At 32.0% G+C, this 115,343-nt stretch carries 116 protein-coding genes and 1 other annotated feature (2 of these 117 cut by a window edge); of the genes, 72 read left to right on the top strand and 44 right to left on the bottom strand.

All coding sequences use genetic code 11. The annotated features are described in order from the left end of the window. From ACL_RS03000 to ACL_RS03225, 47 genes are all read left to right on the top strand, one after another. Positions 1-4 carry the end of a dsDNA nuclease domain-containing protein gene (locus ACL_RS03000; protein ID WP_041633907.1) on the top strand. 1,028 nt of this gene lie to the left of the window's left edge, so the window shows 4 of its 1,032 coding nt (coding positions 1,029-1,032); its start codon lies beyond the left edge, outside the window; its stop codon occupies positions 2-4. Between the two features lie 9 nt (positions 5-13). Next, positions 14-1,699: a coiled-coil domain-containing protein gene (locus ACL_RS03005; protein ID WP_012242551.1), complete on the top strand. Its 1,686-nt coding sequence runs from the start codon at positions 14-16 to the stop codon at positions 1,697-1,699. A gap of 116 nt (positions 1,700-1,815) precedes the next feature. Further along, on the top strand, positions 1,816-2,571 hold the full coding sequence (locus ACL_RS03010) for an SIR2 family protein (protein ID WP_012242552.1): 756 nt from the start codon (positions 1,816-1,818) through the stop codon (positions 2,569-2,571). A 26-nt stretch (positions 2,572-2,597) separates the two neighbouring features. Continuing rightward, positions 2,598-3,380 carry a hypothetical protein gene (locus ACL_RS03015; RefSeq protein ID WP_012242553.1) on the top strand — a complete coding sequence of 261 codons (783 nt, stop codon included), beginning with the start codon at positions 2,598-2,600 and terminating at the stop codon, positions 3,378-3,380. Positions 3,381-3,405: 25 nt separating this feature from the next. After that, positions 3,406-4,233 carry a DUF2971 domain-containing protein gene (locus ACL_RS03020; RefSeq protein WP_012242554.1) on the top strand — a complete coding sequence of 276 codons (828 nt, stop codon included), beginning with the start codon at positions 3,406-3,408 and terminating at the stop codon, positions 4,231-4,233. 27 nt (positions 4,234-4,260) lie between these two features. Beyond that, a complete protein-coding gene (locus ACL_RS03025; protein ID WP_012242555.1) occupies positions 4,261-4,593 on the top strand; it encodes a hypothetical protein in 333 nt (110 codons plus the stop codon). Beyond that, a complete protein-coding gene (locus tag ACL_RS03030; RefSeq protein WP_012242556.1) occupies positions 4,590-6,227 on the top strand; it encodes a terminase large subunit in 1,638 nt (545 codons plus the stop codon). Before ACL_RS03025 ends, ACL_RS03030 begins: the two co-directional genes overlap by 4 nt. A gap of 17 nt (positions 6,228-6,244) precedes the next feature. Beyond that, positions 6,245-6,769 carry a hypothetical protein gene (locus tag ACL_RS03035; protein WP_012242557.1) on the top strand — a complete coding sequence of 175 codons (525 nt, stop codon included), beginning with the start codon at positions 6,245-6,247 and terminating at the stop codon, positions 6,767-6,769. A 15-nt stretch (positions 6,770-6,784) separates the two neighbouring features. Next, on the top strand, positions 6,785-7,999 hold the full coding sequence (locus ACL_RS03040; protein WP_012242558.1) for a phage portal protein: 1,215 nt from the start codon (positions 6,785-6,787) through the stop codon (positions 7,997-7,999). Next, complete coding sequence (locus ACL_RS03045) at positions 7,983-8,177, top strand: hypothetical protein (RefSeq protein WP_041633917.1); 195 nt, start codon at positions 7,983-7,985, stop codon at positions 8,175-8,177. Before ACL_RS03040 ends, ACL_RS03045 begins: the two co-directional genes overlap by 17 nt. Continuing rightward, the gene (locus tag ACL_RS03050) at positions 8,174-8,770 is read left to right on the top strand and encodes an HK97 family phage prohead protease (RefSeq protein WP_012242559.1); all 597 of its coding nucleotides are present in this window, start codon (positions 8,174-8,176) and stop codon (positions 8,768-8,770) included. The genes ACL_RS03045 and ACL_RS03050 overlap by 4 nt, the downstream gene beginning before the upstream one ends. Positions 8,771-8,774: 4 nt before the next feature. Continuing rightward, positions 8,775-9,902 carry a phage major capsid protein gene (locus ACL_RS03055; protein WP_012242560.1) on the top strand — a complete coding sequence of 376 codons (1,128 nt, stop codon included), beginning with the start codon at positions 8,775-8,777 and terminating at the stop codon, positions 9,900-9,902. A 25-nt stretch (positions 9,903-9,927) separates the two neighbouring features. After that, complete coding sequence (locus ACL_RS03060; RefSeq protein ID WP_012242561.1) at positions 9,928-10,218, top strand: phage head-tail connector protein; 291 nt, start codon at positions 9,928-9,930, stop codon at positions 10,216-10,218. Then, positions 10,205-10,543, top strand: coding sequence for a hypothetical protein (locus ACL_RS03065; RefSeq protein ID WP_012242562.1), 339 nt, complete (start codon positions 10,205-10,207; stop codon positions 10,541-10,543). Before ACL_RS03060 ends, ACL_RS03065 begins: the two co-directional genes overlap by 14 nt. Continuing rightward, complete coding sequence (locus ACL_RS07225; RefSeq protein ID WP_012242563.1) at positions 10,527-10,904, top strand: HK97 gp10 family phage protein; 378 nt, start codon at positions 10,527-10,529, stop codon at positions 10,902-10,904. Before ACL_RS03065 ends, ACL_RS07225 begins: the two co-directional genes overlap by 17 nt. Beyond that, entirely contained in the window at positions 10,894-11,247 is a 354-nt protein-coding gene (locus ACL_RS03075; RefSeq protein ID WP_012242564.1) for a hypothetical protein, read from the top strand. Before ACL_RS07225 ends, ACL_RS03075 begins: the two co-directional genes overlap by 11 nt. Beyond that, on the top strand, positions 11,237-11,806 hold the full coding sequence (locus ACL_RS03080; RefSeq protein WP_012242565.1) for a major tail protein: 570 nt from the start codon (positions 11,237-11,239) through the stop codon (positions 11,804-11,806). The genes ACL_RS03075 and ACL_RS03080 overlap by 11 nt, the downstream gene beginning before the upstream one ends. Position 11,807: 1 nt before the next feature. Further along, positions 11,808-12,143 carry a hypothetical protein gene (locus ACL_RS03085; RefSeq protein ID WP_012242566.1) on the top strand — a complete coding sequence of 112 codons (336 nt, stop codon included), beginning with the start codon at positions 11,808-11,810 and terminating at the stop codon, positions 12,141-12,143. A 206-nt stretch (positions 12,144-12,349) separates the two neighbouring features. Continuing rightward, positions 12,350-14,491, top strand: coding sequence for a phage tail tape measure protein (locus ACL_RS03090; RefSeq protein ID WP_143215669.1), 2,142 nt, complete (start codon positions 12,350-12,352; stop codon positions 14,489-14,491). Next, positions 14,488-15,312, top strand: coding sequence for a phage distal tail protein domain-containing protein (locus ACL_RS03095; protein WP_012242568.1), 825 nt, complete (start codon positions 14,488-14,490; stop codon positions 15,310-15,312). The genes ACL_RS03090 and ACL_RS03095 overlap by 4 nt, the downstream gene beginning before the upstream one ends. Positions 15,313-15,317: 5 nt before the next feature. Then, positions 15,318-16,436, top strand: coding sequence for a hypothetical protein (locus tag ACL_RS03100; RefSeq protein WP_012242569.1), 1,119 nt, complete (start codon positions 15,318-15,320; stop codon positions 16,434-16,436). Continuing rightward, positions 16,436-17,215, top strand: a complete 780-nt coding sequence (locus tag ACL_RS03105; RefSeq protein WP_012242570.1) for a hypothetical protein — start codon at positions 16,436-16,438, stop codon at positions 17,213-17,215. Before ACL_RS03100 ends, ACL_RS03105 begins: the two co-directional genes overlap by 1 nt. 13 nt (positions 17,216-17,228) lie before the next feature. Then, positions 17,229-17,915: a hypothetical protein gene (locus ACL_RS03110; RefSeq protein ID WP_012242571.1), complete on the top strand. Its 687-nt coding sequence runs from the start codon at positions 17,229-17,231 to the stop codon at positions 17,913-17,915. Continuing rightward, the gene (locus tag ACL_RS03115; RefSeq protein WP_012242572.1) at positions 17,915-18,460 is read left to right on the top strand and encodes a hypothetical protein; all 546 of its coding nucleotides are present in this window, start codon (positions 17,915-17,917) and stop codon (positions 18,458-18,460) included. The genes ACL_RS03110 and ACL_RS03115 overlap by 1 nt, the downstream gene beginning before the upstream one ends. Before the next feature lies 1 nt (position 18,461). Continuing rightward, entirely contained in the window at positions 18,462-18,884 is a 423-nt protein-coding gene (locus ACL_RS03120) for a hypothetical protein (protein ID WP_012242573.1), read from the top strand. Between the two features lie 18 nt (positions 18,885-18,902). Next, entirely contained in the window at positions 18,903-19,205 is a 303-nt protein-coding gene (locus tag ACL_RS03125) for a hypothetical protein (RefSeq protein WP_012242574.1), read from the top strand. Then, complete coding sequence (locus ACL_RS03130; protein ID WP_012242575.1) at positions 19,202-19,855, top strand: hypothetical protein; 654 nt, start codon at positions 19,202-19,204, stop codon at positions 19,853-19,855. Before ACL_RS03125 ends, ACL_RS03130 begins: the two co-directional genes overlap by 4 nt. Then, on the top strand, positions 19,852-20,280 hold the full coding sequence (locus ACL_RS03135; protein ID WP_012242576.1) for a phage holin family protein: 429 nt from the start codon (positions 19,852-19,854) through the stop codon (positions 20,278-20,280). Before ACL_RS03130 ends, ACL_RS03135 begins: the two co-directional genes overlap by 4 nt. Next, positions 20,273-20,596: a phage holin, LLH family gene (locus ACL_RS03140; protein ID WP_012242577.1), complete on the top strand. Its 324-nt coding sequence runs from the start codon at positions 20,273-20,275 to the stop codon at positions 20,594-20,596. Before ACL_RS03135 ends, ACL_RS03140 begins: the two co-directional genes overlap by 8 nt. A gap of 242 nt (positions 20,597-20,838) precedes the next feature. Further along, the gene (locus tag ACL_RS03145) at positions 20,839-21,051 is read left to right on the top strand and encodes a hypothetical protein (protein WP_012242578.1); all 213 of its coding nucleotides are present in this window, start codon (positions 20,839-20,841) and stop codon (positions 21,049-21,051) included. Beyond that, entirely contained in the window at positions 21,051-21,260 is a 210-nt protein-coding gene (locus ACL_RS07405; protein WP_269460508.1) for a recombinase family protein, read from the top strand. Before ACL_RS03145 ends, ACL_RS07405 begins: the two co-directional genes overlap by 1 nt. 110 nt (positions 21,261-21,370) lie before the next feature. After that, a complete protein-coding gene (locus ACL_RS07230; protein WP_049751946.1) occupies positions 21,371-22,045 on the top strand; it encodes a recombinase zinc ribbon domain-containing protein in 675 nt (224 codons plus the stop codon). A gap of 136 nt (positions 22,046-22,181) precedes the next feature. Then, positions 22,182-22,997: a S1 family peptidase gene (locus tag ACL_RS03155; RefSeq protein WP_012242579.1), complete on the top strand. Its 816-nt coding sequence runs from the start codon at positions 22,182-22,184 to the stop codon at positions 22,995-22,997. 122 nt (positions 22,998-23,119) lie between these two features. Further along, a complete protein-coding gene (locus ACL_RS07520; protein WP_012242580.1) occupies positions 23,120-25,564 on the top strand; it encodes an McrB family protein in 2,445 nt (814 codons plus the stop codon). Between the two features lie 19 nt (positions 25,565-25,583). Beyond that, on the top strand, positions 25,584-26,876 hold the full coding sequence (locus tag ACL_RS03165) for an McrC family protein (RefSeq protein ID WP_041633933.1): 1,293 nt from the start codon (positions 25,584-25,586) through the stop codon (positions 26,874-26,876). Between the two features lie 86 nt (positions 26,877-26,962). After that, entirely contained in the window at positions 26,963-27,472 is a 510-nt protein-coding gene (locus tag ACL_RS03170) for a hypothetical protein (protein ID WP_012242582.1), read from the top strand. 93 nt (positions 27,473-27,565) lie between these two features. After that, entirely contained in the window at positions 27,566-28,246 is a 681-nt protein-coding gene (locus ACL_RS03175) for a hypothetical protein (protein ID WP_012242583.1), read from the top strand. Positions 28,247-28,339: 93 nt separating this feature from the next. After that, entirely contained in the window at positions 28,340-29,347 is a 1,008-nt protein-coding gene (locus tag ACL_RS03180; protein WP_012242584.1) for a ribonuclease III domain-containing protein, read from the top strand. An 886-nt stretch (positions 29,348-30,233) separates the two neighbouring features. Next, on the top strand, positions 30,234-30,707 hold the full coding sequence (locus ACL_RS03185) for a hypothetical protein (protein ID WP_012242585.1): 474 nt from the start codon (positions 30,234-30,236) through the stop codon (positions 30,705-30,707). Between the two features lie 592 nt (positions 30,708-31,299). Continuing rightward, complete coding sequence (locus tag ACL_RS03190; protein WP_012242586.1) at positions 31,300-32,013, top strand: HAD family hydrolase; 714 nt, start codon at positions 31,300-31,302, stop codon at positions 32,011-32,013. A 141-nt stretch (positions 32,014-32,154) separates the two neighbouring features. Continuing rightward, the gene (locus ACL_RS03195) at positions 32,155-33,378 is read left to right on the top strand and encodes a lysophospholipid acyltransferase family protein (RefSeq protein WP_041633937.1); all 1,224 of its coding nucleotides are present in this window, start codon (positions 32,155-32,157) and stop codon (positions 33,376-33,378) included. Beyond that, a complete protein-coding gene (locus tag ACL_RS03200) occupies positions 33,350-34,795 on the top strand; it encodes a sodium/glutamate symporter family protein (protein WP_012242588.1) in 1,446 nt (481 codons plus the stop codon). Before ACL_RS03195 ends, ACL_RS03200 begins: the two co-directional genes overlap by 29 nt. A gap of 150 nt (positions 34,796-34,945) precedes the next feature. Next, the gene (locus ACL_RS03205) at positions 34,946-35,368 is read left to right on the top strand and encodes a MarR family winged helix-turn-helix transcriptional regulator (protein ID WP_012242589.1); all 423 of its coding nucleotides are present in this window, start codon (positions 34,946-34,948) and stop codon (positions 35,366-35,368) included. A gap of 1 nt (position 35,369) precedes the next feature. Beyond that, on the top strand, positions 35,370-36,065 hold the full coding sequence (locus tag ACL_RS03210) for an ABC transporter ATP-binding protein (protein WP_012242590.1): 696 nt from the start codon (positions 35,370-35,372) through the stop codon (positions 36,063-36,065). Beyond that, a complete protein-coding gene (locus ACL_RS03215) occupies positions 36,059-38,404 on the top strand; it encodes an ABC transporter permease (protein ID WP_081423646.1) in 2,346 nt (781 codons plus the stop codon). The genes ACL_RS03210 and ACL_RS03215 overlap by 7 nt, the downstream gene beginning before the upstream one ends. Before the next feature lie 68 nt (positions 38,405-38,472). After that, positions 38,473-39,441, top strand: a complete 969-nt coding sequence (locus ACL_RS03220) for an alpha/beta hydrolase (RefSeq protein ID WP_012242592.1) — start codon at positions 38,473-38,475, stop codon at positions 39,439-39,441. Continuing rightward, positions 39,438-40,271, top strand: a complete 834-nt coding sequence (locus tag ACL_RS03225) for an RluA family pseudouridine synthase (protein ID WP_012242593.1) — start codon at positions 39,438-39,440, stop codon at positions 40,269-40,271. Before ACL_RS03220 ends, ACL_RS03225 begins: the two co-directional genes overlap by 4 nt. On the opposite strand, the gene ACL_RS03230 is transcribed toward ACL_RS03225, so the two are convergent. Continuing rightward, positions 40,268-40,978: a pseudouridine synthase gene (locus tag ACL_RS03230; RefSeq protein WP_012242594.1), complete on the bottom strand. Its 711-nt coding sequence runs from the start codon at positions 40,976-40,978 to the stop codon at positions 40,268-40,270. The two genes, ACL_RS03225 and ACL_RS03230, sit on opposite strands and share 4 nt — an antisense overlap. 255 nt (positions 40,979-41,233) lie before the next feature. Between ACL_RS03230 and ACL_RS03235 the strand changes: the two genes are divergently transcribed. The 7 genes from ACL_RS03235 (at position 41,234) to msrB (ending at position 46,515) form a co-directional block, all read left to right on the top strand. Then, positions 41,234-41,782, top strand: coding sequence for an acetate uptake transporter (locus ACL_RS03235; protein WP_041633943.1), 549 nt, complete (start codon positions 41,234-41,236; stop codon positions 41,780-41,782). Positions 41,783-41,854: 72 nt separating this feature from the next. Continuing rightward, positions 41,855-42,062: a binding site (T-box leader), on the top strand. A gap of 200 nt (positions 42,063-42,262) precedes the next feature. Next, positions 42,263-43,072, top strand: coding sequence for an ABC transporter substrate-binding protein (locus ACL_RS03240; RefSeq protein ID WP_012242596.1), 810 nt, complete (start codon positions 42,263-42,265; stop codon positions 43,070-43,072). A gap of 1 nt (position 43,073) precedes the next feature. Beyond that, entirely contained in the window at positions 43,074-43,751 is a 678-nt protein-coding gene (locus tag ACL_RS03245; protein ID WP_012242597.1) for an amino acid ABC transporter permease, read from the top strand. Continuing rightward, positions 43,741-44,490: an amino acid ABC transporter ATP-binding protein gene (locus tag ACL_RS03250; RefSeq protein WP_012242598.1), complete on the top strand. Its 750-nt coding sequence runs from the start codon at positions 43,741-43,743 to the stop codon at positions 44,488-44,490. The genes ACL_RS03245 and ACL_RS03250 overlap by 11 nt, the downstream gene beginning before the upstream one ends. Positions 44,491-44,584: 94 nt before the next feature. Then, on the top strand, positions 44,585-45,226 hold the full coding sequence (locus ACL_RS03255; protein ID WP_012242599.1) for a formate/nitrite transporter family protein: 642 nt from the start codon (positions 44,585-44,587) through the stop codon (positions 45,224-45,226). 43 nt (positions 45,227-45,269) lie between these two features. After that, positions 45,270-46,091: an oxidoreductase gene (locus tag ACL_RS03260; RefSeq protein ID WP_012242600.1), complete on the top strand. Its 822-nt coding sequence runs from the start codon at positions 45,270-45,272 to the stop codon at positions 46,089-46,091. Between the two features lie 10 nt (positions 46,092-46,101). Then, complete coding sequence (gene msrB, locus ACL_RS03265) at positions 46,102-46,515, top strand: peptide-methionine (R)-S-oxide reductase MsrB (protein WP_012242601.1); 414 nt, start codon at positions 46,102-46,104, stop codon at positions 46,513-46,515. Positions 46,516-46,558: 43 nt separating this feature from the next. On the opposite strand, the gene malQ is transcribed toward msrB, so the two are convergent. Together malQ and ACL_RS03275 are read right to left on the bottom strand one after the other, a co-directional pair. Next, entirely contained in the window at positions 46,559-48,043 is a 1,485-nt protein-coding gene (malQ, locus tag ACL_RS03270) for a 4-alpha-glucanotransferase (RefSeq protein ID WP_012242602.1), read from the bottom strand. Between the two features lie 2 nt (positions 48,044-48,045). Next, complete coding sequence (locus ACL_RS03275) at positions 48,046-49,731, bottom strand: glycoside hydrolase family 13 protein (protein WP_012242603.1); 1,686 nt, start codon at positions 49,729-49,731, stop codon at positions 48,046-48,048. A gap of 124 nt (positions 49,732-49,855) precedes the next feature. Here ACL_RS03275 and ACL_RS03280 point away from each other — a divergent pair, with 124 nt between their 5' ends. Continuing rightward, complete coding sequence (locus ACL_RS03280; RefSeq protein ID WP_012242604.1) at positions 49,856-51,658, top strand: alpha-glycosidase; 1,803 nt, start codon at positions 49,856-49,858, stop codon at positions 51,656-51,658. Positions 51,659-51,705: 47 nt separating this feature from the next. Here the strand turns inward: ACL_RS03280 and ACL_RS03285 are convergent, their stop codons facing one another. The 7 genes from ACL_RS03285 to ACL_RS03315 all read right to left on the bottom strand — a co-directional run bounded on the left by ACL_RS03285 (position 51,706) and on the right by ACL_RS03315 (position 61,347). After that, entirely contained in the window at positions 51,706-52,986 is a 1,281-nt protein-coding gene (locus tag ACL_RS03285) for an alpha-amylase family glycosyl hydrolase (RefSeq protein ID WP_012242605.1), read from the bottom strand. Between the two features lie 4 nt (positions 52,987-52,990). Next, on the bottom strand, positions 52,991-54,382 hold the full coding sequence (locus ACL_RS07240; protein ID WP_012242606.1) for a sugar ABC transporter permease: 1,392 nt from the start codon (positions 54,380-54,382) through the stop codon (positions 52,991-52,993). Between the two features lie 3 nt (positions 54,383-54,385). Then, on the bottom strand, positions 54,386-56,845 hold the full coding sequence (locus ACL_RS07245) for a carbohydrate ABC transporter permease (protein ID WP_012242607.1): 2,460 nt from the start codon (positions 56,843-56,845) through the stop codon (positions 54,386-54,388). A 99-nt stretch (positions 56,846-56,944) separates the two neighbouring features. After that, entirely contained in the window at positions 56,945-58,297 is a 1,353-nt protein-coding gene (locus ACL_RS03300) for a sugar ABC transporter substrate-binding protein (RefSeq protein ID WP_012242608.1), read from the bottom strand. Positions 58,298-58,308: 11 nt separating this feature from the next. Next, positions 58,309-59,817: a hypothetical protein gene (locus ACL_RS03305; protein WP_012242609.1), complete on the bottom strand. Its 1,509-nt coding sequence runs from the start codon at positions 59,815-59,817 to the stop codon at positions 58,309-58,311. 235 nt (positions 59,818-60,052) lie between these two features. Continuing rightward, on the bottom strand, positions 60,053-60,844 hold the full coding sequence (locus ACL_RS03310; protein WP_158298325.1) for a DUF1189 domain-containing protein: 792 nt from the start codon (positions 60,842-60,844) through the stop codon (positions 60,053-60,055). Positions 60,845-60,867: 23 nt separating this feature from the next. Continuing rightward, positions 60,868-61,347: an RDD family protein gene (locus tag ACL_RS03315; RefSeq protein WP_012242611.1), complete on the bottom strand. Its 480-nt coding sequence runs from the start codon at positions 61,345-61,347 to the stop codon at positions 60,868-60,870. 326 nt (positions 61,348-61,673) lie between these two features. Here ACL_RS03315 and pulA point away from each other — a divergent pair, with 326 nt between their 5' ends. Further along, the gene (pulA, locus tag ACL_RS03320; RefSeq protein WP_049751947.1) at positions 61,674-64,613 is read left to right on the top strand and encodes a type I pullulanase; all 2,940 of its coding nucleotides are present in this window, start codon (positions 61,674-61,676) and stop codon (positions 64,611-64,613) included. Beyond that, positions 64,613-64,969 (top strand): hypothetical protein, encoded by a 357-nt coding sequence (locus tag ACL_RS03325; RefSeq protein WP_012242613.1) that lies wholly within the window; start codon positions 64,613-64,615, stop codon positions 64,967-64,969. The genes pulA and ACL_RS03325 overlap by 1 nt, the downstream gene beginning before the upstream one ends. A 53-nt stretch (positions 64,970-65,022) precedes the next feature. Here the strand turns inward: ACL_RS03325 and ACL_RS03330 are convergent, their stop codons facing one another. Beyond that, entirely contained in the window at positions 65,023-66,585 is a 1,563-nt protein-coding gene (locus ACL_RS03330) for an alpha-amylase family glycosyl hydrolase (protein ID WP_012242614.1), read from the bottom strand. 329 nt (positions 66,586-66,914) lie between these two features. Here ACL_RS03330 and ACL_RS03335 point away from each other — a divergent pair, with 329 nt between their 5' ends. The 4 genes from ACL_RS03335 to ACL_RS03345 all read left to right on the top strand — a co-directional run bounded on the left by ACL_RS03335 (position 66,915) and on the right by ACL_RS03345 (position 70,412). Beyond that, positions 66,915-68,153, top strand: a complete 1,239-nt coding sequence (locus ACL_RS03335) for an ABC transporter ATP-binding protein (protein ID WP_012242615.1) — start codon at positions 66,915-66,917, stop codon at positions 68,151-68,153. Positions 68,154-68,159: 6 nt separating this feature from the next. Then, positions 68,160-68,324, top strand: a complete 165-nt coding sequence (locus ACL_RS07465; RefSeq protein WP_012242616.1) for a hypothetical protein — start codon at positions 68,160-68,162, stop codon at positions 68,322-68,324. Between the two features lie 58 nt (positions 68,325-68,382). Continuing rightward, positions 68,383-68,895 (top strand): glutathione peroxidase, encoded by a 513-nt coding sequence (locus ACL_RS03340; protein WP_012242617.1) that lies wholly within the window; start codon positions 68,383-68,385, stop codon positions 68,893-68,895. A 167-nt stretch (positions 68,896-69,062) separates the two neighbouring features. After that, complete coding sequence (locus ACL_RS03345; RefSeq protein WP_012242618.1) at positions 69,063-70,412, top strand: hemolysin family protein; 1,350 nt, start codon at positions 69,063-69,065, stop codon at positions 70,410-70,412. Positions 70,413-70,516: 104 nt separating this feature from the next. On the opposite strand, the gene ACL_RS03350 is transcribed toward ACL_RS03345, so the two are convergent. After that, positions 70,517-71,470 carry a hypothetical protein gene (locus tag ACL_RS03350; protein ID WP_041633958.1) on the bottom strand — a complete coding sequence of 318 codons (954 nt, stop codon included), beginning with the start codon at positions 71,468-71,470 and terminating at the stop codon, positions 70,517-70,519. Positions 71,471-71,756: 286 nt separating this feature from the next. Here ACL_RS03350 and ACL_RS07250 point away from each other — a divergent pair, with 286 nt between their 5' ends. Further along, a complete protein-coding gene (locus ACL_RS07250) occupies positions 71,757-73,760 on the top strand; it encodes an HD domain-containing phosphohydrolase (protein ID WP_012242620.1) in 2,004 nt (667 codons plus the stop codon). Positions 73,761-73,827: 67 nt separating this feature from the next. On the opposite strand, the gene ACL_RS03360 is transcribed toward ACL_RS07250, so the two are convergent. Both ACL_RS03360 and ACL_RS03365 read right to left on the bottom strand, forming a co-directional pair. Then, on the bottom strand, positions 73,828-74,592 hold the full coding sequence (locus ACL_RS03360) for a hypothetical protein (protein ID WP_111724342.1): 765 nt from the start codon (positions 74,590-74,592) through the stop codon (positions 73,828-73,830). A gap of 41 nt (positions 74,593-74,633) precedes the next feature. Then, positions 74,634-75,203 carry a LemA family protein gene (locus ACL_RS03365; RefSeq protein ID WP_041633965.1) on the bottom strand — a complete coding sequence of 190 codons (570 nt, stop codon included), beginning with the start codon at positions 75,201-75,203 and terminating at the stop codon, positions 74,634-74,636. 157 nt (positions 75,204-75,360) lie between these two features. Between ACL_RS03365 and lepA the strand changes: the two genes are divergently transcribed. The 5 genes from lepA (at position 75,361) to deoB (ending at position 80,958) form a co-directional block, all read left to right on the top strand. Beyond that, entirely contained in the window at positions 75,361-77,190 is a 1,830-nt protein-coding gene (lepA, locus tag ACL_RS03370; protein ID WP_012242623.1) for a translation elongation factor 4, read from the top strand. A gap of 310 nt (positions 77,191-77,500) precedes the next feature. Then, positions 77,501-77,665, top strand: coding sequence for a hypothetical protein (locus ACL_RS07470; protein ID WP_012242624.1), 165 nt, complete (start codon positions 77,501-77,503; stop codon positions 77,663-77,665). Between the two features lie 109 nt (positions 77,666-77,774). Next, the gene (gene hemW / locus ACL_RS03375; RefSeq protein ID WP_012242625.1) at positions 77,775-78,866 is read left to right on the top strand and encodes a radical SAM family heme chaperone HemW; all 1,092 of its coding nucleotides are present in this window, start codon (positions 77,775-77,777) and stop codon (positions 78,864-78,866) included. Further along, complete coding sequence (gene xerD / locus ACL_RS03380; RefSeq protein ID WP_012242626.1) at positions 78,863-79,768, top strand: site-specific tyrosine recombinase XerD; 906 nt, start codon at positions 78,863-78,865, stop codon at positions 79,766-79,768. The genes hemW and xerD overlap by 4 nt, the downstream gene beginning before the upstream one ends. Continuing rightward, positions 79,765-80,958: a phosphopentomutase gene (gene deoB, locus ACL_RS03385; RefSeq protein WP_012242627.1), complete on the top strand. Its 1,194-nt coding sequence runs from the start codon at positions 79,765-79,767 to the stop codon at positions 80,956-80,958. The genes xerD and deoB overlap by 4 nt, the downstream gene beginning before the upstream one ends. 1,871 nt (positions 80,959-82,829) lie before the next feature. Here deoB and ACL_RS03390 read toward each other — a convergent pair. From ACL_RS03390 to ACL_RS03405, 4 genes are all read right to left on the bottom strand, one after another. Next, a complete protein-coding gene (locus ACL_RS03390) occupies positions 82,830-83,048 on the bottom strand; it encodes a YneF family protein (protein ID WP_012242628.1) in 219 nt (72 codons plus the stop codon). A gap of 62 nt (positions 83,049-83,110) precedes the next feature. Continuing rightward, positions 83,111-83,659, bottom strand: coding sequence for a 16S rRNA (guanine(966)-N(2))-methyltransferase RsmD (rsmD, locus tag ACL_RS03395; protein ID WP_012242629.1), 549 nt, complete (start codon positions 83,657-83,659; stop codon positions 83,111-83,113). After that, positions 83,659-84,957 (bottom strand): thymidine phosphorylase, encoded by a 1,299-nt coding sequence (locus ACL_RS03400; RefSeq protein WP_012242630.1) that lies wholly within the window; start codon positions 84,955-84,957, stop codon positions 83,659-83,661. The genes rsmD and ACL_RS03400 overlap by 1 nt, the downstream gene beginning before the upstream one ends. Before the next feature lie 45 nt (positions 84,958-85,002). Next, a complete protein-coding gene (locus tag ACL_RS03405) occupies positions 85,003-85,296 on the bottom strand; it encodes a hypothetical protein (protein WP_041633975.1) in 294 nt (97 codons plus the stop codon). Positions 85,297-85,388: 92 nt separating this feature from the next. Between ACL_RS03405 and ACL_RS03410 the strand changes: the two genes are divergently transcribed. From ACL_RS03410 to ACL_RS03420, 3 genes are all read left to right on the top strand, one after another. Next, complete coding sequence (locus ACL_RS03410) at positions 85,389-85,958, top strand: histidine phosphatase family protein (protein ID WP_012242632.1); 570 nt, start codon at positions 85,389-85,391, stop codon at positions 85,956-85,958. A 143-nt stretch (positions 85,959-86,101) separates the two neighbouring features. Further along, on the top strand, positions 86,102-87,427 hold the full coding sequence (locus tag ACL_RS03415) for a cation:proton antiporter (protein ID WP_012242633.1): 1,326 nt from the start codon (positions 86,102-86,104) through the stop codon (positions 87,425-87,427). 14 nt (positions 87,428-87,441) lie between these two features. Further along, the gene (locus tag ACL_RS03420) at positions 87,442-87,801 is read left to right on the top strand and encodes a hypothetical protein (protein ID WP_012242634.1); all 360 of its coding nucleotides are present in this window, start codon (positions 87,442-87,444) and stop codon (positions 87,799-87,801) included. 43 nt (positions 87,802-87,844) lie between these two features. Here the strand turns inward: ACL_RS03420 and ACL_RS03425 are convergent, their stop codons facing one another. The 20 genes from ACL_RS03425 to tgt form a co-directional block, all read right to left on the bottom strand. Beyond that, positions 87,845-88,177 (bottom strand): hypothetical protein, encoded by a 333-nt coding sequence (locus ACL_RS03425; RefSeq protein ID WP_012242635.1) that lies wholly within the window; start codon positions 88,175-88,177, stop codon positions 87,845-87,847. Then, a complete protein-coding gene (locus tag ACL_RS07255; RefSeq protein WP_012242636.1) occupies positions 88,174-88,965 on the bottom strand; it encodes a lysophospholipid acyltransferase family protein in 792 nt (263 codons plus the stop codon). Before ACL_RS07255 ends, ACL_RS03425 begins: the two co-directional genes overlap by 4 nt. A gap of 4 nt (positions 88,966-88,969) precedes the next feature. Then, a complete protein-coding gene (locus ACL_RS03435) occupies positions 88,970-89,440 on the bottom strand; it encodes a dihydrofolate reductase (RefSeq protein WP_012242637.1) in 471 nt (156 codons plus the stop codon). Then, positions 89,437-90,303, bottom strand: coding sequence for a thymidylate synthase (gene thyA / locus ACL_RS03440; RefSeq protein WP_012242638.1), 867 nt, complete (start codon positions 90,301-90,303; stop codon positions 89,437-89,439). Before thyA ends, ACL_RS03435 begins: the two co-directional genes overlap by 4 nt. A 16-nt stretch (positions 90,304-90,319) precedes the next feature. Continuing rightward, a complete protein-coding gene (pepV, locus tag ACL_RS03445) occupies positions 90,320-91,696 on the bottom strand; it encodes a dipeptidase PepV (RefSeq protein ID WP_012242639.1) in 1,377 nt (458 codons plus the stop codon). 52 nt (positions 91,697-91,748) lie between these two features. After that, positions 91,749-92,516 carry a hypothetical protein gene (locus ACL_RS03450; RefSeq protein ID WP_041633982.1) on the bottom strand — a complete coding sequence of 256 codons (768 nt, stop codon included), beginning with the start codon at positions 92,514-92,516 and terminating at the stop codon, positions 91,749-91,751. A 52-nt stretch (positions 92,517-92,568) separates the two neighbouring features. Beyond that, positions 92,569-92,913, bottom strand: a complete 345-nt coding sequence (locus ACL_RS03455; protein WP_012242641.1) for a single-stranded DNA-binding protein — start codon at positions 92,911-92,913, stop codon at positions 92,569-92,571. Between the two features lie 154 nt (positions 92,914-93,067). Further along, a complete protein-coding gene (locus ACL_RS03460) occupies positions 93,068-93,580 on the bottom strand; it encodes a hypothetical protein (protein ID WP_148201786.1) in 513 nt (170 codons plus the stop codon). A 22-nt stretch (positions 93,581-93,602) separates the two neighbouring features. Then, on the bottom strand, positions 93,603-94,337 hold the full coding sequence (locus ACL_RS03465; RefSeq protein ID WP_012242643.1) for a M16 family metallopeptidase: 735 nt from the start codon (positions 94,335-94,337) through the stop codon (positions 93,603-93,605). Continuing rightward, positions 94,327-95,544 carry a M16 family metallopeptidase gene (locus ACL_RS03470; protein WP_012242644.1) on the bottom strand — a complete coding sequence of 406 codons (1,218 nt, stop codon included), beginning with the start codon at positions 95,542-95,544 and terminating at the stop codon, positions 94,327-94,329. The genes ACL_RS03465 and ACL_RS03470 overlap by 11 nt, the downstream gene beginning before the upstream one ends. Beyond that, on the bottom strand, positions 95,541-96,251 hold the full coding sequence (deoD, locus tag ACL_RS03475; protein WP_012242645.1) for a purine-nucleoside phosphorylase: 711 nt from the start codon (positions 96,249-96,251) through the stop codon (positions 95,541-95,543). Before deoD ends, ACL_RS03470 begins: the two co-directional genes overlap by 4 nt. Then, positions 96,232-96,900 carry a deoxyribose-phosphate aldolase gene (gene deoC, locus ACL_RS03480; RefSeq protein WP_012242646.1) on the bottom strand — a complete coding sequence of 223 codons (669 nt, stop codon included), beginning with the start codon at positions 96,898-96,900 and terminating at the stop codon, positions 96,232-96,234. The genes deoD and deoC overlap by 20 nt, the downstream gene beginning before the upstream one ends. Before the next feature lie 23 nt (positions 96,901-96,923). After that, on the bottom strand, positions 96,924-97,784 hold the full coding sequence (locus ACL_RS03485; RefSeq protein ID WP_041633988.1) for a hypothetical protein: 861 nt from the start codon (positions 97,782-97,784) through the stop codon (positions 96,924-96,926). Between the two features lie 16 nt (positions 97,785-97,800). After that, positions 97,801-98,532: a 5'/3'-nucleotidase SurE gene (gene surE / locus ACL_RS03490; protein WP_012242648.1), complete on the bottom strand. Its 732-nt coding sequence runs from the start codon at positions 98,530-98,532 to the stop codon at positions 97,801-97,803. Further along, on the bottom strand, positions 98,529-101,219 hold the full coding sequence (gene ileS, locus ACL_RS03495; RefSeq protein WP_012242649.1) for an isoleucine--tRNA ligase: 2,691 nt from the start codon (positions 101,217-101,219) through the stop codon (positions 98,529-98,531). The genes surE and ileS overlap by 4 nt, the downstream gene beginning before the upstream one ends. Before the next feature lie 226 nt (positions 101,220-101,445). Next, entirely contained in the window at positions 101,446-101,772 is a 327-nt protein-coding gene (gene sepF, locus ACL_RS03500) for a cell division protein SepF (protein ID WP_012242650.1), read from the bottom strand. Next, on the bottom strand, positions 101,772-102,365 hold the full coding sequence (locus ACL_RS03505; RefSeq protein WP_012242651.1) for a YggS family pyridoxal phosphate-dependent enzyme: 594 nt from the start codon (positions 102,363-102,365) through the stop codon (positions 101,772-101,774). Before ACL_RS03505 ends, sepF begins: the two co-directional genes overlap by 1 nt. Continuing rightward, positions 102,362-103,465: a redox-regulated ATPase YchF gene (gene ychF / locus ACL_RS03510; RefSeq protein WP_041633992.1), complete on the bottom strand. Its 1,104-nt coding sequence runs from the start codon at positions 103,463-103,465 to the stop codon at positions 102,362-102,364. Before ychF ends, ACL_RS03505 begins: the two co-directional genes overlap by 4 nt. A gap of 36 nt (positions 103,466-103,501) precedes the next feature. Then, a complete protein-coding gene (gene ftsZ, locus ACL_RS03515; RefSeq protein WP_177571492.1) occupies positions 103,502-104,641 on the bottom strand; it encodes a cell division protein FtsZ in 1,140 nt (379 codons plus the stop codon). Between the two features lie 42 nt (positions 104,642-104,683). Then, complete coding sequence (tgt, locus tag ACL_RS03520; RefSeq protein WP_012242654.1) at positions 104,684-105,817, bottom strand: tRNA guanosine(34) transglycosylase Tgt; 1,134 nt, start codon at positions 105,815-105,817, stop codon at positions 104,684-104,686. A gap of 95 nt (positions 105,818-105,912) precedes the next feature. Between tgt and ACL_RS03525 the strand changes: the two genes are divergently transcribed. Further along, the gene (locus ACL_RS03525; protein WP_012242655.1) at positions 105,913-106,404 is read left to right on the top strand and encodes a QueT transporter family protein; all 492 of its coding nucleotides are present in this window, start codon (positions 105,913-105,915) and stop codon (positions 106,402-106,404) included. Here the strand turns inward: ACL_RS03525 and mutY are convergent. Next, positions 106,401-107,405, bottom strand: coding sequence for an A/G-specific adenine glycosylase (gene mutY / locus ACL_RS03530; RefSeq protein ID WP_012242656.1), 1,005 nt, complete (start codon positions 107,403-107,405; stop codon positions 106,401-106,403). The genes ACL_RS03525 and mutY overlap by 4 nt on opposite strands. A gap of 82 nt (positions 107,406-107,487) precedes the next feature. On the opposite strand from mutY, the gene ACL_RS03535 reads away from it, so the two are divergent. After that, complete coding sequence (locus tag ACL_RS03535) at positions 107,488-108,096, top strand: nitroreductase family protein (protein WP_012242657.1); 609 nt, start codon at positions 107,488-107,490, stop codon at positions 108,094-108,096. A 46-nt stretch (positions 108,097-108,142) separates the two neighbouring features. Here ACL_RS03535 and ACL_RS07260 read toward each other — a convergent pair whose 3' ends face one another. From ACL_RS07260 to ACL_RS03560, 5 genes are all read right to left on the bottom strand, one after another. Beyond that, positions 108,143-110,404 carry an ABC transporter ATP-binding protein/permease gene (locus ACL_RS07260; RefSeq protein WP_012242658.1) on the bottom strand — a complete coding sequence of 754 codons (2,262 nt, stop codon included), beginning with the start codon at positions 110,402-110,404 and terminating at the stop codon, positions 108,143-108,145. Next, positions 110,401-112,539 (bottom strand): ABC transporter ATP-binding protein/permease, encoded by a 2,139-nt coding sequence (locus ACL_RS07265; RefSeq protein WP_012242659.1) that lies wholly within the window; start codon positions 112,537-112,539, stop codon positions 110,401-110,403. Before ACL_RS07265 ends, ACL_RS07260 begins: the two co-directional genes overlap by 4 nt. A 3-nt stretch (positions 112,540-112,542) precedes the next feature. Beyond that, complete coding sequence (locus ACL_RS03550; protein ID WP_012242660.1) at positions 112,543-113,190, bottom strand: HAD family hydrolase; 648 nt, start codon at positions 113,188-113,190, stop codon at positions 112,543-112,545. Between the two features lie 105 nt (positions 113,191-113,295). Continuing rightward, positions 113,296-114,303 (bottom strand): LacI family DNA-binding transcriptional regulator, encoded by a 1,008-nt coding sequence (locus tag ACL_RS03555; protein ID WP_012242661.1) that lies wholly within the window; start codon positions 114,301-114,303, stop codon positions 113,296-113,298. Positions 114,304-114,317: 14 nt separating this feature from the next. Further along, positions 114,318-115,343, bottom strand: the 3' portion of a protein-coding gene (locus ACL_RS03560) for a glycoside hydrolase family 3 protein (protein WP_012242662.1). The gene runs 825 nt beyond the window's last position; 1,026 of the gene's 1,851 nt are visible here — the last part of the coding sequence; the start codon falls outside the window, past its right edge — the gene reads right to left on this strand; its stop codon occupies positions 114,318-114,320.

Below are 115,343 nucleotides of genomic sequence, written 5' to 3' on the forward strand. Positions count from 1 at the left end.
GTAGGTGAAATAGATGAAAAACATGATTGTAAATAGCATTGCTATAATTAGTCCTAATAGTAAAACAGCAAAATATGCTGAATTTACTGCAGGAATTAATGTTGTCACATCTAACAAAAATATAAACGGTAATTATGTGGGTAAATCTAGTCTACTAAGAAGTATTTATCATACATTAGGAGCAGATGGTAAGTTTACAACAAGCTTATGGGAAAGAGAAGGCAAGTACACATACATACTAGATTTTTCAATCAATAATAGCAGATTTAGAATGTTAAGATTTGATAATCTATTCAAATTGTATGATGAAAACAATAGTTTATTATTTAAGGTTATAAATAGAACAGACCTAGCAATCGAACTTAACAAACTGTTTAACCAAGAAATTTATCTTAAAAATAAGAATAACGAATATTCTATTGCACATCCTGCATTTAATTATCTATTAAATTATATTGATCAAAAAGAAATCCGTGTGTCGGAATTTAGCACATTTAATGGTTTGAATGCATTTTCTGCCTTTTATTCTGATTTATTATACTCACATTTGGGTGTTAACAACAAGCAATTTAATGAGTTGAAAATTGAATCAGATGAATTAAATAGAAAAATCGGTGAAATAAATAAGAAGAACCTAATGTTCAATGAAATGCTAGCACAAATAGATAAGAATAAAGATTTGAATTCAAATTACTCTGAGATTGAAGTTTTAAAAAAAGAACTGCAAAAACACCAAGATGAATATACTAAACTCATTGGTGAAGCAAACAAGTTAAAAGAAAAATTACTTAAGACAAATGATTCTAAGATAGAGATTGAGTTTGCTATTAATGAATTACGAAAAATGATCAGTTCTGATGAGAAGGTATTAGATAAATCAATTAAGGAACACACATGTCCTATCTGCAATTCAGAGCTAAGAGATGATAGTCATGCATATATTCATAAAGCAGTTGATGTTGATGGTGCAAAATTTCAATTACTTGATGCTGAAAGAGAATTAGGTAAACTTAGTAGAGAAATCATTTTAACTAACAGTAAGTATGAAGACAATCTTGCGGAACTGAAAAGAATTGAAGCAAGAGTTTTTGAGGGTAATAAGGGTTTGGAAGATACAATAAAATCTTATGGAATGAAAAAGATTAAGGCAAATATATTTGAAGAAATATCAAACAATGAAGTATCCAAAAATACATTTATTGAAGACAGAAAAAAGATTACAAAGCTACTCAGATCGCTTGATGAGAGAAAAAAGGAAGTTAACAAAAAATATTTGACTAATTTCTATGATATTTATCAAAAATATTCGCTTGGTGGGTTTGATTTATCTTCAATAGATAGTGTTGAAACAAAGATCAAAGTTGATGGAACGAGAGTTAATATTACTCAGGTTGCTTGGTTATGTTCATTGTTGAAGACCAAATACGAATTTAATCCGGATAGTTTAATTTACCCTTTAGTATTTGACAATCCTAATAATGCTGATTTTGATGAGGATAATGAAAGAAAAATATTTAATTTGATATTTGATAACTTACCGGAAAATGGGCAAATAATTACATCGTTAGTTGGATTTGATCAAAACCTGTATAATTCATATGAAATTAAGAAAAAAATAATGTTGGTTAATCCTGAAAATTCACTATTAAATAATGATGATTTTGAATCGTGTTTAGATAGATATAGTTCAATTTTATAGTCCCCCCCATTACCTTGCATTATGAAGTGTAAGGGTACCGCATGGGTGGGCAATTAAAAAACATCAGCCCAAAATTTTGAAAATCGGAAATTAAATTTGAAAAAAGAGGTTATACAATGGACGAATTGAGAAAAATATTTAATAGTAACAGATTACCAGCCTTTTTTGTAGGTGCTGGTATGTCAAAAAGGTATCTCAAAAATATGCCTTCATGGGATGAATTATTAATATCTGTTTCAGATTATATTGGAATAAGTAAAACACAATATTATGGAATGAAACAACTTATAAATGAAGACAATATGCAAATGCCTAAGTTAGCCTCATTATTAGAAAATAAGATAAGAGATAAAGTCATAGACGGTACTTTTAACATTGATGAAGCTTTGTCAGATAAACTAAAAACTGAGATACCAAATAATGTTTCATTTCTAAAACTATTGATTGCTGAAAGACTTACCAAACTAGAAATCAAAGAAGATGAAAAAACTCAAAAAGAAATAAAGTCATTGAAGAAATCAATTAAAAAAATCAATAATATATTTACTACGAACTTCGATATGTTCTTTGAAAAATACGTATTGGATGACGATGATATGACTGTTTTTGATTCACAAGAGTCTTTGTACTTTACTAATTCATTTGGAATATCTGAAATGTATAAAATTCATGGTTCTATCCGCAATCCTAAATCAATGGTTATTAACGAAAAAGACTATATAAATTATCTCGAAGATATGAATCTTTTTGTATCAAAACTTTATAATTCGCTTATCGAAAGGCCAATCATTTTTCTAGGATATGGATTAAATGACTCTAACATTTTAAAAATTTTAGAAGGATTTATTAAACACTTTAATTTAGATGATTGAAAAAGGTAGCAAACAACCTAATTTTTATGAATATTTTGGCTGGGGAAGAAAATCTACTTTTTGGCGAAGCTACATTTCAAGTTGGCAACAAGCAGATTACAATGAAAAAAATCAAAACAGATAATTATTCAAAAATATTCGATTATATAAGTTCTGTTAAAGAAGCGATAAGTGCTAGAGAGATCAAAAGATATAAAGACATTGTGTACGATATCATAGCAAATCATGAAAAAAACGGTGAAAAAGTATTTGTTGTGAACGCACTGGATATTAACAAGATTGATTCTAACAAAATGGTTCTAGGTATACACCCCAAATATGACGAGACTTTGCCTACTAGAGGATTAGTTGGTTTGGATACCGTAACCTTTATAGAACATGCTTTATATAATAATAGTACTATTAAATTTGAAGATATAGCAGGAGTTTGGGCAGAGAAAAGATTGAGTAAAACTCATTATTTTCCAACCTATTATATAAAAAATAATGTAACAAATGGATTTAATTTTGGCGCTAAATATATTGCTAATTATGATGCGATGGAAAAAAGATATATTGAATTAAAGAAAAAAGCTGGGAATCTGAGCCAAGAGAAGATAACTCAATATGAACAAGACTACAATGATTCAGTACTTAAACCTACAAAAGATAAAAAAGATGTTCTTTTTCATAATTCTCTTTTGCTTCTGATTATAAAAAAAGTTTCTAAAGATGATTTCAGAGATTTTCTAAAAGAAATGTATAAAAAGAATAAAGAGTACATTAATAATTCTGGTTTTAAGCAATGTATCTGTTACTTGGATAGATGATAAAAAAATTCGAGGATATTAAGAAATGGATGTATTATTACCTAAAAAAGTTTATAAGTATCGCAAATTTGTAGAAAATGACATTAATGCTCTAGAAAACCTTGAATTATGGGGTGCTACTGCATCAGCAATGGCAGACGAACATGATTGTGGTGTAGTGGCAAATCTAGATTTAATAACTGAATTTTTGAAAGGTAAAATGAAATCTGAATTCATTAATACAGTCTGCGAAAATTTACTTAAACGCTTCAATGATTATTTCAGATCATCAAGATACATAATTTCCCTTTGCGATGATCACAGTGTAGATACTATGTGGAATCAATATTCTGACAATCATAGTGGATTTGTCATCGAATATGACACGAATGATATTATCTTTTTAACTAATAAAATACTTGATAAAATATATAATGAATTGGAATTTTCAAATAATATAAAGAATCATGAAGCTGTTAAAGAGTTATTGCGAAAGTATGATACTGGTTTTTATAAAGTTAAATACACGAATGAACCCTTTGATATTACCAAAGAATTATTATCTGAGTTGGAAATCATGCATAAAGAAAGAGTATCTAATGAATATACAGTGGTAGATTATAATGATAAACATTTTTTTCATCAAGAAAAACTCATAAAAAATATAGTAACGACAAAAAAACTAGAACTATCATATGAAAACGAATGGCGAGTTGTGGTGCCATCACTTTTTAAAAATATGACGGTTAAAGCAATGCCTTTATTGAGAGTTAAACCATCAAAAATTATTGTAGGTTCATTTGTTTCACCTCAAAATAGGGAAAGAATAAATGATATAGCAAAAAAACTATGCATTAAAATAGATTTTAGATAATTTGAAGAAATACATAGCAGGATAATTATGGAAAAAACAAAAATAAACATTGAATATTTGCGACTTAAGTCGCTTTTTTCATCTGTCGATGAAACCAAAACAGAACTAGTTGATAGTTTGATACAACAAGCAGCTTTTATGAAGGTTGAACTTGGAATACTTCAAAATCAAATCAGAATACATGGAGCTGTTCAAGTTTCAAGTAAAGGTGCACAGCGTCAAACTGAAGCTGCAAAGTATTACACTAAGTTAGTTAATTCATATGGAACTGTAATAAAAACACTCAACTCAATAATGGGTAAAAATATAATCGATGAAGATGATGAATTTGACAAGTTTATAGGTAGAATGTCTGAATGAATTACTTAATTAAATATTATGACGAGATTCAAAAAGGAAATATCATTGTTGGTAAAGAATTACTAACAGTTCTAGAAACGCTAATTCAAGATATGGATAATCATAGATATACGTTTGATGAAAAGCCAGGAAATATTCGAATTGAGTTTATCGAAACATTTTGTAAGCATACGAAAAGTCCATTTAATGGTGAACCATTCATTTTAGAACTATGGGAAAAAGCAATTCTACAAGCTGCTTATGGATTCAAAATTGCTGATACCAATCTCAGGAGGTTTAATGAAGTAATTCTACTTATTGCTAGAAAGAATGGTAAGACTACATTCATTGCAGGTATTGATTTAGCAGAGTTTTTCTTATCTAAGGGTGGTGTTGATATTGTATGTGCTTCAAACACATCGGAGCAGGCTAATATATTGTTTGATGAAATCAACAACATGAGAGAAGGTTCAAAAGCATTATCAAATGAAAAAAGAAGTAAAAAGAATATTTTTCATATTTATTCACCAAAGTCAAAAAACAAGATAAAGAAACTATCCGCACAATCACGAAACAAAGATGGTTACAACATTGAAGTTGGTTGTATCGATGAAGTACATGAAATGACTGATTCTAAGGTTTATGATGCGATCAAGCAAAGTCAATCGACCAAAGAAGAACCACTTATTTTTATCATTACAACTGAAGGTAATACAGTGGGTGGTTTCTTAGATAGCAAACTTGATTATGTTAGAAAGATGATCAAAGGGGAGATTAACGATGAACGTGTGCTTCCTTGGTTATACACTCAAGATTCAATTAATGAAATCTATGAAGATAAGAGCACATGGCAGAAAAGTAATCCAAGTTTAGGTACTGTAAAAACATATTCATATCTTGAAGACTTAATGAATAAATCCAGACATGACTTAGCAACACGAGTTACGATGCTTTGTAAAGACTTCAACATTAAGCAATTAGAACAAGGATCATGGTTAACTTATAATGATCTAAATAACGAATCAACCTATGATATCAATGAGTTAAGAAACAGTTATGCTATAGGCGGTGTTGACTTGTCATCAACAACAGACCTTACGGTTGCACTCTTACTTCTAATTAAAAATGGAAAGAAGTATGTTATCCCACAGTTCTTTATGCCAAGTGAAGTTATAAAGCGCAGAAAGGAAGAGGATAACGTTCCCTATGACATTTGGGTTCAACGAGGTTTAATCACTGTTACAGAAGGTAATCAAAATGACTTCACACTTGTTACACAGTGGTTTCTAATGATGATTAGGACATATGAGATTAGACCTCTATGGGTAGGTTATGATCCGTGGAATAGTCAGTACTGGACTAAAGAAATGGAAGACTTAGGGTTTGAAATGGAAAAGGTCAGACAAGGAATATACTCTTTATCAGAACCTATGAAACAACTTGAAGCGGATCTTAAAAATGGTAATGTAATCTATAATAATAATCCAATCATGAAATGGAACTTGTCTAATACTCAAGCAAAGATTGATATCAATGGAAATATTCAGCCATCAAAACTTGGAAGCAAGTATAAAAGAATTGATGGAGCTGTAGCACTTATTATTGCTTATGCAGTGCTTAATAGATATAAGTTAGAATATGAAAATATGTTATAATTTTATAGGGTGATTTAATGAGCAAAGTATTTGATGATGTAGTCAAGTTGAAAGTCTATGAAAAAAACATTAATCAATATGATTCTATTATCGATAACTTTTTATCGAGGTATTTTATTTGTGAAACATATGCAAAAGAGTTACAGAAGAATGAACTTTATAGTAATAACAAAGCGGAGTTAATGAAACAATTCAAAAAGGAAATAGGACAATTATTGACATCAGAATCTTTAGAAAAAAGATTAGATACATTAGATATGTCAAAGTTCAAAATCTTTAATGAAAGAAAAAATGACATCAATGTAGGAACATTGAAAAGAATTATTCCAAACGAGAAGTTTAATGAAGATGATTTAAACTTGATATTTTACTCTACAGCAATTAAGAATGCAAATAATGATAATATTAAGACTGCTAGAGTATTAAGAAATGAAATTGTACATAGCCTTAGTGAATCAGCGATGAATGAAGTGAAATCTAGGAACACTGAATTGCTTAAAATCATGACCAGTTTCATTGAATTATTCAGGAGTAATAGTTAAAAAGAGGTGATATAGTTGGGTATTTTTAATAGAAAGAAAAAACAAGGCTCAGCAGAGTCATTTAAGTTTGTAAATGAAATCAATCTACCACTTACTAATTTTGGTACTAACATCTCAAAATCTGATGTTGTGAAGATTGCGATTGATAGGATAGCAAGTCAGTGTGCAAAATTAAAACCACGATACATAAAGAAATCAAACGATAAGACAGTTACAGAGAAATCTGGCAAACTGTCTTTTATTTTAAAGCACCAACCAAATGAGGTCATGACACCTTATCAGTTTATCTATATGGTGATTACGACATTGTTAATGAACGACAATGCATTTATCTATCCAATGTTTGATAGTTCAACTGGTGAAATCAAAGCTCTTTATCCACTAAAACCATCCATCGTTGAACCAATTATTGATTCTTGTGGTAGTTATTACTTGAAGTTTAGTTTTGATAGTCAAGAATCCTTTACGATTCCATACGAGAACATTATTCACATCAAAAGATTCTATCACACGAATCAGATCTTCGGTGGTTCAAGTTCAAAAGGTGACCAAGAAGCACTCTTGAAAACAATCCAAATTAATGAGAATGTACTTCAAGGTATTGATAACGCACTTAAGAACTCCATGCAGATTAAAGGACTACTCAAAATGAGTGCTATGCTAAGTGAAACAGATAAAAAGAAACAACTTGATTCATTTAATGAAATACTTAAAGAGTCCATTAGGAATAAGGGTAGTTCTATTATTCCGGTAGATTTGAAAGGTGATTATGTGCCTTTAACAACAGACCCAAAGTTAATCGATAAGGATACCTTAGAGTTCCTACAATCAAAAATCCTAGATTACTTTGGTGTATCAGTTCCAATCTTTCATTCCAAATATACAGAAGATGAATTCAACTCATTTTATGAACAAACCATCGAGCCTTTAGCCATTCAAATGTCTGAGGCTTTTTCTTTAGGCTTGCTTACTCAAAATGAAATCATGCGAGGTGAGGAGATTATCTTTTATAGTGAAAGACTTCAATACGCATCATGGAACACAAAGGTTACAGCGATTGAAAAACTGATGGGGTTAGGCATCATGTCACTTAATGAATCAAGAGGGTTGTTAGGACTTGAACCAGTAGAAAATGGTGATAGAAGATTACAGTCACTCAATTATGTCGATGCTACTAAAGCAAACGAATATCAAGTAGGGAAGGATGATTTTAATGAAGGTAACAATTAATGGTAAGGTTTCAAAAGATGTATTAAATACAGTCTTAGAAGAACAGAAAGAAAAGATTAATACGATAGAAATATTTTGTAAGACACACAAGATTAATGAGTTTTCATACAAGGACAATGAACTTGAATACGAGTATGGAAAGCAACAAGCTAAACCTAAGGAGGTTGAAAAGCGATGAAGAAAGAAACCAGAATAGCGGAAGTCAAGTTAGAAGAAACTGATGACAAGATGATCTTAGAAGGTTATGCGATCGTTTATGATGAACCGACTTTGATTGGTGACGAATCATATGGATTCATTGAAAGCATTAGCAGAAGTGCAATCACTGATGCTGCAATTAAAGATGTACCAATGAAGTATAACCACATGGATTCATTCTTAATCATTGCACGAACTAAAAATGGCTCACTTACTTTAACAAGTGATGATGTTGGATTAAAGGTAAGAGCGGAATTACTCGACACACAAAGTAATCAAGATATTTTTAAGATGGTCAAATCTGGCTTATTGGATAAGATGAGCTTTGCATTTGTAGTTAGTGAACAGGAATGGGATCGTAGTGGTAACATTCCAAAAAGAAATATTAGAAAGATTGAACGTTTGTATGATGTTTCAATCGTTGACACACCTGCTTATGATAAGACTTCGATTTATGCTCGTTCTTTAGAAGCTATGGACTTAGAGCTAAAGACTATGGATTTAGCAGAGAAAAATAAGAAGACTGAACTTATAAGAAAAAAACTAAATTTGAAAATAAAAATAGGAGAATAGAAGCATGAATTTAGAAAAACGAAGTAATGAAATTAAAGCACGCATCACTGAAATCAAAGGTTTGATTGGTGCTGAAGTAACACTTGAAGTGTTAGAACAACTAGAAGCTGAAGTTGATGAACTGAATAAAGAAAAAGACACGATTGAAAGAAAACTTGCGATTCAAAACAAGACAAAAATCAATCCAGTCGTTATTGAAAGATCTAATCAAGTGGATAAAGATCAATTAGAAACTCGTGGTAAGAATTTAAGAGAAAGCAGAGTCATTCAAGTTTCAAGTGAAGAGATTCTATTACCAGAACACATTGCTGATGGCATTGCACCACATCCATTCGCACAAGTATCTGCGTTAGTGGATAAGGTAAAGGTTGTCAATCTAAACGGTGGGGAAACCTACAAGAAATCATTTGTCAAAGGTAGTGGCATCGCTGGTTTAACTGGAGAAGGTGAACCTTATTCAGAAACAGAACCAGAGTATGGTTATCTAACCATTACTAAAGTTAAAGTGACAGCTTACACAGAAATCACAGAAGAGTTAGAAAAACTACCTAACTTACCATATCAAGCTGAAGTATTAAAGAACATTAATCTTTCACTTAAAAAGAAGATTAGTGAACAAATCCTAAGAGGACCAGGTACTTCTAATACATTCACAGGTATTTTTAGTGATAAAGCAATCGCTCTATCTGACACAACTGATTTAGAAATCACATCGATTACCGATTCTACATTAGATGACATCATCTTTGCTTATGGTGGTGATGAAGAAGTCGAAGGTGCCGCATACCTAATCCTTAACAAGAATGACCTAAGAGCATTCGCAGGATTACGTACTGCAGAAGGTAGAAAAGTACACACGATTGACTATATTAACAACACGATTGATGGTATTCCATACATCATCAATTCTCATTGTAAAGCTATTTCGGATACAAATACTTCAGCTGGAGAATATGGTCTTGCATATGGATCCTTACTCAACTATGAAGTACCTGTTTTCTCACCAGTTGAGATCAGTAAGTCTAATGATTACAAATTCAAAGATGGCATCATTTGCTACAAGGCTTCCGTATTCACAGGCGGTAACGTTGTAGGGTATAAAGGTTTCTTAAGAGTTAAAAAGAAAGCCTAAGCATCAATAGAATAGAGGTTAGAATATGGGACTACTTGAAACAGTAAAAAAATCATTGCTGATTCCAATCAGCGAGACCTATGCTGATGATGAATTAAATAATCACATCAGTGCATGTAAAAACTTACTCGTATCTACCGGGATTACGTCAGTTGTTGTAGAGAACCATCCATTAGCCCATTCGCTAGTGGTTATTTACTGCAAGACCTTCTTTGGGTTTAAAGCAGATGGTTCAGTTAAAGATCTACCGAAGAGTTTTGACATGCTGTTAAATCAATTAGCATTATCAAGTGGTGAGTATCATGTTTCCGAGTAGTCCAAATATTCGACTGACTTTACTGAAGATCAAATTAAGTAAAGATGAGATCGGCAATCAAGGTTATGGTTTCATATCCAAAAAAGAAGTCATTGGTATATCTAAGTCAGTAACTTCTAAAGAATACTATGAAAGCAAGAAAAATGAATATAAAGTAGACATGGCACTAAAGATTCAAAGCTTCTTATATGATGGAAGTAAGTACGCGATCATTGATGATTTGATTTATCAGATTGAGCGAACCTATCTACAAGGACAATTTTTAGAACTCTACTTGATGGAAACAAAAATAAAGGTAAGTGATATTTATGGCTACGTTGAATGACTTTGTCGATGAAATTAATCATGAAATATCAGAATATGCTGAGTCAGTTAAAAAAGAACTTGAACAGAAACTTGATGAAACTGCAACTTTGATATTAGAGTATGTTATTGCAAACACACCTAGAAGTGGTAGAAAAGGTGCGATGGCTGATGAATTCATAAAGACTGATATCGGCGAAGGTCACACTAAAACAATCGTTATCCATGCCAAAGAAAAAGGTAGACTCGTTCATTTGATTGAATTTGGATTCCAACATAAGAGTGGAAAGTATGTCGCAGCAAGACCATTCATGAGACCAGCATTTGATTATTTTACACCTAAAATGATTGAGGATATTAGGAGGATTATAAGTGGGAACTAAAGAAAGATTAACATACGTTTATGGACTCCTAAATCAAGTGTTACCAGGTCATGTGCATTATGCGCTTTATGTAACTGATAACGCTGAACCACCTTTTATCGTTTACCAAGAACTAAGTAAGAATCCAAAGATCTATGCAGATGATTCATACTTGGTAAAACAAGTCACGATTCAAATAACGCTTGTGACCAAAACAAAAGATACAACGATTGAATCTAGTTTAGAAGAAGTATTACAAAATGCGGGTATTGATTTTAGAATGATTAGCGAATATTCAGTGATTGATACCGGCATTTATCGAGTTTATGAAATAAAGATGGAGGAAATTAAAAATGAGCAATAAAGTAACATTTGGACTTAAGAACGTTCATTATGCAATTGTAACAGCAACGGAAGATGATACATGGGAATTTGGTACACCTAAAAAGTTACACGGAGCACAAGAGCTCAGTGCAGAAGTCATCGCAGGTAAAACGGATGTTTATGCAGATGATAAAATTGTTGCAACGCTAGCATCAAGTAGTGGATCTAATATCACCTTAAAGTTAACTGAACTTGATGATGATTTCAAAGTAGATATCTTAGGGTTTGCAAGAGATTCTAACGGTAACTTAGTAGAGATAGTCAACCATAGAACTAAAACATTCGCACTGGGATATGAGATTCAAGGCGATGTGAAATCAAGACGTATTTGGTATTTCTTGTGTACAGCTAGTCCTGTAAGTGATGCAACAAAAACAAAAGCTGAATCAATTGAACCGAATGCGGTAAGCATTACGATTACAGCAAGACCGATTGAAGTTGGGAATGTTTCAGTGATTAGAACGATTGCAAAATTTGGTGACACAAATTATCAACAGTTCTTTGCACAAGTTCCAACACTACCTGTTATAGGTGTTTAGTATGGAAAAAACAATTAATCTAAGAGGTGAGGATCTTAAACTAAGGTCTTCACTTTTTACTATTATCTCTTATCGTAGTGTATTTGGTACTGAGTTATTTAGCGACATTAAAAAGCTAGAGAACCTTAATAAGAATGAATCAGATGCAGCATTAGTCATTGATATTCTTTTTAGAATTATCTATATTTTGCATAAGCCTTACACAAAAAAGAGCTACGATGAGTTCTTGATGGATTTTGATTTTAGTGTTTTATCCGATGTGAAGGAGCTTGAGAACATTTCAAATACAATCACCATAATGCTTGGTGGTAATGAAGGTAAAGAAGACCCAAAGTAGAAATACAAGATGAGCAAAATACAACTGCTAATATCATTTACAATCTTGCTCATCTTGGCATCTCAATTAAGGATACAGAGTACTTCGATATTGATGTATATGCAATGCTAATTGAACTAGAAGTTAAAACACTCTCCAATGAACCACAAACAAAAAGAGCAACACAAAGAGACATAGATTTATTCTTATTATAAAGGTAGGTGAGTATGATGGCAGAGACTATTAAAGGTATTAACATTAAATTGAGTCTTGATGGTAAGGATCTTGATAATGAATTAAAAGAGATAAATAAAGAGCTCAAAGAACAACAAAAAGACCTACGTGCCATTAATACAAACCTGAAGTATGACAGCTCAAATGTTGAACTTTGGCGCAAGAAACAAAGCCAGTTGAATGAAATGCTCGAGACAACTAAAAAACGCCTAGATACGCAAAATAAAGCATTAGAAAAGGCTAAGCAGGGTCTCAAACTTGGTACCACATCAGACGCTGAATTTAGAAAAGTTCAACGTAATGTTTCATATAGTGAATCTGAAGTAAAAAGACTTAACAATGAATTAGACAAAACAAAATCTAAAATAAAAGATTTAGGTAATGCAAAGTTTGACAATATCGCAAAGGTTGGTAGCACATTAACTAAAAGTTTGACAGTTCCAATTCTAGGAGCAGTTACTGCTTTAGGTGCACTTGCTAAAAAAGGTGCTGATACTGCAGATGCATTAAATGACACTGCACAAAAAATCGGAATGTCGATAGAAGCATTACAAGAGTGGAATCATGTAGCAACTATTGCTGGAACAGAAACAGGGAGCTTAGAGCGTGCCTTTGTTAAGGTTAACTCAATACTTGCGGATATTGCATTAGGTGATGTGAAAGGTTTTGCTGGGGTGTTTCATGCACTTGGTATTTCAATGGAAGACCTAGAAGGCAAAGATACGAGTGAAGCTTTTGAGATTATGAGAGATGCTTTATCAAAAGTTGAGGATCAATCACTCAAGACAGCACTTGCTAATCATTTATTTGGTGATAAGTTAGGTTCTGAGTTACTTCCAATGCTAAATATGGAATCAAAAGCTATTAATGAATTAAGACAACAAGCAAGAGAACTTGGCATCATTACAAGTGAACAAGCTGAAACAACAGGTGCTTTTAATGACTCGCTTGATAGACTAAAAGTATCAACAACAGCACTATCAGTAGAACTTGCAGTGGCACTTGTACCTGCCATGCAAAATGTAGTTGAAGCAATCACAAATAAAATCCTACCTGCAGTGAGTGATATGATTTCATGGTGGACTAACCTAAGTACTGGAACACAACAGCTGATAGGTTTCTTGGTTGGACTTGTGGCTGCAGTAGGACCTGTCTTAAGTATCATTGGCAAAGTAGTCCCAATCATTAAAACTGTTTCAATAGCCTTAAAAGGTGTAGGTGCAGCTGGAACGATTGCAGGTATTGGTATTAATGCTGCAACACTAGGTATTGGTGCTTTGATTGCTATTGTGGTCATAGCATTGATGCGTAGTGAGAAGTTCAAAGAGTTGTTAGAAAAGTTAATGGAGACTTTTATGAGACTCCTAGAACCTATTATGAAGATTGTTGAAGTTTTAATGGATGCATTAATGCCTATCGTTGATATAGTCATCAATATTTTCATGAAGCTAATTGATATATTAGTGCCTTTAATCGACTTGATTTTAGCACCCATGATTAAGCAACTTGAATTTCTAGGTGATATTTTTGAAATGATCTCACCTCTGATCGAAATTGTAGGTAATGTTTTACAAGCCATCTTAGTACCAGCATTTAAAGCGTTAGAATTCATATTAAATCCAATACTCAAGATATTAGAAACAATCATTAACTTCTTTAAACAAATCTTTGATTTTGCAGGTAATGTTGGTGATGTGGTTGGTGGTGCATTAGGTGGTATTGGCGATACGATTGGTAATGTTGTCGGTGGTATTGGTAATTTTATAGGTGATGTTGCTGGTAAAGTAGGTAATTTTGTAGGTGGTGTTGCAGATAAAGTAACAGGTATCGCTTCAAATGTTGTAGATACTGTATCAAGTTTTGCCGGTGGTGCAGTTAAAGGTGTAACCAGTGTTGCAAACAATATCGTTGATGGCGTTTCAAACTTTGCAAATAACACCAAAGAAAAAGTAGGTAGCATTTTTGGTAAGGTTGGTGGCTGGTTTAGTGATACATTTAATTTGAAAAAGACTTCTAACACAAATAACCAAACGTCTAATAAGAGTACAACTAATAATGCAATCACAATCAACACAACATCGTCTACCTTCGATATTGATTCAATAAATAGAGCGTTAGGTGGTAAGTTTATATGACAAGAAGATTTTACTTAGAAAATGAACATGGCCAACAATTCCATTTTAAGTATCATAGTGGTGTCTTATTATCTAACGTCCAAGGATTAGGTTTTCAATTCGACATGAGCTATTTAAAGTATGGGCATATCCACAAAACTGTAAAAAGTGAAAAACCTTTGTCAGAAATGAGTGGGGTGCTTAACTTCATGGATGGGTATTATGGTTATCAAAGATTTATTGATTACTTAAATCAAGGCAGAGATAATCTCAGATTATACTATGTATCAAATGATATGAAGTATGTTCATGTCGATGTCGTTTCACTAAGTAAAGCAGAAATTAAATCTGGCTTATTAAGTTGTGAAATTACGATGAACAAAAAGAGTTATTGGGTTAAAGAGAGACAAATCATCATTGATATAACAGAAGTCTTAGATGGTAAGGTTTACCCTTATCCATACGCTTATACATATCAAATCACACAGGAAGGACGAACCACAATTGATATTAATGGTTCATTTAATGCAAATGTAATCATTGAAATGATAGGTTCAGTAGATCATCCTGAAATTAATGTGATCCAAAATGGTGTATTGGTATCAAGCCTACGACTAAACTTAGTTGAAGAAAATGTGATAATCCAAATATCATCAGTAGCTGATAATAAGTATTTGAAAATGATTAAGGATGACATTGAAACAGATATCTACGCATACCAGGACTTTGAAAAAGATAATTTTATCGAGTTAAAATCAGGTAGAAACACCTTAGAATTTAAGTCTGGTGTAATGTCAGATACTTTATGTAAAGTTCATATTTTCGAATACCATCTAGGGTGATTGTTATGGACTTGATTATATTAGATCACTTGAATTTTACTTATAAAGATCATGCCTATATTGGTGATGATTTTGAAATTATACATGACATCGTTATTACTCAAAAATCACATTTCAAGATTAACAAGAGCAAGTTGAATGTTACAGTTGGTGATTATGTTTATGTGAAAGAAGATAATGGATACTTTGGAATTGTAGAAAACATCGAAGATGAGAAAACGCATCTTGTTGTTGCTAGTGTTGACTTTAAAGAGTTATTTAAAGTTGAAGTATTAGTCGAAAGTTTCAACGGAAATATAGCAGCATACATAGAAGAAATCATAAGAAAAACATATCTTCAAAACAGTGATACCAAGCAAAACTTAAACTACCTAAGCATTAGTGTGGAAACATCGAAGCTGGGTAGTTTTGTTTTTGATGCTGATAAAGTCATGAGTATTTATGAATTATTGGAATTAGCAAACCGGATGTATGGTGTGTATATCAAACATGAAGTGATATTTAATGCGGGTAGTTTTAGTGGTATTTTAATCAGAATTGTTAATGTAACAAGAGGATTGAAGATTAAAGCTGATAACCTCATCTTAGAGGATTTAATTATTAACGATTCTAGTAAAGAAAGCACAAATAAAGCAATATATTATCCAAAGACAAGTAACTTATTCTTTAAGGATGTTGTTATTTATTATCTATTAACGGATGGCACCATAACAAAAGACAATACAAGTCCTTTAAGGTATCCGAAAGTCATATCAAAAGTTGAAACTTACTCAGATAATGATTTTCTAGATTTAGATACAAAAGTGCGCTCAGTTCTTAGCGTTGATAAAACAGATCACCAAATTAGTTTTATGATCCAAAAAAAGAATCACTCATTAGATGTCTTAAGAACGTTAGATATTGGTGATTTTGTGGAGTTTATCTATAAAGGCAAACGTTATGATTCATTAGTTACTGGAATCAAATATTCAAATACATTCGAAGTAGCAACTATCACACTCGGTGAGTATCGTTTGAAACTCACTGAGAAAATTCAAATATTAAGCAAGAACGTCAATAGTAAGGTCGGAAATATCACAGTCAATAATAGTGGTTATTCTGATTTAGATGGAGGAGAGTTTTAATGGGAATACAAAAAATAACGTTTGATGGGTCAAGCGTCACATCAAAACATGATGCAGATTTAAATGACTTTATATTTTCAGTTGGTACTGGCGTGCTTTTAGGCAGTAGAGGTAGCGTATTTTATACGCTTGCCAATAACACCATTACATTTGAGGATGGATATGTCATGGTTCAAGGTAGGTTAATCTATATTGAAAATAATACGCAAGTCACTGTTACACCAAACGCTAATCGCTTAGGGTATGTGGTTCTAAATGTGGATTTAACTAATAACGAAGTTTCAATTTACACGAAAGAGCAAGCATCAACTTATCCAAATCTCGTCCAGAATGATTTAAGTAGCGGTCAAGGTCAATATGAATTTGCACTATGTGCATACACTAAGACAACAACATCGGTCGCTTTAAACAATACATTTAATAGACAAACTTTATTGAATGCTGATAGTCTTGTCTATAATCTTGAGCAGAAAATCAGGAATCAAACGACACCAAATGTTCACACTCCAACATATATTTCTCAAGGTGTTTATAGGATAAGTAATTATTATTCAAATGATTTATTGCGTGCATTCATCATGATTGTATTAAGTAATGGAACAATTGTGAACATACCAGGACCTTTGATTTTTGAAGTGTTAGGATCCAGTACTTCAGTTGGTTATACATATAATGGCGTGACTTACACGATGTTTATTTCATATCAGAATGGCAATACAACATTTACATGTGGCTCAACAGCTCACGTAATTAATCGAGTCATCATATATCGTTTCTGAGGAGGAACTTAAAATGGCAGTTATACAAATTAAAAGAAGAACATCCACCGGTACAGGACCAATTGTAGGTACTGCAGGTACGATTAAAGCCGGTGAACCATTAATTGACTTAAATGGCACGAATTTATATATCTCAAAAGCAGATAAAACGGGATCAAGTGCCAATCCATTAACAACCAATGACTATATCGAGTTTGCAAGTAAAGCTAATGCGGAAGCAACAATGGATGCAAAGATTACAGCACTTGGACTTGGAACAGCATCTAAAAAGAATACAGGTACAACAAATGGAACAGTACCGTTAATTGGTGCAGATGGAAAACTTCCAACATCGATTATTCCGGCTGTGAGTCCTGTGACAAGTGTTAACTCTAAGACAGGTGCAGTTGTCATTACTTTAGCTGAGCTTGGTGGTGTTGCGGCAAGTACTTATAGTGCCCATGAATCAAGTAACTTACACTTAACAGATGATCAACGTACAAAGATTGCTAATGTGAGAAATGTTAGTTTGATGCAAGGTGTAGGAGCTAAATTCGATACGACAAAGGCATCATTCGATGCTTCAGTTCTTGATAATGGATTAGTACTACATAGTATTCAAGACACAAACTATAATCCAGTAAAAACATTCTATTATATCGGTATTGATAAAACAAAAGTACTAACGCCAACATCTATTATTGATGGTGGAACGTACTAATGGCAATCATCAGAGTTAAAAGAGGCACATCGGTTCCAACCACAAGCCATTTGACTCAAGTTGGTGAGATGGGCTTTGATACTTTAAATAATGAGCTATATATTAGAGGAAATAGTAGTGTCATTAAGGTTGGTGGTGGTTTTACACTTTTATATGAAGGAACGGGATTTATACCATCAACCATTACATCCAATAATATAACACTGAATAGAACTATAAATTTGTATGATAAAATACTAACTTTTGAAGTTAGAGTTGTCACAAGTTCTGATACTTATGAAACGCATATTGTTTATGGTCGAATGGGGACCAATTCAACGACAACAGCAAGTGCAACTTATGACAGACTATACTCATGGACAACATTCGATGGCCAGTACTTTAAAACACACTCTTTCAAGGCTTATGTTTCAAGTATTGCATCAAATACAATGACAGTTGGGTATGTTAAGCATTTGATTGGTAACTTTAGTGGTACATCGATTGCATGGACAACAAATACGACAACTACCATCTATTTAGAGCGCATTTGGCTGGTTAATTAATATGGCTTATACCTTAACTATTCACAGTATTAGTCCAACAACAGCTGCAAATACTGGAAACATTGGATTAAGTATCAATTTTACTTTATCAGGCAGTGGCGTTTCACTTCCTGGTTTTTCTTTAAGTTTGTATGACGCACTTTCTGGTGGATCCTATATTAAGTCACTTTATTATGATGATATTAACGACTTACAAAGTGGCATGGCTTATAGCGTTTCATTTTCAGGAGTTAGTCCGGGAACTTACTATGTTGAAATATTTTATAAGGCACCAGGAACGACAAGAAGAGCAATTACAATCACAGGTTCATCCAGTGCAACTGAACTCATTACACTAAATGGAAGTAAAGTAACAGCAAGCTCACTAAATGGGAGTCAAATAACAAATGAAACAGTTAATGGAGTCAAAGTGTTTGGCTCTTAATATAAGGAGGAATTAAAAATGGCAATAATTAAAAACTTACAATCAAGGGTTGGTGTTGATGTTAGTTATCACCGTATCATTGGCATCAATATCAACTACCGTAATCGAAAGATTTTACTTTGTGTAGCATCTTACATTTCAAAGGATAAAAGGTTTGATAATTGTGAACCCTTAGAAGTAGTAGATATTGAAGTGCCCGAAGTTGATTTTGATTTATTCATCAACGAGGATCCAAGAGGTATTGCTTACCTATGGTTAAAAGAAAATGTTGAGGGTTTTGAACAATCGATAGATGATTTAGATGTTGAGGGGGATGTATGATGCCTAGAAAGTTTAGTGATAGCAAGTTAACTGAAATCGTAGTTAATATGTTTGCTATGAATGAAGTCATGTTTATTTATTATTGCGGTTCAGATAACTACAAGACAAAACAAAAGAAGTCCGATACTGACTTGACCGTTGTATTAAATAACTTCAATGGAATTATTCATGCTTCAATTGAAGGTGTTGATATATTCGCTTATGGTTATGAGAACTTTTTACAAAGACAGTCTATGAATGATACGTTGCCGCTATATAATCTAATTCATGCTGATGATGTGATCAATATGACTGAGAATCTAATCTATGTTAATCCAAGTTATCAAACAGAATACAACAGTATCATAGCTTTAAAGTTTGAAGATGTTTTACCTCAATACTTGGATGCAGTCATTGAGTATTTTAATCAACTGGTCAATGTTGAAAAAGTCATAGTTAAAAGAAGTTATCACATTATAAGAATTAGAGGTATTTTAGAGAAATACTTAGAAACTGGAAAATATGATGTGAACCTAAATGAGGTATGGTTAAACAAAGTATTTGAACATAAGAAAAACTGGGATAAGGACTTAAACACACCTGACCACTTAAACCAGTTAAAAACATATCTTGATGAAATAATTACAATTAGAGAAGGTTTGAGAAAGTGAAAGTTAAATACTTGATATTAACAATTGTAGGATCTTTAGGTTCCTTAGCCTCATACCTATTTGGAGGATTTGATAAATTGTTAATTGCACTCATAATCTTCATGATTATTGATTTTCTATCTGGTTTAATCTTAGCAATCGTATTTAAAAAGAGTAGCAAAACAAAGAGCGGCAGAGTGAGTAGTGAAGCAGGTATTAAAGGACTGGCCAAGAAAATATTCATTCTCTTTTTAGTTGCTTTAGCTGAACAACTAGACATTGTTTTAGGTACTAATCTTGTAAGGGATGGAGCCGTTATTGCTTTCATATCTATGGAAGGTGTAAGTATCTTAGAAAATTCAACCCTTGCAGGATTACCAGTTCCAAGAATGATTAAAAACGCACTTGAAGTGCTAAGTAAAGGTGAGGATAAGAAAGATGAATAATACAGAATTAATTACCACAATTATCAGTGTGATACTTTCACTCGTATCTATCGGATTAGGTTACTGGTCAAAAAGAAACTCTAAAGCAAAAGTATACTATGAAACTTTTATCAAAGTTGAAGAACAAATCAAGAAGCTCTGTATTGATGCAGAAAAGAATTACACTAAAGGCGATCAAAAGAAGAAATACGTGATCTCAAGTATAAATCAGTTTCTGACTGATCAGAAGATCGCAATTGATCTCGATACTATAGAAGGCATTATTGAATCAATTATCGATGTTTCTAACCAAATTAATAAGTCAAATAAATTGTAATTTGACAGCCTAATTAAGCCGTTAAATATTGACTAAAACACATAATTTTGATAAAATAAACATGTAGCATAACATGTCGGTAACCACTCCGATTGTTATGCTACTCTTTTTGTTTTATCTCTATTTAAACTGCATACTACATTAGACCTCATACTAGGAAAAATTATCCTTTTATGAGGTTTTTTCATTTTTTATTGGCAAAATCAAAAAAGATGCCATTAACCATTGAGGAGGTGTTTTAGATGAATAGAGAACAACTAAAACTCAATGTAGAAGAATTACAGAAAAAAGGCTATGTCTATAAAAGGATAGCAAAAGAATTATCAATCACAGTTAGTTCAGCAAGATATATCTGTTCAAAGCATAATGAATCAAAATTAGATCAAGAGGTTTGTAAACATTGTGGTTCAAAAATCAAATCAATTAAAGCCAAAAAGAAAATGATAAAATTTTAATAGTTGAAGACGAAGCAGAAATAGTTAGACGCATTTATAGAATGTTTTTAGTTGAAGGAAAAACTGCAACCGGCATAGCCACTTACTTAAAAAAACTTCATGTTAAAACACCTTCTGGCAAAAACACTAATTGGACCAAAAACACAATAACATCAATTCTAAGTAATGAAAAGTATAAAGGTGATGCACTACTTCAAAAGACTTTATAGATGATTTCTTAGAAAAATCAGTAGTTAAAAATACGGGCCAAATTCTTCAATATTATGTTGAGAATAGTCATCCAGCAATCATTGATAAAAACACTTGGGAACTTGTACAGTTGGAACTAAAAAGAAGGAGTGTACTTGGACCTAAATATTCTGGTAGTAACTTATTCTCTTCAAAACTTGTATGCGAAGACTGCGGTGGTTTTTATGGAAAGAAAAAATGGCACTCAGGAAGTATGCACGAGAAGATTGTTTATCAATGCAACAACAAGTTTGATAAAGGAAAAGACAAATGCCAAACTCCACACTTGAGTGAGGAAACAGTAAAGACTAAGTTCATTGAAGCGTATAATTTAACGATGGGAGATAAAAGAAGAATTATTGACGATTCAAAAGAAGTTATTGGCTTACTAACCGACACTATCAAAATTGATGATGAGATTGTAAAAATTAATGAAGAGATTACAATTGTTTCAGAGCTTGTTAGTAAACTGGTTAAGGAAAACTCAAAGACAGATATTCAATTCGGGGAGTACAACAAAAGATACGAAGAGTTATCAGAACGTTATGAAAAATTAAGACTTAGACATGAAGAACTATTAAAACAAAAGAATAGCAAACAAGCAAAAGCCATAAAGCTTAGAGCATTCATTTCAAGCCTTGAAAACTCTGATCACCAGATAAAATATTGGAATGAAATGATATGGATGTTAATAGTTGAAAGCGCAACAGTTCATAGAGATTCAAGTGTTACATTTAAGTTTCACAATGGGTTGGAGATTAAATAGGTAGCAATAGAAAATAAATATTTATAATGATTTAAGTGCCTGAATATGTTAAACTATAACTATAAAAATCCGGTTTTTATCAATAGTTATTTTTGAAACATTTCAGGCTATTTAATTTTAAATAAGGAGGGTTAAATTGAAAAAAATATATACTATAATTTTAATCGTTATCAGTGGATTTTTTTTAAGTAGTTGTCAATCTAACCTTGATTTTGACTTTATAATTCCTGACAAAGAAGACTATTCCATAAATGAGATCATCTTCGATGATTTTACTCAATCAACAATTATCGACTTTGATAATATAACTGAGGAATCGTTGCTTTCTGCACAGCAAGCAAATATTTATATATCCAACATTTCATATAATGATAAATGGTTTTTTTCAAAGAAGGACAATTACACTGGAAGTGGAGTTATTTTTTTTGAAACAGAGTCATTCTATTATGCACTAACTAACGCGCACGTTGTTGATAAACATCAAGACTTTGAGAATCATATTATTGAAGTATATGACTATTTTAATAATAAATATAACGCCTTTGTTTATGAAGGAAGCTTTAACTATGACTTGGATTTAGCGGTTTTGGTTTTTTATAAAAACGAAGTAGAACTGACTGTTTTGAATATTGTGTATGGTGAGATTGGGGTTGGTGACAATATCATAGCAATCGGAAACCCACTCGGTGAAAAGAATGTTATTTCTGTTGGTAAAGTTATAAGATATAACAAAACAAGAGTTGAGGATAGATACGGAAATATTAAAACTAATGAATTTAACTCGATAATTCATAGTAGTAAGACAAATGCTGGATCAAGCGGAGGGATGATTTTGAATTTCGATTTAAAAATAGTTGGAATAAACTATGGAGGGAATCGCAGCGAAGAAAACCCTGAGGGGTTTGCGGTTTCATCCAAATTAGTAATTGATTTTTTATTAAGAATAATCTAGTAAAATAAGCTAAAAATATAGACATCATTAGCGTAGTTACTATGTAATGTGCTAGAATATATCTAAATGAGAACGGTAAGTAAACAAGATTTAAAAATGAATTAAATGAGAGGGCTTTTATAATGATTAATGATATTAATAGGTTTATACAATTAGCAGACACTAATAATTTAAAAACAAAAGAAATAGAGACTCAAATTACAAATAATAATAGAGATATTATTGGCAATTTTCATGTAACTGTATCTTTTGGAGTTACAAATGTCGCTAACATACCGTGGTTTTCTATTAGCAGATTTACTGACTATAAAGAAGATGCTCCGGTTTTTTTGTATTACAAAAAGCAAAACAAATTAGTTCTATCATTTGGTGTTAAAGAGGAAAAAAATAATAAGGATAGTTTGAAATATAATTTTAAATGGAATGATTTAATAAGAGAAAATTATCAAACTGTTCAAGAATATTTTGGTGAAAGAGTAGATAGATATGGTGACAGTTATGTGTATAAAACCTTTGATGTTGCAAATTCAGTAGTAGCTAATGGAGAATCTATTAGCACTGATTTAACAGAAATGTTAATGACATATAAAAAACAATTACCTTGTGGTTCACTAATTAATTATATAAAGGCTAATTATACAAGTTATCTTAATAAATTTTTAGGAGTAATGGATAAAGAAAGAGTGGATTTTCTTAATGCATTCCCGTTAAACAATTTGTTGAATATAACCTTAGATGATTATAGTAAAAACGGGAATAAAGATTCATTCACAAATTATATTGAAAATAAAACTTCTAACATATGTTCGGGAAATTTAGGTATAAATCCAAACAAATTATTTTATCCTAAGAATAATGGGTATGAAGTTTTAAGTACAGTAAGTAGTGCATATGAAACGTTCGGATCTGTTAATTTAAAGTTTGATGAATTCAAGAGAGAATTACACTATTTTATAACGAACTTTAATATTAATAATTATCAAACACTAAATGTATTGAAATTTAGAGCAAATATTATAAAGTTCAATGTACTTAGACTATATAGAAATGATGTAGCTTTATATGGTTTGCCATCACAAAGAGAATTGTCTAAGATATTAGTGAAGATAGGGCTGAACATAAATAGCGATGATAGTATTGCAAAAAGCATCATTCTTACTAACTATTTAATTAGTCAAGACCCACAAATTGTAAATTTGAATACGGATATTGTAAATAGATTAATTTGGGATTACAAAGTTGATTGTATAGATTCTAATGTTAATCAAGAAGATTCAAGCGAAGACTCTAATGAGGAGGAGAAAATTTCAATGAATAAGAACTTTGATAAGAACTTAATATTATATGGTCCTCCAGGGACAGGTAAAACATATAACACTAAGATATATGCTGTTGCTATTTGCGATGATCTTGATTTAGATGAAGTAAAAAATCGAAACTATGACGATGTTTTGAAAAGATATGATGAGTTAGTGTTAGAAAACAGAGTTAAATTTACAACGTTCCATCAATCCTATGGTTATGAAGACTTTATTGAAGGTTTATATCCTGAAATTAAAAATGGCTCTGACCAAATTACTTATCGAGTTAAAGCAGGAGTTTTTAAAGCTTTTTGTGCGAATGAATCCTTTGATAGTCTTTGGGATTCCTTTGTCTTAGATGTTAAGAATGGAAAAGTTAAATGGGGAGATATTCTCCCTAACGCTGACGAACACAAAAAAGATACAGTTTTAAGCGTAAATGGCAACGGAAATATTGATCTTCCTTATGCAAACGGGGTTCCATTTACAAGAGAAAATGCAAAAAAAATCTATTTAGGTCAAGAAGTTGATAACACGCAAAAAGATTATTTTGAAAAAGTATTTAATTATTTCAAGAAAAATTATATGAATAAACAAAATAAGGGCAATAAAAAAGTGTTTATTATTGACGAAATTAACCGAGGCAATATTTCTAAAATATTTGGAGAATTAATCACCTTAATTGAAGATACAAAACGTAAAGGTGAAAAAGAAGAAATGAGTATTACATTACCATACTCTAAAAAACCATTTACAGTTCCAAATAATGTTCACATTCTAGGTACAATGAACACTGCTGACAGATCGATTGCTTTAATGGATACAGCATTAAGAAGAAGATTTGCATTTGAAGAGATGATGCCAGAACCAGAACTTATTAAAGCAGAAGTTGATGGATTGAAAATATCTGAGATGTTGACAGCAATTAACAAAAGAATTGAAGTTTTATATGATAGAGAACATACTATTGGACATGCATTTTTTATGGACAAAAAGTTGGAACTAGGTGATCTAGCTCACATATTTAAAAATAAAATAATTCCTTTATTACAAGAGTACTTCTATGAGGACTATGAAAAAATCCAATGGGTGCTTGGTGATAATGAAAAAACTGATGAATCATTTAAATTTATCAAACAAATAAAAAATGAAGCAAATATTTTCAAAGGTAAAAATGGTGCTGATATGAATGCTCTTCCAGAGTATAGATATGAGATAAATAAAAAGGCATTTGACAAAATAGAAAGTTACAAACAAATAAAATAATAGATAGGTGGTGAACTCAGTGAAAAAGCCTCTGATTGTTAGAGAATATGATGAAATTATTAACTTAGATAATAAAAAAGATGGAATGATAGTTAAAACTTTGCCATCTGATACTTTTGATAATTTAAAGCTTTTCATAGAAGAGTTTAACACCGAAATGCATGAAGCTGATGCTCTTGATTTTATGCGAGTTGGATATAAGCGAAACTATGGTGATGTTATTACCATAAGAAATTATGTCGGTTTGATTCAAATGAATGATGGAACTCAAATAGAAGTATTACCCAAGCTTTCTTTTGAAGGTGAATATGAGACTATTGCTAAGCAAGTCTTTATTAAGATGCTCAGAAGTCTTAAAGAGTTTTCAGGTAAGGTTTTTAATTCTGCAAGCTTAAATGTTGATCGTATGAATCTTTATGAGATTTTTATTAGCATGTACATTCAAGAAGTGAGACATTTGGTTAAGACAGGTATCAAGTCTTTTTATGAAACTAAGGAAGATAATCTGAAGGTTTATAAAGGAAAATTAAAAGTAAAAGAGCAACAACGATATAACAATGTCCATAAAGAGAGATTTTTTGTTGCTTATGACGAATATACGACTAATAGACCAGAGAATAGACTAATTAAAAGTACACTGTTAAAGCTGCAAAAATTGTCGAATTATATAGAAAATGTCAAAGAAATACAAAACCTGTTAAATAGTTTTGAACTAATAGAACCATCTACCAACTTTGATAGTGATTTTTCTAAGGTTACAATTAATAGAGGTAATAAAGAATACGAAACAATTATGATATGGTCAAAGGTGTTTTTATATAACAGAAGTTTTACTACTTTTTCTGGAAGTACTACAGCAAGAGCTTTATTATTCCCAATGGAGAAGATATTTGAATCGTATGTTGCTTCAGAGTTAAAAAAACACTTGCGTGATAAAGACTGGAGTATATCAACACAAGACAAAGGCTTTTATTTATTCGATGAACCATCCAAGTTTTCACTTAGACCTGATATAGTTATAACTAAAGAAAATGACGAAACAATCATACTGGATACGAAGTGGAAAATACTAATAGATGATGAACGTAAGAACTATGGTGTTTCACAAGCAGATATGTATCAAATGTATGCATACGCTAAGAAGTATGAATCAAAAAAAGTATTCGTTATTTATCCTTTGAACCCAGAAATGAGTAAATACGCTATAGATGGAATCGAATTTAGAAGTGAAGGGATTTCTGTTCAGTTACTATTCATTGATTTGTTAAATGTTGATGATAGTCTTAAATACATTACGGACAAAATGATATGATTTTCTGGAATTCAAAAAAAATTATATTTAATTATTGCTATATGTTATTCTCTTCACATAATCAAAGAAAAGGATGTGAAGATTAAATGAATAATGAAAAAATAATTGATATAGGTACTCAAATAGTTTCAAAGATTCTGGACTTCCCAATACCCGAATTATATATAATAGAACAATCAAAATTGCCAAACAAAGAAATTACAGGTATTTATTCATTTGGTGAAAACGAGATTATATTTAATGAGGAGTGGGTTAATAGAAGTCAATGGATAGAGGTTATTATTACTGTGTTCCATGAAATGCGTCATGCCTACCAGGGTTATTGCATTAGAACGAAAACTAGAGAATCAGCTGAAACTATAAAAGCATGGGAATCTGAAATTAACTGTTATATTATGCCTTCAGGAAAGAATAATGGAATAGATGATCAAAGCTACTTAACACAAGAAATAGAAATTGATGCGATCGCATTTGCTCATTGGATCGTCAAGAAAGAATTTGATCTAAAAACAGTAATACCGGATTTAATTAAAAAGAAAGTCAATGAAAAGATTAAGACATTTGAAATTATAGGAATAACTCAAATAAATCTGTAAATAAAGTGGCACTTGCCAGAGGGAGTTACAAATGAGTAGCATCAATTCATTTTTTGATATTAAATTAGTTTTAAGAAAAGTTGGGATGGATATATGATTAATTGGCAAACGATATCAGAAAGAATAATGGATTTCATAGATTTAAATGAAGATAATAGACCAAGTTATCATAAGATCGATTCTTATAGTGTCAAATTTCTAGGAATTGATAAGACAATGTTTAGAAGTTCTAAAGACGGTGATAGTATGGATCAGTTGTGGTTAAATGAAACCGAAGATGGTAAAATTATTCTCTATAAACTGTTTCATGAGTGTTGGCATGCATATCAAAAAAGTAAGGGTTATGAAATGGGATACTCGGATGAAGATAGACTAAAATATGTAGGAAAACAACACATGATGATGCTTTATAAATATCCTTTTGAGGCTGAAGCAACAGGATATGCAGCAGCTTTCGTCTATACCGTCTATAAATTTTCTGATCTATTAAATAAAAAGTGTTTTGACAAGAAAATTGAAGATTCTTATACAAATATTGAGCTCTTTCCAGAAAAAGAGTTTGATACTAAGAATGATTATTTAATAATTAATGAACAAATTGAGACAAATTATGAAAAGGGAAAATCTTATATAAAGAATCAGTTTAACACTTCATTGAGTAATGAAATGGAAAGTGTAATTGATGATTGTAAAGTAAACGATGAATTTAAAAAGCATCTTGTAAGTAAAAAGGGATTTATTATTTTTGAAATCATTTCCGAATTGTCAAAATAGGTCTTCGTAAAGGCATAGTATCGAAGTGGTAGCAACAGAAGTGCTCAAAGAGTTTTATCTACTTCCAGAAAGTTATGGAAAGGCGGTTGAAAAATGAAAGAAAAAGACATTAAAGAAATAGAAGATATTTTAGGCTATACTTTTACAAATAAAAATTTATTAATTCAAGCCTTTACTCGAAGTTCTGAAAGAGAAAAAAATAACAATCGCGATTCTGAGATATTAGAGTTCATCGGAGATACTGTAATTAATTATGTAATTATTCAAATGTTTAATAATAATTTGTTTAATGCAGATAATTACGGATTGAATTCTCAATATTCTGAGGGTGAGTTGACAGAATTAAAAAGCTTAATAGTAGAAAATAAAAATTTAGCCGCAAAAATAGACGATTTTGGTCTTGATCGTTTTTTAAGATCCGACAACTCAAAACAAATACCTTCATCTTTCAAAAGTGACTTATTAGAAAGCATTGTGGGGGCTATCGCAATCGATTCTCATTATGAAGAAAAGGAAATATATGAAATAGTAGATTATTTGTTAATGCCTCGTGCTTATATAGGGTCCTTAAAATTTAATTATTATTTAAAATTGAAACAATGGTGTAAAATTAGATGTACTTCATCAAATAAATTAAAAGAAAATGTAGAAGAAATTAAGAATGATAACAACATACAGTATAAGACAACTTTGCGATTTGGTAACTATGAAGTAAGTGCTATAGATAATAGTAAAATAGATTCATTGTTTGAAGCTTCCATACTTGCCATGAAAAAAATTACAGATAATAAAGATGAAATAACCATTAAAGATTTTTTAGTAGGCTTAGATCAAAATAACGGTTGGAGCTATCTTCAAAAAATCCAAAAATTAGGCTATTGTTCCAACCTTTCAAAAGAATATAAGAAGAATGAAGATGGAACTTGGAAAGCGACATATATGGTTGACGGTATGCGAACATTGTACACTGATACCAATAAAAAAAATGCTGGAAATATATGTGCACTAATCTGCATCAACTCTTTAATTGAACCACGTTTCCAAATGGACGATAGTATCTTGGAGCTTTTAAGAAAATTAAATTATAAAGAAACGGCTTGAGCCACTTGTTAAGCCGAAAATTAGGGGTGCGTAAATTTTAATAGGGGTGCGCAAATTTTAGTAGGGGTGCGTAATTGTATTAAAATAGGTCACCCAACACAGTCGAGTAATGGGGACTTGAACCCTATAAATCACTCTTTTGATGAAGGAATCAAACATTGTAATTGTACCTGGTGATCTAGTGGAAAAACCAGTAAATATGTTACTTTGGTATTATAGACAGTTTTTGAGTATGTAAAGGTAAACATATTTTTGCCGATTTTGATGTTACTTTGATACACACAAGGTTGATTTTGCAAGCAATTCGGTCGCATCAACGCACGTTGAAAGTATTGTATTACTTGAATTAAAAATGTCTATGTAAAGCTATCAAATAAACTATAAAAACTATTTATCTATAAGATTTAGGCTGGAAATTCATATTTCCAACCTTTTTTTATTAAGTCTATTTTTCTAATGTATTGTGAGAGCGTTTTGCGTGATTAGAATATTTTTAATAGGTTATGGAATAATAAATTTGAATTTGATTTTAATATGATGGATTGGATCAGTAAATGTACCCTCTGCAACTGGTCTTTGTGTGAAGGACTTATCAATATTTGTGATATGGAAAGTGAGCATAACAAATCAAATTATATTATTTCATAACTTATATTGGATTATATGATACAGTAGGGATATAATATCGAGATGTTTTTCCAGGCATTAAGTATGAATTAACATATATTTGTAGAAAGGGAGATGATGTAAGATGTATAGTTAACAAATGTCTTGACATAGTAACAGTTTTTAATATGTTCTATAGTTATAAACGTGATAAGTATCTAAAAGATAAGATAAATATACAAAATATGCAACAAAAATAGAATAGGAGTTTTGAGGAAATATGAAAAAACTATTTTTATCAAGGTTTATAATAGGGGGAGTCTTGATTTTATGTTTAGGATTATTAGCTGGATGTGAAAACAGTATGTATAAGGAAGTTGATTTTGGTGGAACATTCTCAAGTCCGGGAATTAACATTGAACCCTTACTAATTAAGGAATACGATGAATTAGTTTCCTTATTTAATGAGTATGAGATTGAGTGGGAAAATGGATTGGCAATATGGGAGCGATATGATAAAGGTTATTTTAAGAATAAGGCACTAATAATTTATGTCTTTGGGGTTTCTGGCGATGTAGAACCCCTTATAACAATTGATGGAGTGCAAGTTGATGATAATATTATTAAAGTTTTACTTGTTCAGCACGGAACAACAACTGGACTTGCATATTTCCAAAAAAACCTTGTCATAGAAGTAACCAAAAGTTTTATTGGTAAGACAACTAGTGTAGAAGTTGATATCAAAGTTAAATAAGAAACATATTAAAGAGGATTTGTCTATGAGAAATGGTAATAAAGCCACAAATAAGATTAAGATATACATTGTGAGATTTTATTATCAGGGTCAAGTATCAGAGGTTTTCATATGGTATTTAGAGTAATCACAAACAGACTAAGTATATAGAAAATATCGTTCTTCTCGAGTTAAAATAACATAGTAAATTACAAAGTGTATAAATAAACAGCCATATCGCATAGTAATATGGCTGTTTTTCTATATCGATAGGTGAAATATAATTTAGAGAAAATTATAGATAATCATATCTAATTATTTCAATACAAACTTAAACTAAAATTCTGCTTTTGTAAGCTTATACTCCCTAATGAATTCACCGTATCGTATTTTAAAAGAGATTTCAATCATTCAAATAAACTTTTTAGTTTTTGGTGCGAAGGTTATTAGTCTATAAAAACAAAAACTTCTTAATTGATACATCTTTTTCTATTATAAATATGTATTGAATTGCTAAAAGAACACATAAATTTTGAATATATGTTCATTTAAGATATAATGGTCTATGATCAATCATTTATGCGTGATGACAATATAAAAAAGAGGTTTTACAATGAAAAAAATGTTTGTTTTTGATTATGATGGGACTTACTACAGGAATAATGAAGAACTTCAAAACAACATAAAACTTATGAATAGTGCACGAAAAAAGGGGCATTTACTTGTTATTGCAACAGGAAGAAGTTATGTAAGTTTTATGAAAGAAGTAGAGAAATTTAATATTGACTATGACTATCTAATCTTATCTAGTGGTGCATTAATAATAGATAAAAATGAGCATATCATAGGTTCATATATGATGGATTTAAATCTAGTAAAAGGTGTTAACAAATTACTAGAACCGTATCATGCGAGTTTACAATCTCAAATGTATATAGATGAGTTCATGAATAGTGAAATATTATCTCAACTTAATCAAGTCATTAAAATGACCTATACCTTTAATAAAGGTGATATCTGTTATGAGATTCAACAATCAGTTAATACATACACCCATGAAGAATTTAAAACATATGTCGTTGCTGGTACATCTTATGATTATGTAGAAATTATTTCATCTAAGACAAATAAGGCTGTAGCTATACTAGATTTACTAAAACATATTCAAGAAGACTACACAATAGTTGCTGCAGGTGATAGTGAAAATGATGTTGAGATGCTTATTGAATTTGATGGTTATTTAATGAACAATCATGATCCTAGACTGGATACCTACCGATTAAGAATTGTTGATTCTATAGAATCCATTGTAAAAAAAGAAATTTAATCCCAACTTAAAACAACTCCAATTATGATAAATCTTAGCGATTTATGCATCATTGGGGTTGTTTTTGAAGTCAAATAGCATAATATTTTATAAAGTTTTGGTAATATAAAATAAGTCTATAAAATAGAAATGGAATTATCAATGAAGAAAACACCCAAAGAAGTGAGATTAAGGCATCAAGTCTTAACAAGACTCATTGTACCCTTTGTTAGAATATATATAGTGATCAAATACAAGTTATCCTTTAAAAAATATAAGGCTTTAAATAAAAAGGGTCCTTTTATTGTTTTAGCCAATCATACAGTTAATATTGACCCTATGATCATGGGGATGCAATTCCCATTTCATCTATACTACATTGCTACTGAGCAAGTATTTAATTTAGGCTTCTTATCAAAAGTTATTAAGTTTATTGTAAATCCGATTAAAAAATCTAAATCCGTTTCAGATATGGAAACAATTAGAAAAACCAAAAGAATTGTTCAACAAGGTGGTTCAATAGGTATTTTTCCTGAAGGGAATACCAGTTATAGTGGCCAAACGGTACAGATTATGCCTGCCACAGTTAAACTGATTAAAATGCTTAAAATTCCCGTTATTATTATGAATATTAAGGGTATGTACTTAAGTTACCCAAGATGGGCAATTTATAAGAAAAAAGGTAAAACAGAGACATTTATTAAGAAAATTATACTGCCTGAAACATATCTTGAAATGTCAGATGAAGATTTATTTTATGAGATCGAAGAGCATCTATATGTTGATGCCTATGCTGATCAAGAAACTTCAGGTCATCTTTATAAAGGGAAACATATCGCGCATGGTCTTGAAAAATTAATCTTTATGGATTTAGTAAGTAACAAGCCTTTTGTTACATACTCAAAAGGCGATAAACTGAAATCACATGATAGTGATTTTGAATTAACGTATTTACCTACTGGTAAAGTAATAGATAAGGATAATCAGTTACATACCTTAGTTGAAATGGAAAGATTAGTTAAAATAGCCTATTTTAATTACTATAAGGAAACTAAAGAATCTTTATTACTTGAAGAAGAAGTTCAATTAGTAAAGTCATTTGCTACACATAAAGAAAAACTAGGAAAATACACATTAAAACTCTTTAAAGAAAAACTATCTCTTATAAGTAGTGATCATACCTTAGATTTCTCATTTGATGAAGTCATTAATATTGTGATGCAAGGTAAGTATCAAGTGATTATTTATTTACCTAATGAGACTTACATGATGAGATTAGATGATTATTCTAGTATCTATAAATACGTATTAACCTATCAGTATTATAAATATATTAAAGATGGAGGAATATCAATCGATGACAAGCATTTTAACTTCGGCATTTGATACATGGTCATTTATATTATGGTTTGCAATTTTATCACTCGTGATGATGTTTGGAAACGTTATAAGAAGAAAGGTCAAGTTTTTTAGAAATCTTTTATTTCCTACTGCAATTATTGCAGGGTTTTTAGGTTTAGGTGTTAAATACTTATGGTACTATTTACCAGATATTGTAAACTTTTTTTCAACAACATATACATCAGATTTTTTAGTATCAGCAAAATCTAATGTCATTGATTTTAATAATTATCTTCAAGTAATTACCTACCATGCACTCGCATTAGGGTTCATTGCTATGGGGTTAAAGACTGTTAAAGATAGTAAGACTAGAAAATATAAAGGAAAACCTATAAAAACTGGACTTCTCATAGTTAATACATATTTACTTCAAGGTATTATTGGTTTAGTATTTACGATCATTTTAGGTTATGTGTTTACAACCGTAGCACCTTATAGTGGTCTATTATTACCGATGGGGTTTGGACAAGGGCCGGGACAAGCTAATAATATCGGTGGTATTTTTGAGGCAAATGGTTTTGTTGGTGGCCAAGCATTTGGTCTTGCTATATCAACTATCGGCTTTATTTGTGCATCTACTGTAGGTATTTTCTATATTAACCGAAGAGCCAAAGAGGGTATAATTAAACGCGCAAGTCAAGAAGCTAGTCAGACACTTGAAAGCACGGTGGTTGAAGGTTCTGAAGAAATTCCAGTAAGCGAAGCAATCGATAAAATGAGTATCCAAATCATTTTTATATTTGTTGTCTATGCTATGGCTTGGGTCTTTATGAGTCTTTTAACAAAACTGATTGGTAATACATCAAGTTTTCAACAAAGTATGGTAAGTTTGGTTTGGGGTTTTAATTTCATTTTTGCTATGTTATTTGCTATTGTATTTAAATTAGGTTTAAAATATATTACTAAAAAAGGCTGGATGAAGAGAAAGTACACGAATGAATACATGTTAAACCGTTTATCTGGTGTATTATTTGATTTTATGGTTGTAGCGTCCCTGATGTCCATTAATATTGAAGCATTAGTGGATACCGGCTTACTCTTAACGCTATTTATTATCACTACAGTTGGTGTGTTTGCAACATATTATTACTTAAGTTATACAACTAAGAAAATTTATCCTGATTACACGATACAAGCGTTTGCTACACTCTTTGGTAACCTAACTGGTACTGCACCTAATGGTATTGCACTCTTAAGAGAAATAGATCCTAATTTTGAAACACCTGCAGCAGATGATTTGGTTACAGGATCATCAGCGGCTGTTATGTTTGGTGCACCATTATTAATTATTACAGGTATTATTTATATGCCAGAGTGGTATTATTTATGGATATCTTTTATAGCACTAGTAATTTTCTTTGTTGTATTCAATTATTTTATGCTTAAAGAAAAGAAAAAATAACCTTTGAATGAAGTAAAACACTATAACTTGCTCAGCTTTAAGTTATAGTGTTTTTTTTTGATTATAAAATATTTCACTTAATTGTTTGACTTTTAGTAAATTGGACTATAATGATAGTATACACTATAAACTAATGGTAGGTAAAAGCATATGAAAGAAACCAAAGAAGTATTCTTAAAACAGTTACAAACAATTTCGAAACTAGACATGATGAAGCATTTAACGCCGTTTTTATATGGTGAAGACGCTATGTTGTTAAAACTTTATGTAAATGAAGCGACAACGCCTAAACTCATGGCAGAGACATTGGGGATTACTAAAGGTAGAGTCACTGCACTCATGAACAGTCTAAGAAAAAAAGACTATATCTCAGTAATTGTAAACAAAGAAGATGCAAGATCCTATAACTTAGAGTTAACGCCAAAAGGGTCATCATATATTGAAGGTCGATTTAATTTTATTAGTAATTATTTTGATACCTTGCTAGATTATATCGGTTTAGAAGAATCGAAAGCTTTGATTATGTTATTAGAAGTTGTAATTGATAAAGTTAAAACATTCGAGGTGAAATAATATGGTAAAAATGATCGATGTTACTAAAAAATATGTTCTAGGTGAACAAGTCATTATCGCAAACGATAATGTAAGTTTTAGCGTAAATGAAGGCGAATTATGCGTCATTTTAGGACCTAGTGGTGCAGGTAAGACAACGATACTTAATATATTAGGTGGCATGGATGTTGCAAGCTCAGGTCAAATCATCATTGATGATAAGGATATTACTAAATTCAACTCAAAACAGCTCACCAATTATAGACGTCATGATGTGGGCTTTGTGTTTCAGTTTTATAATTTAATGCCTCAACTTACAGCACTTGATAATGTAGAAATTGCATCAGAAATAGGAAAAGATCCTTTAGATGCTAAAGAAGTACTCATTTCTGTAGGCCTAAAGGATAGAATGCATAATTTCCCTTCTCAATTATCTGGTGGTGAACAACAAAGAGTATCGATTGCACGTGCGATTGCTAAGAATCCTAAGATACTGCTTTGTGATGAGCCAACGGGTGCACTAGATATAGAAACCGGTAAACAAATTTTAGAATTACTCTACAATACTTCTAAAAATTTTAATAAAACTGTCATTATCGTGACACACAATCAAGCAATCGCAGAAATTGCTGATAGAGTTATCACGGTTAAAAATGGCCATGTTGCTTCCAATAAACATCAATCCAAACCAAAACAAATACATGAGGTTAAATGGTAATGAAAGCTTATCCTAAACTCATTTTAAGGGATTTTAAGAAGTTATACTCTAAGTTTGTAGCAATCGTATTCATTGTTGCTATTGGGGTTGCTTTTTTAGTTGGTTTACTTACAACTGCACCGAATATGAGACATACGATTGATAAGTTCTATAAAGATACCAATACCGCAGATGTGGTGATTCAAAAACATACACCTTTTACCAGTGAAGAAATCTTAAATATTTCAAACCACTATTTAGTATCAGAGGTGATGCCGTATTTTATGATAGATGAACCCATCATAGTAGATGATATTTATCATATGTCTAGAATAGTATTACTAGATTTTAGAGAAGGTGTGACCATGAACAGGCTCACCCTTGTTGAAGGTAGATTACCTGAACTCAATGGTGATGTTATAGAAGTTGTTGTAGAAGAAAGTCAAGCCTATTTATTAGATATACCGATTGGATTTACAACAACAGTTCAAGGAAAAACATTTGAAGTTGTTGGTATTGTAAACCATCCTTGGTATTTTGCATATGTTCAAGAAATATCACCTTTAAGTGGTAGACCCATTGAATCTATGATTTATGTTGACCAAACTTTTTTAGATGAGACTACCTACACACATGTTTCAATCAAACTAAAAGGCACTGAACAACATAATAGTTTTAGTGGTGATTATCAAACTTTTATTGATAATAGAATTGAGATTCTAACAGAAAGTTATCCTGATTATATATTTACAACAAGATTTCAAAATCAAAGTTTTGTTAAATTTAATTCAGATGTCAAAATTGTAGAAGTCATTTCTATTATATTCCCACTATTTTTCTTTTTAATTGCTGTATTAGTAACAATGTCTTCCATGACACGTATTATTGCTGATCAAAGAATTCAAATTGGTACCTTAAGATCACTTGGATATTCAAAAATAAAAATTATTACTAAATATATCCTCTATGTGCTCTTAGCATCTGGTATTGGGGTTTTACTAGGTATAGGTATTGGAATCTATTCCATTCCATTTATTGCATACAATGCTTATGTAGTTGCCTATAACTTACCACCATTAAGTATTGAGTATCATTTCATGTATATCACCTTAATTTCATCAACTATGATTTTATCAGTTCTGATTGTAACCTACTTTAGTGTGGTAAATGTCCTTAAAGAGGCACCATCAAACCTACTTAGACATAAATCCCCTAAAGCCGGTAAAAAGATTTTATTAGAGCGGTTTACATTCATTTGGAAACGACTTAAGTTTAAATATAAATCCACATTTAGAAATATTTTTAGACAAAAAAGAAATCTATTTTTAATGCTCGTTGGTATATCTGGTTCTACCGCTCTTTTATTAGCAGGTTTTGGTATTAAAGATGCTGTGGAACTATCAGGGGATGCACAGTTTAATCAAATGTATAATTTTGATATGGAATTAGGTGTACTTCCTAATGAGACAAACATTACCTTAATAGAAGCAAACGACAAACTTAATTTAATGATACAGGTAGCATACTTTGATGAAACAGATTACATCAATCTGATTGTGCCTGAAACCTATGATGAAATGAATGATTTCTTAAGTTTTAGAGACACAAAGGATAAATCAATTGAGTTTAAATCAGATAGTGTATTTGTGACTAAACAGTTTGCATTAGATCATAATATCCACGTAGGTGACCTCATTAGTTTAGAGGTCAATGATGTCACATCTAACTTTACAGTAACTGGTGTTGTAGCATACTATTTTGGGAACAACATTTATATATCTAATGAGCTCATTGAAGATGTATTCAGTTTGTATCTTAATAAAATTTATCTGAAACTACCAAACTTTAGTAAATTAGACATGAATCAACTTCAAAACTCACTCAATGATTTGGATAATGTAGTTCATGTACAAACAAAAGATGATTTAATGGCATCATTTAAACAAACCTCATCGAGTATGAATAGTGTTATTATATTACTTGTTATTTTTGCCAGTGTCTTGTCTATTATCATCAACTATAATTTAACGCTTATTAATATAAGTACTAGACATAAAGAAATGGCAACGCTTAAAGTACTCGGCTACGATGAAAAAGAAGTATCTGGTTATATATTTAGAGAAACATTCATGATTTCTAGTGTCGCCATCCTAATTGGTCTTATATTAGGTAGATCACTTCAATACTTTATTATCAGTCAAATTAATGTCGATGGTATTATTCTAAAAAATGATATATATCTATTAAGTTATCTTTATACAGCGTTACTATCGATTGTTTATTTACTCATTGTTTATGTATCATCTATACCTAAGATTAGAAAAATAGATATGTTAGAAGCTTTAAAATCTTTCGAATAATCAAATTGGTCAATTACTTGGTATAATAGGCGTAGTATGTAAATACTAAGCATTAGGGGAGAAACTATATGAAGTCTAAAGATCAGGCAATTGATTCTGAATTGAGACTCACAGGTAAATTTATTCGTTTTTTTACGCCTTCGTTTAAAGTAGGAACATTAAAACTTGCAAAAAAACTTATGGGTGCTTTAAAAGGTAAAGCACCAGCAAAACTCTTTTATGAAGAAGTACATATACCGAGACTAGATGGAACACTTTTAAGACTGACTATATATGCACCAATAAAAAGAAAATATAATGCACCAGGACTTCTTTATATGCATGGTGGTGGTTACGGTTTAGGTATTCCTGAGATGAATGAGAAGTTATTTAAACTGCTCATTGATGAAACAGGTTGTGTCATTATTTCACCAGATTACACTTTATCTGTTGAAAAACCATATCCAGCAGCTATAGATGATTGTTATCTAGCGCTTTTATGGATGAAGAAAAATCATTTACGTTACATGATTAATCCGAATCAACTCATGATTGCAGGTGATTCTGCAGGTGGTGGCTTAACGGCAGCATTGGCACTACTTGCTAGAGACAAAAATGAAGTTCAAATTGCATTTCAAATGCCACTTTATCCAATGATTGATGATCGTATGAACACACCATCATCAATTGATAATGATGATCCAGTGTGGAACTCTAAGCAAAACAAACTTGCTTGGGAACTTTATTTGGGTGAATTATTTGGTAAAGATGAAGTACCTTATTATGCGGCACCAGCAAGAGCTCAAAATTTAAAGAATTTACCACCAACGATGACCTATGTTGGAAGTGTAGAACCTTTTTTAGATGAAACAAGAGATTTTGTAACAAGACTCAAACTACAAGGCAACGACGTTAATTTCAAGATTTTTGAAGGTGGATATCACGCATTTGATATCCTAAGTGATAAAACTCAAATTGGCATTGCTGCTAAGAATTATTTACTAGACAATTTTAAATATGCAATAAAAAATCACTTTAAGGAAAATAAGAACATATGAGCACATTAACATTTAACATCGAAGATAAATATGTAGGTATTACAATTAGAGAATACCTTCAAACTTATAACGTAGGAAAACCCGTAATCTATAAGTATTCTTCAAACCACTTGTTTGAAGTCAATTTTAAGGCTGTAAATTCAGAATATAGACTAAAAAAAGGTGATGTCTTAAACATTCACCTTGAACCTTATGTCATGAATGACATAGAAGACGTAGAACTAGATATTATTTATGAAGATGATGACATTGTCATCGTGAATAAACCATTTAATGTCATTGTACACGATGACGGTGCATCTGAAGATCATTTAACTAGACGCGTCAATATGCATTTTCAATATCATGGATACCATCACCAAGTATTACCAGCACATCGTATTGACAAAGAAACAACAGGTATTGTTGTTTTTGCAAAGCACTTTATCGCGCTTGCGTACCTTTCTAATTTATTTGAATCTAGACAAGTCGTTAAAAACTATATTTGTGTCGTTGAAAATAAAGTAAAAGATAAAACTGGATCTATTGAATCTAAGTTAATCAAAGACAGTAAACTACAAAAAATGGTTGTTTCACCACATGGTAAACTAGCGATAACACACTATGAATTACTGGGTTATGAAGCAACACGCTCAAGACTCAAGGTCCAAATTGAAACAGGACGTACACACCAAATTAGAGCTCATATGGCAAGTATTAATCATCCAGTAGTAGGAGATATATTATATGGTGTAAGTAGTTCAAGACTTTTATTACATTTTAGTGAAATATCATTTCCAATGATACGTACAAAAAAGGTTGAACACTTTGTGTCCAACCCACCATTCTAATGGTTAATTTTATCGTTTAATTCTTTTAATTCGTCACTTGTTAGATAACGCCAATAACCAACTGGTAAATCACCTAAGGTTAAGTGCATAATTCTAACACGTTCAAGCGATTCAACACGGTAACCTAAACTATCTGCCATACGTCTAATTTGACGGTTTAATCCTTGTCTAATGGTAAGACTGAAAGTTCTTTCATCTAATGGTTTTAAAATAGATGGCATGGTCATTTGTTTTTCATGAGCAACTGGATTATAGATTTCTACACCAGATGTCATTGTTTCAATGAAGTAGTCATCATAAGGTTTATTTAATGTGACATGATATTCTTTATCATGTCCATTTTCTACTCTTAATATTTTATTGACGATACTACCATCATTGGTAAGTAGAATAAGACCATGTGAGTCTTTATCTAATCTACCAACAGGAAATATTTTTTCTTTAAAATTCATGAAAGTGATCATATTACCAGAAATTGCTGTATTTGTAGTAGAAACAATACCTACAGGTTTATTAAGTAGAATATAGAATTTTTCTTCTAAGGGTTCGATGATGTTGTTATCTAAGGTAACGACATCATTTTTTGTTATTTGCATGCCTAACACGGCTGTTACGCCGTTGACCTTAATGCGTCCGTGCTCAATTAAACTGTCAGCACCACGACGAGATGCAACCCCAGTTTTAGAGATGTAAAGGTTTAAGCGCATTGATGCCTTGTCATCATCTTTGATTAAATCATTATGAGGTTTTTCATATTTTTTATATTGTTTTGCGAACATTAAAGTTAAGCTCCTTAAATAAATTAGTGTATATGTATTTTACCAAAATATTCCATTAATTGATACACTCGCTGTATTTATAACATAATATGAATCATTATTCATAAAAAAAGATGTAACCATCTTGTTTTAAATTTAAAATAAGATAAAATGATTAGGATGATAAAAAAAATGGAGGTATTTATGACAAAAAAAATGAATCCAGGACCTTTAGGTTTACTGGGATTTGGAATGACAACAATCTTGTTAAACCTAGCAAATGCGGGTATTACTGAGTTGTCATTAGTAGTGATTTCAATGGGTGTGGCACTAGGTGGTCTAGCACAAATTATTGCAGGTATTTTAGAATTTAAAAACAACAATAATTTTGGTGGAACAGCATTCACAGCATACGGATTTTTCTGGTTATCACTTGTAATGATCTGGTTATTACCAAAAGATTATCCGGCATTTACAGCAGATTTAACTTCAATGGGCTTTTACTTATTATTATGGGGTGTATTTACAACATTTATGTTTATAGGCACATTCACTCATAATACAATTACTAAATTTGTATTTGGCTCATTAGCGTTATTATTCTTCTTATTAGCACTAGGTGATTTCACTGCTATAAGATTAATTACAAATATCGCTGGTTATGTTGGAATTTTAACTGGTTTATTTGCTATGTATTCTGCAGTTGGACAAATTGTGAATGAAGAACTTGGCAAAAAAGTTTTCCCACTATAATTATAATTAAGTAAAATTTACGATAAAATAATTTTAATGTTGTAATTTGATTTCGATTGGATTATAATGTTTTTCAAAGTGATGAAGAAGAGTAGTAATTTATTTAACTTTTCATAGAGAGCTGATGATTGGTGTAAATCAGTAAAAGTGATGAATGAACGTGCTTTGGAGCTTTTAAATCGAGTTTTGATGAGGTTTAAACGTATGTCGGCGTTAACGATATAAGTGCTAGGTTTTTAATCTAGAACTAAGGTGGTACCGCGATTAACTCGTCCTTAGACATTATTGTCTAGGGACTTTTTTATTAAGTATCACATCACTCATCATCAATATAAGGTTTAAACGTATAACGGCGTTAACGTTTTTAAAGTGCTAGTTTTTTAAAACTAGAATTTAGGTGGTACCACGGTTTTTTAATCGTCCTTTAGATAATATCTAGAGGACTTTTTTATTTATTTTAGTCAAAAGGAGAAGAAGAAAATGATTAAAAAAATGTTATCAATGTTTATGGTGATGGGTGTTATAACGCTCATAGTTGGATGTGATATGGGAAGTTCAAATACATTCACATTTATTATTGATGAATCTTATGATGAATATATTACAATGGGAACATCTGCAGACTATGCACCATATGAATGGTTAGTAAAAGATGAAAATAATAACCAAACAGTTGTTGGTATTGATATTGAAATTGCTAAAGTTATCGCTAAACATGCTGGTAAAAACTTAAAAGTAATTCATAAAGGATTTGATTTTTTACTAGAAGACTTAGCAGATGGTCGTGTTGACTTTGTCATCTCAGCAATGACACCAACACCTGAACGTGCAGAAATTGTAGATTTTTCAACTGTCTATTACATGGCCACACAAGTCGTATTAATTGAAACTAAAAATATGGATGTATATACTTCAGTAGCGTCTATGAACCTTTCTAATATTAGAATAGGCGCACAGTTAGGTTCTATCCAACAAGATTATGCAAATGATCTATTTGATGCACCTCAAAAACAATTTATTCAAGCAGTACCTGACTTAGTGTTAGGGTTAACAAGCGGTCAATTAGCTGGTGTAATTATGGAAAAACCAGTTGCTGAAGGTTATATCAATAATATGACGAGTCTTTCTATTGCAAACTTTACACTAGGTAATCCAGAAGATGGATCTGCTGTTGCTGTAAGAAAGGGAAATAAAGCACTACTAGAACTTATCAATGATACAATTCAAATACTCCAAGAATCAGGTCAAATCGAGCAGTTTGTTAAAGATAGTGTTTTATTAAATAGTTAATATGGATTTTTCATTCTTACTAGATTTATTCTATGTAAAAACATTGCTACAAGGTGTGCTAATCACAATAGTTCTTGCACTCATTGCAGTCTTAATGGGTACCCTCATTGCAGTGATACCAACCTATTTTAGATTATCAAAACACAAAATACTAAACTTTATTGGTGGAAGTTATGTGGAAATTATTCGTGGAACACCATTACTTGTTCAAGTGATGCTTATCTATGCAATTGTTAAACTACCAGTAATGACCGTATTAGGCATGGATTTTGGTGCATTTTTACTAGGGATGGTAGCACTTATTATTAATAGTAGTGCTTATGCATCTGAAACTTTTAGAGCGGGTATATTATCTATTGAAAAGGGTCAAAAAGAAGCTGGGCTTAGCTTAGGTATGACAGAAAAAAGCACCATGCTTCACATCATTATGCCTCAAGCTATAAAAAATATTATGCCATCTTTAGGTAATGAATTTGTAACGTTGATTAAAGAAACATCCATATTTATGTATTTAGGTATTTCTGAACTTATGTATAGTGCACAAATTGTTAAAACATCAACTTATAGAACTAAAGAAGTGTATATTGTTACAGCATTACTTTACTTTGTTTTGACATTTACTACATCTAAACTCATGTCAAAATTAGAAAAAAGGATGAGAAAACAAGATGAAAAATAAACTATTTGAAATTAAAAACCTAAATAAAAAATTCAATGATGGTACACTTGCATTAAATCAAGTGAACTTAGATATTTATGAAGGTATTACAATCATTATTGGTCCATCTGGTAGTGGTAAGTCCACTTTACTTAGAACTTTGAATTTGATGGAAACACCAACTTCAGGTGAAATTAATTATAAAAATAAAAATATACTCAGTAAACATTTTAATATCAATGAACATCGTAAAGAAGTGGGTATGGTGTTTCAATCGTTTAACTTGTTTCCACATTTAACAGTTTTAGAAAACTTAAATATTGCTCAAAAAAATGTACTTAAACTTGATAAGGTAACTGCAACCAATAAATCTATATTTTATCTCGAAAAAGTGGGTTTACTAGATAAGAAAGATCAATATCCTGGAAAGTTAAGTGGTGGTCAAAAACAAAGAATTGCTATAGCAAGATCTCTTTGTATGGAACCCAAAGTCATTTTATTTGATGAACCAACATCAGCGCTTGATCCAGAAATGATTGGAGAAGTGTTACTAACGATGAAAATTTTAGTGAAACTAGGTATGCACATGGTTATTGTTACACATGAAATGGGCTTTGCTGAAAGTATTGCAGACCAAGTAGTATTTATGGATCAGGGTGAAATTATTGAAGTAGGTACGCCAAATGATATCTTTACTAATTCCAGTAAAAAACGTGTTATTGAATTTTTAGATAAACTAACCTTTAAAGACAATATCTAATTTAAGTAAAAAATACACAATTTAAATTCTAATTATAGGTTTACTTGTAATAATATTTACTTTTCGTATAATTGTATTGAAGAGGAAGTATACAATGGAAAAACACATAAAAACACTATTAAGTGCCATGATGGCTGGTGCACTCATTGCCATAGCAGGTACAACTTATTTATATTTAAAAGCAGACCATACAATCATCGGTGCATTCTTATTTGCATTTGGATTACTCTGTGTCGTTACACTAGATTACAAGTTATATACAGGTCGTATTGGTTATATTATCGATAAGGAAAAATCTTATATCATCGAGATATTATGGATTATACTTGGTAATCTATTAGGTTCAATCTTAATAGCAAGTATTATTTACTTAGCTAATTATGAAGTCATTATTCAAACAGCTAAAACACTCGTTGAAACTAAGTTATCTAGAAATATATTGGAGATATTTGGTCTATCTATAATGTGCGGTATGATGATGTACTTAGGTGTTGATGGTTATAAGCGCATCGAAAATCACGTTGCTAAAGTCGTAGTTAACATCTTTGCAGTAGCAATATTTGTGATTTTAGGATTTGAACACTCAATCGCAAACATTTATTACTTTTTACTAGCTAATGAATATAGTTGGTATATGCTCTTTGCATTTGTAGTGATGCTTATAGGTAATGGTGTTGGTGCAGTTATTTTAAATAGTATAGAAAAATTTGGATCACTAAAGAAGCCTAATCAATAGATTAAGCTTCTTTTTTTGGTAAAATATCACTATAGAAGGTGATATGATGAAAAATGGTGTTGTAGTAATTACAGGTGCTAGCTCTGGTATAGGGAAAAGCACTGCTGAGTATTTAAGTAAAAAAGGATTTACAGTATATGCACTAGCAAGACGTATGGACAAGTTAGAGGATCTTATACCGCTAGGTATTAAACCTCTATTTTTAGATGTTACAAATGAGACGTCAATTAAGGTAGCTATTGAAGAAATATATGAAGCTGAAGGCAGAATTGATGTTTTATTTAATAATGCTGGATACGGCTTATATGGACCGATTGAAGATGTAGACTTAAAAGATGCAAGAGATCAATTTGAAGTCAATTTATTTGGTCTAGCTAATATGATCAAACACGTATTACCCATCATGAGAAAACAAGGTAGTGGGAAAATAATTAATACATCCAGTATCGGTGGTAAAGTGGCTTCACTACTTGGTGGGTGGTATCATGCTTCTAAGTTTGCATTAGAAGGCTTTTCTGATAGTTTAAGAATTGAATTAAAGCAGTTTGGTATCCAGGTTGTCTTAATACAACCAGGACTTATTAAAACAGAATTTATGCAAAGAACTTATGACTATGCAAGTAAAATTGATACAACCTCACCTTATCAAAACACCATTGCTCATGTCATGAAATCAGCCGAAAGAGACTACTTAACAGGTAAGGTGGGTTCTAATCCACTTGTTGTAGCTAAAGTCGTCTACAAGGCGATTAGAGCCAAAAGACCTAAGACTAGATACCGTATGGGAACACTAAGCTTTATCGCATTAACAGCAAGAAAGATATTGCCTGATAAATGGTTAGATTATATCTTATTAAAAAGATAGGAGATATGAAATGAAAAAGTTAACGCCAATACAAAAAAAAGTAGCACTGGAAAATGGTACAGAACCACCATTTGATAATGCATACTGGAATAATTTTGATGAAGGTATTTATGTAGATGTCATGGACGGTACACCACTTTTTACATCACTTGATAAATTTGATGCAATGTGTGGTTGGCCATCATTTACTAAACCAATTGATAATAAAATAGTGATTGAAAAAATAGATATGTCTTACGGTATGTTTAGAACGGAAGTAAGAACTAAAAATTCCAATATACATTTAGGTCATGTCTTTGATGATGGACCAGAAGATGAAGGTGGTCTAAGATATTGTATGAACTCAGCAAGTATGAGATTTATTCCTTTAGAAGACTTAGAAAAAGAAGGATATGGACAGTATAAATCACTGTTTGACAAATAATGAAATAAAAGGTGATGCATTTTATTAATGCATCACCTTTTCGTTACTTAGATTTATGAAATGGATTTGTACGTCCGTATAATTTAGTAAAACGTTTAATTTTTATACGCGTCATACGATCAATTTGACCTGCTTTTAGGCGCCATACCCAGTTACCACCTAAAGTGGATGGGATATTGAATCTAGCTTCACTACCAAGATTTAAATAGTCTTGCATCGGGATGATTGCAGTATCTGCAACTGTTGCAAGTGTTGCTTTGATGAGTGAATCTGTTTTAGATCCTTTAACGTGATTAATATATTCTAATGCATATTTTAAATCGCTTGATTTTAGATTCTTAAACCATTGAGTAGTAGTTTCGTTGTCATGAGTACCTGTATATGCAACAACATTATTGTGATAAAGGTGTGGAATATAATCTGATTCTTCTCTAGAATCAAAAGCAAACTGAAGTAATTTCATACCAGGAAAACCCGTATGTTTAAGCAGTGCTCTTACCTTATCAGTAATCATACCTAAATCTTCAGCAATGATTTGTCTATCGCCTAGTTGACGTTTGATAGATTCAAACAATTTATAACTAGGACCTTCAAACCATTTACCACGCTCAGCGGTTGTATCACCATATGGAATACCAAAGTAATGAACAAACCCGATAAAGTGATCAATTCTTAAAACGTCAAACATGGAAGTGTTGGATTTAACACGGTCAATCCACCAAGCAAAATCTTCGCCTTCTAAAATATCCCAACGATATAATGGATTACCCCATAATTGGCCAGTTGGACTGAAATTATCACCAGGTACACCCGCTACAAGTGTAGGTAGTTTATTCTCATCTAATTGGAAGTATTGAGGTTTAGTCCATACATCAGAAGAGTCATAGGATACATAAATTGGCATATCACCAATAATTTGAATACCTTTTTCATTCGCATAATGTTTTAAATTGTACCATTGTTTATAAGCTTCATATTGTAAGAATGAGTGGAAATTAATAGCATCTTTAAAATCGTGTCTTGCTTGATTTATTGCATGTTCTTCACGTTTTCTTAAAGCCTCTGGCCACTCTGCCCAGCTTACACTATGTTGACTTTCTTTAATGGCCATAAAGAGCGCATAATCATTTAACCAGTAACCTTCATTTCTTAAAAACTCTTGGAAATATGTACTATTTAAGTCGAAACGGTCAAAAGCAATTCTTAATACTTTAAAACGTTCATGATATAAGCGTTCATAGTCAACTTCGGCTTCTAAAGATTGAGAATCTAAGATTTCGGATTTTTTTAATAGTTTATCTTTCACTAAAAAATCTAGGTCTATAAAGTATGGGTTCATAGCAAACGCACTAAACGTTTGGTATGGTGAATCACCATAGGAAGTAGGTCCTAACGGAAGTATTTGCCAGTAGGACTGTTCAGTAGATTCTAAAAAATCTACAAAATTATAAGCCTCTTTACCGAAAGTACCGATACCGTAGTTGGATGGTAATGATGATATGTGTAATAAAATACCAGCTTTTCTCATATTTACTCCTTTATCCTGTATGAGATTGTTTCATAAGGTCTTAATTTTAGATTGTTATTTTCATAAGATATATCTTCATAGTTGTGAATTAATATATCACCAACAGGATAATTAGTTATATCCATGATTGTTTCAGATGTACTAAATGAACCGATAACGATGATTGTTTCCTCTTGATACTTTCTTAAGTAAACAAATAGATTTGGATCATCTTTAAGTATCATTTCATATGTACCGTTAATAAGTGTTTTTGAGTATTTAGAGAATCTTCTTAAACTGAATAGTTTTTGATAGTGACTCCAAATAGAAGTAGGATCATTCACTTGATCAAAGACATTAATTTCAGTGTAATTTGGATTGACATGAAACCAAGGTTTGACTGTTGAAAATCCTGCATACTCTGTATGCTGCCATTGCATCATGGTACGAGGGTGGTCTCTTGAAGTCATGAGTGCCTTTTCAATGATTTGATGAGCACGTTCTGGTTCCATAGCTATTTGGTTTTTTACACTGTTTAAGGTTGAAATGTCATTAATTTCTGATAAGTCCTTAAATGGATAATTGGTCATACCAATTTCTTCACCTTGATAAATAAATGGCGTACCTCTTGATAAGTACATAATACTTGCAAGCATTTTAGCAGACTCATTATGATAATCTACATGGCCATAATGGGAGACAACACGTGGTTGGTCATGGTTTAACCAATTTAGTGGTAGCCAACCAATGTCTTTGAAGGTTTCTTGCCATTTATTAAGTGTTTCTTTAAGGGGTATGACATTGACCTTGATGTCTTTTAAATCGGTGATATCCCATATATTGTTGTGCCAATTGTGGTCGAAGTTAAATACCATAGATACTTCATTTGAATTAAATGATGCATACTTAATTGCTTCATCTATACTTGCTTGGCCACCAACTTCACCAATTGTAAAAGCATCGTAAGGTTTAAATAAACCTTCATGAAGTTGATTTAAGTATTTGTGGTTATCAGGTAAATTAGAGAATTTAAACCAGTCAAGGACAGTATCTTTAGCAAATGTAGAATCAACAAAATCTTCACGAGCAAGATGTGATACTGCATCTAATCTAAAACCATCTATTCCTAAGTCTAACCACCATTTACCAACTTCAATCATACTTTGAGCAACATTTGGATTCTTCCAGTTTAAATCTGGCATCTTATCAGAAAATATTTTCATGTAGTACTCATTAGTGGTTTCATCATACTTCCATGCAGAGCCACCAAAGAAGGAACCCCAATTGGTTGGAGGTAATATTTTTCCATCCACCACTTTAGGTTTTTGCCAAATGTAGTAATCTCTATATGGGTTATCTAGTGACTTTTTAGATTCCATAAACCATGCATGTTCATCAGATGTATGATTTAAGACGAAGTCTAAGATAACTTTAATACCTAGATTTTTAGCCTTTTTTAGTAATGCTTTAAAATCTTCTAGAGAACCGTATTCTTTAGATACTTTAAAGTAGTCTCTAACGTCATAACCATTATCATCCATTGGCGAATCATAAAATGGTGTAATCCAAACTAAATTTACACCAAGTAAATGTAGATAATCTAACTTTTCTGTAATACCGTTTAAATCACCAATACCATCATGATTGCTGTCTTTAAAACTTTTTATATATATTTGGTAGCCTACGGCTTCCATCCACCATTTATTCATAAAATAAACCGTCCTTAACATTATTATTTTACCAAAATAACTTCTATACTAAAACATGATAGCGGTTACATATTTATCAATCAAATGACTAAATGATATAATGAAATTCAAGGAGTGATATACCATGAATAAACACGCATTATTTCATCAAGCAAAAAGTGAATACAGTTATGCTTATGATGATAAAAAACTTCATATATTATTTAGAACCATGAAAGATGATGTCCAATCTGTAAAACTGTCATATGGTGATCCATTTGATTGGACTTATAAAAATAGAAAAGCTCGTTGGGAGAGCCAATTAGTCGAGATGACTAAAAGATATTCTACCCATCTTTTTGATTATTACTTCATTGAGGTTGAACCAAAGGATTATCGCTGCAAGTATGCTTTTTTAATCGAAGCAGATGATAAACATTATTTTTATGGTTCAAAGCGTATGGAAGAACTAGAAGGTCTACCACCTACGGATTTTGATGAAGGTAGTTTTTATGATTTAAGTAATTATTTTAACTATCCATATTTAAACTATGAAGATCAAGCCAATACACCAAAATGGGTAAAAGATACTGTATGGTATCAAATATTTATGGATAGATTTTATAGTCATAGTAAGAAATCTAATTTACCCTGGGCAAAACTTCCTGTAAATAACCATGAATTCTATGGCGGTGATATTAAAGGTGTTATAGACAAACTACCATATTTAAAGGATTTAGGTATATCTGGTATATATTTTACTCCGATTTTTGAATCTCGTACAGCACATAAATATGATACTAAAGATTATTTTAAAATTGATCCACAATTTGGGACAAATGAAGACTTTAGATTATTAGTCCAAGAAGCGCATAAATTAGGCATTAAAGTAGTGCTTGATGCTGTCTTAAACCACTGTGGTTGGGATCATCCGTTCTTTCAAGATGTTGTAAAATATGGTAGAAACTCTAAATATGCGGATTGTTTCTTTTTAGATAAAGATCCAATTCTAAATTTTGAACTTACTGAAGATGGTAGTCCTAAAGGACACGGTAATTTAAGACCAAATTTTAGAACGTTTGCTTATACACCATTTATGCCAAAATGGAATACAGGTAATGAGTTAGCTCAGAAACATTTACTTGATTCAATTGAGTTTTGGATTAAAGAATTTGACATTGATGGCTGGAGACTGGATGTGTCTAACGAAGTTAGTCATGACTTCTTAAGAAAAGTTAAACAGGTATCCAGAGCTGCTAAAGCAGATACATTCATATTTGGTGAAAACTGGGATTCTTCGATGCCTTGGTTAAGAGGGGATCAAATGGATGCTGTAATGAACTATGATTTATCCATACCAATGTGGCAATATTTTGATGGAAAAATTGATTCGGAAGAGTTTAAAAATGAATTAACTCAATATACCGCATTGACTCCAAAACATGTTATGAAAAATATGTTTAATCAATTAGATACACATGATACAATCCGCATGAAAAGACGTTTGAAAGATAATGATGAACGCTTAAAGATTGCATACATTCTAATGTTTGCCAGTGCCGGTGCACCAAATATCTATTATGGTAGTGAGGTTGGCTTAACTGGTGAACACGATCCGGATAATAGACGCTGTTTTAATTGGGATGAGTCTACTTGGAATCATAGTTTACATCAATTGATTAAAGACTTAATACAATTAAGAAAACAACATCCTGCATTTATGGAAAGTGATTATCAGTTTATTGATAAATCATCCATTTCATTTGTGAAACATCATAAAAATGAAAGTTTACTATTTCTAATTAATGATTCCGAAAAATCAGTTAAACTAAACATAGATCCGGCATATCAATTACAATATACGGATGTATTTAGTAAAAAAGCTGTAAATGTACATGCAGAAGTTGAACTTCCAGCATATGGTTATAAAATACTTAAATTCATTTAAACGTTAAGGTCCCTAAAGAAGAAATCTTTAAGGACCTTTTTTAGGTGTTATTTTAAATGAAATATAATAGGTTCGTTACGAAGTGGTAATGAGCCATTTTTAACTTCATGAAGTTTGTTAGTAAGTATATTTAGATATTTACCGTCAGTTAGATCCACTTTGATACTTGATAGATTTTCAAGATTAAATATACCAATAAGTTTTTCGTTACCTAAATGATATTCTAAATGAGCAATACTATCAGTGTTCACAAAGTGATAAGTACCTTTACTCATGATATCTAATTTTTTAATAGAGGATAGTTTTGTGATAAGGTCTTCAATACTTTCATCTTTATTCCAAGGTACTAAATCCATTTCAAATAAATCAGGTCTCTTTGTGACTTGATGTTCTTGACCAGCATAGATCATTGGCATACCTTTTAAGAAAAATTGTAGTGCTGTCATTTGAATGAGTTTGGTTTTGTTACCAACCTTATGAGCAATTCTATCTTGGTCATGGTTTTCAAATGATCTAAGTTTGACGAAATTCTTCGGATAAGTTGCTTCTTGACGCCACAATTCAAACAAATAACGTTTTAGAGTGTCTTTTCCATTTAAGTAGTCGTCCATAAAGTCAAAGACATCATAATCATAAGCGACATCAAATACTTCATACATTTGAGAATCTGAAAATGCATCATAACCCATATCACGAATATATTTGATAAAGCCTAAATGAACTGATTCAGTTAGCCAAATCATATTTGGGTTTACTTGCTCAACTTTAACTCTAGCTTCCTTCCAAAAATCAAGAGGAAGAAGTGGTGCTACGTCACATCTAAAACCATCAACAAATTGTGCCCAATATTTTAATACGTCGATAAGGTAATCCCATATAGCTCTGTGAGATAGAAAGTCAAAATCAGTTATATCTGACCAATCCCCTACTCTATTAGCAAATGAACCATCTGGTTTCTTATAAAACCATTCAGGATGTTTTTGAGTTAATATGGAGTCTCTAGAAGTATGGTTAAATACAATATCTATCATGATTTTCATGTCTCTTTGATGGATTTCTTTAACTAATGCTTTAAAATCCTCTAGTGTGCCATATAATGGGTCGATTGCATAGTAATCATAAATAGCATAAGGACTTCCAATAGACCCTTTTCTATCTTTTTCTCCAATTGGATGAAACGGTAGGAGGTAGACAATGTCTACCCCTAACGATTTAATTCTGTCTAAGTCTTCAATAATACCTTTAAAATCACTTGTTTTGGAGTGTTGTCTTGTAAATATTTGATAGACAACTTTGTTTTTTAGTTCATGAGAAGTTTGTTTTGCCATATTATTATCCTTTCGTTGCACCTGCCATGATACCTTCGATTAAATATCTTTGGAATACCATATAAATTACGGCGATTGGAACCCCAACAATTAATGATGCTGCAGCAAATGCTGGGTAGTTTAAGTCATATTGACCGTTGATAAACGAGAAGATACCAACAGCTAATGTCCATTGTTCTTGAACCTGATCCAAGCTATTACCTGGAGCAGGAACATTTAGTAAGTAACCCGGTAACATATAATCCATCCATGGTGCCATAAACATTGAAACGGCAACAAACGTTAGGATAGGTACGGATAACGGTAGAATGATGTGTACAAATATTTTCACCTTTGAAGCACCATCAATCATTGCGGATTCGTCTAGATCTCTAGGAATTTGAGACAAGAACCCTTTAATTAACCATAAGTTACCTGGAATTGCACCACCAATATATAGAATTGTTAGGTAAAGAGGTTGCCCAAGTAAACCGAACTTCCAGAATAATACATACATTGCAATTAATCCCATGAATGAAGGGAAAGCTTGAAGAACTAATATAGTTAATAATCCAGCTTTTTTACCTTTAAAGGAGTATCTTGCAAATACATAAGAAGCACCAGTAATGATGATAGTACCTACAATCATGTTGATGAATGCAATGATCAGTGTATTTAAATACCATTTACCAAAGCTAGAATCTGGTGAGTTAAATAGATAATCAAACCCATTCCAAGTAGGATTGCTTGGCCATATTGTGTTAGGTATTGTAGATGTACCAGGTGAGAATGCCATACCAAAGATATAGATAACAGGTACTAATACAACAACGACAAGTAGAGTTAACTCTGCATTTATTAAGAGTTTTATAAGTATGTTTTTAATACTAAAAGTTGCTTTAATTGATAATTTTGATGTATTACGTCTTTTTGGGCTGTTAGCGTAGTGAATAAATCCATAAATTGGAACTAACCCAATTAAACCTGGCAATGTACCCTCGTACCCTTTTTTTGCTGCATATTCTACAACAAGTCCTTGATGTACCAAAAATATGAGTATTACTATAAAGGTAATCATTAAAGTACTTGCAAAATTATTTTTAAAAGAAACATAAACCATCAGTGATACTGGTATCAAGATAACTGTTAATATCAGTAATGCTAGAAATACAAACCCAATCTTTTTAGATACTACTTCAGGAGAGAGTAAGTAATCAAACTCTTCTTTGGTTACATGTGGTTTTAAATTTGGAAGTTCATTTACGTAATAATTTCCATAGAATGGTAACATAGATATTATTTGAATTTTTCTGTTGTGTTCATAGCCTTTTTTCTTAGCTATGTCATGAATAATTAAGTAGTTAGAAGTAATTGCCCAAACTACTATAAACAATATTAGAAGTATTAAGATTTCCATATATTAATCCTCCTGGAATGCTTTGGTTCTAGATAAGTTCCAAGCTGTCAAACTACCTACGAATATGAAGATGAGTACAGAAAAGACCGAAGCTAAGTTATAAATTTGATGATCAGTTGTCAATCTGTACATCCATGAAATCAGGATGTCAGTCTGTCCTGCAAATCCACTATTGACATCATTTAAGTTACCTGGTCCACCACCTGTGATAAAGTAGATGACACCGAAATTATTAAAGTTCCCAGAGAATGTCATGATTAGAATGGGCGCTGTTGAATATAGGACAAGTGGCATTGTAATAGATCTTAGTTTTTGGAATCCGGTTGCACCATCAATATCAGCTGCTTCATAAAGTGATTTATCTATAGCAGTCATAATACCTGTCATTAAAGCCATAAAGTAAGGGAACCCTAACCAAATATTAAGAACGATAATTACAGTCTTAACAAAGTTTGGATTATTTTCATTTGTAAACCACTGAATATTTTCATGGCCTAACCAGAAATACTTAGCGAAACCACTCACTTGATTATAAGCTTGACCTAGTATACCCCAATCAATAAAAATATCGTATATACCAAGTTGCATCAGTAATTGGTTAATAAATCCTGTTTCATTAAACATGACACTAAATACCATTTGAGATAGTAATGCAGGAATCGCCCATGGAAGAATTAAAATAGTTCTCCATAGTTTTCTAAAGACTACAGATTCTGCATTTAAAATAAGTGCTTGGAAGAAACCACCAAAGAAAACAGTTACTGTTGAAAATACTGCCCAAATAAGTGTCCATGTAAGAACACGCCAGAAAGCATTACCAAAACCTTGACCAATGCTTGAGTTAGGGTCAAATACTGTAATAAAGTTTGTAAATCCAACCCAATCGAATAATTTATCCATAGAACCATTACCACCAATGGATGTAAAGGCTAATACAAAGCCGAATGCAATTGGCATAATAGAAATAAATGCTAATACAAACATTGCAGGTGATAAAATGATATATTCAAAACCATTATCCCAAACTGACTTAAAGTATGATTTTGTATCTAGTATTTCCTTTTCTTTTCTTCGTTGTTCAGACACCTTGTATGTATCAAGTGCTGACCATATACCAAAGATAAAGAAGAATAGGGATAAAATGACCATAATTAAACCATCAAGTAATAGTAATGTTGAAATATGACCACGTATATTCACTTGACCTTCAAAATTAATATTAACGCTTCTTAGGTTTGAATTTGAAGACTCACCAGGTAATCCAATCATTGCATGTTCTAATGCTAAATGACCATTTAATCTAACTTGTTCAGTTTGACCAAGTGTTAGGACTTCCCAATAACCTTTAACAAACATACCTGCACGATCATAGAAGAAATTATTGAAATCTTTCATGTACTGTGCTTTGAAATCAGGATGTAGATCCATATAAACACGAACCATTAATTTAACAAAATCTTGAGATTGTGTAGGGTTAATAGTGTGTACTTGGACAACTGCACGTCTAAATAATGTTGAAAAAGGCGTTTGTTTGTATTGTGCACGCACTGTATTATGAATCAATCCTGGTTCATAATATTCATAAAGTGTACCGTTTAACTCATAAACTGGTCCTAAGATATTAGTAACAGCAGTTGGTGAGAAACCAGCACCAGATTCTTTTAAGCTAAATGTGTCATTAGACAGTAATAAGAATCTTTGTTGGTCTGTATTTATGAAAACTTCAACATAATACTCATTTGTATCAGTATCTTTAAATAGTTTACCGGTTTTTCTAAAAGGTGTTAAACCCTGTACACTTGTGATAATCGATGGATTATCCATACGGTTAAACACATGAGTTTCAAAGTACTCAGTTATTTGTTGACCTGCAACAGCTTGACTTGAAATAGGTAAGTAGAACTTATGATTCACTTCATCCCAATACATGTTGCTATTTTCTAATGTAATTAAACGTTTAGCATTTGCTGAATCAAAGTCTTCAGCTCTTGTTTCATTCGTTGTACCGAACTCGGTATATCGTAAATAGGATGCCTCTTTTAAATCTCTTGCGAGGAATTCTATGAAACGTTCTTCAGTAAATAGTTTGGCGGTTGGATTTTGTGATCCAGTAGCACCACCATAATATCCCCCGTTTGGTTTTTCTTCAACACCAATTTCATCTAAAAAAGCTTCAAAGGAAGCGATTCTGTTAGAAGAACTTTGTAAGATTTGGCCATCATAGAATTGGAATAAGGATTTCTCAAACCATTCACCAAATGACTCCCCGGCAATCTTATTAAGTGCTATTTCATTTTCTGTGGTTTCTTCATAAAAATAATTAGAAGTTGCGAGCTCTAATGTTACGAAAATAGCAAAGAAAATGAAGAAAAATAGTGCTTTTAAATATTGTCTATTAAAGACTTGACCTATACCCCATATTAGCCCCGATAGTATAGATTTTATTATACTCCATGCCTTCATTATGTAACACCTCTTTATTGTGACTATAATTGAATGGAGGCGATAGGAAAACCTATCGCCTACTCATTCTTTCTTAAATATACTTGTTGCGAAAACTAATTATTGACCGCCTAGACCAGCTTGTGCACGGTATGCATTTTCAGCTGCAACCACAGCTTCAGAAATCACTGTAGCAGGGTTGTTCCAAACAGATATAATCATTGATTCACCTGGACCCCAGTAGTATTGAACTGCAGGGATTGTAGGCATTGGAATTGCACTTTCTAACTGTAATGAAATTGCAGGTAGATAAGGATCTGTACTGAAACCATCGATATTTGGTAATAGTTCAGGCTTTAAAGCAGGTAATTTATTTTTCATCTTTAATTGTAATTCCATAGCTTTATCGCTCATTAGGAATTCTAAGAATGCTGTTGCAGCTTCTTTATTATTAGAATACTTGTAAATTGCAGCCATTTGAGCACCTGCAAATGGAGCACCTTGTACGCCACCTACTGATGGTAATGGAGCGATACCGAAGTTTAGACCTTCTGTACCAGCATATTCTTCAATATTCCATGGACCAGCAATAATGTAAGGGATGTTACCAGCTACGAAGTTAGCACCAGCACCCACTGAGTTGTGGTTGTTGTTACCAGTTGTAGCAGGTTTTAATTTATCACGGAACCAAGTTAATGCAGCAACTGCATCTGCAAATCCTACAGCACTTGGATCATCTAGGTTTTCACCAAACGGTTGGAAGCCTAATGCAGAGTAGAATGTTTGCATGAAGTATGAGTCAGCCCAGTGAGAAGAAGTACCTAAATAGTACCAACCTTTTTGAGCATTTGTTTGACCAGAACCATCACTTGCTAATGCAGCATTCCAAGTAGCAGCAGCAGCTAATAATTCTTCCATAGTAGCAGCAGGTGTAGATACTAAATCTTTATTGTAGTATAGTCCAATAGCCTCTAGTGACATTGGTACTGCATAAACGTTTTCTTGAGCGTTAGCACCTGGACCAAATACACCAGTGGATTCATCATATAGTAATGTAGCAATATCCATACCTAGTGGATGCGCACGTTCAGCAACACGAGTTGCTACTGAAGATGGTAATGCATAAACTAAATCTTCTAAGATCGCTGATGCTAAGTGGTCATGAGGGAATTGGAAAATGTCCGCTCCATTACCAGTTAAACCGAAAGTTTTTAGTCTTTCACGCGCATCAACTGTACCCATATGTTGGTGTTGAACAATAATGTCTTTACCAGCATCAGTTTTGTTGAATTCAGCGATAACTGCTTGCATATATTCACCATTTTGGTCGTCTATCCAAACAGTAATTGTTTGTTTTTCTTTATAGATTTCAGAGAAATCGTATTCTGCACCGTCATTTTTTGCTTTTGGTGTACATGCCACCACAAATAAGACGAACATAATCATTAAGATTGAAGTAAATGTTTTTTTCATGTCTATCCTCCTTAAGCCTCAGGTTTAACGACTCTGAAAGTAAATGTTTCTTGAGTTACGTTACCCCATGCGTCGGAAACTTGTAGCATAATTACATAATCACCAACTGTACGTGTATCTAATTTAGAGTTTTCGCCTTTTGGAACGAATACTGCTCTAGTTAAATCGCCATCTCTGTCATCCACTGCATCGTATAGTGGGAAGTCAGCTAGGTTAAATGGTTTACCCCATTCAACTTCGATCACTTTATCTTCACCTAAAAGTGGGAAAGTAATAACAGGTGCATTTCTATCTAAATCTAATTCGATAGATGCTTCTTCAGTACCATTATCAAAGAATAATACATAATCTTTAGTAATATCTAGTTCTGAACCGTCTGCTAAAACGACAACGAAGTCAGCAATTGTATCATTACCAGTAGCAAAGTCAACACGGTCAACAGTTAATGCAGGACCATAAGTATCTTCACCAGTCAATTCTTTAACTGAGAACCAACCTTTAACTAATGCTAAAGCTTGAGCTTCAGTTAATTCAGAGTCTTCATCTTTTAGCGGATTAGCTAATTGAGCAGAAGTTTTAACGATAACTTGGTTAGATCTAACAGCATATGTACCGCTAGCAGCGCCAGAAGTAGCGTCTACAGTGTAAGGTAATAATCTGAATGAGAATGCATTGAATGCAAAATCAGCAAAATTTTCATTACCGTAGAATAAGTTAGTATTAGTTGTTACACCATTACCATTAGAGTAAACGAATGCAAAACCGACTGCACCTGGTTCATGAGTACCTTCACCTAAAGATAATTGTAAAGTAACATCCCCAGTTTTCTTAGAACCATCGCCTTCACCGAAGTAAATCAGTAATCCAGCACCTGGAACTTCATCATCTTCTGTTGGAGCAGCAGTTAACATTGAAGCTTTAACAGCCATACCAGTAGCTGTATTACCAGCTGTTGAGAAGATTTTTAGTGGTTCGTTCCAACCTGTAGCTTCTTGTGACCAACCACCCCAGTTGTGAACACCTAGATTATCTTCGTAAGATCCTGATGGATCAAAGTATAGTAAGAACATATTATATTTTGTATTGTCAGCAACGAAATATCTCGGATCTTCAGTAGTAGTATTACCTGATCCTTGTACAATATAAACGTGTACAGTTTCATTTGCTTTTACAACTGATTTTTTAATTGATATGTCCCCAGTAAATTTATTTCCCCAGTTTGGATCCCCAGCTAAACCATTTGGTCTTTCAACTGCAATCCATCCATAAGTTTCTGTGCTTGAAGATGCAACCACAGGTAAACCTTCATAAATAAATGTCGCGCCAAAATCATCGACGCCGTCATGGATGCCATGTGGATCTATGCCACCCCAAGTATGCGTACCTAACAAGTCGTAATTTTCACTCCAATTTTTAAAGTGAACGACTAGAGTTCCAGTTTCCTCTTCCGCAGCATAAAGATGCGGTAAAGCAACTAGTATGGTAGCAAAAACTAATAAAGATAAGATAATCTTTTTCATTTTACCCTCCTAAAAAGTATTGTTTGTATCATCTTACAACACAAGTATATCATATTTATTTATAATTTTGTAAAGCGTTTACATATGCGGTACGTGTGCAAACGGTTTCTTATTTGCAAACGCTATCATTATAAAAGTAAAAATTAGGTATAATTCCAATTTTCATGTATTTTTTAATTTGCATAAAAAAAACCACCCATTTGAATAATGGATGGTTAAATGCTTGACTAAGTGATTAAGAAAAGTTTTTTCTTGAAAATACTAAGAAGACTAACATGACGATTAATCCAAGAACTAGGTTGAATACAACAGGTGCAAATCCTGGAAGAATAAGTCCAAATATCAAGGCTAACACACTTGGCAGTGTAGAAGCTAAGACGATGAAGTTTAGACCTTCTAAGTAACTTAAGAAGTTTTGGAATCCGAATCTAAAGAGTTGAATAATACCTGATAATACAATGATATAAATAAGTGTTGCTAAAAACTGAACGGACTGGTTTCTAATGACTGTAAACAAAATGATTTGATCACTAAATGATTTTTCAATGGATTCACCAAAAAGCTGATAATCTCTAATGCGTTCATCTCCTGTAGAAATATTTAACTGACTTAACATGATAGGTGTTTCAAATCCTTTGTAATTCGGTGAACTAGTTGTATTTTTGTTAATGTCTATATATTGTATATAATCAGCGTAGAAGATGACTATGTTTTTATTGGTTACAGATTCAATGGATTCATCATAACCAAAATAGTAGATGAAATTTTCATGCGCATAACTTGAACCATTTAATGCATTGCTGTCTATACCGCCAGATGTAATGGTAATTGAAGGAAGTGAAGACCAATTAGGTGTAGTCTCTGTAAGGTTATGTTCAATAAAATTAATTTTAGAACCCTGTTCTTCAAAGGTTAACCAGGTTAGTGGAAAGTTGGCAATAAATGTTAATAGAATAAAGTATATAAAGACTTTGAGTGCATGAACTTTTCTACTGTTTTCAATTAATTTTGGAAATTGAAAACCCATTTTAAAATATTTAACCAAAAACATTATTTTAATCTCGTTTCTTTCATCGTTTTTGTTTGTAATGTTTCGTTCATGCGAACATTTTGCGGTGAAGTGTCTAAATCAATGACTTTGGTCTTGAACACATAATCATGAATTGTTCTAGACACATGTTTTTCTGAAAGTGCGAAAAAGGCGATTACTGAGTAGAGACCAAATGTTGCAATTGAAAAGAAGTATTTGAAAACTTCTCTACTAATCAGTTTTAATTTGGAAGGATTGCTTCCATCCATATTAACCACTTTGATCTTTTGAAGTCTTTTACCAAAAGTCTGTCCAGCTTTTGTCAATTGTGGAAATATAATAAGGAAAAAGAATGTCAAGATAAGTATGGATGCTTGAATGTATGGTCTGATACTATCGTCTATATTAGCTAATCCAAAGGCTGTTAGTATAAATATAATAATTAAACCTGAAATGTCTGCTGCAAATGCACGTACTCTTTTTTCGAATCTAGGTACCATGTTGATATCCCTCTGCTTTCATTTTATGTGTTTTATTATAACACGGTATTTTATTTAGATCCCAATCATATTGGACCGTAATAAACTAAGAAACATTATATTACAATTTGTAAGCGATTACATTATGTAAACGATACCATAACGTTAAGTTTTAAATTTTTATGTGTAAAAGTACAAAATCAAAGACTTACTAAAATTTGGCTACTACCAGAAAACCTATATTGAATAGTGATATTGTGCAAACGGTTTCTTATGCAAACGCTATCATTGAATACAATGAAAGACATAAATCTATGATATATTTAAATCCTAGGAGGGTTGGGAAATTGAAAAAAATAATATTATTTTTATTAACAGTTATGTTAACAAGTGTATTAGCTTTATCAATTACTTATGCTAGTGAAAGACCAAATACATTAGTCGTTCATTATTTTAGGTATGATGGCAATTACACAGGCTATAACATGTGGTTATGGCAAAATGAGCCTACTGGTTTAGGTGGTAAACAATTTAACTTTACTAATACAAATGTAGATGAACATGGTGCTTATTATGAAGTGGATTTAGAAGCAGAAGGCTATAATGAAACCACTAAATGGGGCATTATCATTAAACAAGGTGCTTGGGATGGTTACAGAGAACCAGGTGGAGATAGATTCTTTAAACTTAGTGATGCCGAGTTAATTAATGGTAAAATCCATGCTTACTTTGTCCAAGCAGATACACGTATTGGTTTAAGTAATGCAGATTTAGCAAATAATATACCAGATTACAGACCAAATATCTTATTTGTAGCATTTAATGCACAAAGAAATATCGTTGTAGACTTAACGCATCCTGCAACAAGTTATAAAGTATATGAAAATGATGTTCAAGTTAAATCAGGTAATTTTACTACAGGTCTTAGACAAACAATTACAGATCTAAATATTGACTTGACAAAAACATATGATTTAGAAGTGACTTTTGCTGATTCAACAGCAAGAAAAACAGTCTCACTTCAAAATCTATATGACACACCTGAATTTGAAAATGCCTTTACCTATGACGGAGAGTTAGGTGCTATATATACAAAAGCTGAAACAACCTTTAGATTATGGGCACCAGTATCGCAAGCTGTTTCAGTTAATATCTATAATCAAGGACATCCTCAATATAACCGCTTAGGGCAGGCATCAGAAGAGGCTAACCCGGTATCAACACATGAGATGACACCGATTGAAAATGGTGTATGGGAAGTTAAATTATCAGGTGATTTTGCATCTAAGTATTATACATTTGATGTCACTAATAATAATGTTACAAATGAGGTAACAGATCCATATAGTTACTCAACAGGTGCAAATGGACTAAGAAGTATGGTTGTTGACTTTGATTCAACAGATCCTTTATATTGGGATTTTTCAACAAGACCCAATACAATTCAAACATTTACTGATTACATCATTTGGGAATTACATGTGAGAGACTTAACAACACATAGTTCTTGGAATGGTACAGAATCAAGCCGTGGTAAGTTTTTAGGTTTAGCAGAATCTGGTACAACGTATTCAGCAAATGGTACAACCGTTACTACAGGGCTTGATCACATTGAAGAGTTAGGCGTGAATGCAGTACATTTACTACCTATCTTTGATTTTGGTTATATTGATGAAGTAGAAGTATTTAAAAACCCTAATACTGAAAATGTGTTTAACTGGGGTTATATGCCGTATCACTTTAATACATTAGAAGGATCTTACTCTACCAATCCATTTGATGGTAATGTTAGAATTTATGAATTCAAACAAGCTGTTCAAGCATTTCACCAAAAAGATATCCGAGTAATTATGGACGTTGTCTATAACCATACCGGTGAATCTGAAGGTTCAAACTTCCATAAAATTGTTCCAGGTTATTTCCATAGATTAAACGCTAATGGTGGGTTCCAAAATGGTTCTGGTACAGGTAATGAAACGGCTTCGGAACGTAGTATGGTGCGTAAATTCATGGTAGACTCTACAGTATTTTTAGCTGAAGAATATAAACTATCTGGCTTTAGATTTGACCTGATGTCACTACACGATATTGAAACAATGAATGCAATTAGAGAAGCTTTAAATAAAATTGATCCAACCATTATTTTATATGGTGAACCTTGGGCAGGTGGTGACACCTTAATTGATGGCGATATCGCTGCTGGTATGACAAATACCAATGGTTGGGACCGTACTCAAGTACGTAAAATGGATAGTGGTGTTGGTGCATTTAATGACTTGTATAGAAATGCATTAAAAGGTACACCAGACGGTGCTGAAGGTGGATTTGTTCAAGGTGCTATGGACTTTAATAAGATGCAAGACTTACGTAAAGGTATTATGGGTGCTACAGAGCAATTTACAAACTCACCGCTTCAAAATATCGTTTATGGTGAAGCACATGATAACTTAACGTTACATGATAAATTAAGATCATCAGGTGTTCCAATTAATGAAGTAAAACACGCTCAAGTACAATCTAACGCGATAGTATTAACCTCAATGGGTATACCATTCCTTCATGCAGGTACAGAATTCTTAAGATCGAAACCACTTCAAAATGGAGGGTATGATCATAACTCATACGAATCTCCTGATAGTGTGAACCAATTAAGATGGGACCGCAAACTAGAATATAATGATGTATTTGAATATCATAAAGCACTGATTCATATTCGTAAAACTTATCAAGGTTTACGTATGGATAATATGACAGAAATTAATGCAAGATTTAATTTTGTTCAAACCTCACAAGATCATACTGATAAATCACTAGCATACACAATTGATGGCGTTGGTAATCAACCAAAACTTTTAATTATTCATGCTGGACGTGTAACAGGTACCTCAGTGACATTAAATGATGGTAAAACCTATATGATGGTCACTTCAAGAGCTGGTAGTCAAGGTTTATATGATGTATCTAAAGGTTTGGTTACAAGAAGTGGTAAGTTTGATGTATTAACACAAAATACAACTTCAATATTTGTTGAGGTAAAATCAACAGATCTACCAACATTAAAATCTGAAGTGGTAACTGTAGCATTAAATGAAGCATTTGATGGCTTAAGTAATGTGAATGTACCAGCAGGTGCAACTGCATATGCAACAGCAATTGATACATCCATTCCAGGATTTAAAGTAGTGACTGTATCGATTACAGACTTCTTAGGTAATCAATCTAACTTATACTACGTAGCCAATGTTTCAGGTGGAATGTTTACAAACGTATTAGGAGGATTATCATAATGAAAAAAGTACTTTTAGCTGTAAGTATCTTATTATCTTTACTCTTAGTTGCATGTGATAGTTCAAGTAGTGCAACCGTAGATATAGAAAATATAAACTTAACATCAAATATCTTAGAAGCAGATTTAAAAATTAAAGTAGAATACCAAACTAGTGAAGAGTTAATGGAGCTTGTTACATCTGCAGTGAACTTAACTTATTCACACTATAAAGAAGATTTTGGTACAAAAATATATACACTCTATTTTAAAGTGTATGCTAAAGATGCTACTGAAGCATTAGGTATTATCACGTATAAGGTAAATGATTCTAAAATTAACCCGGGTTTAACCTATATTGGAGATAATTTAAACTAAATTCATAGAGATAAATAAATCAACCCTCTCCAATTAAGGAAAGGGTTGTTTTATTATGAAATATAATCGTTTATTTTAGCTGAATCTATCTCTAATACTATTGTACCATATGCAGGTAACTCTAAGTTGCCATAAAGTAGTTTTACGTAGTCAACATCAACTGTTTTAGTAGTAGAAGTCATATTATGTATCACTAGTACTGTTTGTCCTTCACCTTCAAATTCATAGTGTCTTACATAGCCTTGTAGAGAAGAGGTATTTTCATTCCAAGCTTTTAAGAAGTTACCATACATTAATCCCGGATTATCTTTTCTTAAGTTCGCTAGTGCTTTATAGTGGTTTAATAAGGAGTTTGGGTTTTCAAGTTGTGTAGCAACACTAGGCGCACTATTACTTCCATTATAAGGGTTTAACCAAGTAGTAGTTTTAGATGCATCACCCCAAATAAATGGTGCTCTTCTATATTGATCATAAACTGTACCTTGTCCAACATCTATACCTTCGTATCTTGTACCTGTCATACCTAATTCTTCACCGTAATAAATGTGAGGTGAACCAGGTAGTGTTAATGTTACACTTGCTGCTAATTTTAATTTTTCTAATCCCATTGGACCGCTAAATTGACCGAATGATGCAATACGATCTAAATCGTGATTACTAATAAATATTCCAGGTGCATAATTTGCATTATATGGTCTATAGGTATTGAATGCACGTTCAATATTAGATACAAAGAGTCTAGAGTCTGTACCATGACCTACTTTACCCCAAATTTCATTTGCTACATAGAAATCAAATAATGAATCTAGACCGATATAGTAATTTTGTACTGCACTGTATTCATAATCAAATACTTCACCTAAGAATAAAACACCCGGATCATTTTGTCTTGCATGTGTTTGTAAGCTTCTTAAGAACTCATGTGTTTTAGATGCCATAACAGCAGGATTTGTGCCCGGATCACCAATAAACAAGTGTTTAGCTGCATCAAATCTAAATCCAGTAATACCTTTATCTTGCCAAAATGTAATAATGTTTTTAACTTCTTCTACAACTTCTTCATTTTGAAGATTTAAATCTTTCATACCACCCGCAAATGATTCAAAAGCAGTAGAAGGAGTTTGCCAAATATACCAATCTCTATAAGGAGATGTGGATGCGTTATCTTGAGCATCTACAAACCAAGGGTGTGTATCAGAGGTATGATTTATGACCAAGTCCATCATAACGCGCATTTTGCGTGTTTTTGCCTCACTTATAAGGTTTTCTAAGTCATCCATCGTGCCATACTCAGTATTGACGTCATAATAGTCTGTAATTCGGTATCCATGATGTGAACCAAAATCTAGATCAGTTTCATTAAATGGCATCATCCAAATTGCAGTAACACCTAAATCTTCTAAATAATCAAGATTTTGTGTTACACCATTAAAGTCACCAATACCATCGCCATCACTATCCGCAAAAGAACGTATAAATATCTCATAATAGATATCATTTCTTGGGTTTTCTGCTCTTAAATCAACTTTGTTATCACCTTCACCATTACTTGGTGTACAAGCAATGAGTAGGCCTACCATCGCTAATAAAGTAAATAGACTCAATATTTTTTTCATAATTACTTATCCTTTTCAATACATTTTTTCAAATATAGTTGTTACTTTAAATCTATCACAAAAGTGAATATATATATATAATAACGAATGAATCATTACTATGTAAACGGTTTACTTTTGATAAATAACAACAAAAAACTACATAAATAAGTAAAACATTTAGTATAATAAGTATCCCACAAAATACAATTTTCACATTTGTAAAAAAACTAACAGACTTTAAAACTTGAAAACGTTTGCAATTAAGTACTTAACTATGTTACAATAACCATGATAGAAATCTTGCATCTATCTACATTAAATCAAAATATAATTCCTAGGGGGAAAACATGGCAACATTACATTTAAAAGACATCAATAAAATCTATCCCAACGGTGTTCAAGCAGTTTTTGACTTTAACTTGAAAATCGAAGATAAAGAATTTATTGTATTTGTCGGACCGAGTGGATGCGGTAAATCCACAACCCTCCGTATGATCGCGGGCCTTGAGGACATTAGTTCAGGCGAGTTATACATTGATGAAGAATACAAGAACGATACTGCTCCAAAAGACAGAGATATCGCAATGGTTTTCCAAAGTTACGCGTTATATCCACACATGACTGTGTATGATAATATCGCATTTGGTTTAAAACTGCGTAAAGTTCCTAAAGCTATCATCAAAGAAAAAGTACATGCGGCAGCGGAAATTTTAGGTTTACTACCTTATTTAGATAGAAAACCGAAAGCTCTATCAGGTGGACAAAGACAACGTGTGGCATTAGGACGTTCAATCGTACGTGATGCTAAAGTATTCTTGATGGATGAGCCTCTATCAAACTTAGACGCGAAGTTACGTGTTCAAATGCGTGGGGAGTTAATTAAACTTCACAAGCAATTAGATACAACAACTATTTATGTTACCCACGACCAAATTGAAGCTATGACAATGGCATCAAGAATCGTCGTTATGAACAAAGGTTATATCATGCAAGTAGGGTCACCTAAAGAAATTTATGACAGACCATCAAGCATTTTCGTAGCTGGCTTCATTGGAACACCTCCAATGAACTTCATTAACGGTAAAGTAAATGAAAAAGGTGTATTTGAAGCTGGTAAATTCAGAATTCAATTACCTAATGATAAACTAGAAATAGTTACTCAAAATAAATATATCGGAAAACCAATCGTTTTAGGTATCCGTGCTGAAGATATTCATGATGATGAATTAGTTATGAAAGCACATCCAAACGGTGTATTAGATGTTGAAGTTGACGTTGCTGAGTTACTAGGTGCTGAAACAAACATCTACATGGATATTAATGGATCAAATGTCATCGCTAAAGTTGACGCTAGAACCAACATTAGTATTGGTGATAAGATTCAAGTAGCATTTGACTTAAACAAAATTCATTTCTTTGATCCTGAAACTGAGTTAAGACTAGAACTTGATCCAAACGTGAAAACACATGCTAGATTAGCTGTTGAAGCTGCTAAAGCTGCGGGTCATGACTTACCAACAACTAAAAAAGATGAAGTTGTTGAAGAAATCAAACCAGTATCAGAAGAAAAAGCATCTAAAAAATAAGTTCAGATGAAAACTAAAGATCAAAAAATTGTTATTGATAGGCGAGATTTAAAAGTTAGAGATAAATATTTTATTGAAAACAAACTCAAATATAAGATGACAATTGTTGAATCTAAGAAAAAATATAATCGTAAAAGATTAAAGAAAACTATAAATACAGAAGAAATCTAGCAAGAAGGTTTCTTCTGTTTTTTTACCAACAATAAAATAAATAAAGAGGAGAAGTGCGATGAGTTTATATGATATTGAAGTTACAAGAGCAGACGGTTCTAAAGAAATGATGTCAAAATATCAAGGTAAAGTCTTATTGATTGTAAATACTGCTACAAAATGTGGTTATACAAAACAATATGAAGGTTTGCAAGAAATCTATGACAACTATAAAGATAAGGGTTTTGAAATCCTTGATTTTCCATGTAACCAATTTTTAGCACAAGCACCGGGTTCCATCAAAAAAATCAATGAATTCTGTCAAATTAATTTCGGAACAACATTTACACTATTTGATAAAGTGAAAGTGAATTCTAAAAATGCACATCCACTTTATAAATACTTAAAAGATAACGGTCCTGAAGAAGTTGTCGTATCACATGATGCATTAGTACCCTCAGGTAAACCAAAAGATAAAATTAGTTGGAATTTTACTAAATTTTTAATTAGTAAAGAAGGTGAGATATTGTACCGTTTTTCACCGAAAGTTACGCCTGAAGAGTTACTACCTTATCTACAAAAAACACTGTAATAACTGTGTGTAGATTATGATAATCATTGACTTTCAGGGCTATTTTTGATATGATTATATCGTTATTAAAATGTAATAACACGGAGGAAGTACATAAATATGGAAGATTCAAGTAGCGGGCAGAGGACAACATTAAGTGATGACCCACACGAGGGGGTAACCTTCTAATGGGATTACAAATATTCTTAATTGTATTTTTTATTGTCTTAAACGGTATATTTGCAGCTAGTGAAATTGCACTAGTATCTGCAAATAGAAGAGAGATTCAAGAAGATGCTGATGCAGGTGGTAAGAAAGCTAAAAAAGCTAAACGAGTGTTAAAACTCATTGAGAATCCAACAAGATTCTTGTCTACTATTCAAATCGGTATTACGATGTTTGGTTTTATTAATGGGGTGATTGCAGCGGATGCATTCTCTAATCTCATCTCAGACCAAATTGCAAATTGGACAGGGTTTGATACATTAATTATCATTCCAGTTGTCACATTTATAATCACACTGATCTTAACTTATTTCCAAGTTATCTTTGGAGAGTTAGTACCTAAACGTATTGCTATGAAGTCACCTGAACGTGTTTCATATATATTTATTGGGTTTTTAAGTGCGATTGCAGTCATAATGAAGCCATTTGTTGTATTATTAACGTCTTCAGCAAATCTGATCATTCGTTTATTTGGCATAAACCCGCAAGATGATGATGACACATTATCCGAAGAGGAACTCATCTTAGAACTAAATGCCTCAGAGTCTAAAGGGTTCATTGACAGTTCAGAAAATGAAATGATTCAAAATATATTTGAATTTGATTCAACAACTGTTGAAGAAGTCATGACCCACAGAACTGAAGTTTCAGCAATCAATGTAAATTCTACAAGAGACGAACTTGTAAAATTCGTAACAAACGAAAAATACACAAGATTTCCAGTATATGAGGAAACCTTAGATAAAATCGTTGGTACACTTCATGTTAAAGATTTATTAAAATATCTATCAGAACATGAAGATAAAAACGAATTTGATATTCATGAAATATTAAGAGATCCACTCTTTGTACCTCAATCTAAAAATACAAGAGCGTTATTTAGAGAAATGAAATTAACTAAAACGCATATTGCAATTGTAATTGATGAGTACGGTGGAACTGCTGGTATTATCACCTTTGAAGACTTAATTGAAGAGATATTAGGTAATATTTCTGATGAGTATGATGAGGATGAAGAAGAAATTCAAGCAATCAGTGAAGACAGATATGAAATCGATGGTTTAATTGATTTAGATGATGTCGAAGATTTAATACATGCTGGTTTACCAATAGAGGATTATGACACTTTATCAGGGTTTTTACTTGGCCAATTAGGTCGATTCCCGGAAGCTGATGAATCCATAGTTGTAGTATACGGACATTATAGATTCGAAGTTCTATCTTATGAAGATAAAATCATTGAACGTGTTTTGGTTACACGTATCGAAGAAGAACCAATTGAAGAAGTAATGAATGAAACGGATGCAATGTAATTTGCATCCGTTTTTCTTTTAATGTTTTTTAAAATATACCTAAACTCAATGACAAAGTCATAAAAAAAGGTATCCATTAATGGATACCTTATTTAATATAAAACTTATTTAGCTGGAACTAATTTCCATAAATCAAAGAAGTCAGTAGCTGTAATTGTTACACCAGCAACACCTTCGAAATCACCATCAGTATTTGTTTCTGGGAATGATTGGTTTTCTACTAAGTAAGCAGCAGCAGCATAAGCTTGAGCGTCATAATCTTTTTTAATTGGAGAAGCACCAGTCATACCATATGATGTACCTAATTGGTTTTTAGTCTTTAATAGTTTAGGTGTAGCAGAAGTATAATCAGCCATTAATGAAATGCTTGGTGTTTCTGGATTTTCATCATGGTCAATTTTTGTTACAAATCCTGCAGCATTTACAACAGCTTTGTAACCATAGAAAACGTTGTTGAAGTATGCTAATACGATACGACCATTAACTACTACAAATGAACCGAATGTGTAAGCATCCCATGTACCTGTACTTACAACTTCTTCCTTAATAGGATCCCAGTATTGAACTGCAGCATGTTCTTCAGCATTAGCTTTTAGAGTTTGGAAATGGTAACCATCTTTGTAATCACCTTTTTCAACTGGTTCGCTTGCTAAAGCGATTTCTGCTAGAGCATAGAATTCTGAAGTAGTAATTGAGACACCTGCTGGAGCTGGTAATTGATCATTTACATCGCCTTTTGAGTCGATGAATTTTTCAATAACTAGGTCAGCTTGTTCATGCCACCATAAATCTGAATTCATATTATAGATACCTGCTTTTGAAGCAGCAACTTTATCCATACCTTTGTATGTGTTGTTAGCATCCCCTTCGATGTTGAATGCATTCCATTCAGCACCTACAACTTTGTCACCTTTTTTCTCGATGACAACCCAATATACCCAAGATGAAGTGTCAGTTGGTGTTTGACTTGCAAAATAAAATTTGCTTTCAGATGGGCCACAAGCAGTTAAAGCAACTGCCATGATTAAAAATAATATAACGAAAAATCCTTTTTTCATGTTTTCCTCCATTTAATTTTATAAGATATCGTTTGTTCGTCTATTATTATAATTTATTAAAATATATAAGTCAAAGAAAGTTATAAAAGAAAATGACATTTGTGTGAAAGTTATTACATTATCTTTCAGGATACCTTTCATTGCATTTTTATTACAATATCATTTGACAAAACCTTATGAATGATTATTCACTATTTTACAGTAAAAATTAGTAGGGTGATATTATAGTAACGCGGTTTAAAATTTGTTATAATTGACTTGTAATAGAAAAATAAAAGGAGTTTTTATGGATATAAGTGCGTTAATAGATATGATCGTATCTATATCAAATAACATTTTGATTTTACTATCCATAGTCTTTTTATACACGCTTTCTAACTATGAACTTTATAAGCATAAACGCATTAAACAAGTAGTAACCGGTATTGTTGTCGGATTTTTGACTTTATTTTTAATGACCAATCCAATGGTATTTGAAGAAGGTATTGTTTTTGATACAAGAACCATACTTATACCAATATCCGGTGTATTCTTTGGGCCGATTACTACAATCATAGCGAGTATCATTGCCATTGCTTACAGAGTTAATTTAGGTGGAGTTGGTATGATGGTGGGTATATCAACAATCGTCATTAGTGCAGTGATTGGTATTTTGTGGCGTTATATATTCAGACGTCATAAATTTAAAAACAAATATTTAGAGTATTATATTTTAGGCTTTACATCGAATGCTCTTGTATTTCTGCTCATGTTCTTTTTACCAGACAGTTTAAATGTCATTAGACAAGTATTTCCGATTTATCTTATCCTCTTTCCGGTTGTTACGATGTTAACTGGTGTAGTCATTAAACAGCAACAGTTTAGAATACAAGCAAGCAACCTTGAAAAAGCTCAAATGCTATTACTTCAAAGTTCTATAGATGCTTCACACAACGTGGAAATATATGTAGTGGATAGTGCCTACAATTATCTGACCTTTAATATTTTTCATAAGAATCAAATAAAAGCATATTTTAATGTAGAAATTGATGTAGGGTTTAATGTACTATCCTTATTAAAGGATGATAATAGAAGAACACGTATTAAAACATCAATTGATAGTGCTTTAAAGGGTGAAATAATTCATGATGTCATATATACTACATTACCTGGTAATAAAATTATAGAGGAACGTTTTACACCACTTCGACGTGGACATGATATTTTAGGGGTAACAGTTTTCATCAGAGATATTACTGAACAACGTCTACATGAAGACTCTATTATGAGATTAAGTTATTATGATGGCCTTACAGGGTTACCAAATAGAAGATATTTTCAAGAAAAATTAGTAGAAGTTAATGATAATCAATACTGTCCTGTATCAATCATTACATGTGATATCAATGGCTTGAAACTCTTTAATGACGCATTGGGACATAAAATGGGAGATTTGGTACTTGTTAAAGTAGCAGAAATTCTTACCAGACACTTATTACCAAATGGTACAGTTAGCCGTATAGGTGGCGATGAATTTATATTTATTCTACCAAACACGGATTATGATACAGCCCTTAAGATGATGGAAAAAGTCGATAATGAATTTGATAAACATCTATTTAATGGTTTAAAACTCTCAGTTTCTTATGGGATTGCGACTAAATTAGAAGGTGATCATATCGATGATGTTCTAAAACAAAGTGAAGTACAAATGCATAAGAGTAAACTCTTTGAAAAAGCATCTCACCGCAGTGAATTTATTAAATCTATCTTAAATACCTTGAGAGAAAAAAATCCTCGAGAAAAGGATCATTCTACTAGGGTAGCTACCATCTGTACAGAAATTGGTAAATTCCTAGGTATGAAAAAACATGATCTAAATTTACTCGAGGCGATCGCATCACTTCATGATATTGGAAAGATTGCTATTGATGAAGCCATCTTGAATAAACCAGGCAAACTAACACCTAAAGAATGGGAAGCAATTAAAAAGCACCCTGAAATTGGTTATAGAATTATTTCTACTGCCCCTGAATATGCAGAAATTGCAGAGGATATATTATCCCACCATGAACATTTTAATGGTCAAGGCTATCCAAGAGGGTTAAGCGGTGAAGATATTCCTATTAGAGCTAGAATAGTTTCGATTGCTGATGCTTATGATGCTATGGTATCTAGGCGAACTTATAAAGAGCCTATGACACACGAACAAGCAATTTTAGAAATTAAACGCTGTTCAGGTACTCAGTTTGATCCTAATTTAGTGAATATATTTGTTGATTTAATTGAGAATGGCGTATTATACCTATAATTAAAAAGGGTACACATGGATAGTAAATATCTTAATCTGTACCCTTTTTATGTTTGTAACCTCGTAGTTAACGTTTAAACCAATAGCCTATAGATCTTCCACCGCCACCAGAGATGCCTCTGCGACTAGAAAAGAAAAATATAGGTAAAAATCTATAGATAGAAGCGCCTGATAAAATAATAATTGAAAAAATTATCCAAAACCAATAACTAGAAAACCAACCTTCATAGAACTCATATTTTGGAATAGCGGCTATATAATCATATTGAACCTCGTAATATGCATCCATGTAAGAAGTATGGTTATAAGAAGTATAGTCATAGATATTTAAATATATATAGGATAAGACACCATGAAATAAACTTATAATTCTTGCATCATAATCATATGCAGGTATTAAAGGATCATTAAAATAATCAGTAATCAATTGATTAGCACTAAATGCGGATAGGTATCCGCTCATAGTAGTTCCTATTTCAAATAGTATATTTTCATAATTAATAGTATCACCCTCTTTTGAAAACAATACAGTAATAAGAATACCCATATCATTTTCACCGATGCCCCAATTATTAAAGATTTCAGTTGTATTATAGGTTGATTCATCACCTATATATGCTACAACTACAACCTGAGCACCTTGAATATTAGAAGGTATATCATCTGCCTTAGAATCAAGGTATAGTTCATTGGCATAGTTAAAAATAGTCCAACTGGTGGCGTTTAAGAGTATGTGATCCTGATCATGAATGTAAAACAGTTTAGAAGGTTCTAAAGAAGTGTTTTTATTGCTTGTACAAGCACTTAGAGTCAAAATAAATAGTAGAATCATCCAAACTATATAAAGTCGTTTATGATTCATAGTTTGATAAATCAATCATTAAAAGTAGGTAAGGTTTTGTTGAAGTTTGCTACCTCATAGGTATCATATTGTGGATTATTACCTACAAACAAGTTATTTGGAAACATTCTTATATGTTTATTATAAGTAGCAACCGTATCATTATAAGCAAGTATAGCGGTTAAAACTACATTGGTTGATGCATTAAATTCAGCCAACGCATTTGCATAAAGTGCAGTTGTATTATAACTTGATGGGTTATCTTCTACATAGGATACTAGATTAATAAAGGTGGAATTAATCTCTTGTATAGATTCATCAATTGATTCTAAATCATTACTAGCTAGCGCATTAGCAAATGCAGTTCGAGCAGCCATAATAGTATCTAAATACCCTTGAACTGTTGAATTTGCACTTTGGATTGTATCAATCATTGCTGCCATTTTATCATATCTTATCGATAAAGTAGCATGTACATCCCCACGTTTTTGGCTCACTTCCACATCATTAGACTGATATGTATTGTAAGCTGTAATCCAAATACTTGAGATTACAACAATAACTATTGCAACGACTCCAAGTATAATATATAGCTTTTTCACATTATTTTCCCCCATTCATGTGAATTTATATCATAATTATATTGCTAATTAACAACTTCATATTAAAAATTGCTTAAAAATCTCTAAAAATTTTATGAAAAATATTACATTGCTCAGATTACCTAAAATATGATAAAATATTAAGAGCATGAAAGGTATGAATAATTTGGACAAGAAAACATTAAACGAACGACAAAAGAATATTAGAAACTTCTCAATTATTGCCCATATTGACCACGGTAAATCAACGTTAGCAGACCGTATTTTAGAAATGACTTCGACTGTAGATAAGAGAAATATGAAAGCTCAACTTTTAGATAGTATGGATCTAGAGCGTGAACGTGGTATTACAATTAAATTGAACGCTGTTCAATTAACTTATAAAGCAAAAGATGGCAATGAATATATATTACATTTAATCGATACTCCAGGGCACGTCGATTTTACCTATGAAGTTTCCAGATCGCTTGCAGCTTGTGAAGGCGCTATTTTAGTTGTAGATGCTGCACAAGGTATACAAGCACAAACATTAGCAAACGTATATTTAGCTTTAGATAATGATTTAGAAATCATCCCTGTATTAAATAAAATAGATTTACCAAGTGCTGAACCGGAAAAAGTAAGAAGAGAAATTGAAGAAATCATTGGTATTGATGCATCAGATGCAGTTATTGCCAGTGGCAAATCTGGTCTTGGTGTAATTGATATCTTAGAACGTATTGTTAGAGATGTTAAGGCACCTGAAGGTGATTCTAATGAACCTTTACAAGCATTAATCTTTGACTCATTTTTTGATATGTATAGAGGGGTCATTCCTACAATTAGAGTTGTAAATGGTTCTATCAAAAAAGGTGATTTAATTGAGTTTATGGCTACAAAAGCTCAGTTTGAGGTTGTAGAGGTTGGTGTTTACACACCAGAACAAAAACCAGTAGATATATTAGGACCTGGTGATGTAGGTTATATCACAGCGGCAATTAAAACACTAGATGATGTTCGTGTGGGTGACACCATCACACATGTAAAGAACCATACAAAAAAAGCACTACCTGGTTATAGAACATTAAATCCTGTTGTATTTTGTGGATTATTCCCAATTGATCCTGATCAATATAGAGATTTAAGAGAAGCACTAGAGAAATTAAAATTAAATGATGCTTCACTCATCTATGAACCAGAAACATCTCAAGCTTTAGGTTTTGGATTTAGAACCGGTTTTCTTGGATTACTTCACATGGATATTATCCAAGAACGTATTTCAAGAGAGTTTAACATTGAACTTATAGCAACTGCACCTAGCGTTATTTATGATGTATATTTAACAGATGGTAGCAAGTTACTAGTGGATAACCCAAGTTTCTTACCGGATGTTCAAAAAATAGATCGTATTGAAGAACCGATTGTTAAAGCAACTATCATGTGTCCTAAAGACTATGTTGGTGCTGTTATGGAAATATGTCAGAAAAAGCGTGGTATCTTTAAAGACATGACTTATGTAGATCAAACAAGAGTAATGATCACTTATAGAATACCTTTAGCAGAAATTGTATATGATTTCTTTGATAAATTAAAATCAAGTACAAAAGGTTATGCATCATTTGACTACGTTTTAGATGGTTATATGACATCCAGATTAAGAAAAATGGATATCTTATTAAATGGTGAAGTAGTGGATGCTTTATCTGTAATTGTTCACCATGACTTTGCATACTCGCGTGGTAAAGCAATTGTTGAAAAATTAAAAACATTAATTCCAAGACAAATGTTTGAAATACCTGTACAAGCTGCATTAGGTGGTAAGATTATTGCTAGAGAAACAATTAAAGCGATGAGAAAAGACGTTATTGCTAAATGTTACGGTGGTGACGTGTCTCGTAAGAAAAAATTACTAGAAAAACAAAAAGAAGGTAAGAAGCGTATGAAAACCTTCGGACGAGTGGATATTCCACAAAGTGCCTTCCTAGCAATTTTATCAAACGAAGATTGATAACACATATACTATAAAGTAAACAGGTGAAATACACCTGTTTTTTTATAGGCTATGAAAGGTGTTAAAATTAACATAAAATCACAAACTACAAACTATTTATCTTGACATGAATGCGCTTACATGGTATCATATGAATGTAGGATAAATCTATGTTCGTGAGGGAATTAAATGAAAATGAAATATACATTTCAAGTACATATTAATTCAATTGGTACGCGTCAATTAATTGACAGATTTTTTAATAAAATTAAACTAGGGTAGGAATATTATATATTCATACCTTTTTTTATGACTTAGGAGGATAATTATGAACACAATGCTTTATATGAATAACAAGAATCCATATGTAAAATATAGATCTGTTAATCCGGATACTGGTGATGTTAAGGTATCAACAGAAGTTTATGATAAAGTCAATGATGAGATACTAGAAAACATCCTACACCAAACAACTCATAAAAAAAAGAAATAATTCCTTTATAGGATAAAAAAATTCTTTTCTCTCTCTTATAAAGAGGTATCTATTCAGGCTAGATACCTCTTTATTTTGATATAATAGTAATAGAAGGTAGGTTTTTACTATGAAGGGTTTATATATCCATATACCATTTTGCGAGTACATCTGTCACTATTGTGATTTTGTTAAAAGAGTCCCTAAAAATCAAAATATGATAGATCAATATTTAATTAAATTAAGAGAAGAAATCATGACTTATGAGAGTCATTTTGATTCTATAGAGACAATCTTTGTTGGTGGAGGAACACCTTCCATGTTAACTGTAGATCAATTAACCTACCTGTTTGACTCGCTTGTAAGAATTAAACCAGTAGAATTTTCAATTGAACTTAATCCAGAAAGCTACACACATGAAAAAGGTTTAGTATTTAAAAAATATGGCATTAATCGTATATCCATGGGTGTCCAGAGTTTTGATGATAAAATACTAGCTTATTTAAATAGAGGTCATAAGACAGAACAAGTGTTTTCTATCATAAAAGACTTAAAAGACCTAGGCATCCCTTATATTTCTATTGACTTAATATTTGCAATACCGGGACAAACCCTAGATCATATTAAGTATGATTTAGAGCAGTTCTTAAAATTGGATATCACACATATTTCTTATTACTCTCTAATATTAGAAGATAAGACCTATTTTTATCATCAGTATTTAAAAGGTAACTTCAAACCGATGGATGAAGATAATGAAGCTATTATGTATGAGTATGTCATGAATTTTTTAACAAATCATGGTTATGATCAATATGAAATAAGCAACTATGCAAAAAATAATCATTATTCACTACACAATAATATCTATTGGACATTAGGTGAATATATTGGTGTAGGATTAGGGGCACATGGGTTTATTGATAATTATAGAACATACAATGAACGCGGAATGGGTCAATATATGGATCATTTCTTAAAGGAAAAAACACTTCAAACTGAGGATTTAAAACTACAAGATGAACTTATATTTGGCTTAAGATTAACTAAGGGTGTATACATTCCTAGACTAGAACAAAAATATAAAATAAAATTAACTGAAAAATACCCCCAAATTCATGATAAAATAAAACTAGGATTACTTGAAATTAAAGATGACTATATACGTCTAACTAAGGAAGGTACAATGCTTGGTAATCAAGTATTTATGATATTTGTATGACCTATTTAATCAAAGATTTTTCTTATTATTTGAATAATGAATTGGGTTTATCCAAGAATACCATTGATGCATATATGAGAGATTTAAAGGACTATGAATCTTTCTTAGATAAATATCATAAATTAAAAGATGTAGATAACATTCAATCAAAGCACATTGAAGGTTATCTTAAAAGTATTAAGAAAAAGGGATTATCTGCTAAAACGATATCTAGAAAACTCACCTCAATTAAATCATTTCATAAGTTTTTACTGATGGAAAAAGAAGTGGATGAAGATGTTACGCATAAAATTGCTAGACCTAAAATAGAAAAAACTTTACCTACAGTATTAAGTGTAGATGAGGTAATTAGTATATTAGAAGTCATAGATAAGTCCACGACATTGGGTTTAAGAAATATGGCATTGCTAGAACTTATATACGGTTCTGGACTGCGTGTTTCTGAATTACTTAATATAAAATTAAAGGATATCCATATGCAACAAAGCTATGTTATTGTCACTGGTAAAGGGTCAAAAGAACGTATGGTACCTATATCGGATATGGCAATTATAGCAATTAGAAATTATTTAGTTAAGGCTAGAGATGATTTGATTAAGGAAAAAACAGATTATTTATTTATTAATAATCAAGGTAAAACACTTTCACGTGTAGGCTTTTTTAAAGTCTTAAAAAAGCTTGCAAGCGAAGCAAATTTAGACCCTGAAAAAGTGTCACCACATACCTTAAGGCATTCATTTGCAACACACCTTTTAGAGAATGGAATGGATTTAAGAAGTCTTCAAAACCTACTTGGCCATGAAGATATATCGACTACACAAATCTATACACACATCTCACAATCAAGATTAAAACAAGTTTATAACAAAACTCATCCAAGAGCAAAGGAGAATAACAAATGAGATTTAAAAGAGTATTTTTAATCGTCATGGACTCTTTAGGAGTCGGTGCATCAGAAGATGCAAATCAATATTTTAATGAAGGGGTAGACGATACAAAAGCAAATACGTTTGGTCATATTGCAGAAAGTATGGATCTTAGAATACCTAATTTAGAGAAGCTTGGTGTAGGTAATATCATACCTATAAAAGGTACTAAATCAGTTGAATTATCCTCATCTTATGTAACAAAAATTCGTGAAAAATCACTAGGAAAAGATACGATGACAGGTCATTGGGAAATCATGGGCTTGTATGTTACAACACCATTTCAAACCTTTACAGACACTGGTTTTCCAAAAGAATTACTAGATGAATTAGAAGAAAGAACCGGACGTAAAATCATCGGTAATATCGCAGCAAGTGGTACTGAAATATTAAAGGATTTAGGTGAAGAACACATGAGGACTGGAGACTTAATTGTCTACACATCCGCAGACAGTGTACTTCAAATTGCGATGCATGAAGAGATCATTCCTATTGAAGAACAATACAGAATTTCTGCAATTGCACGTGACATTACAATGAGACCAGACTGGAAAGTTGGACGTGTAATTACAAGACCATTCTTAGGTACAAATAAGGACAACTTTAAGCGCACAAGTAATAGAAAAGATTATGCATTAAAACCAAGTGAAGAGACAACTTTAAACTTCCTAAGTGATGCTAATTATGATGTCATCGCACTAGGTAAAATCAATGATATTTTTGATGGTTACGGTATCAATAAATACAGTAAAACAGTATCGAATGATGATGGTATGAAACAGATTACAGAGTGGGCTAAAAAAGATTTTACAGGATTATGTTTCTTAAATCTAGTAGACTTTGATGCACTCTACGGACACCGCAGAGACCCTCATGGATATGGTAAAGCAATCATGGATATGGATAGTCAATTACCTGAATTAATGGCTAATTTAAATGAAGATGATTTACTCATTTTAACAGCTGATCATGGTAATGATCCAACCTATGTTGGTACCGATCATACAAGAGAATTTGTACCAATGATAGCTTATAGCAAGTCATTTAAATCAGGTGGTAGCCTACCAATACTTAATACATTTGCCGATTTAGGAAGTACAATTTCTGATAACTTTAAAGTCAAAAAAACAGAGCATGGTGACAGTTTCTTAAGTAAATTAAAATAAATCAATGTTTACTAAATATAAACAAGGTGTAGAAATACTGCACCTTTTTATTTTGCAATAATATGACGAATAAAGTCTGAATGATGTATATAAATATTTTGATAAAATACACTGTGAAACTAGATTTAATATGCTCAACTAAAACACCTAAACAGGAAAAAGTATACACAAAATTTAACCTTGTTTAAAGGTGGTAAAATCAGCCTAAAAACAAACATACATGAAGCATTGTTGATGATAAAAACGAACGAACAATGGACTCAATAAGGCCGATTAAAATAGAGAAAATGATGTAAAACGTGTCTAAACTAATAGCAGTTTGAGATGCATGATTATACGTAAAAGTAAAACTCGATTGCTTAAAATGCGCCTATAAAATTAAACGAAAACTAAATGTTATGAAAAAACAAATTTTAAAATTTCAAAAAACCTATGTTTACTATTTAATGACTCAGTATATATTTAGTAAACATAGAATATTTCATGAGGAAACATAAAAAAGAGAAATTTCAGATATGTAGAAGTATTTCAGTAATTTAGTAATTTCCAAAGTAAAGTTTTAAGTGATCATTTTTATCGACGTAACATGATAGTTATAATTGTTAAAAAGCAAATGCGAAAAAATATAAGCCTTGATATTTCATACTAAGATGATCAGTTGAAGAGATTTTTAAAAGTATGATTCGATAAATTTATTAGCAGTTCACTATTTAAGTGAGATGAAATTAAACCAATCTTAAGAGTATAATTAATAGCCTTTATACAATCACACAATGATAATTATAAAACGTAAGTTTACCAAATATAAACAATGTTTAGCGATGTAGTTACGTCGTAAGTGTAAATATTCTGTGTTACACATTGATTGGTTGATTGGTAGTTGTAGCTGAAGACCCTTTAACAATGAGTGCATAAAGATGGTAAATGGGTATTGAATTGATAGCGATTGAGATGGATATACATCAGTTAATTAAGTACTCAAACGCTCAAAAATAACCAAACGTTTTTAGTTATTAGTATTGTTATTTACATCAAAATTGAAAGGTTTTGAGTCTCTGAAGCACCACTAGAGAGATTCGTTCAATATCATCATCTATAACGACGATTTTTAATAGATAAGACGTAACCCGGTTACGGAAGCACTAAATACAAGCAATTAATAATTACAACATATCCACACTAACCTTGTTGTCCGCACAGTAAGGCTCACATTAAGTGGTTAACATAATATACATTATAGGCACTAATTAATAAATAAAATAGTGTGGTTCTATCTTTTAAATGGGTATATTAATATATAAATGAGTATGATTAAATCTATAATATACCTATTAATTTACATATAAATATAATCATAATATATATATGAGTATAAATAACGTTTTGAAAGTAAGTTTGATAGCATTTCATGTTACTTACGTTGACTAATTATATGTCTCACTCGCTATTAGGCTTAAAACACGTGATATCATGTTTTTACATGTATCAGATGCTGACGGACTACTACTACTCTTATGATGCTATGTGTGTCATTTATTATCAACTTTGAGAAGTGGTTAAATCTCATCCATCGATCAAGAGACGGTTGTCCACATCAGACGAAAGTAAAGGAGATGAGAAATATCTCTTCCCATCTCCTTTACTTAATTTGAATACGTAACCAGGATCACTTCTTATGCTAAACATATATCCTGGGCGTTTAACTTAAATAAACATTAGTCTATATTTTAAGTTTAATAAAAGTATACTGAATAATTATTTACTAAACATTAAGAATTTTGTTAAGTTTAGTAAATAATGTCCTAGTTTATAATTGGTAAACATTGATTTTTTACTAGTAAATAAAAAAAGTGCTTCTCAGCACTTTATTTTTACTTAGTATTTTGTTTCATAGATGCTAGAACTTGTCTAACTTGTTTTTCAGAAGGAGTTCTTCCCATTTGTCTAAACATCTCTCTAATCGATCTTTCATCCATTGGTGGATTCTTTTCTAAATACTTTTTGAACCAAGCTCTGGCGATAAAAAATCCTGCAACAGCACCAATTAGTAATGCACCAACTGCGATTGCTATAACCCAATACCATTCCATTAGCGACAACTCCTTTCGTAAGTACATATTCATTTTACTTTATTTCATTATAAATTACAATGTTAATGTTTACTTAATATTAATATCTTTTTACTGCCGTATACTTTTTCTTTTAAGATAGTGTATGCTTTGATTTGTTCTAAATCTAGAGTTCTACTTTTATCCATTTCTAACACGAGTAATGCATCATCATTTAAGTAAGGTATTAGTTGGTTAGAAATGGATTCATAGATGTCTAATTTATAGGGTGGATCTAAGAAAACAATATCTAATTTATCTTTTAATTCTGACAGTTTTTTTAAGGCTATATTATAATCATGTTTCCATAGTATGACTCTATCTATTACGCCTAGATTTGCTATATTTTCATTCAAGGTGTTAATAGCAATTTGTTTAACATCATTAAACACTACATACTTAGCACCTCTAGAAATTGATTCTAATCCATAACTACCTGATCCAGCAAATAAGTCTAATATGACAGCGTCTTTAATTGATTCACCGAGACTATTAAAGACTGCGCCCCTTACTTTGTCAGATGTCTCTCTGGTATCATTTGAGGGGACCATTTTTAATAATCTACTTTTAAATTCTCCAGAGATAATACGCATTATAAGATTGTCTCTTTGATTAAATCTAGTTTGATTTTATGCGGACCAACTACGTAAGAATTATTGACAATTTCAACTGCTTCTTTAAGTCCTTTTTCTTCGTGATAGATTGTACAGATAGTGTCGCCAACTTTAACTTCGTCACCAATCTTCTTATGCAGGTCGATACCTACAAATAGATTGATTACATCATCTTTAGTTGCACGTCCTGCACCTAGTTTCATTGCAGCAATACCGAAGTTTAATGCATCTACTTTTTCTAAGAAACCAGCAACATTTGCTTTCACTTCATATGTCTTAGTTTTAGTTAAAATTTGATCTTTATTCTTTAAGAAATTTACATCTCCGCCTTGTGCTTTCACAAAGGTGTAGAATGTTTCTAGAGCACCACCATTACGTAGTGTATCATAAGATAATTTATAACCGCTTTCGTAATCTTTTACGACGCCAGCATGTTTTAATAAGTGTCCTGAAATTACAGCAACTACTTGAGTTAAATCTTCAGGCCCATGACCTTCAAGTGTTTCTACTGATTCATAAATTTCTAACGCATTACCAATTTTATGTCCTAGAGGTTCTTCCATACCTGTAAGAATCGCAGTGACCTTTTTACCAGCCTTTTTACCGATATCTACCATGATGCGAGATAAAGCTTCACCGTCTTCTAAAGTCTTCATAAATGCCCCAGAACCAACCTTAACATCAAGGACGATTGCATCAGCACCTGATGCTAATTTTTTACTCATAATAGAGGATGCAATTAAAGGCATTGAGTCTACAGTTGCAGTAACATCTCTTAGTGCATACATCACTTTATCTGCAGGTGCAATATCGCCACTTTGGCCAACAATTGCACAACCAATTTCTTTAACTTGGTTTTTAAATTGATCTAAAGGTAATACAACCTTAAATCCTGGAATGGATTCTAACTTATCAATTGTTCCACCGGTATGACCTAAACCTCTACCGCTCATTTTTGCTAGCTTAGCACCTAGGTGTGCAACTAATGGTGCAAGTACAATACTTACCTTATCACCCACGCCACCTGTAGAGTGCTTATCAACCTTTGTTCCTTTTATATCTGTTAAATCTAATACTTCTCCACTATCACGCATTGCTAGTGCAAGTGCTGTTGATTCTTCAATATCCATATCATTAAAATATACAGCCATTAAAAAGGCTGACATTTGATAATCCGGTATTTGACCTTTTGTAAAACCGTTAACTATAAAAGATATTTCTTCAGCAGTTAATTTTTGATTATATTTTTTCTTGTTTATTAAATCGACCATTTGCATGTGACTTAAACCCCATTTCATTTTATTATTTTTTTAAATTCATTTTTAACCGTTTAATACCATAAATATTAATACAATGATTCCTATCACTACTACAATCTTTAAAGACTTCTTGATTAAGGATAATAAGCCCATGATGAGTAATAGACCTAAGAATCCTACAAAGACAATTTGTAGTAAAACAGGAAATGAATTAAAGTAATCGAAAGCCCCTTGCCACCAACCATCGGTTGTTGGTTTTAAAAGTGGATCTAACCATCCAGTCGCACTTTCGAACCATGAAACGATAGTTTCCCATATATTTAGTAAAACTTCTTGCCAATTGTTTAAAATTATCATTTTGTTCACCATTTCCTTTACTATATTATTCTATCAAATTATAGCCTTGATTAAAAGGGTGAGCTTTGATATAATTACACACGGTGATAAAAATGATATTAGCAATGGTTAGACACGGTGAAACCGATTATAACAAGCAACGTTTAATCCAAGGTAGAATCGATAATGTCTTAAATGAAAACGGAAAAAACCAGGCACATACTTTAGGAACATACCTAAAAGAAAACAATGAAACATTTGATGTTCTAATGACATCTCCAATGCTTAGAGCAAAAGAGACAGCACAAATTCTTGGAAGCCATTTAAATATGACTATCACAAGCGAGCATGTTGCATTTATCGAAAGGGACTTTGGACCTTTTGAAGGTAAGTCAGTGGCAGAAACATTACCATTCATAACTAAACATGATTTTAAGACAAAAGGTTATGAAGATAATGAGGCACTCTTAAAAAGATTAAGTGATGCAGTAAATGATTTATACAAGACACATCAAGGTAAGAAGGTATTACTTGTTGTTCATGCACATGTAATCAAGTCATTACTTATATTAGCAGACTTTGAAAAGTACGATTACATTACGCATTATGTAGGTAATTCAAGCATCGTATATTTCGATGTTAAACCTGATCAAATATCTGTATTAAATCAAATTGATTTATAGCTAATAATCAAAAGGAAACTTGTAAAAAGGGTTTCTTTTTTTTAGAAAAAATATTAACATACAAAATCAACGATTTCTCATTGACTTTATAAGTTTTTGCAGTAAAATTGAGTTTGTATGTACATTATAAGGAGGTTTTGCAAATGGAAATAGGGTTATTGTTAACAAAGGTTGCAGTAATTTTATTTGTTGGTTTTATTGGTAGTTTAATTGCTAGAAAATTCAAATTACCAAACGTCTCAGGCTATTTGGTACTTGGTCTACTTATAGGACCATCTCTAGGGCTTATTTTCCCTGGTTATGAAGGTTTTATTACAAGTAGTGACCAAGATGTCTTTGGCTTTATTAGTGAGCTTGCGCTCGCGTTTATTGCTTTTTCAATCGGTAGTGAATTTGCAATTAAAAGAGTGAAGAAAATGGGCAAGGAAATTTCAGTAATTACATTACTAGAAGTTCTAGGTGCAGTATCTTTAGTATTTATAGCTATGCTATTTATTCCAAAACCAGACAGTATGTCCTCAGGGTATAATCCGTTTTCTAATTCCAGCATTGCATTTGCATTAATCTTAGCTTCTATGTCTGCTGCAACAGCTCCAGCTGCTACCTTAATGGTCATGCGTCAATATAGAGCTAATGGTCCAGTATCTAAGGCAATTGTTCCAATTACAGCTTTAGATGATATCTTTGGCATCATAATCTTTGGATTCTTCTTATCCATTGCACAACTATTACTACCTCAAGGTGATCCACTTCCGGTATGGCTAATGATCTCAAAACCATTCATTGAAGTATTTGGGTCATTGATTATTGGGTTAATTATTGGTATTGCTTTATCCTATGGTGCTAAAAAGTTTGACAAGATTTCTGATGATATTCAAGTCTTATCATTGATTGCAATATTTGCTACAGTTGGTGGATTAACATTAATGAATCATTACATGAGTGACTTCGGTATTTCATTCTCACCATTACTAGCAAATATTATGGTAGGTTCTGTTATTGCAAATATTGCACTTAAACCAAATCGTACCTTCCAATCGATTAATGATTTAGCTACTCCGTTTTATATTATATTCTTCACATTAGCGGGTGCTTCATTAGACTTAGGTATCTTACGTCAAGATTATTTAATACTAATTATCGCTGCAACCTATATTATTGCTCGCGGAAGTGGTAAAATATTAGGTACAATGGCTGGTGCTCAAATGGTCAACTCACATCCAAACGTTAAGAAGTATTTAGGTTTTGCACTTCTACCTCAAGGTGGTGTATCTATTGGGTTACTCACTATTGTTGCTGTGCAGATGACTCAACTATATCCTATAATAGCTGCAGTTATTATGTTATCTGTATTAGTATATGAAACAATGGGACCTGTTTTTGCTAAATACTCACTCACTAAATCTGATGAGTTATATGGTCTTGATAAACTTAATGAATCTATGTTCGAAGAAGATACAGAAAATTAATAAGGAGAAAACTTATGGAAGCTTTATTTATAGTATTAAACGACTTAACCTTTATGGATGATATTCTTGATAAATTTATTGAGTTACACATTAAAGGTGCAACTATCATTGATTCACAAGGTATGGCGCAAGCAATCATTGAAAAAGATGGTGGTGGACAAGGTTTATTTTCTGGTCCATTCTACAAAGCTTTAGTAGGGGATCAAAATCATTCAAAAATGATCTTTACTGTATTACCAGAAACATTTGATAAGAAACATGTAATTGCTGAAGTTCGTTCTATTTTAGAACAATCTAAAAAAGCAGTGATTGGTTTTATGTTTACAATGCCTGTATCCGGTATCTATCCAATTAAATCTACACATCAAGTTTAAAAAAATATAAATTAAAAAAATAAGGATTGGCACTGACCAATCCTTATTTTTGTATATGATGTGATTTTTTCTTTATGATAGTAACACCGCTGTTCGTTATATATGAGCTGAGTTTACCTAACTCTTCAATACTAAAATGTGCTCTTTGGAAAGGATCATTTAAATCTGGACCAGATATGGAAACTTCAATTTGTCCCTTTTTTACTCTAGATTTTCCAATACTCCTAATTTGAGTTAATTTTTTGTATTGATTTGTTGTAGACCCATAACCATGAATAATGACTAATATTTTTTGTCCTATTGTATCAATCGCTTGTCTTACAATGGATGATGCACTTAAGACATCCAAATCGTGTACATCAATTACTTGAATCATTTATGTTCGAATCCAGAGTTAATTACATGCATCACCATATCACCAATTTCAGCTGTAGATAAACCTTGATAGTCTTCATGCGTAATTGGTTTATGAATAATGACTTTAATTTTAGTTTTTCTAAATGGTGCACGATGTTGGATTTCAGAATTTCCAATAATTGTCATAGGTAAGATGGTTGCTTTTGGCTTTACTGCAATTTGGAAAGCACCAGCACGTGTTGCGACTACACTGTCTTGATCACGGTTTTTACGACCACCTTCAGGAAACACTACCATTGAAAATCCAGCCTCAATATTCTTGATAGTTTCTACTAAAGCTTTAGCGGTTTTTCTTGTATCATCCCTGTAAATTGGCATACAATGCATTTGTTTCATACCGTCTTTTAAGATTGGAATTTTATACAATGTAGACTTCGGAGTAAAGGCCATTGGTCTGTTGATTGCTTGAATTGCAATTACAGGGTCCAAGTAAGACTTATGATTCGTGTAAACAACCATTTTACCGTCTTTTGGCACGTTTTCTTTACCGATAACCTTGATACTTATGTTAAAGACAAATACGCTTAAAAATCTTGCTAGACTTTGCCAACCATAATATTTATATCGGTTCATAAGTGGTAATTTTTGCCACGCATAAATATGAATTAAGGCACCAATTATAATTGGTATAAAACCTACTAGATAGCCAAGTAGTACCCAAAGTATAATGTAGTAACCACCGAGTACATAGATGGACATAAGGGTTGAAAAGGTTGCCCAACCAATTAAAAATAAAATTGTAAACATAATATCAAATCTCTTTCTTATATGTTGCAAATATTAAACTAGGTGCTAACTTTTTATCAACTAATTTGTAGCTAGATAAGTCAAAATGGTTGAAGTATACATTACCTTTATGAATGTCTAGTACGTGGGTGATTAATAAATAATCAACATAAGGTAAGGTTAGGTTATAAATAACTTTACCACCAATGATCCATAGTTCATCTTTATAGTTTTTAACAAAATCCACTACATCTGTGATGCATTCTGCATCATCATAAGCCGTATCAATGAGGTTAGCTACATAAATTTTACCGTATGGAAAAGGTTTATCTTTATAATAACCTTTCAGTGATTTATAAGTTAAATCACCCATTAATACAGTTTTACCTTTAGTTTTTTCTTTAAAATACGCCAAGTCTTCTTTATAGTGCCAAGCAAGCTTATTATCTTGACCTATAAGCCAATTGACATCCATTGCCCAAATTGCGTAAATCATACAGCAACCACGCCTTTAATTGGCGGATATGGATCATAACCTACAAGTTCAAAGTCTTCATATTTGAAGTCTTCAAGTCTTGTAATCGATTTATTGATTTTTAATATTGGTAAACGTCTTGGCGTTCTTGTAAGTTGTAAGTTAATTTGATCAAAATGATTTGTATAAATATGTGCATCTCCAATGGTATGTACAAAACTACCTAATTCAAATCCAGTTACTTGTGCAACCATCATTAAAAATACAGCATAAGATGCAATATTAAATGGAATGCCTAAGAATACATCACCACTACGTTGGTATAGTTGTAAGGACAACTTGTTATCTACAACATAAAATTGAATTAATGTATGACATGGAGGTAACATCATTTGACCGATTTCTGCTGGATTCCACGCAGATAAAACCATACGTCTGGAATCTGGGTTTGTTTTTAGTGTATTAATAATATATTCAATTTGATCTACACCATTAAAATTACGCCACTGGGAACCATAAACAGGGCCTAAATCACCCCATTTTTTAGCAAACTCATCACTTTGACGAATTTTATCTGAGAATTCCTTAATGGATTCTCCTTGATATTCTGAAGAATTCATATAATTTTTATATGGCCAGTCCGTCCAGATGCCAACATTATTATCTACAAGATACTTGATGTTGGTATCCCCTTTAATAAACCATAATAATTCATGAATAATACCTTTTAAAAATGTCTTCTTAGTGGTTAGGAGTGGAAACCCATCCTTTAAATCGAAGAACATCTGGTAACCAAAAATTGATTTGGTTCCAGTGCCCGTACGATCTGATTTTAATGTACCATTTTCCATGATATGACGGGCTAAATCTAAATACTGTTTCATAATACACTCCTAGTTTTTATTTTGCGAGTTCGTAAAGACTTTCTGTATAAATTGCTAGAGCTTTCATTAAGTCATCAATATCAATAAACTCATCTTTTTGGTGAATATATGTAGGTTTATCAATGAAATGTGGTCCAAATGCTACAACATTTTCTGTTGCTCTTGCAAATGTACCGCCACCAATTGAAATTGGAGGAGTCATGTCATTGGTATGTTTTTGATATACCTTCATTAATGTTTTAATTAATGTTGAATTTGGGTCTTTGTATAATAATTTTTGATGATGATCAACATCTAAACCAAATCCTTCAGGTAATAGATTTGCAATCTTTTCAAATACATCTTTATCATAGTTGACGCCATTAGGGTATCTTAAGTTTAATACAAGTTCAAATTGGTTGTTATCAGTACTTGCTAAACCAAAGTTCACTGTTAAGTCGCCCATTTCTTTATCTTTATAAGCAACACCTAATTTTTTACCTAAATTATCAAATGTTAAATATTTAGTAGCAAAATTTACTAATTCATTTTCAACACCTGCAAATTTTAGTGCTTCAAATAAAATGTGTAATGCATTCACACCATCATCTGGAAGCGATCCATGTGCTGATTTACCAAATGTTTCAAGTACTAATACATCATTTTCTAATTTAGCTTGGCCTTTGAAGTTATTTTTTTCTAGGTAATCTAAAAATCTATGTTTAATTACTAAATCAGGTTTTACATGCGCTTTAGCACTTTCTGGTACCATATTTGCACGTAAGCCACCCTCTACTTTGTATAGGATGTCATTATTGAACTGACCTCTAATAATGGTCATAGTAATACCTTTTTCAGCATAGATTAAAGGAAAATCTGCATCTGGGATAAAACCTGCAATTGGAGCTTGTGGATACTTATTAAAGTAGTAATCAACACATTTCCAACCTGATTCTTCATCAAGTCCTAAAATCAGTTTAATACGTGTTTTAAGTTCTACACCTAATTCTTTTAATATCTTCATACCATAATAAACAGCCATTGTAGGTGCTTTATCATCTTCAGCACCACGTGCATAAATCTTATTATCATGGATTTCGGCACCATAAGCTGGATAAGTCCAACCAGTACCTGCTGGGACAACGTCTAAGTGACCAATGGAACCAATATATTCTTTGGAATCACCATATTCAATGTGTCCTGCATAACCATCAACGTTTTCAAACTTGAAACCATCACGTTTAGCTAAATTAAGCATAAACTCCAATGCTTGCTTATTGCCTTCTCCAAATGGTGCACCCACTCTATTTGGATCAAAAGTTGTTAACTCAGAATTAATTCTTAACAACTCTTGAGTATCTTTAATAAATTGGTCCTTATATTTTAGGGCCAATGCTTTAAAATCTATTGACATATATCATCATCTCCTTGTTAAATATTCTATCATTTATATCAAAAAAACTCTATCAAATAGAGTTCTTTTGTTCAATATATTCATTATACGCTTCTTCAAGACTTTCGTAACTATCTACATAATCTTTTAGATAATTAAATAAATCAGAATCAATCGGCTTAAATGGACTTTTAGCCATATCGATGTCATCTTGAATATAGTATAGATATTTCATTCTTCCATGTTCTTGATAAAAACCTCTTGGATAGACTCTATCTACACCAGTATATTTCTTTGCAATTAATCTAGATTTAGAAGTATGTAATTCATAAACATGCTTAGTTTTATTACCTACAACTAATACATAAGTAAATTTCTTTTTATAACCTAAACTAATGATTGCACTAAATACGATTAAAGCTAGTACACCAGTTACAGAAATACTCCATATATTTTCAGCATCAAATGCTGATAACAAACCATCCATGACTGCTAATCCAGCACCAAACATTAGAATGATAAATACGCTCCATAATGCAATGAGTACTCGGTTAAAAATAGCTACAAAAAATAGTGAGGTTCTAGCATCGTCATGAAGAACATAATGTTTTATGATACTGTTTACAGAAAAGTGCAAAGGTAATAAGAATAAGTAAGGTAATCCTAAAGAAATCAAATCCAGGGTATAAAGCCCTTTAAAATGGTAATAAATGAGTGATATAGCTACGATAGCAAAGATTGCATACGTAGAGAGTGTAATCCAAATCTTTCTAGGACCACAGATAACATATAGTAAACCCATTGTAAATAATGCAGCGAGAAGTAATGTCCAAAATATCAAATGAGCTCGCCTCCTTTTTATTTACTTAATTATACCATATTTTCGTTATAGATTAACTATTTAGATCCGCACTATATTCTTCAATTTCTCTTGGTAAAAATATAACATGTTCTGCAATAATATTGACGTTTGCTCTATTTTTATCTTGATCATCTATCCATTTACTAACCTCTAAACGTCCTTTAATAGCAATCCCCATACCTTTTCTAAAGTAATCTTGAGCACGTTTGTGATTTTGCTCAAATAATGCAACTCTAAAATAATCTGTATCATAATTACCATCATAATTCTTATAAGGTCTCATCACAGATACTCTTAAATCTGTATATTTTACACCATTATCACTTTCTTTTGGGTCAAAGCTGACAACCCTTCCTATGAGGTTTACAAATGTCATACAAAAATCTCCTTTTTCTTTTAATGTAACATAATGTATAAGTATTAAAAAACACAACTTTTATATATTAAATATCATATTGGTATTGATTATAAAGAAAAAAGACAACCCAAATTAGGTTGTCTTCAAGCATTTTTGATTTATTGATGAATATTTATCTATTTTGGTCATTTTTAATAAAATGTGAGAAGCTAAACATGTCTTTTGTGATAGATGACTTAAAATTGAGTATATCTTCATAAGTGATTTCGTCTAATAGGGTAAATGCTTCTTCTAGACTAATACCATTAAGTTGATATTTACCATATAGGAATAATCGATTTTCAATATCATCTAAGGCCATCATAAAGTGGCCTAAATAGGCTTTTTTAAGGGCGATAAACGCCTCTTTTGTTAAATCCTTATCATCTGTATTAAAAAACTGTTCGAGTACATGTTCTTTTAAATCAAAACTATGATCAGATTCCACATCCATCATAAAGATTAATGTTTCATCTTCCAAGATTAAGTTGAAATTAAAGCCATCAATCATCAGCTTTAAATCACTCATATGTTCTTGGAAATTTGTACTTGTATCATAAAGCAAACGCATTAAGAATAACATGTAAAGTTCAGTCTTAAATAAGATTTTTTCATCTTTTGTATCTAAAATATGCTTAATACCCATATTAAAGACACCAACATTCATTTTAAGATGATAGATTTCTTTCTGTTGATTTAATGTTTTTTGGTTCCTCATTATCTAAAATGAGGGGATGTTTAGTTGCAGTAATTGGAGACTTATAATTTAGTAATGCATGTTTAAATTGTTCAACATCAATTGGACCTAAGATGAGTAATTGACGTTTATCTGATGTATAAAAGTGGTCAAATACACGTTGTAGGTCTTTTGCAGAAATGTTGGAAATCTCAGATTTTCTACCAGTAATTTCATACTTAATTGGGTGTTCATAAATTAATTGATCAAACATCTTTTTTTGAACAATGGTATCAATTTCATCATCATACATCGCAATTTCTTCATTGATGATTGATTTTTCTGCCTGGACACGTTCTCCTGTAAAGTTCGTTGTCTCTAGCATTTCTAATAAATATAGAGTAGCTTCAAGCATATTTTTATGACCTATTACGCCATAGGTTGTTTGACGATAGGTTGTCATTGCATTAGCAATCACACCTAACTTATGAAAATGCTCAAAGGCATCATGATCTTTCATCATATACATCATATGCTCTAGAAAGTGCGCAATACCTGGTTTTAGTGGATATGTTTTGTTACCGATTTTATATGAAGTGTGAATAGAACCTAATGGTACATCGTATTCTACATAAGTTTGTAGCGTTGGTGCATAGATAAGTTCTACATTCAGACCGTTTTTAAGTTTAAATTTAACAGGTTTATCATTAAACCCATTAAACTTCATAGTCTTCACCTCCACTTAATGTATAGGTGGTTGTTAGAGTCATCATAGTTAAGACTTTCATAATGTCTTCATTAAAAACTGCATCAATTTTCTTCATTATCTCATCAAGGGTTTCTTCATAACCAAATAAATCAGCGCTAAACTGTCTTGGAATCATACTATCTTGAAAATCAAGGGATGAATAGATTTCGTTTTTTAGGTAATCTTTAGCTTCTTTGAGTTGATCACTTACTGGACCATCAAACATAAAATTATTAATCGTTTCAACAATGATGTTATAAGCTAAGTCTTTACTTTCAATATTAACCCCTGCATAGATGATAAGATATGATTTATCGTACTCAAATTTGGAGTCTACATCATAAGCTAGATAATAGGTTTCTCTAAGTAATTTATATAACATACTTTCTGGATAGCCACCAATAAGCATATTTACGATTAGTGCTGCTGTATAAAGTGGATCTTTTCTATCCACATTTAAGTGATATGCAAAGAATATGTAGGCTTGTCCCATCGGTAAGGTTTCAGTGTAGTTTTGAATAGTTTTATGCACATGATTAAATTCAAGTGGTTCAATGACGTTTTCTTGTTCGTAGGATTTTAAGACAGATAATTTATCCTTTAATTCTTGATGAATATCACCAGACACATAGAATTTTATAGTGTCATTTAAGAAGTAATTTAAGTAATAGTCATAAGTCTCTGTTAAAGACACATCAAGGGCTTCTTCAAGCGTTCCGGTAATGCTTTTACCATACGGATGATTTAAATAGATATATTTAATCAGTTGTTCTTTTGCATAAGCAAATTTATGATCTTTTTTAGATTGTATTTCATTAATGGTGTAACGTTTAGCTTCTTCAAACACGGATGCTAGAAATGGTTTTCTATCAAAAAACATTTCTTTAATAATTTGAACAATATCATCTAACATGGCATCATCTGAAATTAGGCTTGGGTTTGGGAAAACAAAGTTAAAACGCATAATATGGTAGTCTTTTAACACAAAAACATGGTTTGTTATAAACATACCATAAAGTGCGTTAAGTTTTTTAGATAGTAGTTGTTTAGACATATACGTTTCAGTGTAACTGGTGAGTATACGTGCTAATAAAAAGCGATACAAAAATGCATCGGATTCTATTTTTGAGACAAAATAGACTGATATATGTATCGCTTGATATTGTTTTGTTGGCAAGAAAATCATAATTTAGTATTTAATGCTATCTCCATCATTTTCGTAAATGCATTTTGACGTTCTTCTGCACTTGTTGCTTCATGTGTTACTAATGAGTCAGAAATAGTTAAGATACATGCTGCATTTTTACCTGTTGCTAATGCGTTTGCAAATAATGCAAAACTTTCCATCTCAACACATAATGCGCCATGTTTCTCATAAATATCTTTATATTCATCGCCATTAATACGATAGAATACGTCAGATGAATGAATGGTACCTTCAGTCATTGGAATACCTAAGCGTTTCGCTGTATTTTTTAATTTAGTATTTAATTTTTTTGTTGCTGATAATTTCTTTCTTCCAGATACGCCCATTGTTTTAGCATAACTTGATTCTGACCAGCAGTTTTTAGCTATCACTACATCATATAAGTTTAATTTATCAGTGTAAGCACCTGCTGAACCAATACGAATAATATTTTCTACATCATAGAATTTAAATAATTCGTAAGAATAGATACCAATACTTGGCATACCCATTCCAGAACCCATAACTGAAATTCTTCTTCCTTTATATGTTCCAGTATAACCTAACATATTACGTACACCATTAATTTGCACAACATCTTTTAAGTATGTTTCTGCAATAAATTTCGCACGTAATGGATCTCCTGGCATTAAAACTGTTTTAGCAATTAAGCTTTTATCTTGTAACTCAATATGTGGTGTTGCCATCACTTGTTTCTCCTTTAATTAATTTGACTCCGCTAGATGTACCTAAGCGGTTAGCCCCTTTTTCTATCATTAATAATGCATCTTCTTTACTGCGGATACCGCCACTTGCTTTAATCAGTGCGTCATCTCCTACAGCTTTTTTAATCGTAACGATATCTTCAACAGATGCACCTCTTGATGCATAACCTGTAGATGTCTTAACGAATGTAGCTCCAGCTTTAACAGCTAGTTTTGAAACAAATGTGATTTGTTTCTTATCAAGATAAGCTGTTTCAATAATCACTTTAACAGTTCTACCTTGAGCAGCCTTAACAACAGCTTTGATATCCTTAGATACACGGCTACGATCTTTAGAACGTACTGCATCCACATCAACAACCATGTCAATTTCATCCGCACCTTGTTTAATAGCTTCTTTTGTTTCAAAAGCTTTCACTTTTGGTAAGTGTGTTCCAAAAGGAAAACCTACAACTGTACAAACTAATACACCTGTACCTTCTAGACGAGATTTAGCGTGTGCAACCCAGATTGGTGAGACACAAACACTTTTAAACTGATGTTCAATTGCTTCATCAATAAGTGTATCAATATCACTTAAAGTAACGATTGGACCAAGTTTAGTATGATCAATATATGTATTTAATTTCATATATAATTCCTTTCAATGTTTTTTTATAAATCCATGAATATATTTAGGCCTTGCTTTGTAAAACTCTTAGTAATTGGTGTCCATTTCATCTTCTTAGTCTTTTTATTAATCGACTTACTATGTTTTTTAGGAATCACTTTAGTATCTTGTAAGAAACCTGGTACATCCAGTAGTTGTTTATTGAATTTTTCTACAAATTCACCATAACTTATGACTTTAATAACACCATCAGTTTGATGAAATAAAACATAGTCTAGAAAAGGTGGAAACACAATCGTATCATGTTCTTTCCATTCGGTTGCAATATAGGATTGTTCTTGCTCATCTTTAATAAAATAATATTTAGGTAATAATGTATCTAAATCATCATAATAGCTTTGTAAAGCATCTTTTTCATCAATGTATCTTAAGATACCAGATAATTTTTCATCTTTAATAAAGACGTAATTGTTTGCTTCATTCGGATATTTTTCAATATAAGCACGCTTCACCATTTCAAATACTTTAAAGATACGTTCGGCATTATAAGATAATACATCTTCAAACATTTCTGATAATACAAAGAAATTAAAGCGGTCGCAGACCTTCTTAATTAATTGTATAACGTGTTTAACGAAGTAATTTGGACTTAAAATTGGTAATCTTAAGTGGAAGTTTACTTCCAAGTATTGTGGGCTTAAACGCTGAATATTGGGTACTTGTGATTTTGGTGTGATAAAAAATACACAGCTATAGCCAAGTCTTGGATGCGTGTATAAAAATCTAACAGATTTTTCATCCATCTCAACTTCCATACCCTCGATAGTTTCAAAAAAATCAATAACTTCTACCATATCAAGTTGCCTTGATTTTTCTTTAAAAAAGTGAATGTAGAAATGACTCAATTGTCATCACCCCTTATTATGAATTAAATAACTTTTCAATCTTTTTATAATCTGTTCTATCCATTTTTAATGGGGTTATTGAAACATAACCTTCATTAAATGCAGTCATATCAGCATCTTCATCTTCTTTAACAAAGATATTAGATCCTAATATTCTATATGTATTTGGTTTATCCGTTTTAATGAATTCAGAGTGTTGAATTCTTAAACCCATTTTAGTAATACGTGTACCAAGTACTTTTTTAAAGGATGCATGTGGATAGTTAATATTTAATATATCTGTTTCTAAATATAATTTATTTTCAATGATTTCATCTAATAATTTGATGGTTTCATCAAATATATAAGGTAATTTGATGTCAGGTGCTGAAAAAGCTATTGCATTTAACCCCATAATAGAAGCTTCAAAAGCTGCAGCTACTGTACCAGAGTATTGAACATCAATGGCTAAATTGACACCATCATTAATGCCTGATACGACAAGATCAAATTCTTGTTCAAAGACTTTCACGCCTAATCTAACACAGTCTGCAGGTGTTCCATCAACAACGATTGTTCTTACACTGCCCAATACTGGTTCAATCTCCTCAACTTCAATATAACCTGTATAGGTAATGGATGCTGATTTTGCAGATTGTTGAACTTTTGGTGCTGAGACATAGACACTTCCGTGATAGCTTGCTGCCTTTGTTAATATATGTAAACCTTCTGCATCAATTCCATCATCATTGACTACTAAAATGTTCATTTAAGACCCTCCAGAACGCTTTCACAACGTACACATACGTCATTTTGATTTACTTCTTTAACAATATTCCAACATCTTGCACAAACATGACCATCTGCTTTAGACACTTTAATATCCAATTGATCTGCCTTTGTTATATGGACACTTGAAACAATGAGTATTTTATCTAACTTATTTAATAAGTCTAGATATTCAAGTGCATCATAAGTTGTTTGATCTACGCTTAAATCTAGGTGAGCATCCAGTGATTTACCAATCACTTTAGCTTCACGAGCTAGTTCTAAATGTTTTAATACATGATTTCTTAGTTCATCAAATATGTCATAGTTTTCTTGTAGTTTTGGTTCTTTTAGTTTACCACCAATTGGCATTTTTTCCAAATAGATGTTGTCGTATTCTTTATATTTTAGACTATCATAAGCCTCTGAAGTTGTATGAGGCATGATAGGTGTTAGTAATCTAAGTAATCCTAATAGTATATCATAAATTGTTGATTGGATCGCACGGCGTTCAAAATCATCTTCAGCATCGCAATATAAGCTATCTTTTGTATAGTCTAAGTAAAATGCTGATAAATCATTGACTACAAATGGAATGATGAGTCTTGTGACTTCAACAAAGTTGTATTTTGCATAACTTTCATTTACTTTTGTGGCTAAAACATAATATTTATCAGTCATAACGCGGTTTAATTGACCACGCATAGACCAGCCAATATAGTTTACTTCTGGATTAAATCCATCTAAAACACCAAGCATAAATCTGAATGTATTTCTGAATTTTCTGTAGCTTTCAGAAACTTGTTTCATTAAATCGTTAGAAATACGTACATCTGCTTCATAGTCGACAGATGCAACCCATAATCTTAACACGTCTGCACCTTGATCGTTCATGACAGTTAAAGGATCGATAACGTTACCTAAGGATTTAGACATTTTTCTACCTTTACCATCTAAAACAAAACCGTGTGAAACAATTTCTTTATATGGAGATACACCATCTACTGCGATTGCTGTAGTTAAACTTGAGTTAAACCAACCTCTATATTGGTCTGAACCTTCTAAATACATATCAGCAGGAAATGGTAGACCACGACGTTTTAATATATTATAAGATGTACCACTATCAAACCAAACGTCCATGATGTCTAGTTCTTTAGTTAAGTCTCTTGGTCCTTCATAATCGCTTGGTAAAAGTTTTTCTACATCCCATTCATACCAAATATCTGATCCGTGCACTTCAAACAATGATGCTACATGATCAATGAGTTTTCTATCTAGTAAAGGATTGTTTTCATTATCATAGAAGATTGGAATTGGAACACCCCAAACACGTTGACGGCTAATGACCCAGTCATTACGGTCTTTAATCATGTTTGTAAGTCTTACTTCACCCCAAGAAGTGTGCCATTTAACGCCTTTGATTGCTTCTAGTAAATCACCTTTTAACATGTCGATACTTGCGAACCATTGAGGTGTGGATCTAAAAATCACAGGTTTTTTAGTACGCCAGTCATGAGGATATGAGTGGGTAATCGTTTCATCATATAATAAATGACCATTCTCACGTAAATCTTCTACGATTTGTGCGTTTGCTTTTTCATAGAACATACCAGCATAAGGACCTGCTTCTTCAGTCATATGACCTTTTTCATCAACCGGTGAAAGTAGGTCTAGATTGTATTTTTTACCTACAAAATAGTCATCTTCCCCGTGTCCAGGTGCTGTATGAACTAAACCAGTACCATCTTCAGCTGTAACGTGTTCACCTAAGATAATTGGGCTTACACGGTCATATAATGGGTGCTTGTAGTTCATGAACTCTAATGTACTACCTTTGAATTCTTTAAGAACTTTTGCATGTGAAAAGCCTAGTTTTTCTACTAGTTTTGGAAGTAATTCTTTTAATGCAATATAGTTTTTACCATCATTGTTAAACCATACATAATCAAAATTTGGGTGTACTGAAACAGCTAGGTTTGCTGGTAGTGTCCAAGGTGTAGTAGTCCAAATAAGTAGTTTAGTATTTGGGAATTTATCACCCATCATATCAAATCCAACATAAATAGATTTTGATTGTTTATCCATATACTCAATTTCAGCCTCAGCAAATGCTGATTCTGAAGATGGTGACCAATAAATAGGTTTTAAACCTTTATAGATAATACCTTTATCGACCATTTGACTAAACACTCTGACTTGGTCTGCAATATAAGATTTATCTAATGTTAAATAAGGATTATCCCAATCACCTAAGATTCCTAAACGCTTAAATTGTGCTCTTTGTACTTCTACTTGTTTAATCGCATACTCTCTACAAATTTTTCTAAATTCTGCACGTGTGAGTTGTTTACGATCTACACCACTTTTTGTAACTTCGTTTTCAATCGGTAAACCATGAGTATCCCAACCTGGAATATATGGTGTATAACGACCTGACATCGTTTGATATCTTAAAACAAAGTCTTTTAAAGTCTTTTGAAAGGCATGACCGATATGAATGTTGTTGTTAGCATATGGTGGCCCATCATGTAAAACAAATGGTGTATTGTCTTTGTTCTTTTCTAATACTTTATTGTATAAATCGATTGATTCCCAATGTTTTTGAATTTCAGGTTCTCTTTTACCAAGATTACCTCTCATTTCAAAATCAGTTTTAGGCATTAAAAGTGTGTCTTTATAGTTCATATGAATATCCTTCCTTTTATTAAATAAAAACGTCCTTAAAAATAAATTCTAAGGACGAAAGTTAAATTCGCGGTACCACCTTAGTTCACAATCAAAAATTGTGCACTCAATTGATTTTTATGCTTGCTCCTAGTTGATAATAGCTGTTGTGTTTGTTTATAAGGCTTACACCATCCCTTACTCGCTTTAAACCTTTACAAGGCTATCTGTTCTAATCATTGCAATATTAATTTAAATTTGTTTTTAACCAAGTTTCTACTGTTTGATCATCATATAGATCTTTGTTACCGAATAAATATGTTGTTTCATTGATTTCAACAATGTGACCGTTAATTGCGTATACAACACCAGACATGAATGCTATCGCTTTATTGGCTCTGTCAATGTGAAGTGCCTCAAAATTAAGTATGAGAGGCGCACCATCCATCATTTGTTTAGCCAGTGCTGTGATATATGCATCATCGTCATTTATTAATTGTTCCATAATGATACGGTCAGCAGTTTGAATATGAACTTGTTGTTTCTTTTGCTTTTTTTTACCAAATAAACCCATTATATGACCCCTTTAAATAGTGATCCAATGCGTAAGAAATCACTATGATATTTAATTGCTAATTCATAATCATTACTCATGCCCATGGATGTATAGTTGAGATTGTACTTCATCTTTAAATCATTTAATGTTTTAAAGATTTCTTCGGTTCTTACAACATCATCTATCGCACCTATTGCCATAAATCCGATTAGATTAATTTTATCATATTTTTTAATTTCTTGTATGAATTCATCTAGGTTTTCTATCAAAATACCCTCTTTATTGTCATTTTTCTCCAAATTTATTTGAATAAAACAATTTAATGGTGTATTTCTATATTTTTGTATCATACCTGCTAGCTTAATTGAGTCTAATGTATGAAGATAATCTATTTCATTGATTATGAGTTTTGTCTTATTGGATTGTAGATGTCCGATTAAGTGCCAAGAAATATCTTTTAAGTCGTTTAAGGATGATTTTTTATCTAATAAACTTTGAACATAGTTCTCACCAAAGTGTCTTGCTCCAAGATTATAGATTTTTTTCATCTCATCTATACTAAAATATTTACTTGCTACAATCGTTTTATCTAAATACTTTAAGAAACTCATACATTAAACCTAAATAGAATAATGTCACCATCTTGAACGACATATTCTTTACCTTCAATACGTACCTTACCTTTTTCTTTAGCAAGTAATGGTGTACCAAATTCAATTAAGTCATTATAAGCTAGTACTTCTGCTTTAATAAAGCCACGTTCAAAGTCTGTATGGATAATACCAGCAGCTTCAGGTGCTTTCGTACCTGTTTTAAAAGTCCAAGCACGTGCTTCCATTGGTCCACATGTAAAATATGTATTTAATCCAAGTAATTTATAACCACTTACAATAACTGTATCTAATCCAGAACGTGTTAAACCATAACTTTCCATGAAAATTGCTTGTTCTTCTGGGTCGTCTAGTGAAGATATTTCGTATTCTACTTGTGCAGAAATTGGAATAATTTCAATATTTTCTTTTACAGCTTTAGCTTTTAAAGCTTGGAAATACGGATTACTTTCAGGGTCTACTAAATCTGTTTCAGCCATATTTGCAATATATAAAGCAGGTTTAAGACTTAAAAGATTAAATCCTTTTACGATTTTTTCTTCTTCGTCAGTAAATTCAAGGACCGATGTAGGTAGTTCATTTTCAATCATGTGTTTTACTTTAAGTAAAGCAGATTGTTCTATGATAGCTTCCTTTATCTTTACCTTCACTTGTTTTTCTAAACGAGCAAGTCTCTTATCAACAGATTCTAAATCAGATAATCTTAATTCGATTTCAATAATTTCTAAATCTCTTAATGGATCCACTTTACCTTCTACGTGGGTAATTTCAGAATCCTCAAAACAACGAATCACGTGTGCAATAGCATCCACTTGGCGAATGTGGCTTAAAAATTGATTACCTAAACCTTCACCACTTGATGCACCTTTTACTAAACCAGCAATATCAATAAACTCAATTGTCGTTGGAATGATTTTTCCAGACTTATAAATTGCCGCTAGTTTTTCTAAGCGCTCATCTTTAACATGAACAACACCAACGTTTGGATCGATGGTTGCAAACGGATAGTTCGCTGCTGTCACTTGAGATTTAGTTATTGCGTTAAACAATGTGGATTTACCTACGTTTGGTAATCCTACAATACCAATACTTAACATAATCTTAATACCTTTCGTTAAAAAAGGCTTCCGCCTCTTTTATTTTCTATGTAGCCAAGAAGGTAATGTACGCTTCTTAGTATCTTCACCAGATGCTTCCTTATTATTTAAAGGCTCTAATCCAGTATCTGTTATTTTTACTTGTTGTGTGCTGTTGTTTCTAAAGATGTCACCAGCAATCTTTTCAACTTCATTGCCTTTAGCACGAAGTTCATAACCGGTTGCAACGATTGTAACAATCATTTCATCTTCTAAGTCAACACTGACTGTATGTCCGTAAATAACGTTTAAATCGGACTCAGTTGCATTTCTAATTTCAGTTAATGCTGCTTCAATTTCAAATAATGTCACTTCAGCCCCAGAAGAGATATTTACGATCGCATCTGTTGCACCATCAATGGATACTTCTAATAATTTGGAATGGATTGCTTTTCTAGCTGCTTCAATCGCACGGTTTTCACCACTAGCCATACCAATACCCATTAAGGCTGTACCTTTATTTTCCATCACAGTTCTAACGTCAGCAAAGTCAACATTGATCATACCAGGAACTGCAATAATTTCAGCAATACCTTGTACACCTTGACGTAATACTTTATCAGATTCTCTAAATGCATCTAGTAATTGCATATCTCTATCAGCAATTGAGAATAATCTTTCATTTGGTATCACAATTAAAGTGTCAACATTTGGTTTTAACTCTTCAAGTCCAGTAATTGCATGTTGCATACGAAGTGGACCTTCAAATACGAATGGTTTTGTTACGATACCGATTGTAAGAACGCCAAGTTCTTTAGCAATACGTGCAACCACAGGTGCTGCACCAGTACCAGTTCCACCACCCATACCAGCAGTAATAAAAACCATATCTGCATCAGATAGTACTTCTCTAATATCATCCTCAGATTCGAGTGCTGCTTGCTTACCAATAGCTGGTTTAGCGCCTGCACCTAATCCTCGAGTCAACTTCTTACCTAATTGAATACGCTCATCTGCTTTGGATACTTTAAGTACCTGAGCATCCGTATTCATCGCTACATATGAAACCCCTCTAACATCATTTTCAATCATGCGGTTTACTGCAGAGTTGCCTCCACCACCGACACCGATGACCTTGATAACGGGCTTTTGATTAAATTCATCGTTAAATCCAAAAACCATGATATCACTCCTATTCATACTACTCTCATTGTAAACTATTTTCACTAAAAAATAAAGACTTTAGTAACTTACTTTAGGATAATTCGTTCTTTCATAAAACTCTTTTTTAAAATCAAGTAATCTGTCCTCTTTAATTGCTTGTCTAATTTCTGCCATTAAGTGCTTTAAATATGCTAAATTTTGGATAGTTACTAGTCTTTGACCTAGTTGTTCTTCTGCTTTAAATAAGTGTCTAATATAACTCTTAGAGTACTTTGAAACACTTGATTGTAGATTTGGATCTAGACTTGACATGTCACGTTCAAATTGTTTATTTTTAATAGTCACTTTACCGGTAGTTGTAAGTGCTGTACCATGTCTAGCATTTCTAGTAGGCAGTACACAGTCAAACATATCTACACCATTAATGACGTTTTCTAGTAAGTCCTCAGGTGCACCCACACCCATTAAGTAACGCGGTTTATTAAACGGTAAAATCGGGTTTAAATGTCTTGTCATCTCATACATTTCAGCTTTTGTTTCACCAACGGATAAGCCACCAATAGAATAACCTGGAAAATCCAGTTTAATGAGTTCTTCAGCACAGTGAGTTCTTAATTCTTTATTTAAACCACCTTGTACAATTCCAAATAAAGCTTGATCAGTTTTTAATGCTTCTTTACCTCTTTTTGCCCAACGAATCGTTCTTTCTACAGAATCCTTCATATATTCATAGGATTCATAAGGTGGTGGACATTCATCAAAAGACATAATAATATCCGCACCTAAGTCTTCTTGAATGCGTATCGCATCTTCTGGACCTAAGAATAATGGAGCACCAGATTTATGATGCTTGAAATGAACACCTTCTTCTTTAATATCACGTAATTTAGCAAGTGAAAATACTTGAAAACCACCGGAATCCGTTAAAAGTGCGCCATCCCATTTCATAAATCCACGAATACCACCATGATCTTTTACGATATCTTCACCTGGTTGTTGCCATAGGTGATAGGTGTTTGCTAAGATTAAACCTTCTGAAACTTCTTTAATTTCTTCAACTGTTAATGTTTTTACAGTAGCGAGTGTACCTACTGGCATAAAAATAGGTGTTTCAAACACACCATGTGATGTCGTTAATTTACCAAGCCTAGCACCACTTTGCTTACAAACATGTAATACTTCATATGAAATCAAAATAAAACCACCTTCCATGGTTGAAATTATATCATAAAATGGTAGAATAAGGAATGTAAAAAAATAGCGGTAGCCTAGGGAAATACCCGCTTTAACAAAACAAGGAGTAAAAAATGAAAAAAGGTTTAGATTTAAAAGATATTGTCATACAAATGACTATTTCAGCTATTTATGTTGTTTTAGTGTTTGTATTTTATTTTATGAGTTTTGAAGCCATTCAATTTAGAATAGCTGAAATACTCTTAGTTCTTGTGTTTTTCAATAAAAAACACACAATAGGGCTCGTTTTTGGTACGTTTTTAGCAAATTACTTTGGTGCATTCGGTTTAATTGATGCATTATACGGCTCACTTGCTACACTATTAGTATGTATCTTCTTGTACACATTTAGAAAACAATGGGTACTTGCATTACTTATCTTTCCAGCCTTATTTAATGGTCTAGTCATTTCTTTTGAAATATCTTATCATTTTGACACATTTAACGTATATTGGTTCAATTTTGGAACCATTGCACTTGGTGAACTCATAGTCGTTGCACTACTTGGAATTCCATTTATGCTTTCGTTAAAGAAAACAGATGTCTTAATGGAATATTTGACTTAAATTTGCTTTATTTGCTTTTTAACAACTGTGGCAATCGGAACCTGACTGAAATCATGGACGATTTCATAAGGTGATGTGATATTACTTATAGTGCCACGATATAAGTTAATTTGCCAAATCATATGCGTAAAAACGTGTTTAATTGGTTGTAACTCATCAAGTATTTGAATCTCTAGGCCCAAATCTTGAGCTTGAGTTAATGCACCATTTAAACTATCTGATTCAATTTGAACAAATTCATAAAACCCATGTAATAAATCTTCAGTACGCTTACGCATGAGAAATCCTTCTTTATATTCAAGTATGAATGTAAAGTATTGGATTTCTTTTTTTGTTTTTAAAGGACTCATTTTAGGATAGTTTTGCTGAACATTGTTTATGTTAGCTAAACATACTTCTTGTAAAGGACACGTATCGCACAAAGGATTGGACACTTTACATACAGTTGCACCCAATTCCATCATACTTTGAGTATATAAGTAAGGATTGTTAGAATTTTCAATCAGTTCTTTATTCATTTCATTTAATTTCTTCTTATTTTTATCTAATCTAAAATCATCTTCTAGCATTTTAACTCTAGAAAGCACTCGAATGACGTTACCATCGGTAGCTGGATAAGGTTTATGAAATGCTATAGACATAATTGCGCCTGCTGTGTAGGCACCAATACCAGGTATTTTTAGTATTTTAAAGTAATCTTCTGGTAACTTACCATCATGATGATCAATGACATATTGAGCACCTTTATGTAGCATTCTAAATCTTCTATAATAACCAATACCTTGAACTACTTTTAAAATTTCATCAATATCTGCCCTAGCAAGATCTTGAATTGTTGGATAAATTGTTAAAAATCTATCATAAAAAGGTAGCATTGTGTCTACCTGGGTTTGTTGTAACATAATTTCAGATACCCAAATATGATAGGGGTTATCTGTTTTTCTAAAAGGTAAATCTCGTTTGTTTGTTTGATACCAATCAAATAATCGTAAATATGCCATAATCTCGCTCTCCAAAGCCTATTTTACCAAAATAATCATTTGTTGATGCTAAAATGACTTAGATGAAAGGAAAGATAATGTAATGAAAGATATTATTTTAGGTAGACGCTCTATTAGAAAGTACACAAATGAAAAGATTTCTAATGAAACTTTAGAAAATATGTTAAACGATGCACTACGTGCGCCTTCAAGTAGAAATTTACAACCAGTTAGACTTTTCGTAATAGAAAGCCAAACTGCTAGAGAAAAGTTAAGACCAATCCTTATGGGTAATCAACTTCAACTAGACACTGCTTCTCACATTATCCTAGTCACAGCTGATATTCGCAAATATGATGATGCTCATATTATATTTGATCGCTCAGTTGAACAAGGTATGATGCCTGTTGAAATTAGAAATAGAAATCTTGAAAGTTTTAAGAATCTTGAAATCAACCCGACTGATACAAACTATTTAAACTCACTTCATTTAGATGGTGGATTATTCTCAATGAACTTTATGCTTGTTGCAAGAACCTATGGCTATGATACATGTCCAATTGGTGGATTTAATAAAAAGTTAGTTCATGAAGCGCTTGGTATTGATAGTCGTTATGCACCTGTGTTACTTATCTCAGTTGGTAAAGCAGATGAATCAGGTTATGAATCCATTCGTTTAAGCGCTAAAGAAGTTACAAAATTTATTGATTAATTGTCTACTAAAGTTAAAAAGGGGATTGCTCCCCTTTTTTTTTATACTATATATCGTAAGAACTAATAATTTGTGCAGGTGTTTTTCTAAGTAATAGTCCCATTGGAAGTAAACCTATGAGTAGATTGGCTGCATATACAAAGATTACACCAAATAAGATAATGAAGAAATCAATTCTAAAACCAATAAATGTTCTTAGCGGTGAATTAGAAAATGCACCTAATATAAATGACATAAGTCCAAAGCCAATGAGCGATGATACTGTTGTTAAAAGTATAATTTCAACAGCAAATGAACTATAGATTTCTAGTTTTCTGACACCTAAAGCTCTATATACAGATATCTCATAGATACGAGATATCATACTAGAACGCATCACAAAGTAAAATGCTAATAAGCCACCACCAATTAAAAAGATTGTAATAAGTAAATTTGCAGCAGTTTGTTGTGCAATTGCTATATTATTTTGGTCAATGACAGCTTGACTGCTTAATTTCACCATGTAACCTGCATCTTCTAGTGCTTGTTTAAGTTCTAAATAGTTAGGTGTGAAGATATAAGCATCCAAACTAGCATTTGAAGATTGTAATATAGATTCTTCATATTGTCTAGTTGTTGTATAACTTGGACTATTGATAGAATCAAAGTTTGTCAAAGTAAATGCTGTTTTATAATCATATGCATAAATAGCAATATACTTAGCTTTAGATATACCTACAACTGTATAACGCTTTTGTGGGTCACTTAATGCACCACTAAATGCTAGTACTTCGCCAATGAAATCCTCTGGACGCCAAATACCTATATCTTGGAAGTTTTGATCATTTAATACATCTTTTGAATAAACACCATAACTTAAAACAATTTCATTAGCATTTAAAGGTAATCTGCCTGCATATAAATCATTTTGTTTAAGTTGTTTACTATATTCTATTTTAATATTAGATGCTAAAGATTTAAATGCCCCATTACCTAAATCGATTCTTAACTGGTTACTAGCTGCGAGTCTTTCCATATAAATGACATAATCCCCACTGGTTTCACCGTTTACCTTGTCAAGTAAAGCTGATGCACCACCGTTTCCTTGATAAAACGAGTTCTTATTTACCTGGATATAACGTTCATCCATCGTAAGCGCATCCTTATAGTCTTTAGTAAGAATGCTATACATATTAATGGTTGCAAATGCCACTAACATACCACTAATCATAAAGATTGCTAACATGAGTTTACCTTTGCGACCAAAATTCATCAGTTTTCTAAATGCTATCCAAAAACTGTTTTTAAAGGAAATCGTAAACTTCTTATGTTTATCTAAATTTGAATGGTCTAATACACTATCATCAAATGTTGTGACTAACATTTCTTCTCTTGTCTTTTTAGTGAAATGCTCATCTTTAACAACCATATGAGACTCTTCATTTAATAACTTAATTTTTTGAATATCTGATTGAATATCTAAATAAAGTGTTTTATTTTTAATAATTAAACGTACTTGAGTAGGTAATACTTCATCGCTATCCGCATAAAAGGATGCCTTTAAGTTCTTAGATTCTAAGTTTGATACTTCAACTAAGTCTTTTAAATATATCGTATTATCATTTGAAAATGCATGGTCTTGTAACGTGGTATTTTGATCATCATTGATGATTTTACCATCCTTAATTTCAACAATGCGATCCCCATAAAAGCTTGCAAGTTCTTTTTCATGTGTTACTAATACAACTAATTTATTTGCAGAAATTGATTTAACGATATTCATAATTTCTAGTGTATTTTTACTGTCTAAGTTACCGGTAGGTTCATCAGCAATAATCACTTTAGGATTTTTAACAAGCGCTCGAGCAATCGCTACTCTTTGTTGTTGTCCACCAGATAATTGTGTACTACGTTTTTTTCTAAAACGGTACATACCCACTTGTTTTAAGATGTAGTTGACTCTAGTTTCTATCTCATTTTTATCTTGAATACCAATCATCTTAAGAACAAACGCCACATTATCAAACACACTTAAGTTTGGCATTAAGTAATAATTTTGGAAAATATAGCCTACTTCTTCAGTACGTATTTTATCCCATATAGCTGATTTATAATGTGATATGTTATGGTCAAAGAAATCAATTTGACCCTTTTGAACTTTATCAAGTCCACCAATGACATTAAGTAGTGTTGTTTTACCAGAACCAGATGGTCCTAGTAAAACAACAAGACCCTTATTAGGGAAATCTAAAGATACATCATTTAATACATGAATACTATTTTTCTTACCACGATTAAAGTGTTTATCTAAATGTTTAACGCTTATCATAATGTATCTTCTCTACTTTCTGTAAGATTTTCAATGACTGAAATTTTAAAGGTCTTCTTATTGAATCTTCTAGCTAACCAAATAGATAGATAAGTAAATGTTAGGAATAAAATAACATAGTCAAATGGAAGTAAACGTTGTAGGATTAAGTTCATACTGTAATTTGAGTAACTTAAGATATTTATGACAATCATAGATACAATAAATGAAATGACCATCATATATACTTGTTCAAATATAACTAATAAACCAAGTTTAGACTCATTGGTACCTATCGATCTAAAGATTGCAAAATCTTTCTTTCTAGAACTCATTACATTCTTCATGACTGAATATAGAATAAAGTATAAGAATAATGCAAATCCATAAATTAGAGTGTAAAAGAATAGTGAAATCAGAAAGTTGATTGGTGCAAATAATGCTTGAATCGCATTTTGTTCAAGTGCTGGATAAATCACTCTATATGTTGTTTTATCAATTGCTTTAAAGAGCCTTTCAGCTGTAATTTCACTACTTGCAGAAAGTGATAAGGTTTGATTACCACTGGCATTAAGTAATTCATCATGTGAAAAGTAAAGGGCACCACGATTGGAGTCATCAAAAATACCTACAACTGTATAATTAATTTCATTATATTCATAGAACTCAACTAAGACAGAAACATTTGTTACGTAATCTTTTCTAACAGGGTCTAATTGTTCTAAATCAAGTAGGTCCCAGCCATAATATGCAATTGTTTCAATATGATCATAAGTGATTAACCAAGTGATATTGTTAATATTCTTATCCGGAAAATCTTCAAATGGGAATTTATATATATAAGTATCTAGTTGTATAGGGGTTACTTCTTCTGAAGTAACAACATCTTCTCTACTATAAATAATTGCACCAATATTCACTCTTAAAGCATTAGATACAACAACTTCAGTAGCACTAAGGTTTGTCATTCTACCATCAACAAGAAATTGAGGTTGTTTAGAGATAAAGTACGTTGTATCATACTTATAAGTTCGAGGAATATAATCAGTATAACCTTGAGGATGTGTATAATACATATAGTTCGTTTCTATTTCGTCAATGAACAAGACACCTTCGTAAACAAAGTGATTTGAACCGCTTAGACTAGATAAATATTCAATATCATCTGAAGATATTGTCTGACCATCTTTTCTAACAACATTCATACGATTATCCGACATATTTGAAGTATGAAAATCAAATATTTGAATATCAGGACCCATATCTAAATTTAAATTAAATAAATCTTGCCTTGCTGTATTCATGACATTACTATACGTCATTGTAAAGACTAAAATAATCATAACTTGTAGTGCAATAAAAAACAGTAATAATCTAGGTTTTGATAATAGATTTCTTAACGCAAAACGTGCAACTGATGCCACAGTCATCGGTTTTATCGAGGGCTCAATTTTTACATCCTCATGCGTATTTTGCTTTAACGTCTTATCTTCTACGACTTCACCATCATGCATCTTAATATGGCGTGTTGCTATTTCTTTAACTTGATCATAATCATGCGTTACGATGATAATTAACTTATCTTTTGATAATTCTTGAAGTAATGAAATAACTTGTTTACTGGATTCGGAATCCAAGTTACCTGTAGGTTCATCTGCGACAATAATTGGGGTGTCTTTAGCCAAAGCACGTGCAATGACTGCACGTTGTTTTTGACCACCACTAAGTTTAGATGCTTTATGATGTTTATGACTAGTTAATCCAACTTTATCAATAAGTTCTAATGCACGTTTTTTACGTTCTTTTCTAGGATAGTTTTGAACTTCAAGTGCTAATAGTACGTTTTCATAGACTGTAAATGAATCAATAATATTATAGTTTTGGAAGACAAATCCTACAAATTTAGAACGGTAATTTTCCCAGTCTTTGACTAAAAAATGAGATGTTTCTTCATCTTGTATATAAAGTTCACCATCTTCATAGCTATCAAGACCTGAAATGACGTTTAAAAGTGTTGATTTACCACTTCCTGATTCCCCTGTTACTGCAACAAATTCCCCAATATTAAACTCGAGTGAGATTTTTTGCATCCCAACGGATACACCCTCACCGGACTTATAATATTTAGAAATGTTTTCTAGTTTTATAAGTGACATAAATTATTCCCCTTGTATAATTTTTTGTATTTGATCAACCTTATGTATTAAATAATCTGGTTTTTCATGTACTAATTCTATATAATCTCTAAATCCCCAACTTACTCCAATGACTTTGACATCTGCATGTTTTGCTGTTTGAATATCTACTTCTGAATCCCCTATAAATAGCACCTCATGTTTATTTAATTGAAGCTCTTTAATGGCTAGATTTAAAGGTGCAGGATCTGGTTTTTTAGGTATACCAGGACGCTCACCGATTACCACATCAAACATACCTTTAAAGTAGTAATCTATAATTTCACTAACTGCCTCTTGATGTTTATTGGATACGACTGCTAATTGATAATCAATTTTTAATTGATGAAGCAGTTCATTGATGCCTTCATAAGGCTTAGTGCGAATTTTCGAATGTGTTTCTAGATAAGGTAAATAAATAGAGAGTGCTTCATCTAAATAGTTTATATTATGCTTTAATATATGCACCCATAACGCTTTAGCCCCATTACCTAAATAGCGTCTGACATCTTCTTTTTTTACATGTGATAGTTTAAGTTGATTCAAAGTATAGTTACAACTATTTGTTATGTCATCTAAAGTATCTAGTAATGTCCCATCTAGATCAAATATGATTGCTTTTAATGTATTCATAAAATCCAACTTTCTAAATGTATTATAGCATAGTACATCAAAATATATCGATGATGATATAAAAAGTCTTTCACCTAATAAGCATGAAAGACTTAAATGACTGTATTAATATTTAGTATTTTTTAAACAGGAATCACGAACTACAATTTTAGTATCAATTACAATAGGTTCAAGCATTCTAATATGCTTGTCTAACATTTCAATGAGTGCTTCACTTGCACGTAATCCAATTTCCTCATAGTCTTGCCTAATCGTTGTAAGTTGAGGTGTAGTGATTTCACAAATATCTAAATCATCAAAACCTATAATCGAAACATCTTTAGGTACATGATAACCATGATTGTTGAAAAATTGTATTGCGCCCATTGCCATTAAATCTGAGACTGTACATACAGCATCTGGTAACCCATAAGCCTCAAATAGAGCTTTCATTGTCTGGTAACCTTCATGGAATGTATAAGACTCATTACTTCTATTTTTTAAGTATAATGGTTCAAGTCCTTTTTCTTTCATAAAGTCTAAATAGCCTCTTAAACGTTCTAAACCTATGAAATTTTGATAACTCCCGTTAATAAAAGCTATTTTACGGTGTCCTAACTCGTATAAGTAGTTGCATGATTTTCTAATTGCACTGTAAGAATCAGAATAAATTGTATTGTGAATAGCTTCTTTTGGATCTAAGGATAACACAGCTAAATCACTATTAAATAGTTTTTTTACAGCTTCGTAAGACTCGTCTGTTGAAATAACTAATACGGCATCTACATTTTTTGAATGACTATGCTTTAAATAGTCAAGTTTACTTTCCGTGTTATTTGATAATAGTAAAATATCATAACCTTTGGATTGAATATGTTTTCTAAAAGATTCTAAAACAGCAGCAAAGAATAAGTTTTTTAAGCCGGATTCAACCTCATAAACAATGCCTATTGTATTTGCTCTTTTAAGTACTAAGCTTTGAGCAGCAGCATTTGGGGTATAACCCATTTGTTCCGCTATTTTTTTAACTCTGTTTCTAGTTTGATCACTAATTTCTTTATAGCCATTTAGTGATTTTGAAACTGTAGATATTGATACACCTGCTGCACGAGCAATTTCACCAATAGTTACCATAATATGAGTCTCCTTTATTGTAATATTGTATAGTTTAAACCATATCCAAAAGGATATCTATAATCACTTGGTTCATAATTTTCATCAAGGACTGTATGGGATGATTGGCTTATAGATTTAGGCCATGTAAATGGTAATTTCCCTTTAAAATTATAGTCTCCATAAAGTACATCTGTAATGCCTAAGCCTTCACTGCCTGGTAAAAACAACATCACAAATGCATCTAAATATGGAATAACTTCTTCTATTATAAGTGGTTTGCCGGATAATAACAATCCAATTACAGGTTTATTTGTTTGTTTAGCAATATCTATAAGTGTTTGATTTGAAGCATAAGATGTATCATCTGTTAAAGATAAGGCTAATGAATCTCCCATCATTTCTGCACTTGGTTTTTCAGAGAAGACGATGATAATTTGATCAGCTTTGTCGATATCATTTATGTCCGTATAAATCTGACCATTTGTAACACTCTTAAAGGCATCAACAATCGTAGTGCCTGGAATATTTAGTTGATCAGAACCTTGCCAGTCTATCGTCCAACCACCAGATTGAATTCCAATATTTTGACTTCCTTTGCCTAATATTAATAGATTTAAATCTTTATTAAACGGTAGAAGGTTTTGATTATTTTTAAGCAATACCATGGATTCTCTAACTGCTTTTCTAGCCACATTTAATGCATTTTCACTTCTTAAATCACTTTCTATAGGTGTTTTTTCATCAAATAAGCCCATTTCATATTTGACGCTTAAAATTCTAGAAACAGCATCGTTTATGCGGTCTATGTCAATACGATCTTCTTCCACACCACGTACGATAGCGTCAATGACTTCTTTGAAGTTATGTGGTTGCATCAACATATCAATACCCGCATTAACGCCTTTTATAACGCGTTCATAGAAAGTATTGGCACGGATATCATCAATACCATTATAATCCCCTATAACAAAACCTTTGAAACCCATTTGATCTTTTAAAATATCTGTGATGAGTTCTTTATTTTCGTGCATACGTACATCGTTTAGACTTGAATACGA

Origin of the sequence: Acholeplasma laidlawii PG-8A, from assembly GCF_000018785.1 — a bacterium.
Lineage (GTDB): Bacteria > Bacillota_I > Bacilli_A > Acholeplasmatales > Acholeplasmataceae > Acholeplasma > Acholeplasma laidlawii.

Excerpts from the sequence above, each read along its gene's own strand:
- ACL_RS03005 (WP_012242551.1), top strand. The coding sequence starts at position 14 with ATGAAAAACATGATTGTAAATAGCATTGCTATAATTAGTCCTAATAGT.
- ACL_RS03010 (WP_012242552.1), top strand. The coding sequence starts at position 1,816 with ATGGACGAATTGAGAAAAATATTTAATAGTAACAGATTACCAGCCTTT.
- ACL_RS03015 (WP_012242553.1), top strand. The coding sequence starts at position 2,598 with ATGAATATTTTGGCTGGGGAAGAAAATCTACTTTTTGGCGAAGCTACA.
- ACL_RS03020 (WP_012242554.1), top strand. The coding sequence starts at position 3,406 with ATGGATGTATTATTACCTAAAAAAGTTTATAAGTATCGCAAATTTGTA.
- ACL_RS03025 (WP_012242555.1), top strand. The coding sequence starts at position 4,261 with ATGGAAAAAACAAAAATAAACATTGAATATTTGCGACTTAAGTCGCTT.
- ACL_RS03030 (WP_012242556.1), top strand. The coding sequence starts at position 4,590 with ATGAATTACTTAATTAAATATTATGACGAGATTCAAAAAGGAAATATC.
- ACL_RS03035 (WP_012242557.1), top strand. The coding sequence starts at position 6,245 with ATGAGCAAAGTATTTGATGATGTAGTCAAGTTGAAAGTCTATGAAAAA.
- ACL_RS03045 (WP_041633917.1), top strand. The coding sequence starts at position 7,983 with ATGAAGGTAACAATTAATGGTAAGGTTTCAAAAGATGTATTAAATACA.
- ACL_RS03050 (WP_012242559.1), top strand. The coding sequence starts at position 8,174 with ATGAAGAAAGAAACCAGAATAGCGGAAGTCAAGTTAGAAGAAACTGAT.
- ACL_RS03055 (WP_012242560.1), top strand. The coding sequence starts at position 8,775 with ATGAATTTAGAAAAACGAAGTAATGAAATTAAAGCACGCATCACTGAA.
- ACL_RS03060 (WP_012242561.1), top strand. The coding sequence starts at position 9,928 with ATGGGACTACTTGAAACAGTAAAAAAATCATTGCTGATTCCAATCAGC.
- ACL_RS03065 (WP_012242562.1), top strand. The coding sequence starts at position 10,205 with ATGTTTCCGAGTAGTCCAAATATTCGACTGACTTTACTGAAGATCAAA.
- ACL_RS07225 (WP_012242563.1), top strand. The coding sequence starts at position 10,527 with ATGGCTACGTTGAATGACTTTGTCGATGAAATTAATCATGAAATATCA.
- ACL_RS03080 (WP_012242565.1), top strand. The coding sequence starts at position 11,237 with ATGAGCAATAAAGTAACATTTGGACTTAAGAACGTTCATTATGCAATT.
- ACL_RS03085 (WP_012242566.1), top strand. The coding sequence starts at position 11,808 with ATGGAAAAAACAATTAATCTAAGAGGTGAGGATCTTAAACTAAGGTCT.
- ACL_RS03090 (WP_143215669.1), top strand. The coding sequence starts at position 12,350 with ATGATGGCAGAGACTATTAAAGGTATTAACATTAAATTGAGTCTTGAT.
- ACL_RS03095 (WP_012242568.1), top strand. The coding sequence starts at position 14,488 with ATGACAAGAAGATTTTACTTAGAAAATGAACATGGCCAACAATTCCAT.
- ACL_RS03100 (WP_012242569.1), top strand. The coding sequence starts at position 15,318 with ATGGACTTGATTATATTAGATCACTTGAATTTTACTTATAAAGATCAT.
- ACL_RS03105 (WP_012242570.1), top strand. The coding sequence starts at position 16,436 with ATGGGAATACAAAAAATAACGTTTGATGGGTCAAGCGTCACATCAAAA.
- ACL_RS03110 (WP_012242571.1), top strand. The coding sequence starts at position 17,229 with ATGGCAGTTATACAAATTAAAAGAAGAACATCCACCGGTACAGGACCA.
- ACL_RS03115 (WP_012242572.1), top strand. The coding sequence starts at position 17,915 with ATGGCAATCATCAGAGTTAAAAGAGGCACATCGGTTCCAACCACAAGC.
- ACL_RS03120 (WP_012242573.1), top strand. The coding sequence starts at position 18,462 with ATGGCTTATACCTTAACTATTCACAGTATTAGTCCAACAACAGCTGCA.
- ACL_RS03125 (WP_012242574.1), top strand. The coding sequence starts at position 18,903 with ATGGCAATAATTAAAAACTTACAATCAAGGGTTGGTGTTGATGTTAGT.
- ACL_RS03130 (WP_012242575.1), top strand. The coding sequence starts at position 19,202 with ATGATGCCTAGAAAGTTTAGTGATAGCAAGTTAACTGAAATCGTAGTT.
- ACL_RS03140 (WP_012242577.1), top strand. The coding sequence starts at position 20,273 with ATGAATAATACAGAATTAATTACCACAATTATCAGTGTGATACTTTCA.
- ACL_RS03145 (WP_012242578.1), top strand. The coding sequence starts at position 20,839 with ATGAATAGAGAACAACTAAAACTCAATGTAGAAGAATTACAGAAAAAA.
- ACL_RS07520 (WP_012242580.1), top strand. The coding sequence starts at position 23,120 with ATGATTAATGATATTAATAGGTTTATACAATTAGCAGACACTAATAAT.
- ACL_RS03170 (WP_012242582.1), top strand. The coding sequence starts at position 26,963 with ATGAATAATGAAAAAATAATTGATATAGGTACTCAAATAGTTTCAAAG.
- ACL_RS03175 (WP_012242583.1), top strand. The coding sequence starts at position 27,566 with ATGATTAATTGGCAAACGATATCAGAAAGAATAATGGATTTCATAGAT.
- ACL_RS03180 (WP_012242584.1), top strand. The coding sequence starts at position 28,340 with ATGAAAGAAAAAGACATTAAAGAAATAGAAGATATTTTAGGCTATACT.
- ACL_RS03185 (WP_012242585.1), top strand. The coding sequence starts at position 30,234 with ATGAAAAAACTATTTTTATCAAGGTTTATAATAGGGGGAGTCTTGATT.
- ACL_RS03190 (WP_012242586.1), top strand. The coding sequence starts at position 31,300 with ATGAAAAAAATGTTTGTTTTTGATTATGATGGGACTTACTACAGGAAT.
- ACL_RS03195 (WP_041633937.1), top strand. The coding sequence starts at position 32,155 with ATGAAGAAAACACCCAAAGAAGTGAGATTAAGGCATCAAGTCTTAACA.
- ACL_RS03200 (WP_012242588.1), top strand. The coding sequence starts at position 33,350 with ATGACAAGCATTTTAACTTCGGCATTTGATACATGGTCATTTATATTA.
- ACL_RS03205 (WP_012242589.1), top strand. The coding sequence starts at position 34,946 with ATGAAAGAAACCAAAGAAGTATTCTTAAAACAGTTACAAACAATTTCG.
- ACL_RS03210 (WP_012242590.1), top strand. The coding sequence starts at position 35,370 with ATGGTAAAAATGATCGATGTTACTAAAAAATATGTTCTAGGTGAACAA.
- ACL_RS03215 (WP_081423646.1), top strand. The coding sequence starts at position 36,059 with ATGGTAATGAAAGCTTATCCTAAACTCATTTTAAGGGATTTTAAGAAG.
- ACL_RS03220 (WP_012242592.1), top strand. The coding sequence starts at position 38,473 with ATGAAGTCTAAAGATCAGGCAATTGATTCTGAATTGAGACTCACAGGT.
- ACL_RS03225 (WP_012242593.1), top strand. The coding sequence starts at position 39,438 with ATGAGCACATTAACATTTAACATCGAAGATAAATATGTAGGTATTACA.
- ACL_RS03230 (WP_012242594.1), bottom strand. The coding sequence starts at position 40,978 with ATGCGCTTAAACCTTTACATCTCTAAAACTGGGGTTGCATCTCGTCGT.
- ACL_RS03235 (WP_041633943.1), top strand. The coding sequence starts at position 41,234 with ATGACAAAAAAAATGAATCCAGGACCTTTAGGTTTACTGGGATTTGGA.
- ACL_RS03240 (WP_012242596.1), top strand. The coding sequence starts at position 42,263 with ATGATTAAAAAAATGTTATCAATGTTTATGGTGATGGGTGTTATAACG.
- ACL_RS03245 (WP_012242597.1), top strand. The coding sequence starts at position 43,074 with ATGGATTTTTCATTCTTACTAGATTTATTCTATGTAAAAACATTGCTA.
- ACL_RS03250 (WP_012242598.1), top strand. The coding sequence starts at position 43,741 with ATGAAAAATAAACTATTTGAAATTAAAAACCTAAATAAAAAATTCAAT.
- ACL_RS03255 (WP_012242599.1), top strand. The coding sequence starts at position 44,585 with ATGGAAAAACACATAAAAACACTATTAAGTGCCATGATGGCTGGTGCA.
- ACL_RS03260 (WP_012242600.1), top strand. The coding sequence starts at position 45,270 with ATGATGAAAAATGGTGTTGTAGTAATTACAGGTGCTAGCTCTGGTATA.
- msrB (WP_012242601.1), top strand. The coding sequence starts at position 46,102 with ATGAAAAAGTTAACGCCAATACAAAAAAAAGTAGCACTGGAAAATGGT.
- malQ (WP_012242602.1), bottom strand. The coding sequence starts at position 48,043 with ATGAGAAAAGCTGGTATTTTATTACACATATCATCATTACCATCCAAC.
- ACL_RS03275 (WP_012242603.1), bottom strand. The coding sequence starts at position 49,731 with ATGAATAAATGGTGGATGGAAGCCGTAGGCTACCAAATATATATAAAA.
- ACL_RS03280 (WP_012242604.1), top strand. The coding sequence starts at position 49,856 with ATGAATAAACACGCATTATTTCATCAAGCAAAAAGTGAATACAGTTAT.
- ACL_RS03285 (WP_012242605.1), bottom strand. The coding sequence starts at position 52,986 with ATGGCAAAACAAACTTCTCATGAACTAAAAAACAAAGTTGTCTATCAA.
- ACL_RS07240 (WP_012242606.1), bottom strand. The coding sequence starts at position 54,382 with ATGGAAATCTTAATACTTCTAATATTGTTTATAGTAGTTTGGGCAATT.
- ACL_RS07245 (WP_012242607.1), bottom strand. The coding sequence starts at position 56,845 with ATGAAGGCATGGAGTATAATAAAATCTATACTATCGGGGCTAATATGG.
- ACL_RS03300 (WP_012242608.1), bottom strand. The coding sequence starts at position 58,297 with ATGAAAAAAACATTTACTTCAATCTTAATGATTATGTTCGTCTTATTT.
- ACL_RS03305 (WP_012242609.1), bottom strand. The coding sequence starts at position 59,817 with ATGAAAAAGATTATCTTATCTTTATTAGTTTTTGCTACCATACTAGTT.
- ACL_RS03310 (WP_158298325.1), bottom strand. The coding sequence starts at position 60,844 with ATGGGTTTTCAATTTCCAAAATTAATTGAAAACAGTAGAAAAGTTCAT.
- ACL_RS03315 (WP_012242611.1), bottom strand. The coding sequence starts at position 61,347 with ATGGTACCTAGATTCGAAAAAAGAGTACGTGCATTTGCAGCAGACATT.
- ACL_RS03325 (WP_012242613.1), top strand. The coding sequence starts at position 64,613 with ATGAAAAAAGTACTTTTAGCTGTAAGTATCTTATTATCTTTACTCTTA.
- ACL_RS03330 (WP_012242614.1), bottom strand. The coding sequence starts at position 66,585 with ATGAAAAAAATATTGAGTCTATTTACTTTATTAGCGATGGTAGGCCTA.
- ACL_RS03335 (WP_012242615.1), top strand. The coding sequence starts at position 66,915 with ATGGCAACATTACATTTAAAAGACATCAATAAAATCTATCCCAACGGT.
- ACL_RS07465 (WP_012242616.1), top strand. The coding sequence starts at position 68,160 with ATGAAAACTAAAGATCAAAAAATTGTTATTGATAGGCGAGATTTAAAA.
- ACL_RS03340 (WP_012242617.1), top strand. The coding sequence starts at position 68,383 with ATGAGTTTATATGATATTGAAGTTACAAGAGCAGACGGTTCTAAAGAA.
- ACL_RS03345 (WP_012242618.1), top strand. The coding sequence starts at position 69,063 with ATGGGATTACAAATATTCTTAATTGTATTTTTTATTGTCTTAAACGGT.
- ACL_RS03350 (WP_041633958.1), bottom strand. The coding sequence starts at position 71,470 with ATGAAAAAAGGATTTTTCGTTATATTATTTTTAATCATGGCAGTTGCT.
- ACL_RS07250 (WP_012242620.1), top strand. The coding sequence starts at position 71,757 with ATGGATATAAGTGCGTTAATAGATATGATCGTATCTATATCAAATAAC.
- ACL_RS03360 (WP_111724342.1), bottom strand. The coding sequence starts at position 74,592 with ATGATTCTACTATTTATTTTGACTCTAAGTGCTTGTACAAGCAATAAA.
- lepA (WP_012242623.1), top strand. The coding sequence starts at position 75,361 with ATGAATAATTTGGACAAGAAAACATTAAACGAACGACAAAAGAATATT.
- ACL_RS07470 (WP_012242624.1), top strand. The coding sequence starts at position 77,501 with ATGAACACAATGCTTTATATGAATAACAAGAATCCATATGTAAAATAT.
- hemW (WP_012242625.1), top strand. The coding sequence starts at position 77,775 with ATGAAGGGTTTATATATCCATATACCATTTTGCGAGTACATCTGTCAC.
- xerD (WP_012242626.1), top strand. The coding sequence starts at position 78,863 with ATGACCTATTTAATCAAAGATTTTTCTTATTATTTGAATAATGAATTG.
- deoB (WP_012242627.1), top strand. The coding sequence starts at position 79,765 with ATGAGATTTAAAAGAGTATTTTTAATCGTCATGGACTCTTTAGGAGTC.
- ACL_RS03390 (WP_012242628.1), bottom strand. The coding sequence starts at position 83,048 with ATGGAATGGTATTGGGTTATAGCAATCGCAGTTGGTGCATTACTAATT.
- rsmD (WP_012242629.1), bottom strand. The coding sequence starts at position 83,659 with ATGCGTATTATCTCTGGAGAATTTAAAAGTAGATTATTAAAAATGGTC.
- ACL_RS03400 (WP_012242630.1), bottom strand. The coding sequence starts at position 84,957 with ATGCAAATGGTCGATTTAATAAACAAGAAAAAATATAATCAAAAATTA.
- ACL_RS03405 (WP_041633975.1), bottom strand. The coding sequence starts at position 85,296 with ATGATAATTTTAAACAATTGGCAAGAAGTTTTACTAAATATATGGGAA.
- ACL_RS03410 (WP_012242632.1), top strand. The coding sequence starts at position 85,389 with ATGATATTAGCAATGGTTAGACACGGTGAAACCGATTATAACAAGCAA.
- ACL_RS03415 (WP_012242633.1), top strand. The coding sequence starts at position 86,102 with ATGGAAATAGGGTTATTGTTAACAAAGGTTGCAGTAATTTTATTTGTT.
- ACL_RS03420 (WP_012242634.1), top strand. The coding sequence starts at position 87,442 with ATGGAAGCTTTATTTATAGTATTAAACGACTTAACCTTTATGGATGAT.
- ACL_RS03425 (WP_012242635.1), bottom strand. The coding sequence starts at position 88,177 with ATGATTCAAGTAATTGATGTACACGATTTGGATGTCTTAAGTGCATCA.
- ACL_RS07255 (WP_012242636.1), bottom strand. The coding sequence starts at position 88,965 with ATGTTTACAATTTTATTTTTAATTGGTTGGGCAACCTTTTCAACCCTT.
- ACL_RS03435 (WP_012242637.1), bottom strand. The coding sequence starts at position 89,440 with ATGATTTACGCAATTTGGGCAATGGATGTCAATTGGCTTATAGGTCAA.
- thyA (WP_012242638.1), bottom strand. The coding sequence starts at position 90,303 with ATGAAACAGTATTTAGATTTAGCCCGTCATATCATGGAAAATGGTACA.
- pepV (WP_012242639.1), bottom strand. The coding sequence starts at position 91,696 with ATGTCAATAGATTTTAAAGCATTGGCCCTAAAATATAAGGACCAATTT.
- ACL_RS03455 (WP_012242641.1), bottom strand. The coding sequence starts at position 92,913 with ATGACATTTGTAAACCTCATAGGAAGGGTTGTCAGCTTTGACCCAAAA.
- ACL_RS03460 (WP_148201786.1), bottom strand. The coding sequence starts at position 93,580 with ATGGGTATTAAGCATATTTTAGATACAAAAGATGAAAAAATCTTATTT.
- ACL_RS03465 (WP_012242643.1), bottom strand. The coding sequence starts at position 94,337 with ATGAAGTTTAATGGGTTTAATGATAAACCTGTTAAATTTAAACTTAAA.
- ACL_RS03470 (WP_012242644.1), bottom strand. The coding sequence starts at position 95,544 with ATGATTTTCTTGCCAACAAAACAATATCAAGCGATACATATATCAGTC.
- deoD (WP_012242645.1), bottom strand. The coding sequence starts at position 96,251 with ATGGCAACACCACATATTGAGTTACAAGATAAAAGCTTAATTGCTAAA.
- deoC (WP_012242646.1), bottom strand. The coding sequence starts at position 96,900 with ATGAAATTAAATACATATATTGATCATACTAAACTTGGTCCAATCGTT.
- surE (WP_012242648.1), bottom strand. The coding sequence starts at position 98,532 with ATGAACATTTTAGTAGTCAATGATGATGGAATTGATGCAGAAGGTTTA.
- ileS (WP_012242649.1), bottom strand. The coding sequence starts at position 101,219 with ATGAACTATAAAGACACACTTTTAATGCCTAAAACTGATTTTGAAATG.
- sepF (WP_012242650.1), bottom strand. The coding sequence starts at position 101,772 with ATGGGTTTATTTGGTAAAAAAAAGCAAAAGAAACAACAAGTTCATATT.
- ACL_RS03505 (WP_012242651.1), bottom strand. The coding sequence starts at position 102,365 with ATGAGTTTCTTAAAGTATTTAGATAAAACGATTGTAGCAAGTAAATAT.
- ftsZ (WP_177571492.1), bottom strand. The coding sequence starts at position 104,641 with ATGAATAGGAGTGATATCATGGTTTTTGGATTTAACGATGAATTTAAT.
- tgt (WP_012242654.1), bottom strand. The coding sequence starts at position 105,817 with ATGGAAGGTGGTTTTATTTTGATTTCATATGAAGTATTACATGTTTGT.
- ACL_RS03525 (WP_012242655.1), top strand. The coding sequence starts at position 105,913 with ATGAAAAAAGGTTTAGATTTAAAAGATATTGTCATACAAATGACTATT.
- mutY (WP_012242656.1), bottom strand. The coding sequence starts at position 107,405 with ATGGCATATTTACGATTATTTGATTGGTATCAAACAAACAAACGAGAT.
- ACL_RS03535 (WP_012242657.1), top strand. The coding sequence starts at position 107,488 with ATGAAAGATATTATTTTAGGTAGACGCTCTATTAGAAAGTACACAAAT.
- ACL_RS07260 (WP_012242658.1), bottom strand. The coding sequence starts at position 110,404 with ATGATAAGCGTTAAACATTTAGATAAACACTTTAATCGTGGTAAGAAA.
- ACL_RS07265 (WP_012242659.1), bottom strand. The coding sequence starts at position 112,539 with ATGTCACTTATAAAACTAGAAAACATTTCTAAATATTATAAGTCCGGT.
- ACL_RS03550 (WP_012242660.1), bottom strand. The coding sequence starts at position 113,190 with ATGAATACATTAAAAGCAATCATATTTGATCTAGATGGGACATTACTA.
- ACL_RS03555 (WP_012242661.1), bottom strand. The coding sequence starts at position 114,303 with ATGGTAACTATTGGTGAAATTGCTCGTGCAGCAGGTGTATCAATATCT.